Origin of the sequence: Eisenibacter elegans DSM 3317 (assembly GCF_000430505.1) — a bacterium.
Lineage (GTDB): Bacteria > Bacteroidota > Bacteroidia > Cytophagales > Microscillaceae > Eisenibacter > Eisenibacter elegans.
Window position 1 is genome coordinate 58530 of sequence record NZ_KE387154.1, and the last position, 115343, is coordinate 173872.

Sequence of the window (115343 nt, forward strand, 5' to 3'; positions counted from 1 at the left end):
TAGGACACCAGATTTTCATTCTGGTAACAGGGGTTCGATTCCCCTACGGGCTACCAAAGCACAACACACTACTCCATCGGGTAGTGTGTTTTTTTGTGCTATTGTTTCGATTTCATATACCCTGCACAGACAAATTGCTGAGAATCATTGTTTTTTTAAAACGAATCCCGTATTTTCATTCTCAGAAAAATGGTGCGGCTTTAGTCCTGCCCAATTCTTGGGCAGCCGCCAGAGCTGCCAAATACACTACCAAACCTCACTCATTTGCCCTATGACCGAAGCCCTCTCTGCTAGAGTTAACGAAATGCAGCAGTTGGCACAAAGCCTGCTCGCTGAGGGAAAATTTTGGGAAACCCAAAACACTGAGCGATTAAGAGCCAGTATTTGGAAACAACGGCTCATCAACTTACAGGAATTGAGCTATCAACTGCGCCAATGGAGTCGCAAACAACCAGACTTTGAGCTCAACCCCACACCGGGACGCTACTGGGGGCTGATATTTATCGTGTCGGTGTTGTGGTTTACCTTCAGTACAATGTACTGGGAAGACGATTGGGAGGTGATGTATCTAGGTGTTGCCGTCATTTTTGGGATTGGTTTTATCGGATATTTCCTCGTTCCGACAGTAACCCGAGCCCGCCGTCGTAACCGCTATGTCAAAACCCAACAAGATAAATACCGCTGGTTACAGGCTAGTTTTGGGCACATCAGCTTCTTTTTTACAGAAATCGGGCTGCCAACCCTCATACAACTGATTGACGATGCCCCTCCCAAGAGTGCTGTCTCTCTACAGCTCGATACTAGAGTGTGGGAAAGTAATGTGTTTTTAACCAATACCAGAAAGGCCAAAACCAGTAGCCGGGTAGATTTGACTACCAATATCTACCAATACAAGCTCTACACCTTGCGCCTTACACTTTTTGATGGCAAGGAACTCAGAAGCCAACTCAGCAAGCGCTTTACATATACCACAGGTTTTAGGGCGCACCGGAAGTCTTTCAAAAACAAGCGTTCTTTTAAGCTCAAAGTCAAGATTATGAGTAAGCTCAGCCTCAAGCTGCCCAAAGGATACGATATTCAAAACATAGGGGAAAAAAGCAAAAAAGCCGATTTTAAAAATATCCAAGTATCCACCCAATTACTACAACAAGTAGCTACCCACCGGATGCAGTTTGCAGGAGAAGACAGCAAAAAATGGCGAGGCACGCAGACCTTTTACCCAAAAGAGCTACACACCAACGGCCAACAGCTCCTAGCACAACACCAAAACTTGTATCGTTTCTGTATGGAAACAGAGGCAGCTTAGGCAGGGCTGCCCCCACGAGCCTTGTGTTAGCGTTTCCCTGTTGCTCCAGTTTTTTGGGAAAATTATACCATCGCACCGCCTCGCTCTATCCACAAATAACCGGCAGCCAATGTACCCAAATATACCAGCATCACCAATGAGGTGGCGGCAACCTTGGTATACCAAGGGCTTTGTGCAGTTTGGCGGTATGCCTCATAGCCCACAGCCCCCAACAAGGCTTCAGCAGGCAAAACATACCAAGCCACAGTGCCCCACATTTGCACATTTTGGGCATACCAAGAACCTAGTAGATGATGACTGACGGCCTCAGAGCTTCCAAATATCAACAATGCCACGCCAGCTGCCGTAAGGTGCGCCCAACGCTCAGGGACTTGTAAAGCCACATAGATTACCAAAAACATCGGGATAGTCCACAAACCGGCCATATACCCAGACACCGTACCGATTTTGAAAAGCCCGTCTTCAGGAAATACCAAGGTTTGTAACACTGCTGACAGAAACCAGTCAGGAACTACCTGAAAGATGCTGAGGGGCATCACAAAAGTCCATATCTGCCAGAGCCGCACATAGCGACCATACTTTGCTGTGCCCAAAAGTAAAAACTGATAGCACAACACAAGCCCCATCAAGCGCCAACCCACGGGCAAGGCCTGAATACTCATTCCGGCCAGACAACACAGCCCGAAAGCTATGTGTAGCCACAGTACCGCCTTGTGTTCAGACAGCGCCGGCGCTTTCGTATCGTGTCGAGAGTCAACATAGTTCATCATAAGATCAATGGTTAGTTTGTTTGTTCATTACAGACACAAGCTATAGTTTTTTGACACACAGGCTACAAGCCAGTGTTACACTCAACCCAACAACTGCTTATCTGGAGGTGGTGGTTTTTTCATTCGAGCGTATAGTCGAGCGGGAGAAACTCCCCCATTTTTTCAAAAGCCCAATAATTTTCTATCAAAATAGCCCTAGGGTCTTCCACATAGCCTTGCGGATAAAGCCTTATGGCCGCTTGCTCGTAGAGCCTCAGCAAGGACACCTGTACTTTTTCTGCGGGCGCTACCCCTCCCAACATATTACGCCTCAGCCCAGGCTCTTCGCCTTCTCGGGTGTAGGTGATGTGTAGGTAGTGTTGAAACTGAAGCAGCTTATGGTCCTTGTCAATAGTATGGAGATAATAGTCGTTGGGTAGTAGCCCATCGTACAAAAACTGCCCAACATAGACCGGTTCACTGGTTGCTTTGATAAGGCTGTCGGGCATTGTCAAGTTGAGTAACCCATTGGGGTTTTGCATCACGAGTTGGCGCATTGCTCGCAAGATGCTGTCGGCCTGTTGCCTTCGAGGGTTCAGGACTTTCTCCAAAGCCCTTACTTCAAACCCCTGTTCAGCGGTTTGCCCTGCGTAAGCTGCGGCCAAGAAATGTTGTAACGACCCTAGGTAAGCACGTTGGCGGTTGGCTGCCCAGCGTCGCTCCTGTTGTCGATTCTTAGGGCGCAAAGGCTCAAACAGCGGTTTGGATGTATACTGCAAAAAACCGCTGCGGGTATGGTAGGCAAAGGTCAAATCGTGAAGATATACCCGGTAGCCTAGGGCCTGATTCTCGATAATGAGGGCCTCCCCTGCTGTATAAGCACTGAGCAATGATTCTGACGGGTCGAAGTGTATACCAATATCTTGAGGGTTGAGGACTTTGCAGTATTTCGAAAATGCTGTGTGCCCCAACAGTATCTCCTCAAAATGGGTATAATCTGCTTCACTATGTGCCTGTACCACTACGGAGGCCAAGGTAGTAATTTTCTCCCCCAACATTACCTTGAGCAAGGTGTCGGCAGGGCTTTCTACCCTGTGGCTATAGGGATGATAGCCCACGGCAGTGATGAGTAGCTCAAAAGGTTGGGACAATGTTTTGGGTAGATGAAAATTCCCTTTGGTATCCGAAATAGTTTGATAAGTGGTATTGGGGATGAATATGTGTGCAAAAGGAATAGGCGAGTTGTTGGTACTGTCTAATATTTGCCCCCCAACTTGGGCGTGGCTCAGCCAAGGGCAACATACACACAGGCCAAGCATCCACCATACAGCGTTTTTGGCTCCTAATCGAAGAATAGCTGATAGTGTTAGCATCGTTTTATTGGTGTTTTGTGGAGAAATTGCATCTATATCCGGGTACAAGCCCTTGGCTATAAGCTCGTAATGACTAAGATGCTTTGTTGGGAGCGGCACCCGTGTAGTGATTAAAGTAACGAAAATTCTTGATAAAATCCTAAGCCAAAAATCCTCAACTTAAAACTAAGCCACTGTATTCTGTGTTTGATTGAGGAGAAATAAGTATATTTCGCACAAAACGACCACACCTATGTTTCGATATGGTAGCCTGCTGCTCTTGTTGAGCCTTGTATGTTGTAGTGTTTTGGTACACGCCCAAGAAGAAATCGAAGAAGAGTTTCCCAAGGAGCTTGTGTATGGGGTCAACCTCAATACCAACGGAGGGCTGCTGGGCGGTCTAATGTTCCGTTATGCCAAAATCTCTCCTTTGCGCCCGCGCACCTACAATGCCTTTTCGATGGAAATCGTGGGTGTCAAACACCCCAAAGAAATCCGTGTACCCAGTATTGCTACCGGAAACAGTTTTATTTTTGGCAAGCGCAACTATCTTTTTTCTGTGCGCCCTAGCTACGAGAAAAATGTCATCTTATTTCGCAAAGCCGAAGAAGAGGGGGTTCGTGTGATTGGTATCTTTGGCGGCGGGCCTTCCTTGGGCATTGCCAAGCCCTATCATATCCTGTATCGCTATGGGCCTGGAGATATTCGTTCAGAGGCTTATGACCCAGATGTGCACTTTGCCGTAGAAAATATTTTTGGTACGGGCGGTTTTTTTGATGGGTTCGACAATGCGCAGTATATCCTTGGGGGGCACGCCCGCATTGCGCTCAACCTTGAGTTTGGCGCATTCCGCAATTCGGTAGCCGCCGTAGAAGCAGGTTTTACAGTAGAGTTGTTTTCTAGAGACATTGAGCTGATGAACCTCGCCGGCAGAGACCGCCTATTTACAGCCGCATACCTCAGCTTTATGTTTGGTAGCCGAAAATAGCCCTCAATACAAGCACGCACCTTGTGTTTAGCAAAGCCTCTATTAGCTCACTCTTGCTCTCCTTCAAAAACAAGAGACGAATAATGTTCGTTGATTTCGAGTGTGGCCTCTGCGCCAACATAGACCGCAAGGTTATGGTGGTCGTGCCCAGCAGGAAAATCAAAATAAATGGGGTAGTCATAGTCAGCGGTCAGCTCTAAGACAATCTCATACACACTTTTATCGAAGGGGACATAGTTTTCGCGCAAATCCGAAAACTGCCCTACCAGCAAGCCTGCCAATCGGGAGAGCTTCCCGGCGCGCCGTAGGTGTATCAACAAGCGGTCGATATGGTAAACATATTCATCAACGTCTTCGAGTAGCAGTATTTTGCCCGTAGTATCGATTTCGGATAGTGTACCGATTGTATTGGCAAAAAGCGTCAGATTGCCGCCTACTATTTCGCCTTGAGCACTACCTTGGCGGTTATTCGGATTGCTGACCGTATGGATAGGATAAGGTCGTCCAAAGAGTCGACAATACACACTATCGATGGTTTCGTGGGTTTGGCGGGGAAATAACAAGGGCATACTGCCGTGAATGGTTTCGTAGCCGAGGTTGTGGAGGTGGTTGTGCATGACGGTTACATCACTAAAGCCTACCACCCATTTGGGGTGTTCTACAAAAACACTAAAATCAAGGCTGTCAATAATACGCAGCGACCCATACCCTCCACGAGCACAGAAAATCGCCTTGACCTCGGGATTGTCAAGCACGGCCTGAAAATCTTCCCGGCGTTGCTCGTCAGTGCCAGCAAACTGATAGTAGGTCTCAAAAAGATGTTGACCCAAGATGACCTTCAGCCCCCAACTCTTGATAATCTGCAAGCCCATATGTAAGTCATTGGCATTGACCCTATTGGCCGGTGCTACCACGGCGACAGTGTCGCCAGCTTTCAGAAAGGGGGGTTTTTGCATCGTATATACAAGCGTTGAGTGATATGGGGCTACCAATAATAACAACAGACTTGCCGGAAGGCTCTACGCGCCGAACAGCAAGTCTGTTTAGAGAATATCCTATCAGGCTAGACTTAGTTGCCTAGTTTGCTCAAAACCAAGTCAGAGATATTGTTCTCAGGCTTCTCAAACAAAATAGCTTCGATACGCAACACATAATCATAGCCTTTTTCTTCAGCAATAACACGGATGGTATCTTCAATGTTTTTGTAGATTGGCTCTAAGGTTTTGGCCTGCTTCTCGTTAAACTCTTTCTCTGCACGCTCTTGGATAGACTGCGCCTCCAGCTGAATAGACTGCAAATCCATTTGTAGTTTCTGGCGCTCACTATCTGTAAGGTTGGCAGGGTTTTGCGCCTTAGTTGCCAACTCCTCATATTTGCGCTCTACAACAGCTGATTCTTGTTGTACACGCTCTTGGAGCTGCTTTTGGAAAGTTTGCAAGCTGGCTTGCGCTTGTTTGGCAGCTGGTAGTTTCGACATCACATAGTTGAGGTCAAAGTATGCAATTTTGTGTTGCGCTTGTACTTGTGAAGTAGCAAACAAAATAGCGACAGCGAAAAGAGTTGTGAATAATCCTTTGATTTTCATTGTATTGTCCAGATTATGGGTTGTGGGTTAATCTTCATCATTGATGCCTAATGCTTCCAAAACCTCCTCGGTATAGTCGTGCCGAGGTTCGTGATAGAGCATGATAAGGTCGCTCGACTTGTTAAACATAATTTGTATTTTGTTTTTGCGCGCTACCTTGCTGACGGCTTGATAAAGTTCTTCTTGTACGGTTTGCATCAAGTCTTGACGTTTTTGATAAAACAAACCTTTGTATCCAAATACTTTTTGTTGATATTCTCGCGCTTCTTTTTCTTGTTTGGCAAGTGCTTCGAGGCGTTCGCTTTTCATATCATCGGTCAAAAGTATTTCATCTTGCAAATACTTTTGCCGTGTTTGCTCTACCTCTCTAAACTTTGTTTCTACTTCCTGTTGCCAAGCCAGTGCTGCTTTGTCGATTTCTTCGAGCACTTTGGGATATTGTGGCATTTGGGTGATGATAAAGTCCGCATCAATGTATCCAAACTTTTGCGCCTGCAAAGAAGGGGAAAGCACCGCAAAAATAAAAACAAGTAGAGAAACTATTTTTGTTGACATAAAGGACGAAGCCTATTTTTGGATAGTAATGTATAGTGTAGTGGCTTGTGCAGCAATCCGTTTGGTATATCTAAACGCTGTCAGGCGCTTAAAATTACGCAATGCTCGCAAAGTTACGAAACTTTGGCCGCTTAAAGCCTAAAAAGCAATGGCTTTGTCGTTGGTATTTAGGCATATTGCTCAACAAGCTTTTGACACAGTTTGGGCAGCCCATCTGTGGCTTTGGCTTCGATACGGTATAGCGCCGGGCGCTCTTGCATATGCGGCAGGTGTGGGTCTATGACATAGATGGGGGTGTCATCGGGCACAAAGTCTACCAGGCTGGCTGCCGGGTATACTGCCAAAGATGTCCCGACCACAATAAAGATATCTGCTTCGGAAGTTATGCGTGCCGCTTTATCCATCATCGGGACTGCTTCGCCAAACCATACAATGAAGGGGCGCAGCTGATGCCCTTGCTCGCAGGTTTGCCCCCAAGCGATGGGCGCATCCCCGATATCATAAATCAAGTCAGGGTTGCCAGTGCTCTGGGCCTTGTGCAGCTCGCCGTGGAGGTGTAGAATGCGGCTGGAGCCGGCCTTTTCGTGGAGGCTGTCTACGTTTTGTGTGATGATAGTTACCTCAAAGTGCTGCTCCAGCTGCGCAAGTGCTAGATGTCCTGCATTGGGGAAAACTTCGGCTGCCTGTTTACGACGCTCGTTATAAAAAGTCAATACGAGCTGTGGGTTACGATACCATCCTTCGATAGAAGCGACTTCCATCACATCGTGGTTTTCCCAGAGTCCGCCCGAGTCGCGAAAAGTTTTGATACCGCTCTCGGCGCTGATTCCCGCGCCGCTTAGAACGACTACTTTCTTTTTAGCCATGGTTTATGAAAAGATTTAGTATGGTTGGATGCTAACGATACAAGGTGTTTGATAAATAGGAAGAGGATTTCGAGAAAATTCAATCATTTGATTATCAGTAATTTGCTCAACAGCAGGCTTTATACCATACTTTCTCTCGCTTACAAATAGCAGCACATTAGCAGAAAGCCCTGCTCGTTATGACAAACCTAGACAAAATTTGGCAATTTCAAAAATATCCAGTGCTTTGTCCCCGAAGTTCCTAAAGCCTTACCCCAAGCAATACTCCGGCGTGTAGCCCTAGGGGGTTGGGCCCATAGGGCTGCAAAATCCCTACATAAGGGGTCAGTACTAGGGGGGGCTGATGGATTTTGAATTTTACTCCTGCCCCAAAACAAGACCTCAGCGCATCATACTCATCCTTACGGCTGAGGTATAGCGCGCCTGCCGGAGCCACATAAAGCCCCAGCTCTAGGTTTGTACCCATTGGGATATTGTAGGCAATCTCATCGGGCAATACAAAGCAGATGAGTGCCGCATACATCAGGACTTCAGAGTTTTGGCCACGGTCTTGCAGGGCAGCGCGAAAGGGAAACGAAGAAGCATAGGAGCCAAGCGTTAAACGCCCCAAAAAACTCCCTTCGGAGGTATTGCCCAAAGCAAACCGATAACTGATACTGAGGCGGCGACTGAGGTAAAATTCAAAATTAAGCCCAAAGGACTGCATCGAAGAGTCTGTCAAGAATTGCGTACGGTCTGCTGCTGCGCTAAACACAAACCACCCTCGTTTTCGAATGATGCCATCATCATAATTATTTTGGGCAGACGCAGTGCTTGGGCAAGCCAAAAGGCAGTAGAGTAACAAAAGGCTCAATTTTGCCAGAAGTATGTCGTATTTCATCTCAACAAGGGGGTATACAAACTAGTTGGAACTCGCCCCTGTCTTACGAAATAACGGCATATGAAGGATAAAAAAGTTTAGGCTTTTTGCAGAAAGCCCTCCGCCTCATTGTTGAGGGGAGGGCTTTCAAAATAGTTTGATGTGGATTAATCTACGCGTTTACGTTGTTCTTTGCTTTTTTTCTGTTCGTACACGCTTTCGGGGCGCATCCACTCGCTTTCTTTTTTATTGTATTGGAGCGAGGCGGGTTTGTTCTTGAGGTAATTGGGCAGCTCCGAAGGGCGTACCTTAGCTCCTTTTTGTAAACGACTACGGTCATAATTCATAGGCTTGGTGGGCTGTTTGGCCTGCCAAGTGGTTTTGGCGTGGGTTGGCTTACGTATTTTGACCATTACCGCGCCTTTGAAGTTGGCCATCTGCTTGGCTTTGTTGGCTTGTTGGCGTTCGCTGTTGCTCTTTACCAAAATACGGCCTTGATAGCTTGTAGCGTCTTTATTGCTTTTCTGAATCTGTTGCTTGCGCTTTTCGAGTGAGCGGTAAGGGATGGCACCGCCGCCATATTTGGCCAAGGTGGGTTTTTGATTGCCACGCAAAGAGGGGCTTTCACGCTCCAACACACGCTTTTTGACAGCAGTGGTGCGTTCGGCGGTATTGACCTTTTTCTGGCTATTTTGTTCGTATTTTTTACGCTGTGTGTCGTAGAATGACCCCTTCTTGGGTGATTTGAGCGGCTCTTGCGCCCAAAGTGTTGTTGTACCTAAGGCCAATATCAAGACAATTGTATTGAGCCAAGCCAATGTTTTGGGAGGGGGTAGGTAAGTTGTGAGGGAGAAATGCTTTTGAGGTGTCATTGTCAGAACGAGTTGGTGCTATTGTTTTTTGCTTGGATTGGGTGCTTCCTTGTAGTAATCATCTACCCCTTGAAACTGATAGGTGTGTCTACGGTTATGCTTGCCATTGATACGGTCAGTGAGGGTGATGTTTTTACCTTTCTTATACTTGTATCTGCTCTGATTGGCTAGTTTTTTACTGCCCGATACAAGTCCGGTTTTTTTATCCCTTTTGATGGTAACAAAGCTCAACTCTTCATTGATGAGATTGACACTTTCCTTGCGCAATTCTTCAGCGCTTTTGTTGTTGGTTTCCTGTACACTTGTTGCGCCGCCTAAACCTGCGCCGCGACGAGTATAGGCCGGACATTGAGAGCGCGTCGAAGCACAGCTTCCGAGCACGATACAAACTCCTAACGCCAAAAGTAAATGTTGGAGTATGTGTTTAGGGGTAGTATTCTGTCTTCTTCGCATATCTTCTATCACTAGGGTACAAAAATAATGGTTTTTTTGGGACTATAATATAAAATCGTAAAAATCTCACAAAAACATTAACAAACTTACGGCCATTACGGCCATCCCCACGACCATCCCATAGATAGACAGGTGATGTTCGCCATATTCTTTGGCAGCAGGCAACAGCTCATCAATAGAAATGAACACCATAATACCCGCTACACCAGCAAACAAAACCCCAAAGGTGATGTCGTTGAATAACCAGAAAAGGAGCAAATATCCGACCAAAGCGCCCAATGGTTCGGCCAAACCTGATAGAAAAGAGTACAAGAATGCTTTTCGTTTGCTCCCTGTAGCAAAATAAATGGGAATAGAGACAGCAATGCCCTCTGGAATGTTGTGGATAGCTATTGCGATAGCAATTGGGATGCCCAATTGGGGGTCTTTTAAGGCACTCGCAAACGTGGCCAAACCCTCGGGGAAGTTGTGGATGCCAATGGCAATGGCCGTAAAAATCCCTACTTTGAAGAGCGATCTCCGCCGCTGATAGGCTGCAGCCTGCTCAGGATCGTCCATTGCTTCGACGGTTTGCATCTCGTGTGGGTTTTCAAACGAAGGGATGAACTTGTCAATAAGTGCTATCAAGAGCATCCCACCAAAAAAAGAAATTACCGTAACTTGATAGCCCAAGCTTTCGCCCAGTGCTTCGGTAAGGGCTGTTTTGGCCTTCACAAAAATCTCCACAAAAGAGACATAAATCATCACTCCCGCTGAGAAGCCCAGCGCCACCGATAAAAAACGGGTATTGGTGCTCTTGGTAAAAAAGGCCATCGCGCTACCGATTCCGGTAGCTAAGCCCGCAAAAAGTGTCAATCCAAAAGCGATGAGTAGGTTGTTTGTATCAGCCATTACGTTTTTTTTGCAAATTTAGCTGTCTTTTTTAGACAAACCTAAAAATTATACCAAGATTTACTTGATTTGAGGGTCTTCAACACATACATTTCCCAAGCCAGTTTTGATTGGGTATTTCTGCCAAGTTCTCCGTGCTAACATTTGTCGGGAGGCTTGTCTGTAGCGGCATTTGTCCGAAACGTGATTAACAACACGAAGTTGCAGGCCTCCTTATCCTTAAATAACAACGACCAAAGGCATATTGAGGCTAACGGAGCGTATTGGCAAATAATCCACTGCATTTCAGAACAATGTTTTGCTAATATTTTGAAGATAAATAGATTTGCTATCTTATTTCACTTTTTTTATCAGAAAAATACAATTCAACCATCTTTTTACCAGAAATGTACTAAAAAAACTGCGTCGGATTTGATAAGCAGAATTTTATTTTCCAAATTCGTTTCATCAAAGCCCAAACACTAGGCTTGATACCTCACTCAAAAACATTTTACACAAGCCCCAAGCTTGCCAAGATTATGTCTCCAATTCATACCCTCGTCGTACTACTCTACGTCATTATCATTCCACTTCGGGGATGAGAGAGGGTTCAGCGTACCACATACTAAAGCCACATTTCTCACCCCACCTACACAAAGGCGGGGTTTTTTTATAGCCAATCAACAACTATTCACCTAAATACGAAGCACTTATGGCTTATTTTGACGAGAATACCCTCATCTACCACGACGGCCAGTGGCTGGAGGCTACGGCAGCGGTTACGGGCTTATATTCGCAGTCGCTACACTATGGCTATGCTGTTTTTGAGGGCATACGCGCCTATGCGACCGAATCCGGCCCACTGATTTTCAAGGCCGAAGCGCACTATCGCCGCTTACAACACTCGGCTGCCCGGCTGCATATCCCTTGCAAATACAGTGTCGAAGAGCTGACGGCCATCACCTACACACTACTCGAAAAAAACAAGCTCAGCGATGCCTACATCCGCCCGCTCTTGTATGTGAGGATGCCCAATATGGGGCTGAAGCCTTCGGCAGAGGCCAATCTGCTGATAGTGGCTTGGCAATGGGGCAAGTACTTGGGAGACAAACTACTGCATATGACACTTTCGCCCTATGAGCGCCCCAATCCCAAGGCTTTTCATATCGATGCCAAGGCATCGGGGCATTATGTCAACTCCATCACAGCTTCGTTTGAGGCACAACAACGCGGCTTCGACGAAGCGCTCCTGCTGGATGCGCAGGGATTTGTGGCCGAAGCGCCGGGCGCCAATTTCTTTATGGAAAAAGATGGCCGCCTGCTCACTCCTACTACCGACAACATCCTCAACGGCATCACCCGACAAACCATCATCGAGCTAGCGCAACAGCGCAACATCCCTGTAGAAGAGTGCCGCATCCGTCCTGAAGAAATTCTCCAAGCCGATAGTGCCTTCCTCACTGGCACTGCCGCCGAGATAGCCCCCATTGGCGCTTTTGAAAACTATACCTTTCCCAAAAGCTTTGACCAATCCCTCGGGGCGGTCTTGTATGCAGACTTCCTACAATTGGTCAGACAACAACCCCAAATGCAAACCATATGAAACCAAAGCTGAATAAATACAGCGCCATTTACACCCAAAACCCCAACCAACCGGCCTCGCAGGCAATGCTCTACGGAGCCGGATTACAGGAGGAGGATTTTGACAAAGCCCAAATAGGAGTAGGCAGTACCGGCTACGAAGGCAATACCTGCAATATGCACCTAGATGCGCTGGCCGATAATATCAAGGCTGGTGTCAAAGCCCAAGACTTGGTCGCCTTTCGATTCAATACCATTGGGGTCAGCGATGGCATCACCAACGGTACCGACGGGATGCGCTACTCCTTGGTCTCTCGTGAGGTGATTGCCGACTCTATCGAGACCATCGTCGGCGCACATTATTATGATGGCCTGGTAATGGTCGCAGGATGCGACAAAAATATGCCCGCCTCCGTGATGGCGATGGCACGCCTCAACCGCCCCTCGCTGATGGTCTATGGAGGGACTATCGCCGCCGGCAACTACGAAGGCCGCCCGCTCAATATTGTCTCGGCTTTTGAGGCTTGGGGCGAAGCCAATGCCGGTAAAATTACACCCGAAGCGTTCAAACAAATCGTCAAACACGCCTGCCCCGGGCCCGGCGCTTGCGGCGGAATGTATACGGCCAACACGATGGCTGCGGCTATCGAAGCCCTCGGAATGGCGCTGCCTTATAGCTCTTCAGCTCCGGCACTAAGCCCCGAAAAACAGCAAGAATGCGCGCAGGTGGGCAAGCACATCCACGAACTACTCGTGCAAGACCTCAAGCCCTCAGACATTATGACCAAGGAGGCTTTTGAAAATGCCCTGACGGTCATCATCGCGCTAGGTGGCTCTACCAATGCCGTGCTGCATATGATTGCCTTGGCCCAAGAAATCGGTGTAGCGCTCAGCTTGAATGACTTTCAGCGGATGAGCGACAAAACGCCGCTTTTGGCCGATATGAAACCGAGTGGGCGATACCTAATGGAAGACCTGCACGCCATCGGTGGCACGCCCGCCCTGATGAAGATGCTCCTCAAAGCAGGAAGACTACACGGGCACTGCCGCACGGTTACGGGACGTACCTTGGCCGAAAATCTAGCCCAAGTACCTGACCTAGCCGAAGGACAAACCCTCATCCGCCCGCTCGAACAACCCGTAAAAGCCACCGGACACTTGCAGATTCTATATGGCAACCTAGCGCCTAACGGTGCGGTGGCTAAAATTACAGGCAAAGAAGGGGAGTATTTTGAGGGAGAAGCCATTGTGTTTGACTCGGAGCAGGCGCTGAACGAGGGGCTGCAAGCCGGCCTCATCAAACCCGGGCAGGTCGTCGTCATTCGCTATGTAGGCCCCAAGGGCGCTCCCGGAATGCCCGAAATGCTCAAACCAACTGCTGCCATTGTAGGCGCCGGGCTGGGCGACAAGGTAGCCCTGATTACGGATGGGCGTTTCTCGGGTGGTACACACGGCTTTGTGGTGGGGCATATCACCCCCGAAGCCCAAGTAGGAGGGCCGCTGGCCTTGGTGCAAAACGGCGACCGCATCATCATTGATGTCAGAGGGCGTAAGCTCAGTTTGCAAATTGGGGAAGAGACCCTTGCCACACGCCAAAAAGCTTGGCAAAGCCCACCACTCAAAGTCCAAAAAGGTGTCCTCTATAAATATGCTCAAAATGTCAACAGCGCAGACAAGGGCTGTACGACAAGCTAAAAAAATTTATACGGATTCTGACCATTGGTCACTTTTTAAAAAAATAGTCAGTTTTTAGTCAAAAAGTCAGCCGACTTGTCGACACAATCCAATAAAGTTTTATACATTTACTGACCGTTAGTCAGTTTATATCAAATAAGTCAGCCTTTATACTTAAAGTCAGCAATTACAAACCCATTCATATTATGGAACGAGATTCAGCATCATCTGCCTCCCAAGCGCCTCCCCTGTCCCTTTCGGGTGCGGAGGCTGTCATAGAAAGCCTGATAACCGAGCAAGTGGCGGTGATTTTTGGCTATCCCGGGGGGGCGATTATGCCCATCTACGACGCGCTGTACCTCCGCCAAGAGGAGATTCGGCACGTACTCGTACGTCACGAACAGTGTGCCGTTCACGCCGCACAGGGCTATGCCCGTGCTTCGGGCAAGGTGACGGTATGTTTTGCCACCTCTGGCCCGGGCGCTACCAACCTCGTTACGGGCTTGGCCGATGCCTTGGCCGACTCCACCCCCTTGGTCTGTATCACGGGGCAGGTAGCCTCGCCATTACTAGGCACGGATGCTTTTCAGGAGACGGATATTCTGGGGCTGACAACTGCTGTTACCAAATGGAACTACCTGATTACGGATGTAAGCGAAATTCCCGAAATCTTAGCCAAGGCCTTTTATATTGCCCGCAGTGGCAGACCCGGGCCGGTATTGATTGATATTGCCAAAGATGCTCAAGTAGCTAAGCACCCCTATCAATATGCCCCCTGCCATCGGGTACAAGGCTATCAGCCGGTGCCCAAAGCAAGCGCAGAGCAACTGGCCGCCGCCGCCGCCCTCATCAACCAAGCCGAGCGTCCGATGATTTTGGCCGGGCAGGGCATTATCCTCTCCGGTGCAGAGGAAGCCCTGCAACAACTGGCCGAAAAAAGCGGGATTCCGGTAGCCTGTACCCTTTTGGGGCTCTCGTGTATGCCCGTAGGACATCCGCTCTATGTTGGAATGTTGGGAATGCACGGCAACTATGGCCCTAATATCAAAACCAATGAGTGTGATTTGATTATCGGTATCGGAATGCGCTTCGACGACCGTGTTACGGGGAGGGTATCCGATTATGCGACAGCAGCCAAAATCATCCATATTGATATCGACGCTGCCGAACACGGCAAAATCATCCACCCGGATGTGTCGCTGGTAGCCGATGCACACGAGGCCATTCAAGCCCTGCTGCCCTTGGTACAGCCGCGCCAACACGAGGCCTGGCGGCAATCGTTTAGAGAAGCCGACCTGAAAGAATACCAAAAAGTAATTGACCGCAGCATACACCCCCAAGCCGGTCCGCTGACTATGGCCGAAGTAGTGCACCAACTCTCGGAAATAAGCAAGGGCAAAGCCCTCATTGTCAGTGATGTAGGTCAGCATCAAATGGCTGCCGCACGCTACTATGCTTTTCAGGACAGCCGCAGCCATATCACCTCTGGCGGCATCGGCACGATGGGTTTTGCGATTCCGGCGGCCTTGGGTGCTGCTATGGGTGCTCCTCACCGTCAGGTATGCTGTATTGTAGGCGATGGCGGCTTTCAGATGACAATGCAGGAGCTGGCCACCATTGCCCAAGAAGAAGTTCCGGTCAAAATCATCTTGCTCAACAATGGCTTCTTAGGAATGGTGCGCCAATGGCAAGAGCTGTTTTTTGAAAACCGCTACTCTTTTACGACGATGAAAAACCCCGACTTTGTGGCACTTGGCCAAGCCTTTGGCCTCAAGTCTTGGCGGATAGACAACCGCGAAAGCCTCCCCATCGCCCTCAAACACCTGATGGCGCTGCCACAGGCTGCCCTGCTAGAGGTGGTCGTTGCGCAGGAAGAGAATGTATTCCCGATGATTGCCTCAGGCAAGTCAGTAGCCGAAATATCGCTCGGATAAGGGGGATTGACGATTTCATACCCTCTACTCCACAGACACAAAAACGCATTCACCATAAAACAAAAGCCCTATGAACAACGCCCCACTTTCTTGTTCCATTCTGCTAGAGCAGCGTGTAGAGCTAATCAACCGCATCTTGATGATTTTGAATCGCCGCCGCATCGCTGTACAGGCTTTTGCGGCACACACAGACGAGCAACAACGCTACCGCTTGGAGCTGACCATCACGACCACTGAGGCACTTGCCCAAAGCACTATGCGCCAAATTCGCAAGCAAATCGGTGTGATGAGTGTCTTGCTGACCTTGGCGCAGCCCCAAGAAAAAAGTGCGCTCAAGGCGCTACAACCTTTTTAATCAAATACCAACCCCCTTTATCATACACATCTTACGATTATGGCTCAACTTACTTTTGGCAACGTTCAGGAGAACGTAACCACCCGCGACGAATTTCCCCTCGAAAAAGCCCGCCAAGTATTGGCCGACGAAACCATTGCTGTGATAGGCTATGGTGTACAAGGCCCGGGGCAGGCGCTGAACCTCCGCGACAATGGCTTCAATGTGATTGTAGGCCAACGCAAGCCCTCCGAATCTTATCAAAAAGCCTTGGCCGACGGCTGGGAAGAGGGTAAAAACCTCTTTGGTATCGAAGAAGCGCTGGAGCGAGCGACCATCATCTGCTACTTGCTTTCGGATGCGGGGCAAATCCAACTATGGGAGACGGTCAAGAAACACCTCACACCGGGCAAGGCGCTTTATTTCTCCCACGGCTTTGGCATCACTTACCGCGAGCAGACCGGAATTGTGCCTCCGGCAGAGGTCGATGTGATTCTGGTAGCCCCCAAGGGTTCGGGTACGAGCTTGCGCCGGCTGTTTGTGGCCGGCCAAGGGCTCAACTCCAGCTATGCTATCCATCAAGACGCTACCGGACGCGCTCAGGAGCGGGTGTTGGCGCTGGGTATCGGGGTTGGCTCGGGGTATCTGTTTGAGACCACTTTCGAGAAAGAGGTATACAGCGATCTCACTGGCGAGCGTGGCATCTTGATGGGTGCATTGGCCGGGGTAATGGAAGCCCAATACGACCTGTTGCGCCGCAAAGGCCATAGCCCTTCAGAGGCTTTCAACGAAACGGTAGAGGAGCTGACCCAAAGCCTGATTGTATTGGTGGCTGAAAACGGGATGGACTGGATGTATGCCAACTGCTCTACGACTGCCCAACGGGGTGCGCTCGACTGGCGACACAAGTTCCGCAAGGCTACCGAGCCGGTTTTTGAAGCGCTGTACGAGAGTGTGGCCTCAGGCAAGGAAGCTCAAGTGGTGATTGAAGCCAACCAACACCCTGACTACCGCCGCCGCCTCGAAGCAGAGCTGGCCGAAATTCAAAAAAGTGAAATGTGGCAAGCCGGCGCTCAAGTGCGCAAGCTCCGCCCCAAACAATAGACGTACAGCCCGCCGCTGACGCTACACGTGCGCAAGCGGCTTAGGGATAGGCGAGCAGTACCCCGCAGCGAAGCGAGGAGTACAGCCGCCTAGCCCGACCCCGAAGGGGGAAGCCCCAAAAAATCAGTCTCAAATACCCTGCTGTTGCCCTTAAAACACAGGCAGCGGCACCGATGTACCAACCACAGCCCCCATGCCTACCCTCACTGCTAGCCCCTTGGCTGCCGTTTATGAAGCCCGTCAGAGGCTCCAACGTGTGGCCTTACATACGCCTCTACAACCCCAATTGCGCCTTTCGGAGCAGTATGGAGCCAATATTATGCTCAAGCGCGAAGACTTGCAGCCGGTGCGTTCGTACAAAATTCGAGGGGCTTTTCACGCCATTGCCTCCCTTTCGGAGGGGGCACAGGCACAGGGTGTAGTATGTGCTAGTGCCGGCAATCACGCCCAAGGGGTGGCATATGCCTGCCAACAACTTGGCATTGAGGGGCATATTTTTATGCCCGTAACGACACCCCACCAAAAAATCGACCAAGTGCGGCACTTTGGCAAGGGGCAGGTGACGCTTTGGCTGCGTGGCGATACCTTCGACGACTGCTTTGTGGAAGCACAAGCCTATGCCCAAACCCACGGGGCACAGTTTATCCACCCTTTCGACGACCCAAAAATCATCGAGGGGCAGGCAACCGTGGCGCTCGAAATCTTGGAAGATGCCCAATCACCCATCGACTACCTCTTTGTGCCGATTGGGGGTGGAGGGTTGGCCGCCGGCGCCATTCGGGTGTTTAGCGCACTAAGTCCTCAAACCCGCATCATCGGGGTAGAGCCTGAGGGCGCTGCGTCGATGCAGGCGGCGCTGGCTGCCGGAGAGGTAGTTACCTTGCCCGAGATTGACAAGTTTGTGGATGGCGCAGCCGTCAAGCGGGTGGGGGTGCATACCTTGGCCGCCTGCCAAGAAGGGCTACACGCCCTCACGACTGTCCCCGAAGGGCAGATCTGTTGTACCATCTTAGCACTATACAACCGCGATGCGCTGGTGGTAGAGCCTGCCGGAGCTTTGTCGATAGCAGCGCTGGAGCAATGGCGCGAGGCGCTGGTAGGCAAAAATGTGGTGTGTGTGGTGAGTGGAAGCAACAACGACATCCTCCGCACAGAAGAAATCCGAGAGCGTGCAATGCGCTATCAGGGGCTGAAACATTATTTCTTGGTGCGCTTTCCGCAACGCAGCGGCGCACTGAAGGAGTTTGTCAATGACATTCTGGAAGAGGGCGACGACATCACCTTTTTCCAATACATCAAGAAAAACAACCGCGAGTATGGCCCCGTCGTCGTGGGCTTGGAAGTACCCAGCCCCGAAGCGCTGCCACGCCTGAATGCGCGTATGCAAGTCCGCAATTTCCAATACGAATACATCAACAACCACGAAGCACTCTTACAACTACTGGTATAGCCCCAATCCTGTCAGGTGCTCCAATCCTGACAGGATTGCCTATGTAAAGCCACCCCGATAACATTCTCCACAACAACTACTCATTCTATGAAGCAAAAAAATGCAAACCCTCAGACCCTATTCGACAAGATATGGCAGCGCCACATCGTCAAGGCAGCAGAGGGGCTCCCTGACCTACTTTATATCGACACCCACTATATCCACGAGGTAACTACTCCTCAGGCTTTTGCAGCGCTGCGGCAGCGGGGCTTGCCTGTACGCCGCCCCGACCGTACGGTGGCTACTGCCGACCACAACGTGCCGACCCTCAATCAGCATCTGCCCATCCAAGACGCACTCTCTAAGCATCAGGTGGATACGCTGATACAAAACTGCGCCGATTTTGGGATTGAGTTGTATGGGCTAGGCCACCCAAACCAAGGCATTGTACACGTCATCGGGCCGGAGTTGGGCATTACACAGCCGGGCAAGACCATTGTTTGTGGCGATAGCCATACCTCTACTCACGGCGCTTTTGGCACGATTGCCTTCGGCATCGGTACGAGTGAGGTGGCGCAGGTGCTGGCCACCCAATGTTTGTTGCAGTATAAGCCCAAACAAATGCGCATTCAGATAGACGGCACATTGGGCAAAGGGGTGCTGGCCAAGGATATTATCCTCTACATCATCGCCCAAATAAGCGCTTCGGGTGCCACAGGCTATTTTGTGGAATATGCCGGCACGACCATCGAGGCGCTCTCGATGGAAGCCCGGATGACCATCTGCAATATGAGTATCGAAATGGGCGCACGCGGCGGCATGATTGCCCCCGACCAAACAACCTTCGACTACCTCCAAGGCCGCCCACACGCCCCGCAAGGCAAGGACTGGGAGCGTGCGCTGGCAGACTGGAAAACCCTGCCAACGGATGAGGGCGCAAGCTATGACCAGGTGTTGCACTTCCGCGCCGAGGACATCGCCCCGATGATCACCTATGGTACCAACCCGGGAATGGGTATCGGTATCGGGCAGCGCATCCCAACTTTGGCCGAAGTACCCCCCAAAGAGCAAGCTTCCTTTGAGCAGTCGCTGGCTTATATGGGCTTGCAAGCAGGCAGCAGCCTCTTAGGGCAAAAGGTCGATTATGTGTTTGTGGGCAGCTGTACCAATGCCCGCATCGAAGATTTGCGCCTTGTGGCAGAGTTTGTTAAGGGCAAACGAAAAGCCCCCGATGTGGAGGTTTGGATTATCCCCGGCTCGCAACAGGTCGCAAGGCAGGCCAAGGCCGAACAACTGGATGTGATTTTTAGAGAGGCTGGGTTTGAATTGCGAGAGCCGGGCTGCTCGGCTTGCTTAGGGATGAATGAGGACAAGGTTCCTGCCGGAAAGTACTGTGTCTCGACCTCTAACCGCAACTTTGAAGGCCGCCAAGGTCCGGGGGCGCGTACCCTGCTGGCTAGCCCGCTGACTGCCGCCGCCGCCGCTATTAGTGGGCATATTGAGGATGTGAGGGAGTATGTGGGGTGAAGGATAAAGCATGGAGTATAAGGCGATACACAAGATGAATATGCTGAATTTCAAATACATAGCGTTTTCTTGGGGCTACCCCTTCGGGGGCGGGTCTTCGGCTGTAGTCCCGCGCCCCCGGCTGTGAAACACAGCCGTGAGCCGCAGGAGCTACTTGCCTAAGCCGCTTACGCCCTTGTAGCTTCGCTTCTAAAACAACAAAAACAAAACACTGATATGCAAGCATTTACCAAACTAACTTCTACCTGCGTGCCTTTGCCCGTAGAGAATATAGATACAGACCAAATCATTCCGGCGCGTTTCCTGAAGGCGACTAGCCGCGAGGGATTTGGGGAGAATTTGTTCCGCGACTGGCGCTATGATGCCCAGGGTCAGGCCAAGGCAGACTTTGTCTTGAACCAAAGCCGCTACCAAGGTCAGATTTTGGTAGCCGGAAAAAACTTTGGCTGCGGCTCAAGCCGTGAGCACGCTGCGTGGGCTATTGCCGACTATGGCTTTCGGGTCGTCGTCTCTAGCTTTTTTGCCGATATTTTTAAGAGCAACGCCCTCAATAACGGACTCCTGCCGGTGCAGGTGTCCGATGTTTTTTTGGAGCAATTGTTTGCCCAACTCGTCCAAGACCCCGGCACTTCGGTGCAGGTATCCCTAGCCGAGCAGTCTATCAGCTGTGCTGTGTTAGGCATCCGTGAGCACTTTGAAATCAATGCTTTTAAAAAGACCTGCTTGCTGCAAGGGGTAGACAACCTCGGTTATATGCTACAGCAAACGGAGGCCATTGCGGCCTACGAAGCAGCACAAGAGGCCGCTAGATAAAGTTCAAAAACCAATTGCGCCGAAGCGGATGCTTCGGACGACTTCATTTACAAAACTTAGCCATTTCGAGATATGATTCCTGCCAAAACCATCACCATTCTACCCGGCGACGGCATCGGTGCTGAAGTAACCCACGCCGCCCGCCAAGTGTTGGAGGCCATTGCCAACCGCTTCGGGTTTAAACTCAAAACCCAAACCGCCCTTATCGGGCACGAGGCCATTGTGGCCACGGGCAAGCCCCTGCCCGAAGAAACCTTGGCGGCCTGTAAGGCTGCCGATGCCGTTCTGTTGGGTGCGGTGGGGCACCCGATGTATGACCTCGACCCATCGGCCAAAATACGCCCCGAACAGGGCTTGCTGGCCTTGCGGCAGGACTTGGGGCTGTATGCCAACCTGCGCCCTATTCAGCTTTTTGATGAGCTGCTGGACGCATCACACATCAAGGCCGAGACCGTCAAGGGGGTCGATATCTTGTTTTTTCGTGAGCTAACCGGCGATGTGTATTTCGGCCAACCCCGCGAACGCCGCGACAATGGCAATACCGCACTCGATACGATGATTTATAGCCGCTACGAAGTAGAGCGCATCGCCCATAAGGCATTTGTGGCTGCCCAACAACGCAGCGGCAGGCTCTGCTCGGTAGACAAGGCCAATGTCTTGGAATCGTCGAGGCTCTGGCGCGAAACAGTCCAACAACTGGCCAAGCAGTACCCCGACGTACAGGTTACGCATATGTATGTAGACAATGCGGCGATGCAGCTCATCAAAAACCCGCGTCAGTTTGATGTCGTTTTGACTGGCAATATGTTTGGCGACATCCTGACCGACTTGGCCTCGGAGCTGTCGGGCTCGCTGGGAATGCTTCCCTCAGCCTCTATCGGCGACCAACACAGCCTCTACGAACCTATCCACGGCTCTGCGCCCGACATTGCAGGACTGGGCGTGGCCAACCCCATGGCGACCATCCTATCGATTGCGCTGATGCTCGAAATATCGTGGCAACAGGCCGACATCGGGCAGTACATCCGCCAAGTGGTAGACCTAGTGCTGAAGGAGGGATACCGCACCCGCGATATTGCCGAAAGCCACACCCCTCCACACAAAATATTGGGTACAACGGCCATTACCGAGCGTATCATCGACAAGATTGAACAACCTGCCCTGACCTTAATTTAAACGTGAACTAATCCAAAAAAGAATCAATTATGAGCAATCAGGTATATATTTTTGATACTACACTACGTGATGGCGAGCAAGTACCGGGCTGTCAGCTGACTTGTGACGAGAAGGTAGAAATTGCCATTGCCCTCGAAGCCTTGGGGGTGGATGTGATAGAGGCCGGCTTTCCGGTGTCTAGCCCGGGAGATTTCCGTGCGGTGCAGGAGGTGTCTAAAGTAGTGCAGAAGCCCATCATCTGTGCGCTTACCCGCGCCAATACCCAAGACATAGATGCTGCCGTAGAGGCGCTGCGCTATGCCAAGCGCCCGCGTATCCATACGGGGGTGGGTGCGTCGGATGTGCATATTCGGCATAAGTTCAAGAGTTCTAGGGCTGAAATTTTGGAGCTGGGTGTGGCTGCTGTGCGCTATGCCAAGCGGTTTGTGGAGGATGTAGAGTTTTATGCGGAAGATGCCGGACGTGCGGACTGGGATTTTTTGGCCAAAATGATTACAGCAGTCATCGATGCCGGTGCGACAGTAGTAAATATCCCTGATACGACGGGCTACTGCCTGCCGGAGGATTATGGGGCGATGATTCATCACCTCAAAACCCAAGTGCCCAACATCGACCGCGCCATCATCTCGGTACACTGCCACAACGACCTCGGGATGGCTACAGCCAACACCATTGCCGGCATCCAAAATGGAGCGCGGCAGGTGGAGGCAACCATCAACGGAATTGGGGAACGCGCCGGCAATGCTTCACTCGAAGAGGTGGCCATGATTCTGAAAACCCATCAGAAGCTCAAGGTACATACCCGTATTCATACGCCCTATCTGAACCCAATCAGTCAGCTGGTGTCGGAGCGGATGCGGATGCCTGTGCAGGCCAATAAGGCCATTGTGGGTAAAAATGCCTTTGCACACTCCTCGGGAATTCACCAAGATGGGGTGCTCAAAAATCGGGAGAACTACGAAATCATTGCTCCTGAGGAAGTAGGGGTAGCTAGTTCGGCCATTATTCTGACGGCCCGCAGTGGCAAACACGCCCTGCGCCACCACTTAGAACGCCTAGGCTATGCGTGTACGGCAGAAAAGCTGCAAGACCTTTATCAGGCCTTTTTGCAAATGGCCGACCGCCGCAAGGACATCTCAGACCAAGACTTACAGGTGTTGATGCGCCAATGCGGATAGTGCGAAGCTAGGCAGGCACAAGCCCTGTCTGACTCCAAAAGGGAAGCGCCTAAGCAACGGGATACATACCGTTTCTTAGGCGCTCACTCATCACTCAGGGCTGTGTCAGTCGACCTTTATGTTCATAAACTTGGGGAATTTGACGGTACAGCGTAGTTGGTTACGCTGTTCGGAGCGTGGGGCGATGGTGTGTTTCCAAGTCAGAATTTGTGTATCGGTGTCAAGGCTTGCTCCTTCGTAGCTTGTTTTTCGATGCTAAACTCTTTGCGTGTGATGAGCGGTAGCTGGTCTTGGACGGTAATATTGATGGGTTGAGCCTTGTTGTTGCGAATGATGATGTCATAGGCTCTGGCCTCTGATTTTTGGGTGCTTAGCAGCTGAGTAGAGGTGAATTCTGTGACGGGGTTGCCCGCTTGCGTTGCGAGGTTAGGCCTCCAGCTCCGTTACATTCACGCCGTTTTGGCTGTTGTAAATGCGCTTGTTTTCTGTCAGCAGCTCTTTTTCGCGCTCCAGCACAGCCTGTTTTGCTTGGGTAAATTCTAGTTTTTGATTGATGGCCTGCTGCTTTTCCTGAAGCTTTTCTAGCTCTTGACGCACCTGTTGTGTTTGAAGATAATCAATCTGGTGGATGACCGACAGGATGGTAATGGCCCCTGTACCTTTGACTTGTAGGCTGGAGGGGGCGAGCTTGGCCGAAAGTTTTTCAAACACCAAGGTCGTGTTGCCCGCAGGCAAACTGAAAGCTCCTTTGCGGGTCAATTAAGCCCCTTGGAGGTAGACCGTTGCCCGTTCGATAAAGTATGGGAATTAGAAAGAACATCAATATATACAAATCATAAAGATCTGTAGCCTGATAGCTAACCAGTGGCTGTGGGGAGGCCACCACGGGTGGAGCCACAGATAAGAATTAGTTGAGCATCTGAACCAGCAGGAGCTATCGAAGGAACGCAAAGTCTAGAAAAATTCGTAATTTAGCGTCATAAATCACCAAAAGCTCATTTATGCGCAAAAAAGTATATCACCTCAGCACCTGCCAAACCTGCCAAAAGATGATGAAGGCCGCAGGAGTAGATGATTCCTTTGAACAACAAGACATCAAAACACAAGCCCTCACCGAAGCCCAAGTAGAGGAGATGATTGCGCTGGCCGGCAGTGCAGAGGCTATCTTCAGCCGCCGCTCCCGCCAATACCAAGCCCGCAACCTCAAAGACCAAACCCTGACCGAAGCCGACTACCGCCGCCTCATTCTGGAGGAGTATACCTTCCTCAAGCGCCCCGTATTCTTGATTGGCGAGCAGATTTTTGTCGGCAACGCCAAGGCTGCCCTCGAAGGCATACAAGCCGCGCTCAAAGCATAACCCAACTTTTACCCGCTCACGTACCTAACACTCCAAACACTTATGCAGTATTACAACTCCATTGTAGACACTATCGGCAATACGCCGCTTGTCAAACTTAACAAAGTAACCGAAGGCATCCGTGGTACGGTGCTCGTAAAGGTGGAATACTTTAACCCCGGCAACTCGGTCAAAGACCGCATCGCTATCAAAATGATTGAAGATGCCGAAAAAGCGGGTATTCTCAAGCCCGGCGGCACTATCATTGAAGGTACTTCGGGCAACACAGGGATGGGCTTGGCCTTGGCCGCCGTATCGAAGGGTTACAAGTGTATCTTTACGATGGCCGACAAGCAGTCGCAGGAGAAAATCGATATCCTCCGTGCAGTAGGCGCAGAGGTGTATGTATGCCCTACCAATGTAGCGCCCGAAGATCCCCGGTCTTACTACTCCGTAGCGCGCAAGCTCAATGAAGAAATTCCGAACTCGTTTTACCCCAACCAATACGACAACCTCTCTAACCGCGCCGCCCACTACGAAAGCACAGGCCCTGAAATTTGGGAACAAACCGACGGCAAAATTACCCACTTTGCTGCCGGAGTAGGCACTGGAGGCACGATTTCGGGCACCTCCAAGTACCTCAAGGAGCGCAACCCCAAAATGGTAACCGTCGGGATTGATACCTATGGCTCGGTGTTCAAAAAGTATAAAGAGACCGGTATTTTTGACGAAAACGAGATTTACCCCTACCTCACCGAGGGTATCGGGGAAGATATTCTGCCCAAGAATGTGGACTTTGAAATGGTAGACCAATTTATCAAGGTAACGGATAAGGACGCTGCCATTATGACCCGCCGCCTAGCCCGCGAAGAGGGCTTGTTTGTGGGATGGTCTTGTGGCTCGGCAGCCTTTGGCGCACTCGAATATGCCCGCGAACACTTGAAAGAAGATGATGTGATGGTGATTATCTTGCCCGACCACGGCACGCGCTACCTCAAAAAAATCTATAACGATACCTGGATGCGCGACCACGGCTTTCTCGAAGCCCGTGATTTTGCAACAGCGCAGGACATCATCCGCCGCAAAAAATCGCAGGGCAGCCGTCTGATTACGGTAAAGCCCGAAGCATCGGTGGGCGAGGTCATCAAGCTCATCCACGACGAGGGCATTTCCCAAGCACCTATTATGGATAGCCAAGGACATATCGTAGGAAGCTTGACGGACTCTAAGGTCTTGCGACGCATCATAGAAAACCCTGAGCTGCGCCAAGTAACCATCCAAGAGATTATGGATCCGCCGTTTACCTTTGTGGCGCTCAACAACACGATTGACGTGCTGTCGTCGCTGATTAACAAAGACAACAAGGCGCTGCTAGTAAGGGACGAAAACAACCAAGTACACATCATCACGCAGGCAGACATCCTGATGACGATGGCGGCTTAGTCCTCTGTGCGGGTGTACGCTATGCAGGCGCTGGCCCACGAGCAGTACCCCACAGCACGAAGTGCGAGGAGTACAGCCTCATCCAAGCACGAGCGTGCGAAGGATGCTAGCGCAAGCGATGCCCGGCTCGAAGGGCAAGCCCCAAAAATAACAAGACCACCGTCTGACGGTGTGTGATTCTGGAAACACCTCCACCCCAAACCCTTTTCTGATTATGGAACAACAAACTGCTTATTTAGAAGCGCATAAAGACCGATTTTTGGCTGAGCTTTTCGACCTGCTGCGCATTCCTTCGGTGAGCGCCAAGAGTGAGCACGCCCCTGATGTACACCGTACGGCGGAGTTTATTCGGGCGAAATTGGCCGAGGCCGGTGCCGACAATGCGGAGCTTTGCCCTACGGCGGGTTACCCGATTGTGTATGCCGAAAAAATCATTGACCCCAAGCTGCCTACGGTCTTGGTATATGGCCACTACGATGTGCAGCCACCTGAGCCGCTGGAACTGTGGCATACGCCTCCTTTTGAGCCTACGGTGCGCGATGGTAAAATCTATGCCCGTGGTGCTTGCGACGACAAAGGGCAGATGTATATGCACCTGAAAGCCTTTGAGCTGATGATGCAGACCAATACCCTGCCTTGTAATGTGAAGTTTATGATTGAGGGTGAAGAGGAGATTGGCTCCAACAACCTCGAAATTTTTGTCAAAAACAACCAAGCCAAGTTGGCTGCTGATGTCATCCTGATTTCGGATACGGGGATGATTGCCAACGATGTGCCCTCTATCGACATCGGGCTGCGCGGGATGAGCTACCTAGAGGTAGAAGTAACAGGCCCCAACCGCGACCTGCACTCCGGCGCTTATGGTGGGGCGGTGGCCAATCCTATCAACATCTTGTGTGAGATGATTGCTTCGCTCAAGGATGCCAACAACCGTATCACGATTCCCGGTTTTTATGATGATGTGGTGGAGGTGAGCGCCGAGGAGCGTGCTCTGATGGCGCAAACACCCTTCGACGAAGAAGCCTACAAAGCCGACCTCAACATCGGAGCCGTACACGGCGAAGCAGGCTATACCACTCTGGAGCGCACCGGTATCCGTCCTACGCTCGACGTAAACGGCATCTGGGGAGGCTATATCGGGGAGGGTGCCAAAACGGTATTGCCCTCAAAAGCCTATGCCAAAATCAGTATGCGCCTTGTGCCCAATCAGCAGTCTGACAAAATCACGGCGCTGTTTCAACAGCATTTTACATCCATAGCGCCCCCTTCGGTAAAAGTAGAAGTACGGCCACACCACGGCGGCGAGCCGGCCATCACGCCTACAGATACCATTGCTTTCCAAGCCGCCAGCCGTGCGATGGAAGATACCTTCGGCAAGAAGCCCATCCCTACCCGTGGGGGCGGCAGCATTCCGATAGTGGCCTTGTTTGAGAAAGAACTGGGCTTGAAAACCGTACTCTTTGGCTTTGGCCTCGACTCCGATGCCATCCACTCGCCCAACGAACACTACGGCCTATTCAACTATTATAAGGGTATCGAAACCATTCCGTTGTTCTTCAAACACTTTGCGGAACTTTCGGCCAAGTAATTTGTTTTGTTGAAGCTTGGGCTTGTGTCAATCTTTGTGCGCAAGCCCCTGCTTTTAGCCCTTACCCATCTTCCCCATTTGTTGTTATGCATCCACTCATCGAAGAGTTTAATGACTACCGTCAGCGTATGAATGATAAGATTCTGTCTGCTGACAACAAAGTGCTCAAGCGCTTCTTCAACCTTGATACCAATACTTATGCTCCGGGCGCACTGGATGTGTTGACCAAGGAGGCCATTGGCTTGGCTTGCTCCATGGTACTGCGCTGTGATGACTGCATCCGCTATCATTTGGGCAAATGCCACGAAGCCGGTATGAATACCGAACAAGTCTTTGAGGTTTTTGCTATTGCCAATATCATCGGCGGCTCTATTGTGATTCCACACCTACGCCGTGCGGTAGAATATTGGGAAGCCCTACAATCTCCTAACCCTACCACAGTATGAGTAGTGAGGCCGCTTTTAGAGTACGATGGACGCGCTTCCTCAATGCCCTAGAGCGACTGATAGGCAAGCGCCCCAAAGATGTCAACAGTATCCTGTTTTTGATAGGGATACAGGAGTTGGGCAAAGGGGCCTTGCACTTTAGCAAAGAAGAGAAGCAAGACCTGATTCATATGGGGCTTTGTAAGGTGATGAGCAAGGCCGGATATTATCGTTTTAGCCATATTGACGATGAGGGCTGGCATCATTGGGAGGTGGCCAAGCCAATTCCCCCTCAAGGACTGATAGAACAAGAAAAGCTTATCAAAACCCATCTGATGTCCTATTTTGTCGATGAAGGGGTGTTGCCCGAAAATTTTGACGCGGCCTAGTGTTTGTAGTCCTTTGGGGCGAACAATCTTATCGAACGTATTGTTAGAGCTGTGTTATGCAAGAAGAAGAAAATCAATACCCCAAATTCTCTGACTTAGAGCCTCAAGAGCGACCCGAAAAGGGGCTTTTCAGGCGGCGCGAGCCTTTACAGTTTTTGCTTTGGCTGGCGATTTTCAGTATGAGCCTCGGTTTTTTTTCGCTAACAGCCACATATGTATACAAGCGCATACAAGGTGTGTGGACACGTTTTGACCTACCACCGGCTTTCTGGCTCAGTACAGCAGTCATTATGGCCAGCAGTTATACCTTGTATCTGGCCAATGTGGCTTTTCAGGAGGAACAATTCAAGCGTTTTCGCTCTTATATTTTGTTTACCTTGAGCTTAGGCATCGGCTTTATGGTATTGCAGGCCGAAGGTTGGCGCGAGCTGATAGTGCAGGGTGTATGGCTCAAGGGTGCGGTCTCGGGGTCTTTTGTGTATGTGCTCTCAGGCCTACATATGGCTCACTTGGCCGGCGGAGTGATTTTCCTGATGGTAATCCTTATCGAGGCCGTCCGGCATACTTCTTATGTCGACTCGTTTGTCTATAGTGTGAACCCTCCCAATCAATTACGGCTCAAACTTTTGACCATTTACTGGCATTTTGTCGATGTACTTTGGCTATATTTGTTTGTGTTCTTGCTTCTGAATCATTGGCTGTAAATAGATGGGTGTTATGGATAATGTTGCTTCATGTTGTGAGCTTTGCGGACGCGAAGCTCCGCTGACTTTTCACCACCTTATCCCCAAAGCGCTTCACAAAAAAGCATTTTACCAAAAACGCTATACCAAGGAGGAAATGCAAACAACAGGCCTGATGATTTGCCAGCAGTGCCACAGTACTATCCACCGATTTTTTGATTTGAAGGACTTGGGTAAGTTTTATCACAGCAAAGCCCTACTCCTAACCGATGAGCGCTTTGCCAGTTATATTGCTTGGGCAAAGAAGCAGCATTGATTCAAATTTATCATACGTATATCCCCCTGATTATCAGGTCTATTTCATCAATATAGCAATTTTTGCAGCTTAAAATATGCAACATTATTGCAGATAATTTGGTTTGTATGTAGCTTTGCAAACTGAAACACTATTGCAAAAATAAGCAACCTTGCATGCGGTATTCCCTTAGGCTTGTATTTCTGGTGGCGATGCTTTTGTCTCCCCCCTTTGGCGCTCTGGCACAGATGGACTGCCAATGTGTGTTGGAGGGGTATATTCGTGATGCCGAAGACCACCAACCATTGGTAGGGGCAGTACTTCAGTTGATGGAGATTGACAAAGGCACTGTGAGTGATGCGCAGGGTTACTATCGCTTTGCGGGTATCTGCCAAGGTACTTATACCCTGACCATTCGGTACATAGGCTACAGTACACAAAACCAACAACTCACGCTCAAAGCAGGGCAAACACACAGCTTGGCTCCAATATTCCTTATTGCTGCACACACCCACTTAGCCGAGGTAGCCATTTCTGATAATAAATACGAAACTTCTGCCGTACACCACGAGCAAGCCTTAGAAGCCAAGATGCTCGACCGGCATACGGGCAAGCCTTTGGCTTCGGCCTTACGAGAGCTGACAGGCGTAAACACCCTGCAAACAGGCCCTACGATAGCCAAGCCGGTGATCCACGGGCTGCATAGCAACCGGGTGCTAGTGATGAACAACGGCATTCGGCAAGAAGGCCAACAATGGGGAACAGAACACGCTCCCGACATAGATCCGTTTGTGGCTTCGCGTATTGCGGTAGTCAAAGGAGCGGAAGCTGTGCGTTATGGCGCAGATGCGGTAGGTGGTGTAGTACTGTTGCGCCCGCCACACCTCGGGCAGTCGGAACATATCCACGGCCATCTCTATACTGTAGGGATGACCAACGGACGGGGAGGCAGTGGCTCGGCTATGCTCGAAGGACGTATCGGCAAAATACAAGGCAGTGGCTGGCGAGTACAAGGTACTTACAAAAAACTAGGCGACGCGCAAGCCGCCAACTATCTCCTCAACAATACTGGTGTAGAAGAACTGAACTTTTCGGCAGCCTTGGGTATCCACAAAGCCCGCTGGGGAGTAGAGTTGTATGCCAGTCGTTTTGATACCCGCCTAGGTATCTTATCTGCCGCACACATCGGCAATGTGGTAGATATGCAGGCGGCCATAGAACGAGCGGTTCCCCAAAGGCTCCAACCTTTTAGCTATACCATAAGCAATCCCTTCCAACAAGTACAACATCAGCTCTACAAACTCGAAACTTACTACAATTTGCCACAACTGGGCAAACTGGAGCTGGTGTATGGCTATCAGAAAAATCTACGGGAAGAGTATGACATCAGGCGTGGAGGGCGCTCCGAACGCCCAGCCATTGCGATGGACTTAGGCACCCACAGCCTAGACCTCAGCCTGCAACACTTGCCTTGGCTCAACAAAAAACTGGAGGGAAGTATCGGTATATCGGGCTGGTTTCAGGATAATTTTAATGATATACAACTCACTGGCAGCAACCGCCTTATCCCTGACTATACGGCTTGGAATCTGGGAGTATATTGGATAGAACGTATTGGCAATGAGCACGTTCAGTTTGAATGGGGCGCACGCTACGACTACCGGAGGATGGAGGTGTTTGTGTTTGAAGATCGTAACACCCTGCGCCGTGACTACCCTACCTTTGGCAATGTATCGGCCAGTGTGGGGCTTTGGAAAAGCCTGCCCAATGATTGGTATAGCAAAATACACCTCGGGTTGGCTTGGCGACCACCCAATATCAATGAGCTGTATAGCGAAGGACTACACCACGGCGCAGCAGCCATAGAGCTAGGCGACCAAAACTTGAACCCCGAACAAGCCTACAAACTCATCGCTACGCTAGGTAAGCAACACCAGCGCTGGACGCTAGAGCTAAGCCCTTTTTATCAGCATATCCAAAACTACATTTACCTCCTGCCTACAGGTACACAGACAACCATCAGGGGCGCGTTTCCGGTTTTTAGTTATCGCCAAAATGATGTTCACTTTTATGGCCTTGACCTTGATGCACAGTATCGGCTGACCCAACGATGGTCTGTAATCGGCAAGGCCTCAGTGCTCGAAGCCCAAGCCCTCGACCAAAGTAACTTGATGTGGATTCCGCCCTCACGCTATCATCTGAGCTTGCAATATAACCAAAAACGCAGCTGGTGGATAGTAGAAGACTTTTTCGCCTCTCTAGAAGGTGTCTTCGTAGACCAACAACGCAACAGTCCTCCTGTTTTGCAAGACTGGGAGCGCTTCCCCGAACAAGGCACATTTGATTTTCGGGGGGCTCCACCGGCCTACTTTCTGCTTCAGGCTCAGGTGGGTTGGGAACACCCTCTGCGCGGCGAGCAACACCGCATCGGGGTCAGCCTAGCTGTCGAAAATGCCCTTAATCAAGCTTATCGTGATTATATGAATCGCCTCCGATATTTTGCTGATGACCTCGGGCGCAATGTTATTCTGAGGTTAAAATACAGTTTCTGACGCATAAAGACTTTTTTATAACCCAATGTTTTACTTAAAACCAATAAATCTGATGAACAAGTTTTCTATCCGTGTACTACTGATGCTTGCCTTGAGCTTTGTCGTATTGACTAGCTGTAGCCGTGACAAAGACCCTGAGCCTGCTAATGAAGAAGAACTCATCACCACGCTGGAGATGAAGTTTACTCCTCAAGGTGGTGGTCAAACAATCACTTTCCTTTGGAGAGACGGTGCGTTGCTACCCGGTCGTGGTACTAACCAAGCCCCTGCTCTGGCTCCCAACACTACTTATAATGTGGCTATCGAACTACTCGACGAAACACAAACTCCTCCTGAAGACATCACTGAGGAAATCGAAGAAGAGGACGACGAGCACCAGTTCTTCTTTATCATTAGCAGTGGGCTAAACCTCACACACCAATACAATGACAGAGACGGTGATGGTCGCGCTGTGGGCTTGAAGAATATCTTTACCACTGGTCCTGCCAGCACTGGAACTTTGCGTGTCATCTTGAAGCACAAACTTAACAAAGCTGCTGCCGCTAACTTGGTTACTCCCGTAACCCTAGAGCAAATCAACGGCTTTGGCGGTGATACTGATGTAGACCTTACCTTTAACGTAACTATCCAGTAATCAATTACTTACAAATAACAATACCTCTCGCTAAGGTACCAGACCCTTCGGCCTTTTGGGCTTGAAGGGTTTTTTGTTAAACAAAACTTAAAGCCACAACTCCACACCAGCACAAAGATTGACTTATCTTTACCCTTTCATCAAATCGTTCTCTATTTATGAAAAAAATAAGCTTATTTATCCTAGCACTGCTGATAAGCACAGAACTTTTGTATGCCCAACAAGCCCTGTTACAATCTGGACCAATGGTGGGTTATGCTACCTTCAAAGAAGTGATGCTGTGGGTGCAAACCAAGGAGGCTGCTCAAGTACACGTGGTGTATTTCAATACTCAAAAGCCTCAAGAACGCCTACAATCGGCCAAACACACCACCAAGGCCGAGCAGGCCTTTGCCACACACATCCCCGTTGCCGTTACAGAAGGCCAACAATATCAGTATGAGCTGTATATCAACGACCAAAAAGTAGTTCTTAACCACCCCCTGACTTTTCAGAGCCAAACCCTTTGGCAACATCGTAAAGACCCGCCGGCCTTTCGGTTTGTTTTTGGGACTTGCGCTTACGTCAACGAGCCCGAAGTAGACCGCCCCGGCAAACCTTATGGAGGCGAATACGGCATCTTTGAGCAAATACGCGCCAAAAAGCCTGATTTTATGCTCTGGGGTGGAGACAATGTCTACCTCCGCGAAGTCGATTGGGACACCCGCAGCGGCATCCTACACCGCTATACCCACACCCGCTCGCTACCCGAGGCGCAAGCTCTACTCGGTTCAGTACATCACTATGCCATTTGGGATGACCACGACTTCGGGCCTGACAACTCTGATGCAAGCTTTTGGATGAAAGAGACGACCCTAGAGGCTTTCAAGCTCTTCTGGGCCAACCCCAATTACGTAGATGCTACCTATGGTACGTTTTTCTGGAATGATGCGCAGTTTTTCTTGCTCGATAATCGTTACTTCAAAACTGCCCCTGACAGTAAAACCACCGAACCTACTATACTTGGCGAAGCTCAGTTCCAGTGGCTTGTCCAAGCGCTCAAATACAGCAAAGCCCCCTTTAAATTTGTAGTAATGGGAGGGCAATTCCTCAACAACAGTCCCAATTGTTTGGATGCGGCTTGGTGTGAAAACTACCTCCGACACACTGCCGAGCGCCAACGTATCATTGATGCTATCCGAGACGAAGGCATCACAGGAGTTATTTTCTTGACCGGCGACCGTCATCACAGCGAGCTGTCTGTACTCACCGAGGGGGTCAACTACCCTTTATATGACCTAACGTCCTCTCCTCTGACTTCGGGCGGCGCTGGTGAGCGTGGCCGCAACGAAGGCAATACCCTTCGTGTGCCCGACACCTACTACGGTGAGCGCAACTTTGCCGTCCTTGACATCAGTGGTGAGCGCCTCGACCGTAGGCTCAACATCACCCTCTTCGATAATCAGGGTAAGCAACTTTGGCAACATCAAATCAAAGCCAATGAGTTGAAGTAACCACATCCAAGAGCATTGGCTATATCGATAAAACCCCGGCAAAGCCATATACTTTGTCGGGGTTTGTCTATCTCAGGGCCGCCTATTTAGTTGAAATAACGGAAGTCGTGATTGTTGGGCAACTGTTTCAAGAAGGCCGTCATCAGCTGAATGACGTTGGCCACATCTTCTTTATCAGCCGTTTCGACAGTGGTGTGCATATATTTCAGCGGCAACGAAACCAAGGCCGAAGCCACTCCGCCATTAGAGTACGCAAAAGCATCGGTATCCGTACCCGTCCAGCGCGAAGAGGCCATTCGTTGGAAAGGAATTTGGTTTTTCTCCGCTAGGTCTATCAACATTTGCAGCATATTGTTTTGTACTGCGGGGGCATAACTCAATACAGGGCCTTTGCCGGCGTGAATGTCGCCATCGCGAATTTTGTCATACAAGGGTGACTGGGTATCGTGGCATACATCCGTTACCAAGGCCACATTGGGCTTGATGCGTTGAGTCATCATTTCGGCACCACGCAACCCAATTTCTTCCTGAACCGAATTGACGATATAGAGGCCATACTCAGGTCTGAAGCCCTCCTCGTGTAGCTTTCGGGCTACTTCGGCAATCATATAGCCGCCCATACGGTTGTCAAGGCCGCGCCCTACATAGTAGCGGTTATTCAGCTCCATCAGCTCATCCACAAAGGTGGCGACCGTTCCTACGTGAATGCCCAGCGCGTGTACTTCTTCTTTGGACTTGCAGCCGCAGTCTATCACAATGTTTTTCATCGTCGGCTTAGGGTCGTCTTTTGGGTCATTGCCACGCACGTGAATCGCCGGCCACCCAAAGATGCCCTTCACAATTCCGTTCTTGGTATGTAGGTTGACCCGCATCGAAGGCGCAATGATGGGGTCAGAGCCGCCATTACGAATAACATAGATATATCCGCTGTCGGTGATATAATTGACATACCAAGAAATTTCGTCGGCGTGGGCTTCTATCACTACTTTGTAGGGAGCCTCAGGGTTGACAATACCCACCACGGAGCCGTAAGTATCTACTTCATAGGTGTCGATATAGGGCTTGAGGTAATCGAGCCATATTTTTTGCCCGCTGCTTTCGTAGCCTGTGGGCGAGGCGTTGTTGAGGTATTTGGTCAAAAACTCCTGACTAGTCATCATACAAAACAAGGGTTTTGGTGTAGTGGTATACAATTCAAACAATGTCAAAAATACACAAGCCTGTAGGCTATCCCAAGGTTTGGCGCAAAATATTACGCGTTGGTTGGGGGCAACCACGCATGGGCTTCGTCTTCGGTCTGAAAACTCGCCTGCACCCACGAATGTTCACCCGGGTTGCGAGCTTGGTGTACTTCTTCCAAAATTTGTGCATTAGACAATTCTGCAAAAAAATCATTGGACATCACCAAGGCATAGTGGGTAGCCAGCCCCTTGTGCATCGCATCGTCCAGCTTCTGCGCAATCCACTCTTGTGTTTCGGGCAAAATAGCATAATCTACCGCCAAGCTATTGTCTAATACACTTTGTGGGCGGTAGCTGAGAATAAGCTCACATAGCTTCTCCACAGCAGTACGCAGCTCCTCATCATTGATATCTTCAAAAGCCAACCAATGGCAGTAAAGCAATCGATTGTCGTCCTCATAGTAATATTTTACCACAAGGCTTTCATAGAGCAACTGTCTTTTCATTGTTCATTCGATTAGGTAAGTGAAGTGTACCACTGCCAGTATTTGTTTGCCAGACCAAAAGCCTAGACAAGCTATACACAAAAATAAAATAATTGGCTTGGCTTCATAACTGTTTCGACAACAAATTTAGTTCAGCAGCAACATCAACATCGTTTGTTCGCCCAAAAGCCTCTACTTGTTTGTAAATATTTTGTAAAAACTGCTGATGAGCTACACTTTCAGGGCGCAGGGGTCGATGTTGGAGGGCTTGGCGTATTTTGCTCCACTGTCGGACAGCCGCTTGTGTTTCGGGGTTGAAGGCGGCTTGGGCAAACTGCTGCCAGATATACTCCTGTGCTTGTTCGCTAGGGTGGAGCATATCTTGAGCATAGAAGCGGTAGTCGCGCAGGTCGTCCAAAAGCAGTTCATAAGCAGGGAAATAATGCACTTGTGCCAAGTTTTGGCTTAGCTCATGGCAAGCCAAACGCAAGACCGATTTGCTGACACTATTGAGTGGCAAGGTATCTTTGAGGTGCCGTACTGGGCTGACCGTCAGCAGCCAATGCAGCCTAGGGTTATGTTGGGCTACTAGGGTGTGAAGCTTGGCAAAATCAGCCACTATTTCCGCTACACTCAGCAGTTGTTTTTCAAAATTGGCCGCAGGGCTTTTGTGGCAATTGGCTACTAGGGTGTGGTCGGTACGGAGGCGATAGACCCACGCTGTTCCGAAAGTATAGACAATCCACTGGGCTTTTTGAAGTACTTCCGCCACCGTATGCAGGGTTTGCTGAAGTTGCTGTATGAGGGTATCTTTATTGGCTGCATAATGCTCGGAGTGCCAGTCATAATGCAACCACAGCCCGTCTTGTTGTACAAATCGGGGGGCTGACCATAGTTCCGGCTGTGGGGCAATAGCCTGAGACAAGAGCTTGTGTACCGATAATGGGTTGAAAATCACGCCAAATGGGTTGCTCAAACCCTCAAATTTGTGTGCCAACAGGCGCTGGCCAATCGTATCGGCAAAGCAAGAGCCCACCGTCAATACAGGGGACTTTAGGGCAAATGAAGGGGTAATAGGTTCGCAGGCCAGTGCTGTCCGAAAGGCAATATCAGGCATTAGTCAAATGGGCGGGGGTTAAACAATAAGAAGCCTATGTTGAACAACAAACTGAAGCTCTGCCGCTGCTCTTCATAATAATTGAGCTGTAGGCTTACCGGCCCCACAAAGGTATTGTACACCAAAGAGGCACTGCCTGCTACCCTAAGGTAGTCAAACTCTTGAAAACTGCGCTCAGGACGCTGCTCTTGGTCAATAATAGGCTCGTAGGTATTGAAGGCATAGGCTTCCAAACGCGCATGCCAGTTTTTGTTGAATCGATATGCCACTTTAGCGCCCAAAACCACATAATTGGGTGCGCGAAAGCTCGGTAAAAACAGCGTTCGGCTATCCATCAGCGGGAAGAAAGACGGCGCATAGAGTTTGCTCGAATAATAATTCCTAAATACTGGCTGGTTACTCAAAACAGCCTCCAAGAGATAGCCGAGCCGCATCCGCCGACTTCCCCAATAGCGCTCCGCATGAAACTTGGCCATAAACCATTGATGGGTATCTGTAAAACGAAGGGTTTCTTGAAAAACCGAGCGCGTACCGGGGCTAAATAACTCATTACCAATAAAAAAACGTCCTGATATTTCCAAAGAATGTCCTTCTAATGGAAATATTAAATGATTGAGTGTATTCTCATAATAGCCGGCAGCTAAGCGCGCACCCTCGAAGCGGGTAAAGTCCAACAAGTCGCCAGAGCTGAATGTACTGGTACTCGAATAACGGTTGGCGGTATAAAAATAGGCTCCACTAAAGACAAATTTACCCAAACTCCCTCGCGCTACGTGTGTATTGACTCCAGTGTAATGGTCGAGTTGTGTCAAAATCGCTTGCCTAGGGCTTTGTCTAAAAATAAGTTCATTGATATTTGAATAATTAAAATTATTATACACATAAAAAGGCTCAATATATAGCGGCACGCGAGAAGGGATATTGATTTTAGCATTGGCCTTCACAGAGCTATAAAAGTTGCCTAAGTAGGCCTGTACCCCAAAATTGTACAAGTAGCGATTCAGGACTTGATACTGTATACCGGCATACAAGGCGCTAAGGCTGCGGGTGGAGAGATTGCCCCCAATGTCGGCATGGATTGTTCGGTCTGGTTTTACTTGCAAGTTGAAATCATAGGCTTGTGTCTCTTCATTGAAGTAAAAACTAGGATACAAGGCTTCAAATTTATCGGCTTCTACCAACCGATAATACCGCCGCTTGACCTCTTCGAGGCTGAGGGCTTTGTTGGTAGCCAATAAGGTGTTTTTGATATACCCTTGGTGTCTTTTGGGCAAGCCTGTTACGGATACTTGCCCCAGCTGAAAGGGAGGCATTTTGGCTCGAAACTCCTGACGCGCAGTATCTAATGTAGAGGAGGCAAGCCTGCGGCTGATTTTCTGGCTGATTTCAGGGATTTTTCTCAGCCCTGCCTCGTAGCCAATCCGCAAAAAGTCTGGCGCACGGTTGAAGTTCAAGGCCGTAAACTCGTGTACAGATGGCTCTATAAACACATCTCCTGAGTCGAGGGAAGTGCTATCACTTTTGGAAAGTAACAGGTAAAATAGCGCATCCTTCAAGTGTTTTTCATCATCTTGATATGGATATTCCGTAAAGTTTTTAGTAGACACATTCACCCCAATGACGACATCAGGACTAAAAATTTGCTTGGCTTTCTCTACCGGAAAATTATCATAAATTCCCCCGTCAAACAAGTAGCGCCCCTGTACCCGGATAGGGTTAAAAAACAAAGGTACACTCATTGTTGCCCGCAGGGCATCGGCCAAAATCCCATGAGCCAAGACAATCTCCTCTTGGGTAAACACATCGGCAGCCATACACCTAAACGGAATCATCAGGCTGTCGAAGCTGCAATCTGTCGCCGCAGAGGCCTGTGCCAATAGTTCGGCCAACGCAAAATTGAGGGTATAATCCTTGACAATGGTGCTCTTGAGTGAAGGTTTGAGCAAAGAATCTAAGGCCAGCCGTACAGAAACCAAGGATGCATTGGGGTCTTTTTGGTACAACCGATAGCGGTATTGGCCACTCACCCGACCCGAAACCCAATCTTGAAATGCATCACTCAATACAATATCTTCTAACTCGTCGACACTATAACCCGCTGCGTAAAAACCCCCGATAATTCCCCCCATAGAGGTTCCAATGATGTAATCAATCGGAATTTGGTGTTCTTCCAATGCTTTGATCACGCCTAAGTGTGCAATTCCCTTAGCTCCCCCTCCACTGAGTACCAAGGCCACTTTTTGTGCTTGAAGAGGAGGAGTAATAAGGCAAGCCAACAAACTGGCTGACAGCAGCCAAAGACTGACAAATCGTGTAAAAAAAATCATAAGTAGGCTCTGAAAGAAGGCAGGATGTGTATGAAAAAGGCTGATACTATCTTGAGGGCATCTTCGCATTGTTAGCGATGATGATTTTTCTATATTTTTGGAAAATCGAGCACAAGCACACGAGCAATCAAAATAGTATGATATTGTCCTTGTATACGGTTTTGGTGCAATAAAGATATGCTTTTGAGCCACCTAAGCAGGGATTTCTACCCTTGCTGTCAGTGTAGTACTACCTCCTGATGTCGTGGATGTAGATAATGGCTGTAGTGGTCGTTCAAAATCGTTTGTCGGGTCTGTAGTACAGCCCCCGGCGGGATAGCTGGGGCGGGGATTCCTTGTTCAAAAACCTGCTCCTGAGCCTCAAAGCAATGCAGTTCATCCCAACGATTGTCGTTCAGCAGGGCATTGAAAATAGCGGTACCACCTTCTACCAACACGCTGTGGATACCCCGCTGGTAGAGGTCATCGGAGAGCGCCTGCCAAAAATCGTTCTGAGGCAATGCCACCCAAGTGGTGTTACCGGTTTGTTGGTTTTTGGAGAAGTTATAGCAGATTGTCGGCTGCTCCCCCTGAAACAGGTGTAGGCTGGGTGCAAGACTGTTGTGTCTATCTATCACAAGGCGGTGTGGGTCTCGCCCTTCCCACTGCCTGACATTGAGTTGGGGGTTATCATAATGGGCTGTATTTTTCCCAACCAATACGGCATCCTCTTCGCTACGCCAGCGGTGTACCCACATTCGCGAAAGCGGATTACTAATCCAGCGCGAATCATAGTCGGCACGTGCTAAGAAGCCGTCGGCAGTCTGCGCCCATTTGAGTACCCAATACGGGCGCTTCTCAGCAATAGCAGTCAGAAAGCGGCGGTTGAGTTGGCGGGCTTCCTGCTCCAACACGCCCAACAACACCGGGATACCGGCTTCTTGCAGCTTGGCAATGCCTTGGCCTGCCACCTTGGGATTGGGGTCTGTACACGCAATGACTACCAATGCCGGGCGCAAATCCACCAACATATCCGCACAGGGGGGTGTTTTTCCGATATGAGCACAAGGCTCCAAGGTAACGTATACCGTCGCTTCGGCAATCAGCGTTGGGTCTTTGACCGCCCGCACAGCGTTGACTTCAGCATGTGCTTGGCCATAACGTTGATGCCAGCCTTCACCAATAACCTCTCCTCGGGCTACAATCACACAACCCACCATCGGGTTAGGACTGACCAGCCCGCGCCCGCGTGTAGCCAACCACAAAGCGCGGCGCATGTACATCTCGTGATTCATAGCAGCTTTGGGAAATTGTTTATGCTTTCTGGGTAATGAAAATCAAGCGTTCAGAAGCCTCTGCCACATAAGGCGCAAAAGCATAATCACCATACACAGCCTTTAGCTGTAGCCCTGCGGCCTCAAAATAACGCTCAAAAGTCGCTTGGTTAATTGCCCGTACCCGCTCCTGAAAGTGATAGGTTTGCCCTTGGTCTTCAAAACGAATATCTTTGACAATATACCCAGCTTCGTAGCGCTTGTGAAGGTGAAAAGTGATGCCTTCTACTGTTTTTTGTTGTATAGGCTGTAGGGATGCAATCACAACTGTTGGGTTCAAAAAATCAATCACCAAACGGCCTTGGGGCTTGAGGTTGGCCGCCATCGCTTGGATAGCTTCCAAGTTTTCGGCCTCTGTATCGAAATACCCGAAACTCGTAAATAGGTTCAACACCACATCAAAGCCCTCCGGTCGGAACACCTCCCGCATATCATGTACAAAAAACTGTAAGCGCTCATCTGCATACGCTGACGCATACGCAATACTATGAGGGGCGAGGTCTATACCCGTTACACAAAAACCCTTGTCGTGAAGCATACGGGCGTGCCGCCCCCTACCACAGGCCACATCCAAGATCTGCTCTGTAGGGCTGAGCGCCAAATAAGTACTCAGCCGATCGATGAAGGCCTTGGCCTCGCGCTCATCTCTGTTTTTGTAGAGAATGTGATAATAAGGAGAGTCAAACCAAGTGCTAAACCAAGTAGCTGTATTGGTAGAAAGGGTTTCCATAAACAACAAAGCTTGTAATCAGACAAATCCGCGTGCGACACCAACACTCGACAGTAGCACGCACTACCTTAGATAAGTCATTTCAGCAGTGATATGTTCCATACTCGGGTATTTATTTGTATCAAATACCCGAGGGATGTCCATCAGCCGCTTTCTTGGGTTACGTCTCCAAGTCGCTAGGTGATTGAGCGTAATGCCCCCTCAAAACCCAAGTTTTGGCCGACCTTGCTCTAGTTTTTGGGCATCGGCTTCTACTTTTTCCTGCATTTCGAGGCGATAGGCTTCTAGCTTTTGGGCGAGGTCATCCTCAAAGGTCGAAAGCATTTGTATGGCCAGCAAGCCGGCATTTTTGGCCGCATTGAGCGCAACTGTGGCCACAGGGATGCCATTGGGCATCTGCAAGATAGAGAGGATAGAGTCCCAGCCATCGATAGAGTTGCTTGATTTGACCGGTACGCCAATCACAGGCAAGGTAGTGATGGCCGCTACCATTCCGGGCAGGTGCGCTGCGCCGCCAGCCCCAGCAATGATGGCTTTGAGGCCACGCTCACGGGCTTGTTGAGCATAGCTAAACATACGCTCGGGGGTGCGGTGTGCCGAAACGATGGTCAATTCATAGGGCACACCAAACTGCTGCAGGATGTCGGCAGCGGCTTGCATCACGGGGAGGTCAGAGCTGCTGCCCATAATGATTCCCACGAGGGGTTGTTGTGAATCAGATGCTTTCATAAAGTCAAGAAGTTATTGGCTGATAACGCGGAGGGTCTTTTTGATGAATGCGATTTTTTGTTGGAGCGCCTCTACTGAGTCTGCCGTCAGGGTAATGTGACCCATCTTGCGCCCAGGTTTGGTGATGGTCTTGCCGTAGAGGTGTAGGTACACCTCTTCGAGTGCCAATACCTCTTCGAGGCCTTGGTAATAGGCCGTGCCTTGGTAGCCTTCAGCGCCAATGAGGTTGACCATCGCGGCCAGGCTTCGGGTTTTGGTGCTGCCAAGGGGTAAGTTGAGAATGGCACGGAGATGCTGTTCGAATTGCGAAGTAACGTTGCCTTCGATGCTGCTGTGGCCGCTGTTGTGGGTGCGCGGGGCTACTTCATTGACCCATAGCTCGCCGTCCAGTGTGAGAAACATTTCTACGGCCAACAAGCCTGTCATGGCTAGTTTTTCGATTACTGTTACGGCCAGCGCTTGGGCTGCCGCTGCGGTGGCTTCGTCGATTTGAGCCGGCGCCAGCAGATAGTCCACGAGGTTGTACTGTGGGTCAAAGACCATTTCTACCGCTGGATAGCAGGCGGTTTGGCCTTGGGCATTGCGTGCTACAATTACGGCCAACTCCTTGGCCACAGGGGCGGCCTGCTCTATCAACGAAGGCGCCTCAAAGGCCCGAGCATAATCTGTAGGGCTGCTCAAGCGCATCACCCCTTTGCCGTCATAGCCTTCGCGTCCCAGCTTGAGATAAGCTGGCAACCAAGAGGTATACTTGATAAGCTGTGAGGGGTGGTCGATAAGGGCAAAGGGAGCGGTTGGCAGGTTATGTTCGGCATAAAACTGCTTCTGGAGACGCTTATCTTGGATAAGGCGCAGTACCCTTGGCTCAGGGTACACCTTTTTGCCCTCGGCTTCGAGGCGTTCTAACGCTCGGACATTGACGTTTTCGATTTCGATGGTAATCAAATCCATCCGGCTGCCAAAGGCATAGACAGTCTCTTCGTCGGTCAGCGACCCTACTTCAAACTGTGGCGTAAGCGCACGGCAGGGAGCCTGAGGGTCGGGGTCAAGTAGGTGAATATCGAGGTTGAGGTTGGCGGCGGCCTGCAAGAGCATCTTACCCAGTTGCCCACCTCCCAAAACTCCTATATGGGTAGGGTTCATAAAAATGCGGGGGAATAAACATACCAAAAGTGACTCAAAATTACGACTTTTGGCAGGTTTATGCCTTGTTGGCGGCCAACTATTTGCGGCGGGCGATGGTAAAATCAATCAAATCTGCCAAGGACTGCTTGAAGGCTGAATCTGGTAGTGCTTCGAGCATTGTTTCGGCCTCTTGGCGGTATTGTTGCATTTTTTGCTCAGTATAGGCGATGCCGCCGCTTTGGCGCACAAACTCAATCACCTCGGCCACTTTAGCCGGTTTGTGAGTTTGGTTTTTGAGAATATAGCGGATGCGGCGCTTGTCGCCCGCCGAGGCGTGGTTGAGCGCATAGATAAGGGGCAGGGTCAGCTTTTTCTCCTTGATGTCAATGCCGCGTGGCTTACCTATCTCATCGTTACCATAGTCAAAGAGGTCGTCTTTGATTTGGAAGGCAATGCCGATTTTTTCGCCCATCAATCCGGCAGCTTTTACCTGCTCCTCGTCTGCTCCGGCAGAAGATGCTCCTACGGCACAACAAGAGGCGATGAGTGAAGCCGTTTTTTGACGGATGATTTCAAAATATACCTCCTCGGTGATATCGAGTTTGCGGGCTTTGGCTATCTGTAACAGCTCTCCCTCGCTCATTTCGCGCACGGCTTCTGATACGATTTTGAGTAGCATGTAATCCCCATGCGCTACCGATAGCAGCAGGCCACGAGAGAGGAGATAATCGCCTACCAAAACAGCGATTTTATTTTTCCAAAGCGCATTGATAGAAAAAAAGCCACGGCGGTAGTTGGCCTCATCCACCACATCGTCGTGTACGAGCGAAGCTGTATGGAGCAGTTCTATCAAGGCCGCTCCTCGGTGTGTGGACTCGGTGATTTGGCCGTGTGCTCCTGCTGTCAGAAAGACAAACATCGGGCGCATCTGTTTACCTTTGCGCTTAACGATATAGCTCATAATCGCATCGAGCAGGCGCACTTTGCTCTTGACAAAGGAGCGGAATTTATCTTCAAACACAGTCATCTCCGCCTGAATAGGCGCCTGTATTTGTTTTAGATTGGGGGTGTTGCGCTGCTTTTCTGATGCAATCATATATTCCAAAAATAGGTCGAACCTCTATAACTACCTGTGTCGTGCAGGTGTTTGCGTTTACAAAATAATGGAAGTTTTAAAGGGATGACAATTTTTGGGCACATTAATTTTGGCACCTAACAAGAATGCACACAAAAAAAGCGCCTGTGTTGGTACAAGCGCTCTTTGTATTTTGATGATAAAGCTAGTTTAGTGGCCTGCATTGCCCAACATAAAGAGCAAGTGAGTCAGCTCACATTTAGAGGCGTTGGAGAGGTAGTTGGTGATATGCTCGGTTACACCAGGGTCATTTTCGATGGCGTGAAAAGCCTCAAAATCACAACCGAGCTTGGCCATCTCTCCTTCAAAATCTTCCATACGTTGCAAATCTTCTATGATACGCATCTGTTTTGTTTCAGAGGCGGTCATTACTGCCGCTTCGAGCTTAGACTGAGCTGTTTCGTTGCCGTAGTCGCGAATATCAAACATAAACTGCTTGATAGAAGGGTCAAGTGAGCCAATGAAGGTATTGACACAGTCGCAAATATCAGCCGTCATACGCTCCGCTTGTGCTTTGGTGGTTTGGGCTTGTACAGTTAGGCCGCTTGTCAAGTAAAACAAAGCTGCCAATACCCAGAGTGAGATTTTTTGATACATCATTGGATGGGGTAAACTAGGGTGAATCAATATTACACTTCAACGAAGCGTTTTTTGATTGTATACGATTATTCTCCTTTGAAGTTGGGTTTGCGTTTTTGTAAGAAAGCCATTACCCCTTCGACAAAGTCGGCGGAGCGGAAATTTTTGGCTTGGTTGCGGGCTTCGGCTTCGAGCGCCGATTCGAGCGTGCCGTTGAGAGCCTCGCGCAAGTTGGCCTTGGTTTGTTGGATGGCCACAAAGGGGCCGCTGGCCAAGCGCTCAGCCATTGCCTGTACGGTAGCGTCGAGCTCTGCCTCGGGGCATAAGTGGTTGATGAGGCCCAACTCTAGGGCTTCGGGAGCGGAGATTTTGGCTGCTGTTGCCATCAATTCGAAAGCCTTGGGATAGCCCATAGCCTTGAGCATAAAGAAAGCCCCGCCGCCATCGCTAGACAGCCCGATATTGGTAAAAATCTGGCTAAACATCGCTTCTGGTGCCGCATAAATCATATCGCAGGCTAGGGCAAAGTTTGCGCCTACGCCGGCAGCCACCCCACGTACTTTGGCGATGACGGGGATGTCCATATTGCGGATATTGAGGATAGCCGCATTGATACCCGTGCGTAAGTAGGTGGTTACGTCATAGGTTTTGGGGTCTTGCATGGCATTGCCGCCTAGGTCTGCCCCACTGCAAAAGTTGCCTTCCGCACCTGTCAAGACTACGACCCGCGTGCCGTCTACCGTACACTGCCCCAAAGCTTTGACCAGCTCTTGGGTGCCTTCGGCGCTGATGGCGTTTTTGCGCGAGGGATTGTTGAAGGTAATGGTCTTAACCCCGCCCTCAAGGGTGATGCTCAAAAATGGATTGTTGCTCATGTGTTTTGTCGTTTGGGAGAATGGTTAGTTCAATGAATGGATAAAGATACAAAAAAAGCTTTGTAAGGGAAGTTTTTCTGCTTCAACACAGGGTATCGCCGCAGTATAGGGTCTTGCGCCCCAGCAGCCCAGTTCACCCATTCCTCTGTGCTTTGTCCTACTTTGAATCGCCAAGCACGAAAGCACTCTAGCGGAGGTTTTCCCAAACAATCTGGCAATGGAGGAGTTAATAATAGTGTATTTTTTGACAAACGCCCTTGTTTTTGTAATTTGTCTCTCCTAAATCGATTTGTACTAAACCATTCAAAAAACAATATGAAGGCTATCTGGAACAATACCGTTCTTGCCGAAAGCGACGATACCGTCGTAGTAGAAGGCAATCACTATTTCCCTTTGGAGGCGCTCAATCAAGCTTTTTTTCAGCCTAGCAACACCCAAACCAACTGTCCTTGGAAGGGCACGGCTTCTTATTATACCATTGCTGTTGCAGGAGCCACCAACCCCGACGCTGCTTGGTATTACCCCGACCCCAAGCCCGCCGCCGCCAATATCAAAGGACGTGTAGCATTCTGGAAGGGGGTTCAAGTAGTTTCTTGATTTTTCAAACAGCGATTATTAATGCACACAGACCAACTCATTTCCCAATACCAAGCTATCCGGCAGCATAGCCTCGACTTGGCAGCCCCCTTAGCCACCGAAGATTTCGTAGCGCAGCCCGTCATCGATGTCAGCCCTCCTAAATGGCACTTGGCGCATACTACTTGGTTTTTTGAAGCTTTTTTGCTTTGCCAATACCTACCCGGATACGAGGTTTTTCACCCTCGTTATGCCTATTTGTTCAATAGCTATTACGATGGGATGGGCAGCCGTGTGTTGCGCCCACAGCGAGGCAATATGACCCGTCCTACAATTGACGAAATTCGCCATTACCGCCAGCACGTTGACACCCACATGCCGCAGCTCTTGGCTCAGCTGCCGGAGGCGCTGATACCTGTAGTGCAGATTGGCCTACAACACGAACAACAGCACCAAGAACTATTGCTCACAGATTTGAAATACATCTTGGGGCACAATCCGCTTTTTCCGGCTTACCGAGAAGACTTTGAAGAAACTCCTGCTGTAGCCCAAGCCGACAGCGCTTGGCTAGAAATGCCCGAAGGTCTGTACGAAATTGGGCATCAAGGAGCAGGTTTTGCCTTTGATAATGAGCTGCCCCGCCACAAGGTTTTTTTGCAAAATTACTGTATTGCCCAAACCCTCGTAACCAATGCCGAATATTTGGCCTTTGTAGAGGATGGAGGGTATAAACGATACGAGTTTTGGCACAGCGATGCGAAAGCTTGGCTACAAGAAACGGACATCCAAAGCCCTATGTATTGGCACCAACTCGATGGGCAGTGGTATCGTTATGCGCTCAAAGGTTTGGAACCTTTACCCTTGGCAGCACCCGTAACACATTTGAGCTTTTATGAGGCCTTTGCCTACGCCGAGTGGAAGGGGCTGCGCCTGCCGACGGAGTTTGAATGGGAGGCCGCCGCTCCACAGCTAGCCCAAACAGGGCTGCGTTGGGAACATACCTACAGCGCTTACTTACCTTACCCCGGCTACCAAAAGCCTCAAGGCGCGCTAGGCGAATACAACGGCAAGTTTATGGTCAATCAGATGGTCTTGCGTGGCAGCTCTATCGCTACTCCTCCGGGGCATAGCCGCCGGAGCTATCGTAATTTTTTCCACCCACACTTACAGTGGCAGTTCAACGGCTTGCGTCTCTGTCAACGGCAATATTGATGAAGCCCTCAGATGCCTTTTTTCCTACATCTCACCTTGCTAAACACTGATGAAACATACCCCCTCAAGCCTTACCCACAACAACTCTGTAGCCGAGGCCGTACTCGAAGGCCTACAGCGACAACCCAAGGCCTTGCCTAGCTGGCTCTTTTATGATGCCAGAGGCGACCACATTTTCCAAGATATCATGCGGATGCCCGAATATTACCTCACAGACTGTGAGTATGAGCTTTTCCAAACCCACAAACAGGTGCTCTTATCGCGTTTTTCGGCAGGAGTCGATGCCTTCAGAATAGTAGAGCTGGGCGCAGGCGATGGGCTCAAAACCGAGGTACTCTTGCAGCATTTCGTCAGCCAAAAGGCCGCACTCAGTTACACCCCCGTCGATATTTCGGGAGCGGTATTGGCTCAACTCAAGACACGCCTCCAAGCCAGTGTTCCCCAACTTGACATCCAAGCCTTACAAGCCGATTTCTTACAATCGCTTACAATGCTCGAAACACCTCCTGATACACGGCAGGTGATTTTGTTTTTGGGGGCTAATATCGGAAACTTCAGCCTCCCCAAGGCGGCTACATTTTTGCAACGTATCCGCCAGCAAATGGGTGCTAAGGACTTGTTGATGGTTGGTTTTGACCTCAAAAAAGACCCCCGGCTGATACAGCTGGCCTATGATGACCCCCACGGCATCACACGCAGCTTTAACCTCAACCTACTTGTACGCCTCAATGGAGAACTAGGGGCTAATTTTCAGCTCGACAAATTCAGTCATTACCCCTGCTATGACCCAGTCAGTGGTGCAGCCAAAAGCTACCTTGTCAGCCAACGCCCACAAACAGTACAAATAGAAGCGCTAGACCGCAGCTTTAGCTTCGCACAATGGGAACTGATACACACTGAGATTTCGCAGAAATATGACCTTCCAATGATTGAAGCCTTGGCCGAAAACGCCCAGCTTGAGATTCAGGAAGTGTTCTATGATTGTAAACACTATTTCTGCAATGTGATTTTTGCCGGAAAGTCTAGCGCATAAATAGGAACTTAGGCGATTTTTGTCGCTAAAGTACTTGGGGCTAGAACTTTGTGCACCGGTTTTTTGTATTGTTGCAGTGGCCGTACTTACGGCATTTGCTCAACTCTCTGAAACCATACTTTCTTGAAAACAACACATAGCCTGGCCGCCATCGCTGCCTACGTGATATGGGGCTTTTTGTCGATTCCGCTCAAGCTCCTGAGCAGCTACCCCAGCGGGTTGATTCTATACTTTCGGGTAGCCGCCGCCACCTTATTGTTGGCATTGGTTGCAGGGCTTTTCAGGCGCAAGGCCAGTGTGCGTGTGTGGCACGAATGGCGCACCTTACCCACACGAGAGCGCAGGCGCTTGCTTTGGGTCAATGTGTTGTGTGGCTTGTTTCTGGCAACTAACTGGCTGATATTCATATATGTTATCAATCATATCAATATTCAGACAGGCTCTTTTGCGTATTTGATTTGCCCCATCTTAACTGCCCTGTTGGGCAACCGCCTGCTGGGGGAACATCTACGCCAAAACCAATGGGTGTCCATTGTGCTGGGTGGGCTGAGCTGTGTGATATTGGCCACTGGCGCACTGACCAACCTACTGTTTAGTTTGTTGATTGCCGCTTCGTATGCCTTTTACCTCATCATCCAACGACAAAGTACAGTCAAAGACAAAATGGTACTGCTGACCCTCCAACTCACAGTAGCTTTTGTGGTCTTGGCTCCATTTTATGCTTTGTTTAGTGGGGGGACAGCAGTCGCGGCTATTGGTTATGACTTTTGGCTTTTGGTCATTCTTATCAGTGCCTTTTTCACAGTTTTGCCTTTGTTTTTGAGTCTTTTTGCCCTCCAATCCTTGACTTCTGGTACGATGGGTATCCTGATGTACATCAACCCTATAGTCAACTTTTTGGTTGCCTTTATTTATTTCCGCGAGCAAAGCAGCTGGCAGCAATTAGTAGCCTATGCGATGATTGGAGTAGCCGTATTGCTCTACAACCTTCCAGAGCGACGTGTTCGGCAATACGCATAGGGGGCGGCTTAGACTTCTGCTACTTTTGGCTTGATACGCAAACCTAAAAGCAGCATATCATCAGTCTGTTCTTCATTACCTTGCCAATTCAGGATTGTTTTGGCAAGCTCGCGTTGTTGTTCGGCAGCATCGAGTTTATGTATGCGTTCTAAGAGCTCGCGCAGACGACGTGGTGTAAACTTGCGCCCTTCGGGGCCTCCGAATTGGTCTTGGATGCCATCCGAAAAAAGGTAAAGCATTGTGCCCGGCTCCAGAGGGATTTGCTCTTGGTGAAAAACCTTGCTCATCTGTAACCCGCCTACAGAACATTTGGCTCCCTTGTGGAAATACATCTCTCCATCTTTGAAGCGCAAGAGCGTATTGTGTGCGCCGGCATAGGTCAAGGTCTGTTGCTCATAGTCGAGCATACAAAGTCCCATATCCATCCCATCCCTATTATCACTATTGCCCTGCTTGAGTACCTGTACGACGCGCTTGTCCATTTCGGCCAAGATAGCCTGCGGCTCGGTCATCTTATGTTCTAAAATCAGCTGATTGAGTAAGTCATTGGCAATCATACTCATAAAAGCCCCCGGTACACCGTGGCCGGTACAGTCAATGACCGCAATAAAAGTTTTGGGCGTATCAAAGCCCTGCAATACTTGTGTAACCCCTCTGCTCGTAACTTCTTGGCGATAAATTGGCTTGGGTTCTGGAGAAGCTATCCAATAGAAATCACCGGAAACAATATCTTTGGGCTTGAAAATCACAAAATATTCGGTCAAGATAGTGTTCAGTTCTTGTGCTGTAGGCAGCATCGCCCGCTGAATACGGCTGGCATAATTGAGGCTTGCCCTGATATTATCTTGCTGTCTTTCAAGTGTTTGAAATGCATCCATAAGCTGCTCATTCGTTTGGGAGAGTTGTTGGCTTTGGGTGGTGATTTCTTCGTTTTTTTGTTGTAACTCGTAGTTGACCTCTCGAACCAGCTTATTTTTCTGATATAGGGCATAAAACATCGCCGAGACCACCAACACGACAAAAATGGCAAACACCAAAAACAACTGCTGTGTGGCCAGTTGTTGTTGTTGGAGAATGGCCTCGCGGCGTAGCAATTCGTTTTCTTTTTCTTTTTTATCAAGCTCAAACTGCCCTTCAAGCCGGCCTATTTGCAAGGATTTTTCACGATCTTGGAGACTATCGCGATACTGTTGGTAAAGCTGCTGATAACGAAAAGCCTGCTCATAGTTTCCCAACGTGCCAGCATAACGCACCAATATTTCGAGCGCCTCTGCAATGCGTTCCTTGCTCTTGACCTGTTGCCCCAGCTCCAGCGCTTGGTGCGCATACCGCAATACGCCTACGGGGTCGTTGATTTTTTCGTGAAGGCGTGCCAAATTGAGTAAGGCAACTACCTCGCCTACCTGTATAGAGTCTTCTCGATAAAGCAACAATGCTTTTTGGAAATATTGCTCTGCTTCACGGTATTGAGACAAGGCCATATATGCCCGTCCAAGATTATTGATAGAGGGCGCTAGGCCGATGCGGTAGTTGTTGGCAAGGCTGCTATCAAGGGCTTCCTGATGATAGAGCCGGGCTTTGTCATATTGTTGGCTTTGCATATACACATCCCCAATGCTGTTGAGCACATACGCTTGCATAGAAGGGTCGTTGTGTTTGCGGATGATTTCGAGGGCCTGAAAATGATGGCTCAGAGCTTTGTCTATATTGTCGTTGAGCCGGTAGATTACCCCAATGTTATTGAGGATGGCGGCCTCTTGGTACGCATCAGGGCTACCTTCACCCAAGGCTTTGAGTGCCTGATAATATGCCTTAATCGCTGCGCTATAATCGCCTTGGGTGCGGTGCATACGGCCTACAATTTTATATCCTTGTACCTGACCAGCTTTCCACTGCAATACACGCGCTGCCTCTAGCCCTTCTTGGGCTTGGCGCAATGCTTGGCCGGGATTGACAAACTGTAGCTTATCCGCCGCTTCAAGCGCCTTACTGATAGATAGGGTGTCTTTTAATAAATGTGCCCTTTTTAGGTCTTGGGCTTGTATTGGCAAACCCCAAAATACCCAACAAAGGCCGCATCCCAAAAACAAATAAGAAAGCCTCAAGAACCGTGGTGATAAAAAAAACATATAAATCTCAATGATTGTTGGAGGGCAAAATAATGGACTACAACGATAGCAACTCCAAAACATAACAACTCAGACACAAACCGCATTAAGATGGCAGATTGCCGTAGGTTTTGCGCCCAAATCCAAAATAATTAGGTTACAAAAATAGCGCTTTTATGGCCGTTTTGTCGTGCTTTCCGTTTTATTTATTTGTTGGTCAGGGGCTAGGTCAAGCTCAGGCAACAGCTTGCTTATTTTGCTAATATACTCACTATCAATTATTTTGCTATGCCTTATCGCTCCGATACCCTTTACGAAAGCGCCGTGCGTACGCGAAAAGCCTATGCACACCCCCGCGCTACTTTAGAAGAAATGCGTGCTTATGCACTAGAGGTAGCTTTTAGTGAAGAAGAGTGGGACGAAGTCATCCGCATTTTCCAAAATCATTGGCAAAAAGGGGATAGTTTTCTCAAAAACAATAACTGGGACGATGCCATCGCTGCCCTCGAAAAAGCCTACCCGCTAGAACCTATGCACGAGGGGCTACTTTTTGATTTGGCCGAAGCATATGCTCAAAAATGGGTAGCACGCCGCCGCCGCCGATTCAAGCAAAAGGCTATTTTTTATGCCCAAGCCTGCCTCGAAGCCAACCCCGCCAATCGCAAAGCGGCCCGTATTATCACCCAGCTCAAGACAGCCCCCAAGCGATACCAGCAGTGGTTTACCGCCCGTCGGCGCAAACTGATTTTCCGCCGCACCATACAGCTCCTAGGACTAGGCCTATTGTTTTGGGGCGGATACCGGTTTGCCAATAGTGAGCTACCTTGGGCAATTCTCAAACAGTTTGAATCCAAAGATGAAGCCCCAGAAAACCTCTCGGCCAGCCTCTACAAAGCGGTATACTTCGACGAAGGGAGCATCGAGCTGAATGCCGAAGCCATTACACTACTAAACCTATGGGTGAGCTATCTGAAGGCCGATAAGTACAAAAAAGGCCAAATCTCGGGCCATAGCGACAACTATGGTACGCCGGCAGTCAATATGCAAGTATCTACCCTACGTGCAAAGCGGGTGTATGATTACCTCGTCCAGCAAGGAATAGAGCCACACCGGCTTCATTACAAGGGCTATGGCGACAGCCAACCGGCCTATCCCAACGACAGCCCGACCAATAGGGCACTCAACCGAAGGGTGCAGTTTGTCTTGAGGGCTTTTGAATAAATACTTAGGGCATCAAGGCCGCCGACATCAGCATAGCCTCATTCAACGCGTCGGGGTCTATGGTCAATACCGCCCCTTTTTGCTCGAAGTATGGCAACATACGCTCTGTAGCTACATTTCCAACCAAATCATCCTTGGCCATCGGGCAGCCACCAAAGCCTCTCAACGCTCCATCGAAGCGGCGGCAACCAGCTTCATAGGCCGCTATCACTTTGTCGAGTGTGGCCTCTGGGGTGCTATGTAAGTGTGCGCCAAAGCTAATGTGGGGATATTGAGGAATGAGGGTTTCGAACAGCTCACGGATGTCTTTTGGCACAGCGCTACCGACTGTATCGGCCAAAGAAATGATATGAACCCCTAGATCGGCTAGCTTTTCGGCCAACTGAGCAACCAACGCAGGGCTGTAAGGGTCGCCATAAGGATTGCCAAAACCCATTGATAGATACACCACCAGCGTTTTGCCGGTCTCTTGGCAGCCCTGTTGTATGGCGGCCACGTCTGCCAGCGCATCGGCAATACTCCGATTGGTGTTGCGTTGCTGAAAAGTTTCGGACACAGAAAGGGGATACCCCAAAAAGCTGATTTGGGGAAAGCTCAGTGCCTGCTCTGCCCCCCGTTGGTTGGCCACAATCGTCAGTAGTTGGGTGGCTGTGGCGGGGTTGCCCAAGTCCAAGGCAGCCAATACTTCTGCCGTATCGCGCATTTGTGGAATGGCCTTGGGCGATACAAAGCTACCACAGTCTAACACATCAAAGCCAACGGCTAGGAGCTTTTGCAAATAGCGGATTTTATCTGTTGTTGGGATAAAGTGCGCCAGGCCTTGCATAGCATCACGGGGGCATTCTACAATGGTCATATTGGGAGCGGTTTAGGGAAACAAAAAAAGCGGCTCTAAAGCCGCTTTGATTACGATAATGGTGGAGAAGATGGGATTCGAACCCACGACCTCTTGCATGCCATGCAAGCGCTCTAGCCAGCTGAGCTACATCCCCGTGTTTGGATTTCGTGATTTACACACGCAAAGATACAAACTTTTTAGTCTTCTACATAACCCAACGGCCTTACGGCTGTGAGCGAAAACTGTTTCCAGTATGGGTTTTGAAGCTCTGATACTTCCACCCCGCGTTTGGGGTTGGCATATACAAACAAGACGCTTTCTTTGTCTTTGCTAACCTTCGTTACTAGCCCTACGGCTGATACTTGAGGGTTGTTATTTTTGTCTTCAAAAAAAAGCAAATCGCCTTTTTTCAAATTTTGCAGCTCTACAGGCATCCCTATTTTAAATTGATGCTCGGGGCAGCTTGGGATATTTAATCCGCCTGATTGAAAGGCTTTAGTGAGTAGGCCAGCACAATCGATTCCCTCTTTACCATTCCCACCTTTCTTGTAGGGCACACCCTTGAATGTGAGTGCCTTTTCTACAATCTTATCAATCATAAGTTTGGTATTTTGTGAAACTATCGATGCTTTTTGAGCATCAAACGTTTTACAAAGGTAGGCGCTTTTTTTGAGAACACCAAAAGCTCTGAACGGATTTTTTGTACCATTGCTTATAAGCCAGTGTACTTTTTGATGTCATTTTAACTAATTTTAACAAAAAACACTACCTGAAATCAAGATTTCAGGTGGTGTCTTGGGCTTAAGACCGATGTAAGGTTATTTCAAATTAGAAGGCAACACCAAGGGTAATGCTAGCGTTCAAGTTGAAGATACTTCCAGGGATGGGAACAGTCTCTGTTCGAGTTTCAGGAGCTTGATTGGGATAGTTTACTGTCAGAGTAACATCCGAAGGAATTCCTCCAAAACCATAACCGATTTCAGGTTGGAAGTAGAACGCACCACGGCCTGTTTTGATACCAAAGCGAAGCTGCATCTGGTTGATGGGTATACCGATTTCGGCAGTTCCATTATTTTGTCCGGGGTTCTGATTACTGGTCAGGTCGCTGAATTTCACGTTTAGGCCAAGTCGGGCATAGTGTACCCCAAGATAAAATCCACGGCCAATACCTCGGTCATTGAGGTAAAAATTGCCACCAAAAGAGAAATAACGGAAAGCAACTTCATCTCCATCGGCTTGGAGCTTGATCCCGCCAAAGTCTACAGCAGCCCCGATACGGTTATCGGCAAAAGGCAGGATGACTTCGGCAGTACCACCAGCAATGATAGGAAGGCCTGCTTTACCTCCTATACGTATACGGCGTACGTCTTGGGCTTGTAACGCATCGCTAAAGCCAATGAATAGGGCGAAACATAAGACAGCGTAAGCAAAGATTTTTCTGAAGATATTCATAAAGAATGAAAGTTGGTTTAAAAAACTTAACACTCTATACGAACATCAGCGGCAATTAGTTTAGCTGAACGATGAGGAGCACTAGCAGAATGCTGACCAACAGCCCTAAAAACACCTTAAACAAGTCCTGTGTCATCATACGCCGCACTTCGTGCAGTGGCCGCTGAGAGATGCTGAAAACAATGCCCAGCTCACGTCCGGCCAACAATCCTACGAATACCCAAGTAGTACTCATCGGTACGTTGTTGTATTCTTTGAAGAAGAGCAAAATCAGGCCATAGATAAAGTCAATGATAGTGGCCGAGCGAATATCACCGATGTTAGTTTTGGTCGTAACAACCCGCTGGATAGCGCCTCCTTTGGAGTAAAAGGTGATGGCTTGCAATGTCAAGATAGTAATCAACGCCCCACTGAGCTGGGAGAAGCTTAGTTTGCGCGGCAGATAGGCAAATATATTGGCCATATCTTGGATAAGCCACATACTCCACAAAAACCCGGTAGAAAGCCACTGTGCCATTACCCAATAAGTACTTGGAGGGTCTCCTTTGTAAGTATTGATAAAAAAGCTTTCTATGCTTTTGGAAATGATGACATAAACCAAGAAAGCCAGTACCAAGGCCAACAAATAGCCAGAGAGCGACTTCATAATCATCTTGCCTATCAGGGCATTGGGGTCAAAAATCCCGGCTATCATTTGACTGACCGTAGTCTGTTCTGTGATGGTATTGCCGAGCGAAAAAATGGTAATTATCATGAAGGTCGTACTGACCGGATAACCAAAGCGTGTGATGATGAGGAGCACGGCTGGAGGTAAAATATACCACCAAGCATAGTTGGTGGGAAAGGGTACTTTGGCCAAGCGACCATAAGACACATCGCCACCGTGAGTATACCAGCCATATAATACGACTAATAACAAGATGGAAGAGGCATACAACCACAGTACCCACCAAGGTCTACGACTATTAGAGCTGAGGAAAGTACCTAAAGTTTGAATAACGTCATTGGCTACTACAGAATAGGCCGCGAGGGCAAAGCCCGTCATCATGACGAAAGATGAATCCATGGGGGATTTATTGGGTTTAAAATCGGGCTGCAAGTTCCTAAAAATTGGCTGATTAGCAGGAATGGCGGTCTACAATTAATAAAAACTTAACATGCCCGATCTTAATCAATATGATTTTTTATGGTTGAAAAGGCAACAAAACTTGTTTTGGCAGCCTCAACACTGGGTAGCGCAAGTGGGCCTTCTCATAATAGGGTGAACGCTTGTAGATAAAGTCTAGTTGAGCGGCGGGGTTTTGGGCAAAATCAGCGTCTTGAGCTTTTTGAGCCTCAAAAGCCTGTTTGAGGGCTTGGTCTTCTGCCAGCAGGTTTGCGGCAATATCTTCAAACACATAAGCGGAGTAACCCTCTTTTTGTTGGAGAATCTCGTCGAAGAAGTTCCAATTGAAATACGAATCGTGTGCTTCTGGCTCCAAGACTTCGAGCAAAAACCGTTGGCTGGCTTGGTCTACCAGCGCCACATAATCGCCGGCGGGGATGGTTAGGCTTTCGGTTTGTCGGCGGATACTGGTATTGTAGTGGAGATAGTGCCCTTCGAAGGGGCTTTTGAGTGTTTCAAAGCTTTCGATATAGCTCACTTCAGCCTCTAGCATAACTGCCTCTGTGAGTTGTTGTAGCTGTACACCGTTGGCTTGTAGGCGCTTCCAGACTTTTCGGCGTGATGCCGGAATGACATAGGCCCAAGGTTTGTCGGTTTGTACTGCTGTTTGGTAGTGGTCAAAAAATTTGACTTCCCTGCTATAAGGTTTGCTACGGTCATAGAAAAGGCGGTCGCCAGTCGTTACCTTGCTGGGAATACGGGTAGCTTCGTAGCCATCAAAAGGAATAAGGCGATATTGGTTGGGGTCGTGTTGCCAGCGTAAAGCTGCTTGGCTAGCTTGTCGGTAGGCTATGGCCTGAGCCTTGCGCTGTTGTTGTAAGGCTGCGCCTTCGGTCTGGAGTATCTGTAACAAGGTTTTCATCAAGGCAAGTGTGGCAATGACACGCTGACGGTAGGGCTTGAGCATATGGGTTTCGGCCACATAGCCCGGCGTATGAAACAAGGCCGCATAACCGCTAGAATAGCGGGGGCTATCAAAAAATTGGTTGTAGCCGTCGTCGGGAGGGCGGTTGTATACATTGACATAGGGCACTGCCGGAAAACCCGCTTGGCGCATCGCATCGTCCAATGTAGGGCTGAACTTTTGGCGCATGTAAGCACCCAAGGGTGCTCCCAGCTTGTCTTCTTGAGTGGCCAAAAGGGTCATAATATGCTGATAATCAGCGCCATTTGTTACATGATTTTCGAGATAGAGGTCGGGCTGCCAAGTTTGGAAAATCTTGACAAAAGCAAAAGCATTCTCCGAGTCCATCTTGATGAAATCTCGGTTTAGGTCTAGGTTATTGGCATTGCCTCTGAAGCCATAGGCCAAGGGACCGTCTTGATTGACACGGGTCGTGCTGTTGCGGTTGAGCGCTCCGCCTATGTTATAAAAAGGGATGATAATCAGGACGGTATTGTGAAGCACCTTGTCCAGACGATCAGAAAAAGCAATCTCTCTCAACAATAATAGCGAGGCATCTACACCGTCAGGCTCTCCGGGGTGGATGGCGTTATTGACCAAAAAAACTGCTTTCCCTTGGGCTCTGAGGGCTTGGGAGTCAAACACTCCCGACGTAGACACTACGGCCAAATGTAGGGGGAAACCTGCGTCGGTATTGCCATAGGTTTGGAGCTGAATGCGCTCTGAAGCCGCCGCCAAACGTTCTAGATAGGCGATGCCTTCGTGGTAAGTTACGGTTTCGGTGCTGTCTGACAGTTCAAAGCGGGTGCGCCAGTCGTCGGCCTGCGCCCAAAGCTGCCCCACACATAAGCCTGCAAAAACCAAGGCTAAGGCTTGTTTTAACAAAGAGTCAAGTATCATCATAAACATAAGGAAGGTAGGTTAGGCAGCAAAAGTACAAGGATTTGGCCGCTGACACGGCCTTCGGGGATTTTTTTTAGTTTCCCAATATTTTGCTTAGCCAAACAGGACTCTGATGCTCTATTGACAATGTAGTTTATCCCAAAATTTACCCATACTGCAGCCTTTTCAGCACATCCATTTTCCAAATCAATTTTGATTGGGGTATAAAACCATCTCCAAAAGCAAGATAATCGCCAAACAAGTGTTATCTTTCCTGTGTTGAACGATATACGCTGGCGGAAACCTTAACCTCCCCCGTATAGACGCATTTTTTAGCAAACCTTCAAAATTCCTCATTGATTATGAACACACGTGCCAAGCAAACTTGTGCAGTGATAGGAGCAGGGCCGGCGGGATTGGCCTCGGCCATCCGTATGGCCAACAAAGGCTATCAGGTTACTGTTTTTGAGGCCAATGCCCACGCTGGCGGAAAGCTATCGCAAAGCGAAACAAACGGATATCGTTTCGATATGGGGCCTTCTGTATTTACAATGCCCAGCTTTGTAGACGAGCTGTACCGCATCTCTGGCAAAAACCCCCGCGACTACTATGACTACCAGCCACTCGACCCTGTATACCGCTATTTTTATGAAGACGGCACACATATCGTCGCCTACAAATCGCCCGAACGCTTTGCTGAGGAAGTAGCTACCAAAACCACCGAAAACAAAGACAAAATATTGGCCTACCTCCAAGATGTGGCTTATAAATATAATCTGACTGCCGACATCTTCTTGCACAACTCGCTACACAAAGTCAAGAACTATCTCACCAAACGCGTAGCACGCGGTCTATGGAATTTTGGCAAGCTCGAAGCTTTCCGTACGATGGATACAGCCAACAAACACCATTTCAAAGACCCACGTGTGGTGCAGCTCTTCAACCGTTATGCCACCTACAACGGCTCCAATCCCTACGAGGCACCAGCCACGCTCAATGTGATTCCACACCTCGAAATAAACCTAGGAGCCTATCTGCCTCACGGCGGGATGTATAGCATCACGAAAGGGCTAGTGCGCTTGGCCGAAGACCTTGGGGTGGAGTTTAGATTTGAGACCAAGGTAGAGGAGATTGTCTTGCAACAAGGCCGCGCAACAGGCATACGCGCCAAAGGCGAAACAGAGGCTTTTGATTGTGTAATCAGCAATATGGATGTATACAACACCTACAAACACCTTTTGCCCAAAGCCAAAAAACCGCAACGCACACTTTCGCAGCCCAAGTCTAGTTCGGCTATTATTTTTTACTGGGGTATCAAACACAGCTTTGAGCAGCTGGGGCTACACAATATCTTCTTCTCTGATAACTACCCAGCGGAGTTTGACCATATCTTTCACAAAAAACAACTCTACAACGACCCTACCATTTACCTTAACATCACTTCTAAGTACGCCAAAGAGGATGCTCCCGAGGGCTGTGAGAACTGGTTTACGATGATCAATGCCCCTCACAACGACGGACAAGACAACTGGGATGAGATGATAGCCCAAACCCGCGAAAACCTTATTGCCAAGCTTAGCCGACATCTCAAAACTGATATCCGCCCGCTGATTGAGTGTGAGCTGATTTGGGAGCCTCGCAAAATCGAAGCGTTGACTTCGAGCGCCTTTGGGGCAATTTATGGCAATAGCTCCAACAATAAGTTTGCGGCTTTCTTGCGCCATGCCAACTTCTCGTCAAGCATCAAAAACCTCTATTTCTGTGGCGGAAGCGTACATCCGGGGCCTAGTATTCCGCTTTGTATGCTATCAGCCAAAATCACGACAGACCTCATTGCTCCGGCTGTGGCCGCCAAGGGCTAGCCCTCAGAGTACCTAATTAGCCTCTCATCAGGGAACTTAATGCACAACGCCACCCCCCATAGGAGGTGGCGTTTGCTTTTGATAAGAATATATTTCCCTTACAAAAGAAGGCGATGTTGTTAGGCTAGGCCTTCGGCTTGAGCGACAAGCTCAGCAATATCATAGACCTTGATTTGCCCTTCTTTTTCTTTGTATTTGACCCCATCTGTCAGCATCAGCATACAAAAAGGACAAGCAGCAGCGACGACATCAGCCTTGGCCTCGAGCACATCGTTCATACGCTCGTAGTGTACTTCTTCTTTGCCTTTTTCGGCATCTTTGAAGATTTGAGCGCCGCCAGCGCCACAGCACAGCCCCTTGGTACGGCAACGTTTCATCTCTACCAGTTCGGCATCGAGCTGCTCCAATACTTTGCGTGGGGCTTCGTAAATGTTATTGGCACGCCCAAGATAGCAAGAGTCATGATAAGTAATGCGCTTGCCCTTAAACTCGCCGCCGCCTTGCATTTTGACTAGACCCGCATCGATGAGTTGTTGTAAGTAAGTAGCATGGTGCAAAACCTCGTATTCCCCACCTAGACCGGGGTACTCATTCTTGAAAATGTTGAAACAATGTGGGCAGGCAGTAACGATTTTCTTTACACCATAAGTATTGAGCGTTTCGATGTTTTGCATGGCCTGCATTTGGAACAAAAACTCGTTGCCGGCACGCTTGGCAGGGTCTCCGGTACACATCTCTTCTGGGCCAAGTACAGCAAAGTCGACATTGAGCTTGTTAAGTATTTTCACAAAAGCGATGGTTACAGACTTGTAGCGGTTGTCGAACGAACCAGCACAACCAACCCAAAAGAGGACTTCGGGGGTGCGGCCTTCGGCAGCCAAATCAGCCATAAGTGGCGCTTTAAAATGTTGTGAGTTATCCATAGTTTGTTTATGTCAGTGTAAGAGTAAAGTGTTTGGGCAAGTATGGCTATTTGTTCAACTCTTCTACCCAGTTGAATCGGTCAGAGGGTGAGAATTTCCACGGAGCCATGTTGTTTTCGATGTTGGCAAACATGTTGTTCCAAGAAGCAGGCGTACCGGTTTCTTCCATCGCAATATGTCGGCGTAGTTCTACGATGATGTTGAGTGGGTCAATGCTTACAGGGCAAGCCTCCACACAGGCATTGCAGGTATTGCAGGCCATTAGTTCTTCTTTGGAGATGTAGCGGTCGCTATAGAGCGCATCGCCCATTTCGAGGGCTTCGGCCAGAGTTTTGCCTTGGCTGAGATAATTCCCTACTTCTTCTACACGGTCACGGGTATCCATCATGACCTTGCGCGGAGAGAGTTTTTTGCCTGTGATATTGGCCGGGCACTGCTCCGTACAGCGGCCACACTCCGTACAAGAGTAGGCATCCATGAGGTTTTTCCAAGTCAGGTCGGTTACATCTTTGGCTCCAAACTTGGCCTCGCCTTCGTCAGCGCCGTCGTCTTCCATCAGCCCCATGGCCAGCTTTACCTCACGGGTAACAGTAGACATATTCTCAAATTTGCCAAAAGGCTCCATATTGGAGAAATATGCATTGGGGAAGGCCAAGAAGATGTGTAGGTGCTTGGAGTAGGTTACATACAGCGCAAAGGCCATAATGCCCAAGATGTGTAGCCACCAACCCACACGCTCAATTCCTATTAGCGCGCCGGTATCTAGCCCTGCCATCAGTGGCATAAGGTATTGGCTGAAAGTAAATGCGCCAACGACGGCGTAGTGGTCTGTGCCTCGAAGCTGAAGGAGGCTGTCGGCGGCGTTCATTGTCAAGATGGCCAACATCAACACAATCTCTATTGTCAAAATAAGGTTGCCGTCCATCTGTGGCCAACCCTTCATCTCTGGCTTGTGGAAACGCTCAATCTTGAGCACATTGCGGCGGATCAAGAAAATCACACAAGTAATGATTACGCCAATAGCCAGAAACTCGAAGAAGCCGATAACCACCCCATAAAAGCTCCCTAAGAAAGGCGCAAAAACACGGTGTGTGCCAAAGATGCCATCAATCACAATTTCTAATACCTCGATATTGATAAGCAAAAAACCGGCATAGATGATAAAGTGCATCAAGCCAATAAGCGGCTTATCAAACATCTTTTGCTGCCCAAATGCCAAGAGCAGCATCTTTTTTAAGCGCTCCGAAGGGCGATCTTTGCGCGACAGAGGCCGGCCTAGCTGAATGTTGCCGGCAATCCGACGAACACGGCGGCTAATAAAAAACGCCGCCACTGCCAGACATACGATGAACGCAACTTGCTGAATAACTTGCATATACGATTAGTTGTTGAGAGTGAAGAAAAACAAATATCGATTTTTTTTAAAATTTTTGCGCAAACTGTTTGCGATATACAAAAACGGGTGTACCTTTGCATTCCCAAACGACGACAAAAAGTCTTCAAAAATGGTGACGTAGCTCAGTTGGTAGAGCAAAGGACTGAAAATCCTTGTGTCGGTGGTTCGATTCCACTCGTCACCACTTCCCAAAACCGAACAATTACTTGTTCGGTTTTTTTGTGTTTGTACCAATGCCAAACACGATGCGAAGTGAAGATACAAAATATTGTCTATCATTTTTGTTTGAGTACTCATAAATTGAGAGGGAATTCAAAAAGGTTTATCCCGCGCATTTTGCGCAAGGCTGTACCAACAAAAATACAACAATATGCTCGGCCTGCATACTATTTTTGCACCAAACCAACTAATATTGACCGATTCTAAATAAGCCACAAAACCGTAGGGAGTCCTAAGGGTTCAAGACAATACGGAAGGTCGTCCCTTTATCGATTTCAGAGTTTTTGATAAAAATCTGCCCTCGGTGATACTCCTCAATAATCCGCTTGGCCAAGGTAAGCCCCAGCCCCCAGCCCCGCTTTTTGGTCGTAAACCCAGGGCTGAACACCCTCTTAATGTCTTTCTTGGCAATTCCCTTGCCTGTGTCGCTGATGTCTATCAACACCCTATCTTCGGGGCTTCGGCTCATAATAATGAGTATATCACCTTGGCTTTCCATCGCATCTACGGCGTTCTTGCAAATGTTCTCAATCACCCACTCAAACAAGTGCCGGTTCATCTTCACCCGCACGTGCCGCTCCAAGTGGTTTTCGATACGTATAGTAACCTTGCTCGACACACGGCGCTGAAGGTAATTGACAATGCCAAGCAAGATAAAATACACATCCTCGGGTTTGATTGTGGGCTCAGACCCAATATTGGAAAACCGCGCCGTTACTACTTGCAAACGACGGACATCCTTTTCCAGCTCCATCATAATCTCCTCTTGGTCGTAGTGCGGATCAACACGCATATAATCTATCCAAGCCATCAACGACGAAATAGGCGTTCCTAGTTGGTGGGCTGTCTCTTTGGCCAGCCCAACCCAGACCCTGTTTTGCTCTGCCCGCCTCGAATAGCTGAAAGCAATGTATATCAGAAACCCCAGCGTACCCAACACCATAAACTGAATATAGGGATAATAGCGCAACTGTGAGAGCAGGTTAGAGTTTCGATAATAAATATAACTGACCGTATCGTCGTCAATCTCGACCGCAATCGGGGGGTTTTGTTGTTTCATCAAAGCCAACTCCTTGGCCAACCTTTGCTCCATATAAGCCAAAGGAGCGCGCTCCGGCGTATCAATATTGCGATAGCTGATGATGCTGTCGTTTTGCACCAAAATCACTGGAATAGAACTATTGGCACCAATAATTTCCTGCAGCAAAAAGGTCAGCTCCTCATCAATATCTGACCGGATAACAAAGGTCAGGGCCTTGGCATACAAATCGATGATGCGCTGTTCTCGCTCGGCCAGCTTCTGTACCAACAAGTGGGTATAGTACAACGAAGCCACACAAAAAATTAGCGCTACTACAGCAAAACCACTCTTAAAACGTGACTTCTCCTGATATATGTCCGAAAATAACTTGTTCATAATCCCAAAACAATGACACCCCGCAGGTATTTGTAATGTACGGGCGGAATTTACGGAAACAAAATGAGAAAAATTCGGGTTTTTGGGAATGGATAGCGACAATACAAATACCGCAAGCTATCCAACACAAACACAAGTCCTTTGCTTTGCCAACAAAGCCGCCAAAGAAATTGCTTTTTAGTCGCAATATCGTTATATTTGTTTTGCTGAAAGAGGCCTCAAAATAATGTGGTATTAGCAACTTCCCTATACGCACGATGTTCCGTTGACTACCTGCAAAGCAGCACAGGCCTAGGCTCAACAGCAATTGCTCCCTCAAAAACACCCTCCCAAAACTCCACTATAATCCATATGAGTACTTCCACCCTCACCCCCACCGCTCAATCCATTGAGCAAGTGAGCGCCGAGATTGACCGAATCTTCGCCGCCCAACAAGCCAATGTTACTTATCTGCGCAATACCACTGCTCGTGAACGAATCACAAAACTTAAAAAACTCCGTAGCACCATCGAAGCAAATCTCGAAGAACTACACGAGGCGTTACATAAGGACTTTCGCAAATCGCCGGCAGAGGTCAATCTAGCAGAGGTGTTCCCTATTTTTGGCTCTATCAAACATACCTGCGCCAAACTACGCCGTTGGATGAAGCCCAAACGTGTAGGTACTCCACTCAATATCATTGGCAGCAGCTCCAAGGTATATTATGAGTCCAAAGGTGTTGCGCTGATTATTTCGCCTTGGAACTACCCCTTCAACCTGACTTTTGACCCGCTGGTATATGCCATTGCCGCAGGCTGTGCGGCCATCCTCAAGCCCTCTGAGATGACTCCACATACCTCGGCCTTTATCACAAAGTTAGTCAAAGCAACTTTCCCTGAAAACGAAGTCGCCGTATTTGAAGGTGATGCAGCGGTGGCTCAAGCGCTGTTGGCCAAACCATTCGACCATATCTTCTTTACAGGCAGCCCCGCACTAGGCAAGGTGGTTATGCGTGCCGCTGCCGAACACCTCACCTCTGTAACGCTCGAACTGGGAGGCAAATCGCCTGTCATTGTGGATAAAGATACCAATATCAATGACGCTGCTGATAAGATTACTTACGGCAAATTCCTGAACTGTGGCCAAACCTGTATTGCCCCCGACTATATCTTGGTACACCAAGAGGTCAAAGACCAACTCGTTGTGGCTATCGAAGAACGCATCAATCGCTTTGCCAAAGGCGAAGCTGGTAACGATACCATCGAAACCACCCCAGACTATGCCCGTATCGTCAATCAACGACATTTTCAGCGTATCAAAAGCTTGCTCGACGATGCTACAGCCAAAGGAGGCAAAGTTCGGACAGGCGGGCAAGTGATTGCCGAAGAAAACTTTATCGCGCCTACACTCATCGAGCAAGTCAGTGAAGATATGAAGTTGATGCAAGAAGAAATCTTTGGCCCGCTACTGCCTATCAAAACTTTCAATACGCTCAAAGAAGCAACCGATTATGTAGCGACCAAGCCCAAGCCCTTGGCACTGTACTTCTTCGGCAACCGCAAAGACAGCCGCGAGTTTGTACTCAAAAATACCACTGCCGGCGGTACTTCTATCAATGAGACCTTGCTCCATATTACCAACCCTGACCTGCCCTTTGGCGGGGTCAACAATAGCGGTATAGGCAAAACACACGGCTTCTATGGCTTCACGGCCTTCTCCAACGAGCGTGCGGTGTTACACCAACGCGTAGGCTTGACAAGTATCAAGATGATATACCCTCCATATACCCCAAGGGTCAAACAATTTGTCAAACTACTGATGCGCACCTAATGCTGTAGCGCTCTAGGATATCAGCAAATGACTATTCCGTGTTGAATAAGGCACGGAATTTTTTCGCCCTCAAGCAGATAGGCTTACTATTATAACAAAAATCATTACTTTTGCATTTGCTTGTATAACACACTCACCATGAAAGGATTCGCTAGTATCAAGATTAAGATCAATCAAAAGTTGTATCTCAAAGACCCGGAACAAACCGAGCTGGGACGCAATATCATCCAAAACAGTATTTTACTGATTGATGAATTGGGCTTTGAGGCTTTTACATTCAAAAAATTAGCCACTCATATCCACTCTACAGAAGCCTCTATTTATCGCTATTTTGAGAACAAACACAACCTCTTGGTATATCTTACCTCTTGGTACTGGAGTTGGCTAGAGTATCAGATTGATTATCAGATACATAACATCGAAGACCCCAAGCGTTGTATCGAGATTGCCCTCAGTGTGATTACGGATATCAACCAGCAAGATGATGCTTTTGAGTATATCAATGAGGCCGCACTCCATCGGATTGTAGTCGCTGAGTCGCTCAAAACATACCATACCAAAAGTGTGGATGAGGAGAACAAAGACGATTTTTTCAGGAGCTACAAATCTCTCTGCAACAAACTCGTAGAACTGTTTGAGCAAGTCAACCCTGAGTACCCCTTTGCGAAGGCGCTCTCCAGCACGGTCATCGAGTCTGCCCATCAGCAAATTTTCTTGGCCTCACACTTGCCCCGCCTCACTGACTTCTCGATGCATGATAGCGCCCAAGATTATGCTCCTATTACCCAATACTTGGAGCACTTGGTGTTTACGCAGCTGCTTTCTCCACTACCTGAGGGGTGTCATCTGAAAAAAACCGACTGATAGACTGCGCTTTGATAGCCAAAACATTATCAATCATAAAAGCCATATACTTTGAAGAGTACATGGCTTTGGTATTTTTGAGGAAGCAGGGTTTTATGCTGCTTGCGCCCTAAGGTCTTTGGAGGCTTGCAGAATGGCCGCAATACACGCAGGTTGGGGAGTTGTTACAGCCTGATTGAGCTGACTGAGCGTGTGTTTAAGCACTTTGTAGCGATAGCGCAAGTGCGCGTCTCGGCTCAGTTGGTGTTGAAAACGCTGCTGCTCCTTGTCGGTCATCTCAGCATAAACATAACGTATCAGTTCATTCTCGGTGTGTGTATTGTTCATGGGTGTGCGGGGTCTGTAGTGCTTTGCGTAAATTAACCAAAGCATAACGCATGCGCCCCAAGGCTGTATTGATGCTTACTTGTGTCGCATCGGCAATTTCTTGAAAGCTCATTCCTGCGTAATGCCTCATGATTAATACTTCACGTTGCTTCTCAGGTAACCGCTGAATGAGATTTCTTAGTTGAGCTACAGTTTCGGCTTGTATTTGCAATGTCTCGACAGAGTCTTCAGCAAATGAAAGCGCGTTGAGCACATGGTCACCATCACTAAAAACTACCTCCGGGTATCGCTTTTCGCGGCGGAGGTAGTCGATGGCCAAATTGTGTGCCACGCGCAGTAACCAAGGCAAAAACTTGCCTTCTTCTTGGTAGCGCCCCGATTGTAGGGTTTTGATAGCTTTGATGAAGGTCTCTTGCAGCAGGTCTTCGGCAGTGTAGCGGTCTTTGACCACAACGAGTATGGTGGTGTATACTCTTGGACTGTGCCGGGCTACGAGTTGCGCAAAAGCTTCCTCATCTCCCTTGATATACCTTGATATCAGGGTAGCATCTTCGACAGTAATTTTGTTCATAACACACATTGGGTTAGTTGGTTGCCCTTTGCGCTTCTCTTGGCAAACGACAACAACAGTGCTTAACACTTTAATTTTGTAGACAAACAGTAGCTCCTTCAATCGGACAAACAAAAGGAGCTTTTACACACAATTATAACAGACAAACTTTTGTACTACTTATTACGGGCATACAAAAGCTTTTGTTATCAGGTAATTCCCCTATTTTTGGGCCAAAGGTCTACTAAAGCACCAAGTTAAGCACGGCACTCTCTACCTTTTTAGTGCGATAACTGACAAAGTAAGGTACAAGACGAAAATCGCCGGAATCCAGGCCAGCCCTCCTCCAGCAAGCAGCATAAGGCTGCCCAACAAGAGGCCATAGCGCCAAGGGTTGGCCTCGTGGCTAGGGCGAAGGGTTTTGAATTTGAAGGACAAAAAAGGCCTGTTGAGCAGCATCAGGGCGGCCAAGGCTATGGCCAAGCTACCGGCAACCCAAGGCTGCCAAACCCAATCAGGAGCCTGCCACCAAGCTGAGGAAGCCACCAACAGCGCTACCGCAGGGGTGGGGACACCTGAGAAATGCTCTTGCTGGTTTTGGTCTATGGTAAACTTGGCCAAACGTAAGGCCGCTGCCGCAGCAATAAACCACGCCATATGCGCCCACCACGGCTGACGTACGGGAGTATGACCGGCCATTTGTACATACCACAGCATAGCGGGAAGCGCGCCAAAGCTGACCATATCGGCTAGGGAATCAAGTGGTTTGCCTATAGCTGACTCGGCCCTGAGTAAGCGTGCCGCTGCCCCATCCAAGAAATCAAACACCAAACCAGCAGCCAGAGCATAGGCAGCCTCTCTCAGTTGGCCTTGGGCGGCATAATGCAGGCCAATGCAGCCACTGATGACATTGCCTAAAGTAAGTAGGTTAGGGAAGTGGCGACTCAAGGTCTTCATCAGGGTTAATTTTGGCCATCAAAATATAACGTATCAAGCATACCAATGCCAAGGGCATCAAGCCAAAGACCAGTACCATGGAGGGAGCAAACCACAGATGCCAGAAGTCATACACCACGGCTTGTGTGGGCTGTTCGGGACGGTAACGTATCCATTGTTGCTGGCCGCGTGTGGGATGGAGGGTATCTGTGGTAGGCACATTGCTTGTAAACTGTATCACGGTGTCGGCTTCGGTTGGTTGGTATTCCCATATCGGTAAAAAGGCATAACGCTGGGGTTTCCAACCGACAAGTGTTGCCTGAGCCGACTCTGTTTGGCGTAGCCACTGCCACTGCATCAAGACCATATAGCCAAAGGCCAACACAGAAAACAAAGCAAAAATCAATACGGCTAAGCGTGTATTGCGTAAAGGGGTTTTGGAAGAGGCCATAGCAAAAATCATTCGTTTAGAAGCCAAAATACTCCGGCTGATAAAGGTATGCAAAAGTGCTCATTTTTTGGGAAAACCCCAGCCCTCGACGTCCGTCGGCCATAAATTCTTGGACACCTGTTCGTATAATAATATCGTTCGTTTGTAAATTTGTATTGATAATATTATCCTACCAAACGTTTGTACGTATTACATAGGGGACAAGGCCAACCAACTATGTGTATCAGATAGTTTAGTTAAATCAAACACCCCCCTTACCCTAAAATAATAATACTCACCTTACATTAACACTCAAATATTCCCATGCGTACCATCTTATCTTCCCTGCTGCTCTGTGTAGGACTGTTGCTCTCACAAACAGGCTTTGGTCAGGAGTTGTACTACATCGTAGAAGTCAAAGGCAATATCGTTGCCAACGGTAGCCTCCTTGCCAAAGGTAAACAAATCAAAGCTACTGACAAGCTCAAGATATCGCCCGGAGCCAAAGCCATTGTGATGAGCTCGCAACGCGGGCGCTTTGTGATTCCTAAGCCCGGAGTAAACACCTCGTCGCAGTTGGAGTTTTTTGTGAAAGATGTGCTCTCACCACTCAAAACCAACGCCCAAGCAAGTACCCGAGGTGGCGAAGAAGCCAATGGAGTTATTGACCTAAGCAATTATTTTGGCCGCCAGCAATTTTTAATCATTGGCGAAACACTCAACTTTGATTTAGACCCCAACAAATACCCACTCGACAACAAGAGCTACTTGCTCCTGATGGCCAAGGTAGACGGTGTTACCTATCTACACAAGCTGCCCCATACTGACAAGCACGTTACCCTGACCAAAGATGCAATGCTTGAGGCACGAGGTGGAGAGCGAATAGCACTCACAGCACTAGAGCAAGTCGAACTATATTACATCAAGAACAACGCCCGACAGTTGGTAACCTCGTTCAAGCCGGTATTCTTGCCCGAGGCAGAAGTCAAAGACTTCTTCGATTTCCTCTCCAAAACTACTGCCTTTGGGGAGCTGTCAGAAGCTCAGGCCAAGTACGACTTGTTGTACTGGAGTTTTGTGGCGGCATACTTACAAGACTTTGTCGAAACAGCAACGGCCAGCGAAAGCAATATGGCAGTTCCTGAAATGAAAATTGTTGCAAAGTTTGGTGAAGAAAGTTTCAAAAACTGGCTACATATCCACAAATACATCCCTACGGCCAAAGTAGATACCCCTAAGGACGTAGTAGAGTAGCCCCATAAAAGCTGATACCCAAGCAACTTTGGTTTGGGAAATATATTCATTGAAAGCCCTTGATAATCAGGAAAATCAAATCCTGAAAATCCTCGAATCAAGAGAATCTTGGTATATTTTTAGTAATTTGCCTGCAAGCCCTCAAAGGCTCCTTTAGTGGTAGTTTTTGGGGGCTTATCAAATCATCAAAACCCTGACTGAACCTATTTTTTGGTATGCGAAGACCGTTATTGACCCCCAAACGTATCGTGGTGGCCTTATTGAGTACGCTGAGCGCAGCGCTAATGTGTTGGTTTACATTTTTTATGCTTAGCCTTCCTTATGTTTATGGAGATGAATTGCTCCTGATACGGTTGACCTCTGTAACCAAAAATATCATTCTCAATTGGCAAGAAAAACCTGACTCTTCACGGTTTCTTTTTGTAGATGTAGCTTGGGACAAAGAGCTGATTGACAAGAACGAAGACCTCATCACCCCGGCCGATACCTTGGTCTTGGCGGCCAATGATACGACCATCATCGCGGCTGATACCCTCTTGACAGACGAGGGCGGGCTACTCATCACCCCCGCCGACACTCAAGTCCGCTACAAAGGTGATACGCTTATTACCCCTGCCGATACTTTTGCTGTCCGCATTGGTAATGAAGCCATTACGAGCCGCTCGAAGCTGATGAAGTTTTTGCGTATTCTAAACCGCAAGCCAGATTTATACAAATTTGTGGTTTGTGACGTGTCCTTTATGGGTGCGTCACCGTATGATGAGCAGCTCTTGGCCGAAATTGTCAAGGCCAAAAACCTAGTCATCTCCTATCACCGAGATGAAAAAGACAAACCCGAATACCCCGACCTGCCCATTCCTAAAGAAAAACTCGGGCTGTCTGATATCGAAAAAGTCAGTGATGTAGTCGTCAAATTCAACATCTACCACAATGATTCGCTCAAAGCGACACCCCTGATAATGTATGAGCAAATTTCTGGAAAAAAGTTTGCGCGAGGGCCTTGGTTTTATCAAATCGGTGGGCAGAATATCTTGACATCCTTTATACTCGATTACCGACTTCGTGCATATGAATATACCTTTACACCGCGCTACAACAAGGTCTTTTTGGGAGAGCTATTGGCAGCAGTGCCCAGCAACGACGACGACGAACTAGCCACACTGATGAACGATGACCCAGAGTTGGCCGCTTTTTTGGCAGGCGCTACAGACGCAGATAGCGCAAATACGGCTGATGAAGACGAGAAATATGCATTTATAGAGGCTCTCATCAAGGATAGGATTATTTTCATTGGCGATTTTCAGCTTGAAAACGACAACGACGTACACCAAACCATCTATGGCACTACCCAAGGACCACTGATTTTGGTCAACTCCTTTTTGGCTCTCGAAGCCGGCGACAATATCGTACAGCCTACATTTTTGATCTACCTCTATGTGTGTTTTTGGGTCATCTCTTATTGGGCGTTGATTACACCCGGCATATATGGTATGTGGTTGCAGCGCATCCTCTCGTTGGGCAAGAAAAAAGAGGTTTCCAACATTGTCTCTATCACTGCCTACATCATCTTGTTTGCTGGAGTTTCGGTAGTGTCTTATGTGTTTTTTGACAAACATATCGGCACACTCATTCTGAGCTTATACATGAATGCGATTGACCGTGCCAAAAAATGGTGGGCCAAACGATACGCCTAAGCACTTGTTTATACCCAATCACAATTGGTTTGGGAAATTTGCGCACTGAAAATCCTTGATAATCAAGGAATCAAATCCTGCAAATCTCCAAATCTTGTGAATCTTGGCATAATAACCAAAAAGCAGCGTTTCGGTTTCGATGAAACACATTTTATACAATCACTAAGGATACTTTGCATATAAGTCCTTCGGCTTGAAGGCGAAGCCAATGGCAGCATCAGCCCTTGTCCCGAGTTTTTTGAGGAAGCAAAGAAAAAATGAACCTATTCTGATAGGCAATCCGTACAAATAGCGTAGCGTAACTTATACAACGCTGATCAGTTCATCAAAATAAATACACACCTATTATGCATATGCAAAGAATAATGTTGTTTTTCGTTTGCTTTAGTTTCCTAACACTAGCCGCTCAGGCTCAAGAGGAAGAAACAATGCTTCGAGAGGGTCTGGCGCTAATCAACCAAGGTAAATACCAAGAAAGTATCCGCAAGAATGAAGAGGTAATCAAAAAATACCCCAAAAGCCACGTTGCTTTCAACAACATCGGCTTGGCTTATTACTACTTAGATGAGATGGATAAGTCTATTGATTTTTTGAAAAAATCTATTGCTGTCAATGCTGATTATGGCTTGGCACACGCCAACTTGTCTAAGATGCTGTTTTTGGAAGACCGCTACGAAGAGAGTCTCAAACACGCCAACCGCTCTATTCAAATTGGCGGCTCACAATCAGATTTGGCGCTTTATGTCAAAGGACGCATCTTGCTTGACCAAGGCAATGCAGAAGCCGCCATTGAAATGTTTAAAGATGCTATCAAAATAGATGGAGAATACAGAGATGCCTATTTTTGGCGTGGCTATGCCTATGTGTCGCTTCAGAAATATGAGATGGCCATCTTGGACTATGACAGGGTAGTACGCCTTGACCCTAATCATTCTATGACCTACAACAACAGAGGGTACTGCTATATGGAAGGACCTCAAAATTATGATCGAGCGATGTCTGATTTTAACAAGGCTTTAGAGCTAGATCCAGACAATCATCAGGCGGTCAACAACAGAGCTTTTATACTGCACGAACAAGGCAAAAAAGAAGAAGCTTGTAAAGAATGGCAACGCGCTATCAAAATGGGCAATAAAAACGCCCAAAACCTGTACAACGATTATTGTAACTAACACCATACAACTAACCAGAAGCCCTCAAGCGCCCACCAGCCTTGGGGGCTTTTGAGGTTATAGTTCCCACAGATTGTCTATCAGCCGCACCCCCTCAAGGTAGGCCGCAATACAGACAATGACCTCTTTGGGGTTAGCTACCCCCCCCAAGACGGGCTGTAGGGTGAGGGTATCTACTACAGACAAATACTCTACTTGAATCGCCGGCTCTTGTGCCAACAATTGGTGGGCTTGGGCTGTGGCTAATGCTGCTGTATGGCCTTGTGCCAATTGTTGCGCAACAAGCTGAAGAGCCTGATACAACAAGGGCGCTTGTGTGTTGCGCGCTAAAGCAGAGAGGCGGGTGTTGCGCGAAGACAAAGCCAGCCCACTACTCTCCCTGACAGTAGGGCAAAAACGCAATGTGATGGGAAAACTCAAATCTTTGACCAACTGCCTGATAATCAAGCACTGTTGGAAATCCTTTTGCCCAAAATAGGCTCTATGGGGCATCACCGCATGGAAAAGCTTGGACACCACCACCCCTACACCACTGAAATGCCCGGGGCGAAAAGCCCCCTCCAACACATCGTCTAGCCCCTCAAACTGCATCCCTATCCGTGGCTGCGCCGGATACATATCGACCTCCGTAGGACAAAAAAGCACATGACAGCCAACCTGCTCTAAAAGCACTTGGTCTTGGGACAAGGTTCTTGGATATTTCGCTAAATCTTGCGCATTGTTAAACTGAATTGGGTTGACAAAAATACTCACCACCACTCGGTCGTTTTCGGCTAGCGCCTGCCGTACCAAGGCCAAATGCCCCTCATGTAAGGCCCCCATTGTAGGGACTAATCCGACGGACAAACCCTCCATATAATACGACCTAACTAACTGATTGATAAGGGGTATAGAAGTGATAAGCTGCATAGTTTAACGAAGAGTAACATCTAGTCTAAGCTGCAATAATACGTAGCCTTTGCAAGCAAACCTTGAGATTGCGCGTTTTTTTTCGTAATTTTGCAAATCGTTTGTTTGTTCGTGTTTCAGATAACAAAGAAAGAAAAATGCAAAAACTTCGAATTCTGTACGTGGCCAGTGAAATCAACCCTTTTCTCAAAACTTCTTATGTGGCTGATTTCGTACGTCAATTGCCTCAGGCAATGCAAGAGCGCGGAATGGAGATTAGAATCTTAGTCCCGCGCTTTGGTCTTATTAATGAGCGTAAGAACCGACTTCATGAGGTTGTGCGCCTGTCAGGAATCAATATCGCCGTCGGAGACGAAGAAAAGCCGCTCATCATCAAGGTAGCCTCTATCCCCAATGCCAAGCTCCAAGTCTATTTCATAGACAATGAAGACTACTTCCAGCGCCGCTCTATGTTCTTAGATGAACAAGACAAGTTTTATGAAGACAACGACGAGCGGGCCATCTTCTTTTGCAAGGGAGTAATGGAAACTGTTAAGAAATTGGGCTGGGCACCCGATGTGATTCACTGCAATGACTGGATTACGAGCCTGATTCCGATTTATCTGAAAACAACTTATCAAAATGACCCCATATTTAAGAATACAAAGTCTATATTTGCAATCTATAACAATTACTTCCAGCATCAGTTCAACGAGGATTTCATCCAAAAAGTAAAGATGGCCGATATAGATGACAAAATGCTTTCGCCACTCAAAAATGCTAACTTTGAATCGTTGATCAAGATAGGAATCAAGTATGCTGATACCGTCATTCGTGCCGAAGAAGCATACAGCGATATCCTAAGCCGACTGCTGGAGGAGCATCAAGTAGATAACATCAGTGCATTCCCTTCTAACAATGGCGACTTTTCAGAGTATTATTACCAATTTTATAATGAACTTGCAGGTGTTGCATAAACCATTCTTCCATCGAGCGCTTAGCCTTGGGCTAAGTGCTTTTCTCTTATTCTTAACCGCTTGTCAACAGCCCAATGAAGTAGGGCTGGGCCTCATATCTGATGGCGATATACGCCTGATTTATGTCGACACCCTGACACTGAGGACAAGTACTGTATTGCTAGATAGTATCAATACCAGCAACCCCAACCTGCTGTTGAGCGGAGCCTATACTGACCCAGAGTTTGGCCGCATCCGAGCTACCAGTTATATCAGCTACATAGGGGCTACAGTAACGGCAGCCCAGATATTGCCCACAGAGGCGATCTTGGACTCTCTGGCAATAGACTTTAGCTTTGCGTATTTCTATGGCGACTCGTCGCAAACACAACGCCTAGAAGCACACGTACTGAACCAGCCCTTGGCCATATCTAAAGAATACTACAACTTTTCGAGTGTTCCGTTTGCCGCCCAAGCCCTTGGCAGTACAACCATCACCCCCTCTACCCTGACACGCACAGTAGGAAACGTACGAGGCTCTAATGTCCGTATTCGTATTGATTCGCCTGACTTATTGGCGCGCCTAGGCAATATCTCGCGTGGTGTCAACCCCATTCCAAAGGCTGATATTGACAATATCTTGCCCGGCATTGCTTTGGTAAGCGAAGACAACAGCCAAGCCGTATTGGGCTTTGATGTAGCAGGCTCAGGAATTACGATTTTCTATCATCTTCCTTCTGATACCTTGGGGCAAACTGCACGCGAGTTTATCGCCATTTCGGCCTATGGCCTAGCATCCTTCAATCAGATTCAGAGCAACCGCGCCGGTACTCCTTTGGCTTCTTTGAGCAGCCAAACGCCACTTCCCAATACTGCCTATATCCAAAATGGGCTAGGCATCGCTACAAAAATAGAAATTCCTTATCTCAACGCATTGAAAGAAGGCAACTCTCGTTTGGCTATTAACCGTGCGGAGTTGATCATCTTCCCCGAACCCAACAACAGTGTTTTTGCCCCCAATAGTACCTTGGGGCTCTATTTTCTAACTCCTGAGCACCGCCCTGTCCGTACGAGGCTTTTCCGTGAACGTGCATTTCAGGAAGAAGGGCGCGACCTCAATAGCAACACCTTCCCCCTAAGGCTCTCTCTAAGTAGCAATAGCCGTACATACAGAGCGCTAATATCGAGCACCTTGCAAAGAATGCAGCAGAATGAAAACATCAGTTTTCTGATAGGGTCTAGCTTTTATTTTGTTTCCGAAGATGATGCAGACAACCCCATTTCCAATGCAAACGTAAACAGAATGAAACTGAGCATTACGCCTAATAGTACCCGTCGTATGCGTTTGGAATTGTATTATACCTTAGTCAAGTAATTTTTACCCAAAACCTTCTTCGATATGTGTGGAATCATAGCATACAGCGGACACCGCGAAGCTTATCCCGTAATTATCAAAGGCTTGAAGCGCCTAGAATATCGTGGCTATGACAGTGCTGGCGTGGCTATCTTTAACCAAGATTTGCAAGTGTATAAGAAAAAGGGTAGGGTTTCAGACCTTGACGCTTATGCACAAGGGCAAGATTTGCACGGAACCGTCGGGATAGGGCATACCCGATGGGCTACTCACGGAGAGCCAAATGATGTCAATGCACACCCACACTACTCGCAAAGCAAAAACATCGTCTTGATTCATAACGGCATCATCGAAAACTATGCCTCTATCAAGCAAGATTTGCTCAACAAAGGCTATAGCTTTCATAGCGAAACCGACTCGGAGGTGCTTGTCAACTTTATTGAAGATGTACAGCAAAATGTAGGCTGCTCACTGGTAGAAGCAGTGCGCCTAGCCCTGCAAAAGGTAGTAGGGGCTTACGCTATCGTGATTATCTCTAAGGATAACCCCGGGCAAATGATTGCTGCGCGCAAAGGCAGCCCTTTGGTGATTGGCATTGGTGAGAGAGAGTTTTTTGTTGCTTCTGATGCTACACCTATCATCGAATATACCAACGAAGTAGTATACCTCGACGACCAAGAGCTGGCCGTTATTGAAGACGGGGAGCTACACATAAAAAGTCTCGACTCAATCGAGAAAACACCCTACATCCACAAGCTTGACCTAGAGCTGGATGCTATCGAGAAGGGTGGTTTTGAGCATTTTATGCTCAAAGAAATTTTTGAGCAACCCAAGTCTGTCAGCGACAGTATGCGTGGGCGTATCAATTCTACCGAAGGGACTTTATTGCTCGGAGGGCTGATTGAGTACATCAACCGTTTGGTCAGCGCCGACCGCATCATCATCCTTGGCTGTGGTACCTCTTGGCACGCAGGCCTGGTAGCAGAGTATATTTTTGAAGAACTAGCACGAGTACCGGTAGAGGTCGAGTATGCCTCGGAATTCCGATACCGCAACCCCATCATTCGTGAAAACGATGTGGTGATAGCCATCTCACAATCTGGCGAAACAGCCGACACCTTGGCGGCCATCGAGCTAGCCAAATCCAAAGGAGCCATCATTTTTGGTGTCTGCAATGTAGTAGGAGCATCTATCCCACGTGTAACCCATGCTGGCGCTTATATCCACGCCGGCCCTGAGATAGGTGTAGCCAGTACGAAGGCCTTCACCGGCCAACTGTCTATCTTGATGATGATGGCCTTGATGATTGCGCATCGCAAAGGCACCATCACCGAAAGCCGTTACCGAAAACTACTCGTAGAGTTGGAGCAAATTCCTGCCAAAATAGAACAATGCCTTGCGCTCAACGCGCAAACACAATACATTGCAGAGGTGTTCAAAGATGTTCGTAACTTCTTGTACCTTGGCCGAGGTTATAACTTCCCCGTAGCGCTTGAAGGAGCTTTGAAGCTGAAGGAAATTTCTTATATCCACGCAGAGGGCTATCCGGCGGCGGAGATGAAGCACGGACCTATTGCTTTGATTGATGAAGAAATGCCAGTGGTATTCATTGCCCCACACGATAGCAGTTATGAAAAAATTGTCTCCAATATTCAAGAAGTAAAGGCACGCAAAGGACGCGTAATTGCCATCGTCAACGAAGGTGATACGGTCATCAAAAACTTGGTAGACTTCAGCATCGAAATCCCTTATACTAGCGAAGAGCTTACGCCGCTTTTGTCGGTGATTCCTTTGCAGCTATTGGCTTACCATATTGCGGTGATGCGTGGTTGTGATGTAGACCGCCCCCGCAACTTGGCCAAGTCTGTAACGGTAGAATAAAGGCGAAGTATTGCTGATTGAATAATTTGATATAGGCCATCCACGTTTTTCCCGGGGTGGCTTTTTTATGGTTTTGCTACAAGCTTGATGCAAATCCTTGGCAACAGATTCTCCTATGAGGACACAGGTACAGACGAGGACACGTTTGGCTTTTGTGGATAATCGATGTATAAAAAAATGAGCCACTCCAAAGCTTCGGAGTAGCTCATTTTTTTATTTAATGCAAGATTTTAAACAAAGAAATCAGGCATCAGGTCTTGATCCTTAGTGCCGGGGGTAACGGCATATTTGCTAAAATCAGTAACTCCTTCGGCACGCAACAAGTGCTCATCGATAAAGAAATTGCCGGTACACTCGCGGCTATTTTTGGAGAAGATGGCATAGGCGGCATCGGCCATAATCTCTGGTGTGCGTGATTTGGAAACCATCTGTTCGCCGCCGAGGAGGTTTTGAACAGCCGCTGTAGCGATAGTAGTCAAAGGCCATAGTGCGTTGAAGGCTACCCCTTGTTTGCGGTATTCACCAGCCATACCCAATACACACATACTCATCCCAAACTTGGCCATCGTGTAGGCTACGTGTGGAGCAAACCAACGCTCTTCCATATTGAGTGGGGGCGAAAGGTTAAGTACGTGTGGGTTTTCGGATTTGAGCAAATATGGCAAACACTTTTGCGAAGTCAAAAAAGTACCACGGGTATTGATTTGGTGCATCAAATCATAGCGCTTCATTTCTGTTTCGAGCGTTCCTGTAAGTTGGATTGCGCTCGCATTGTTTACGAGTATATCGATACCGCCAAATGTGGCCACAGCTTTCTCTACAGCCTCTTGTACTTGCTGTTCATCGCGTACATCTACTACCAGGGGGAGAGCTTTGCCGCCTGCGGCCTCTACCTCTTCGGCAGCGCTAAAGATGGTTCCGGGCAATTTGGGATGAGGCTCTGCCGTTTTGGCTGCAATGACAATATTGGCACCCTCACGGGCGAGGCGCAAGCCGATGGCTTTACCGATACCTCGGCTAGCACCAGTGATGAAAACGGTTTTTCCTTTAAAATTCATATGCTTGTTAGTTTACTGAAATGTAGCACACTGAGATTGTTGTTATAAAGATACATGATTTCTTCAAAATGTGGCGCTGACCAATTGGAAATTACAGTATTTGGACAGCCTTTGGAGCCAGTTTATTGAAATATCATTAGCTTCGCATACTGATATGTACTATGCATTGTTTTACCTACTGCTCGTGTGTTCAGGTTTCGGCTTAGGGGTTATTCTTGTAGTTGTGGATAGCGTTTGGTGATTTGTTTGTGTTTGAGAAACGTTACTTTGACCTGCATTTTGACATCCTCTTGGGGGCGGTCGCGGCGGTCGGTAGCTACTGCGGCTATGGCATCTATTACCTCCAAACCTTCAATTACTTCTCCAAAAACAGTATAGTTTTGGTCTAGGTGTGGTGTTCCGCCTAGGGTACGGTATGCTTCGCGCTGCTTGGGGGTGTATTTATTGCCGGTTCGGCTTTCAAAAGCATCTAAATCAGCATCGCTCAGGGGTTTGCCTTGTACGATATAAAACTGACAACCGCTAGAGGCTTTGGCCGGGTTATTGTCGCGGGCGGCAGCTAAGGCACCTTTTTTGTGAAACAGCTCGGGCACAAACTCTGCATCAACATAATAGCCCACATCACCTTCGCCCAAACCTTGACCGGGCTGCGCGTTGCGTGAATTGGGGTCGCCCCCTTGAATCATAAATCCGTTGATGACCCTGTGGAACAATAGCCCCTCATAAAAACCTTCTTGGGCTAGTTTTAGGAAATTGGCCTTGTGTTTGGGGGTTTGGTCATAGAGGCGTAATACGATATCGCCTTTTGGGGTACTCATTGTGATGAGGTAATCGCCTTTACTTTTGCTGTTTTGGGCATAACCAACAGAGAGTGCCAAAAATAAGAACGCCAGTGTCCATTTGGCTTGAAAGTGAAAGTACTGTGTCATATGTGTTGAATATGGGTGATTTGTAGAAAATAAGTATGCGAAAGTTGTAAGTCCTAAAGCAAGGCCTTCAGCTGCCTGATAGCCAACTGATTGCGTATCTCAAAAATCGTACGTTTGATGTTCTCCTTGTCTTTGTCGGCCAAGTGCCAGCTCAAAGGCGCACGTTCGATACGGATTATTTTAGGAGTTTCGTCGTTGTTTGCTACCGCAGGGCTGGTCTGTAATTGTTGCCATTGGCGGTAGCGCTCCTGTACTTCATCCATATTTTTGGAAATGGGTACATACTGAAACTCTACACGATATACAGGCAAGCCCAGCCAAGATTGAGCAAACTCTATCTGGGTATCGTTCTGAATATCTTGCACATATTCGAGGTTGACAAACAAAGAGCTGACTGGTGTAAAAATACGCTGAAAGAGTGATTGCTCAATGCTTTTTTCGATGGGTTTGTCTTTTTGTGTATCTCGGATTGAGACAAAAACAACCCCGGAGGTGTTTTCTTGAATCCATTTGCGAAACGTAAACAGAAACCGTACGGCATCAGAGATTCCAAAATTATCTGAAACACCTGCATCCATAATCTGCATAGCCGGTTCGCTAGGCAGCTTGATATTGGGTGTTACATAGGGAAAGGTAGCACTCATTCGTAGTGCCGTCAGGAAACGCAAATTGCCGGCATCTTGCTCTTTGAAAAAACGTAAAAACTCTATTCCCTTGGTTTTTTGATTCAGAAAGCGCTGCTGATAAATGGTGGGGACGGTCATATAGGAAGCATTGACTGGTGAGATGATGAGCTTGCGCCCATCATTGACAATAGTCGGAGTCAGCATCATCATTGGAATTTGCGAAAGCAGTTCCGGCTCACGATAATCGCAGAGGGGCTTGTCGAGCATCCCGCCGGTATTGCGGTTGAGTTGTTGCTCGAAAGCGTGCCCACGGTCTTTGTAATAGCGATACCCTCCATACTCAAAAGTCTGAAACCCAAAAAACAAGTCATTAACCACTAGGCTAAACATAATAGCGTTGAGATTATCTTTGGCGATATTGTCGAGGTATTGGGTATCGTAGGGGTTGGTCAGGCGGCCTTGTTGTTGGCGTAGATAAAGCTCCCTAAAATAGGCCATCCCAACCATTCCGCCCGAAGCCCCGGTCATGAGCATTGTGTGCTTCATCAAGCGCCCGTTGAGGGTACTGTCTACGGTCTGGAGAGTACGCATTGCCCATACTGCCGCTCGTTGGCCGCCGCCACTCGCACACACAAAGACCATCTTTGGTTTGACATTGGGAGGGAATTTCTTGCGCCAATTGTTCAACGCCACGAGTGTTGTTTGTACATCATCGCGATATTGTTCGTCGTTGCTGAGCGTACGAACATTCTGAAGTGTATAATCTGCTTTGGGGGTTGCATAGTTGAGCCCGTAGGCTTGGTAGGTAGGGGAGATGTATCCTCGCTCAGTCAAAATATTGATACTGAGCAATATCAACACCGTAAAAGAAAAAGTCCAGCCACGCAACCAATAAGACAAGGCGCCGGTAATCATCAAGACAATAGTAAATAAGAACACCAAACTGGCTGCTGCCGGAATCTGGAAAAAGGGGTAGTCGCGGAAAGTTCCGATAGCTAATACCAAGCCCAAGATGACAAACTGAATAATGACCCCGTTTTGGTGGTTTTGGTCAAATACCTTCAAGACCCTGTAGCTATTGATTTGGCTGGGGTCAATAGTTTTGCACGGCTGTAGGTAATTGTTGAGGTAATAATCGACTCGGTTGGGGTGTTGTCGGGCAATCTGTAGGCGCTGAAAAACATTGACCCGTACCATCTTAGTGCGCTTCAGGGTGCGGTCTATGGGTTCGGCAAAGATATTGAACACATCTTTGTTGGTATGCAAAAAATAATAGAGCAATGCTCGCCCAGCCAAGGTAAAGCCCGCCCAAAGCGCGGCAATGCGTATCACCACTGTTTCGACGGGCAGCTGCTCGTTGTATAGCTCATAGCGCCAAAGCTTGTAGGTATAAATACCCATAAACAGCAGGGGAATAAAGGCATTGTTGATTAAAAACTTCCAAAAAGGCGCTGAGAGAACACCCAAGAACGAAAACCGGGGCGCATCCAAGATATAGCAAGTGATTTGGTACGACAGTGTAAACGTCCCCAAGGTAATGCCCATCACAAAAAAGCTCCAGCCGCTTACTTCATTGAGATATTCGGGCTCCAAAAAAAGCATTGGCACACCCAACCCACTCCCGATAGATTGGGTGATGATACCCAACAACAACAACCATAAAACTAGAATAAGTTGGTTTTTTTTTGATGTGTAACAAGAGCAGTTGTACCGGAAAGCTATACCAAAACCCTATCAAAAACTGCTTTAGCAGCTCCCATCCTTCTACAAAGAGGTCATACCAATGTGGTGTATCATCCGGCAAACCGGAGCCGGATTTGTCAGAAGGATGATAAATTTTTATGTTACGTTTACTCTGATTGGTACTCACGGTAGTGATTACTGGCGCTTAATTTCCCCAAAGAAGCAATTTTAGCGCAAAAAAACAACTTTGCCTAATAATCATCTCGCTTTCCTCGAAACAAACAAGGCAAAATCAACTTCCCTAAGCAAGGCATAAAAGATGCTATGCAAAGTCGTAGTCGGGCAAAAAGCACACGCTGATTTATTTTTTATAGCTGAATATCAGATATTTATAAATTTTTTTCTAAAAAACAGCGACTAGTATTTGCTCTTTCAAAGTTCCTGCGTACCTTTGCAATCCCAACCCATAGCAGCCTCCATAGCTCAGCTGGCCAGAGCAACTGACTTGTAATCAGTAGGTCGTTGGTTCGAATCCGACTGGGGGCTCTTTCAAAACACACCATTCAAAAGATGGTGTGTTTTTTATTGGGTTTTGCAGCGCAATTCCATTGGCACAATGCCTTAGCGCTCCACACTGCTTTTTTTGGCCAACAAGCGTTCAATGGCTTCGGGTGCGCGGAGGTGTTCGCCCCTAATTTTTTCTTGCAACTTCATAAATCCGCCAATCAAGGCTTCGGGTCTTGGAGGGCATCCGGGTACATACACATCCACTGGGATGATGCGGTCTACCCCTTTGACGACATGATAACCGTGTTCCCAGTACGGCCCCCCACAATTGGCACAGGAGCCCATCGAAATCACATAGCGTGGCTCAGCCATCTGCTCATACAAACGCCGGATGCGGTCGGCCATTTTGAAGGTAACTGTGCCGGCTACAATCATCACATCTGATTGGCGAGGCGAGGCTCTAGGAAACACCCCAAAACGATCTAAATCATAGCCAGAAGCAAAGGTGGCCATCATCTCGATAGCACAACAAGCCAGCCCAAAACCCATAGGCCACAAGGACGAGAGGCGCGCCCAGTTGGTCAAGTCTTCGACATTGGTCAAGATGATGTTATTACTGTTAAATTGTTGGTCTAATAATCCCATTGGTTGTCAAAAGGTTATGAAGCAAATGTTTATTCCGACGCAAGCAACCTTTTCGGTATATTATCTGTCTAAATACTAAGGCGCTGTTTCGGGCCTCGGCATCCAGAAATGTTCAGAAAAAGGCAAGTAGTTGCGCACTGTTTCAGGATTAAAGGTAAACAATTTTTGTGATGAAACCATTGTTGATAAGTATGTTGGGCGTTGTGGTGTGGTTTTGGAGCAGCGCTGTCTTTGCCACCTCTCTTGAGGGTATTTGGGAGGGCAATATTTATACCGAGACCGAGATACACCCTATCTGGCTAGAAATCCACCACCAAGCGCCTTATCTCGATATTGTGGTGAGCCTTCCGCAACAAGGCATCAAGAACCAACAAGCCGAGCAAGTCTGCCTATCTCAAAGCCAACTGGCTTTCAGGGTAAGATATCCTTCTAAGCTGCCCTTATTTTTGGAGTTTAGCTTTGACACACTCAAACTAGCGGGCTATTTGCTCGACAACGAGGCCTTGGTGGGCAGCTTGTTGCTCTACAAACAATCCCCTACTACTGCGGCAGAAGCGCCTGATTTTAGGGAAGAGGAAATAACATTTCGCAATCGTAACACCCATTTTTCGGGAACGCTGACCCTACCCAAAGGCAAGGGCAAATTTCCGGCCTTGGTGCTCATCAATGGGAGCGGCACCCAAACCCGCGATTCAGAGGCTTGGGGCTTCAAACCCTTTAAAATTTTGGCCGAGCACCTAGCAGCTGCCGGAGTCGCCGTGTTGCGCTACGACGACCGCAATGTAGGCAAATCCAAGGGGGGGATACATTGGCAGATGACTATTGAAGACTTCGGTGAGGATGTTCGTCAGGCTGTGGCCTATCTCCAGCAACGCCCCGAGATAAACCCCTCCCAGGTAGGGCTTTATGGCTTTAGCGAAGGAGCCGCAGTGGCCTCGTGGGTCGCCCGCAACAACTCCGAGATAGCCTTCTTGGTATTGGCCGGGGCTACGGCTATGCCCGGCGCAGCGGTCATCTTGGCGCAAAGTCGCGCCATTATGGAAGCTGAGGGCTACACAGATCAGGACATCGAAGAAGCCCTCCAACACACCCAAGCAAGCTTTGAAGCCGCCTCACAAAACAAAGGCTGGAAACAATTGGAGGTACTCTTGTGGCAGTCGTTTGCCGATGCCTTTGGGCAACTTTCTGCTGCCGAACAACAACACTATGGCAGTTCCCAAACCTATGCAGATGCCCATACCAAGGCGCAATTGCAGTATCTGCGCTCGCCTTGGTATCGGTATTTCATAAAATACAACCCGGCAGAAGCACTGGGGCAGGTACGCTGTCCGGTGTTGTTGCTATATGGCGAAAACGACCTCCAGACCATTCCCCAAGAACAACTACCCAAGGCGCTGGAAGCACTACACCAACAAGCGCGCAATCATGATGTAAGTGTGCGGATTTTTGACAAGGCCAACCACCTCTTCCTGCATAGCTTGACGGGCAGCCCGGGCGAGTACCCACACCTGCACAAACGCTTTTGTGAGGGCTTTCTCGAAACAGTTACAGAGTGGCTGCAAAAGCGCAGTACTGCGCTTTATTGAGAGGCCAAATAGGGGGCTTACTTGATTTTTGGATGCCGCTCAAACACCGCATTTTCATCAAACAACTTGCGGTAGGTGATGTGAGTACGAGAAATTTCGGCTCCCAAGCTCTCATACACCCGCATCATAGCGGGCAAGAAGTCGCCTGTCCAGTTGAAAATCAGGGTTTTGTATGGAAATTTGGGATCAAAAGCAAATTTGGAAAACTTCTGAATCATGGCACTTTCTACGCCCCTACCTTGGAACCGAGGCAACACCCCGATGACAATCCCTAGCGCGGTTTTGCATTGGCCAGTCCATAGACCATAGCCAAACTTCAGCTTGCCAATCAGGTTGAGCTTTCCATTGACGTGCTTGAACAATTCGTTTAGCTCAGGAATCATCACCATAAACGCAACCGGGCTGTCGTTGTAATAGGCAAACCAGATTAGGCGGTCGTCGATGACGGGTTTTAGCTCTTTTAACAATTTTTGGGTGTCGGCAGTACTCAATTCGGTTACCCCTTCGTGTTTGCCCCAACTTTGGTTATAAACGGCGCGGAAGTCTTCTACATACTTATCGATGTGTTTCTTCTGGATATGTTCTATGCGGTAGGCCGGTGCGTCTAAGATACGCTTGGCGCGTGCGCGAAAGTTTTCATCGAGCTGCTCCTCTCCCTTCACTTCTATGCGGTAGGTATATTGCTGGAAATAGTCTTGGAAGCCATAGGCTTCAAAAAGCGCCCGATAGTAGGGGTGGTGATAATTGGAGTTATAAACCGGCGGCAGAAAACCATCGACCAAAAGCCCCCACCAATTATTGCGCTGACCAAAGTTTACGGGGCCATCCATGGCTTCCATCCCCCGTGCCTGTAACCACTGCTTACAGGCATCGAAGAGCATAAAAGCAGCCTTCTGATCGTTGATACATTCAAAAAAGCCCATTCCGCCGGTAGGCTGTTTTTCGATATTGGCAATTTTGTAATCCACAAAAGCCGCTACCCGCCCAATCAGTTCCTCTTTCTCATTGACCAATAGCCAGCGGATACATTCTCCGTGTTGGAATTTAGGATTCTTGGCGGGATCAAACACTGCCATTATATCCGCATCTAAGGGCTGCACCCAATTAGGGTCTTGAGCATACATTTTTTTGGGCAGTTTCAGAAAATCCTGCGCGGTTTTGGTGTCGGTTACTTCGATGAGTTTCATACGCAATTCGGACAATGATGAGAGGAAAAACACAACATAAGTAAGCAGGCGGGTTAGACTTGCTTTTTGGGAATCATTTCGAGGGCTATAGACAATAAATAGGCCAATACCATCACACAGAGGCAGCCCAACATATTGAGCCACAAGAAAGCGACCTGGCCCAAATAAGCGACCCAAGCAACCCAGATTTGGGTCATCAGGGCGGACCAGAAGACGGCTGTCGCTTTGGGGCGCAGTGCTTTGAATTGAGCTGTAATAAAAGCCAACAAAAATACACCTAAAACAGTCCCATAAAAAATAGAGCCCAAGAAATTGACCGCCTCTATGAGCGTGCCGAGCTGGGTGGCCAATTGGGCAAACAAGACCGCCATCAGGCCCCAAAAGCCTACCATCAGCTTGGAGGCATTGAGATAGTGGTGTTCGCTGCCATTGGGGTAAATCGACTTTTTGTATACATCCCACACGGCGGTAGTGCTCAGGGCGCTCAATTCTGAGGCCGTAGTAGACATAGAGGCAAACAAGATGGCTGTAATCAAAAGCCCTACCAAACCTGCCGGGAGGTACTGGGTTACGAAAGTCAGGAATATATAATTCGCATCATTGGTGTTGGCTGTGGGGCTGCTTTGCTTGATTAGGGTCGTCAGTTGCCCACGGATGGCCTGCAAATCTCCCTCAGCCGCTTGCATCTGTAGGCGGGCTTGGTCTACTTGTTGGTCGTCTTGAGTACGTAGCGCCTCTACCAGCTGTTGGACACTCGTCTTTTTGCGAGCAAAGGCTGCTTCGTGGGCAGATGTTATCTCGGCCAGCTCCGCCTGATAGCCCTGCGCCTCTAAACGCTGAAGAGACGAGGGGTTGAAAAACACTGGTGGTTGCACAAATTGGTAGAACACAAACAACATCGCCCCAATGAAGAGGATACCAAACTGCATCGGAATCTTAAATACCCCATTGAAAAGCAAACCCAAGCGAATTTGGCTCAGAGATTTTCCCCCAAGATAGCGCCCTACCTGCGACTGGTCAGTCCCGAAATAGGCCATCTGCAAGAAAAATCCCCCTATCAGCCCCGACCAAAGGTTGTAGCGATCATCCCAGCTAAAAGAAAAATCCATGGTGTTGAGCTTGCCCGACTTGCCGGCGATGTGCATCGCTTCTCCAAAAGAAAGCTCCTTGGGCAGGTGCCATATCACCAATATCCCGGCAATGAGCATCCCCGACAAAATGGTAATCATCTGTAGTTTTTGCGTTTGGCTGACAGCCTTAGAGCCACCGCTCACTGTGTAGAACGTAACAATAAGCCCAATGCAAATATTGATGAGCCACACAGGCCAATCCAAAATCACAGACAACACAATGGCCGGAGCCGCAATGCTGATGGCTGCGGCCAAGCTTCGTTGCAACAAAAAAAGGCAGGCTGTCAATACCCGAACCTTGGTATCGAAATAGGTTTCTAAAAATTCGTATGCAGTATATACCTTTTGGCGGTAGTAAAAAGGAATCATCACTGCCGACACAAAAATCATCGCCAAGGGCAAACCCAAATAAAACATCACAAAGCGCATCCCATCAGTATAGGCCTGCCCCGGTACAGACAAAAACGTAACCGCACTGGCCTGTGTGGCTATCACTGACAAGCTGATGGTATACCAAGGTAAATCACTATCGCCGCGTGTATAGCGCTCTAGGCTTGTGCTACTGCGACTGCTTTTCCAATAACCATAACCAATGATTAGGCTCGAAACCAAGCCCATCACAACCCAATCTAGCCCGCTCATCGGTATAGCTTAGCAAACCAATATAGCCCCAAAACGACGGCTAACAACTGAATCACCACGGCCCAATAGAGCTGTGACCAAGTACGAAAAAAAGGGGGTTTGTCTTCTATTGATGGAGGGGTGGGCTTGGTCATAATATCCATAACAGGGTTAATACAAGAGCCTACAGGCACTTTTGTGCTTTCTGAAAAAGCTCGACTCCACAAATATTTCACATTTTTACTTTGATTCCAAATATGCCATATAGCCCACTAGACATTTTTGGCTCTCGTCGTTGTTGTGCTTATTTTGCCCTCCGAGCGCTCAGCATACATTTATGCGTAAAGTATGGGCAAAGACGCATCCCTGTTGTGGATTTTTCGGAAGCACTTATGTGTGTGTGATTAGAAAACCTGTTGAATCAGGCGCAAATTATACCAAGATTCATAGGGTTTGATTTTCTTGATTCTCAAGGGTTTTCAGCGGATACATTTCCCATACCAATTTTGAGGCTCTTCCGGTTGCTAAGAAGATTTTCGAGGACTTGAGCGCCAAAATCACAGGAGCGCCAATTTTGATTGGGCATAAAAACCTATGGGCTAAGTCTTATTTTGTGCTCAAATAAGGGCTCCATCTATCTTGGAGTTCCAGCTCCGAGCTGCTTTTCTGACAATGTCTAGTAGTGTGACATTCTCACAAATGGGTGTTACACACAGGAGGTTTGATGTTGATGTCGAACTGTACCATTTACCAGCCGCTTGGCTGCTTGGGTGAAATGTACTAAATTTGCCCTTCGGCAAATCAAAACACCTTTTTTGACCCTACGGCCTGATGGCCAGCCCATTTATGATGACTTCCCACGAAATCCGCCAAAAGTTTTTAGACTTTTTCCGAAGCAAGGAGCACCTCGTAGTGCCCTCTGCACCTATGGTTTTGAAGAACGACCCCACCCTGATGTTTACCAACTCCGGGATGGCGCAGTTCAAAGATTTTTTCTTGGGCAATGCACAGCCGCCCGCACCACGCATCGCCGACACCCAAAAATGTTTGCGTGTAACGGGCAAACACAACGACCTCGAAGACGTAGGCCACGATACCTACCACCATACCATGTTTGAGATGTTGGGCAACTGGTCGTTTGGCGACTACTTCAAGGCCGAAGCCATCGCCTGGTCTTGGGAGCTGCTTACAGAGGTGTACCAACTACCCAAAGACCGCCTCTACGCCACTGTTTTTGAGGGCGACCCTGCCGAAAATCTAGCCCCTGATACCGAAGCCCTAGCGCTTTGGAAAAAATACTTGCCCGAAGAACGCATCCTCTTTGGCAACAAAAAAGACAACTTCTGGGAAATGGGCGAAACAGGCCCTTGCGGCCCTTGCTCCGAAATTCATATCGACTTGCGCCCCGATAGCGAACGCGCTCAAAAGCCCGGGCGGGACCTTGTCAATCAAGATAATCCACTGGTTATCGAAATTTGGAACAATGTATTTATGCAATTTGAGCGGATGGCTGATAAGTCCTTACGCACCTTGCCCGCCCAGCACGTAGATACCGGCATGGGGTTTGAGCGCCTCTGTATGGCCATTCAGGGCAAGACTTCTAACTATGATACGGACGTTTTTCAGCCGCTTATCCAACACATCGCCCAACAGGCACAGGTACGGTATGGCCAAGACCACAAAACAGATGTGGCACTCCGTGTCGTTGCTGACCATATTCGCGCCGTAACTTTTGCCATTGCCGACGGGCAGTTGCCTTCTAACAATAAAGCCGGGTATGTTATCCACCGTATCTTGCGCCGCGCTGTACGCTATGGTTACTCATACTTAGGTTTCCGAGAGCCGTTTATGTGTGGCTTGGTAGCCCTTTTGGCCGAGCAGTTTGCCGAAGTTTTCCCCGAAGTCAGCGCACAACAGGAGTTTATCACCAATGTAGTACGAGAAGAAGAACAAGGCTTTTTGCGCACCCTCGAAAACGGCCTCAGCCTGCTCGACGAAGTGATGCAACAAACACCTGCCCAAGGCCAGTTAGCCGGTGAGGCAGTCTTCAAACTATATGATACCTTTGGCTTTCCTGCAGATTTGACAGCCTTGATTGCCAAGGAAAATAACTTCAGCATTGATGAAGCAGGCTTTGAAACAGCCATGCAAGCCCAAAAAGACCGCGCCCGCAATGCTCAAAGCAAAGAAACAGACGATTGGGTGGCGCTACAAACCAGCGATGCCGTCAACTTCGTAGGGTATGACTTGCTGGAGTGCCCAACCAATGTACTGCGCTACCGCAAGGTTACTGAAAAGAAGCGGACACTGTATCAGTTGGTCTTTGACCAAACACCTTTCTATGCAGAGTCGGGTGGCCAAGTGGGCGACAGCGGCGTGTTGATGCTCGATGCACAGACGGCCATCCAGATTGTAGATACCAAGAAAGAGAACGACCTCATCATCCACCTCACCGAGCGTGAAGATTTGCCCCAGCTATTGGCCAACAAAGGTAATAGCGGCATTGCCAAGGTCGATGTGGAGCGCCGTCGCCTGATTACGGCCAACCACTCCGCTACTCACCTCATGCACTCTGCCCTACGTGAGGTATTGGGTACGCACGTAGCCCAGAGAGGACAGCTGGTCAATGAAAAGGCTTTGCGCTTCGACTTTTCGCATTTTGCCAAAATCAGCGACGAAGAGCTTGCCCGCATTGAGCAGATAGTCAACCAAAAAATCAGGGCCAATATCCCGCTCGAAGAGCGCCGCAATGTACCCATCCAAACAGCCGTAGAAGAGCTAAAAGCCACGGCCTTGTTTGGGGAGAAATACGGAGACTTTGTACGGGTGATTACCTTCGATGAGGCGTTTTCACGCGAACTTTGCGGAGGCACACACGTGACCCACACCGGGCAGATAGGCTTTTTCAAGATTGTAGCCGAAAGCTCCTCTTCTGCCGGAGTACGACGCATAGAGGCCATCACCGCCGATACAGCTGAAGCACACCTACAAGCCCAAACCGAACTACTCGATGCACTGAAGGCCTTGCTCAAAAATCCAAAAGATTTGCAAAAAGCAGTTGCCGACCTTATAGACGATAACAAACGCCTGCAAAAGCAAGTAGAGCAACTGGCCTTGGCACAGGTACAAGGGCTCAAACAAAGCTTGCTCGAACAAATAGAAGCCAAGGGTGATATTCAGTTTTTGGCACAAAAAGTAGCCCTGCCCTCTGCCGACGCACTCAAACAACTGGCTTTTGACCTCAAGGCCAAGGTCGATAACCTGTTTGCTGTATTGGCAGCAGATATCGATGGCAAGCCACAAGTAGCCGTAATGATTGCCGACAACCTAGTCAAAGAAAAAGGCTTGCATGCCGGAAACTTGGTCAAAGAATTGGCCAAGGAAATTCAAGGCGGCGGCGGCGGCCAACCCTTCTTCGCCACTGCCGGGGGGAAAGACCTTGGTGGCTTAGACAAGGTCGTAGCCAAGGCCAAGACGCTAGTCTGAGGCAAATAACTATCAATAGAACGCTGACAACAAACCTGAACAATCCCCTGATTATCAAAAAATAACTAGGGGATTTTTTCTACCCACTGACTGCTGCCGTTTGTGTGTTGGGTTCTTTGGAGAGGAATCAAAAGGAATTGATTACTTTTGCCTTCCCTTATTATTACAATACCTATGACTGTCGAAACCCTCACCCGCAAGCGCAAATCCCTTATCCTGAAAGTGGCTCTTTTTGCCACCGGCCTATCCGGCATTGTAGCAGAATATATCCTGTCTACCTTGGCGAGTTATTTTTTGGGAGACTCTGTATTCCAGTGGACGATGATTGTGTCCTTGATGCTGTTTTCGATGGGTTTGGGCAGCCGTATCACAAGCTGGTTCAAAGGTTATCTGCTAGAAATATTCATCGGAATCGAGTTCTTACTTTCTATCTTGGTATCTTTTTCAGCGATGATTGTGTATATCGCTGCCGGATATACTACTTATGGAGGCTTTTTTATCTATGGCCTGTGTATGTTGATAGGGCTATTGATAGGGCTGGAAATTCCCTTGGTTACGCGTTTGAATGAGGCATACCAAGACCTAAGGCTCAATATTGCCTCTGTGATGGAAAAAGACTATTACGGCAGCCTGTTGGGAGGGGTATTTTTTGCCTTTGTAGGCTTGCCCTACCTAGGCTTGACCTATACCCCTTTTGTGTTGGGAGGAGTTAACTTTGGCGTAGCAATCTTGCTCTTCTGGCGGCTGAAAAACTTGGTTGTTCCACAATACCAACGGACTCTGACCGTGGCGGCCTTCTTGACGGGGGTATCTTTGTTGGCAGGAGCTATCTTTACTGACCCGATTATCCAGTTTGCCGAACAACAAAAATACAAGGACAAGGTGGTATTTGCGGCACAATCCAAATACCAAAAAATAGTCATCACACAATGGCAAAACGACTATTGGCTTTACCTCAACGGCAAACAACAATTTTGTACGATTGACGAAGCGATGTATCACGAGCCTTTGGTACACCCAGCTATGCAGCTTTTTGGCCAAGCACGCGAGATTTTAGTCTTGGGCGGAGGTGATGGCTGCGCAGTCAGGGAGTTGCTCAAATATCCTTCTGTAGAAAAAATCACTTTGGTAGACCTAGACCCCCTGATGACCAATTTGGCCAAGACACAGCCCGTCCTGCTCTCCGTGAATGACAGCTCTTTTTTCGACCCACGGGTGCATATTGTTACACAAGATGCTTTTAAGTTTATGGCTGATAATCAGGCATATTATGATGTGATTATCAGCGACTTGCCAGACCCTAACAGCGTAGAAATCAACCGGCTCTATACCCGTGAGATGTATCAGATGTGTTACCGCTATCTGCGTCCTAATGGTGTGATGATTACACAAGCAGGCAGCCCCTATTTTGCCACCAAGGCTTTTGAGTGCATTTATCAGACACTCAGCGATGCGGGCTTTCAGGCTGTCCGTATGCACAATCAAATCATTACTTTTGGTGAATGGGGATGGGTTCTAGGGGTCAAAAATGAGGCTATCACCCCAGAACAAGTCAAACAACGTCTTCGCAGCTTACCGATGGATGCCGTTCCGACACGTTGGATTAACCAAGAGGGAGTACAGCTTATCACCTCCTTTGGAAAAACCAGCTTTTTTGTGTCGCCAGAAGAGAAAATCGGTATCAATGCTATACACAACCCCATACTGTACCGCTATTATCTCAAAGGCAATTGGACTTTGTATTAGGCTATTTCTGTCTATAGCTACTTGCTGTCTGTGGCCATAAAGCCGCCCAAAGTACTAAGCTACAGGAAAATGTGTATCTTTGTTTGCCCTGCTTCTTGCGGCGGCTCCCTTTCTTACCTTATTAAACAGTACAATGAAAAAATACACCCTTTTGGCCTGTATGCTTTGGGGTACGGGCATTTTCGGAACGCTTATGGCTCAACAAACTACTCCGCTGAACTACCCCAAAACAGCCAAGGTAGACCAAAAAGACGACTATTTCGGCACTATCGTAGCCGACCCCTACCGCTGGCTCGAAGTCTCAGACTCTAGCGCCGTAGCCGATTGGGTAACGGCTCAAAATGAGGTTACTTTCGGATACTTAGAACAGATTCCTTTCCGCCAAGCGCTACGCGACCGCCTAGAGCAAGTCTGGAACTATGAGCGCTATTCTGCTCCTTATCGCCGTGGTGAGTACCTTTATTTCTACAAAAATGATGGCCTCCAAAACCAGTCGGTGCTCTATCGTCAAAAAGGCGATAACGGTACGCCTGAAGTATTTTTTGACCCCAACAAGCTCTCTACCGACGGTACTTCGTCGTTGGGAGGCACTTCGTTCTCCAAAGACAACCGCTACTTTGCTTACAGTGTGTCTAAGGGTGGCTCCGACTGGCGCGAAGTTTATATCATCGACACTCAGACAGGCAAGAAACTCGCCGACCACATCCAGTGGAGCAAGTTCTCGGGTATCTCTTGGTACAAAGACGGCTTTTTCTACAGCCGCTATGATGCTCCCGCCGAAGGCAAACTGCTCGAAGCCAAAAACGAATACCACAAAGTATACTATCACCGCTTAGGGGAAGCGCAAAGCGAAGACCAGCTTATCTTCGAAAATCGCGACAAGCCTTTGCGCAACTTTGGTGCTGGAGTGTCTGAAGACGAACGATTCTTGTTTATCTATGCCTCTGAAGGCACCTCTGGCCGCGAAATTTATGTCAAAGACCTCTCCAAAGGCTCTCAAGAGCAACAAGAGTGGACGACCCTCGTCAGCGGATTCAACACCGAAACAGGTATTGTAGGCACTATTGGCGACAAAATCCTGCTGCTGACCAACTACAAAGCGCCCAAATACCGCTTGGTGGCTACTGACCTGAGCAAAACCTCTGCCGACGCTTGGGAGACCATCATCCCCGAAACAGCACAGGTGCTTGATGGCGTATCGCATGTAGGTGGCCGTCTGATTGCCAGCTACCTCAAAGATGCCAGCACTCAGGTAGTCGTTTTTGACGAAAAAGGCCAAAAGCTACATGAGGTCAAGTTGCCGGCCATTGGTACTGCCGGTGGTTTTGGTGGCCGTCAGGAAGACAAAGAGGTGTTTTATACCTTTACATCTTTTACCTACCCGCCGACCATCTACCGCTACGATATCGAGCGCAATGTCTCTACACTGTACCGCCAAACCAAACTCGACTTCAACCCCGAAGACTATGAGACTACCGAGACCTTCTACAAAAGCAAGGATGGCACACCGGTACACCTCTTCATCGTCCACAAAAAAGGGCTAAAGCGCAATGGTCAGAACCCTACCTACCTCTATGGCTACGGAGGGTTTAACATCAGCCTCACACCTTCGTTCAACACAGCCTTGATTCCCTTCCTCGAAAGCGGCGGCATATATGCCTTGGCCAACCTACGCGGTGGTGCTGAATATGGTGAGGAATGGCACAAAGGAGGGATGTTGCTCAACAAACAAAATGTGTTTGACGACTTTATTGCCGCAGGCGAATACCTCATCAGCAAGAAGTACACTTCGTCTCAGCACCTAGCCATTGCGGGTGGCTCCAATGGCGGCCTATTGGTAGGGGCTTGTATGACCCAGCGCCCCGACCTCTTCAAAGTAGCGCTACCTGCCGTAGGTGTACTGGATATGTTGCGCTTCCATAAGTTTACCATTGGCTGGGCTTGGGTAGTAGAGTACGGCTCTAGTGAGCGTAGCAAAGAAGAATTTGCCAACCTCTACCGCTACTCACCCCTACACAACCTCAAACCCGGAGTACAGTATCCGGCGACGCTTATCAAAACTGCCGACCACGATGACCGTGTAGTGCCGGCACACTCCTTTAAGTTTGCCGCTACCCTCCAAGAGGCTCATAAAGGCGCAAACCCTGTGCTGATTCGTATTGATGCCAAAGCCGGACATGGAGCAGGCAAGCCTACCTCTAAAATCTTAGATGAGTGGGCCGACACTTGGGCTTTTGTTTTCTACAATATGGGGATTACCCCGCGTATCAAGCAATAAGGCTGCTTGGTTTTAAGACCTGAAATGATGGTCATACATTGCCCTAGTGATTGGTTTGTTTGCCAACTGCTAGGGCAGTGCTTTTGTATTGTCCCCAAACAACATTGGCCTGGGGAATGATGAAAGCCCTAGTACAGAGCTTTTTTTATGCAGTCCTAACAGCCCGATGTCTAGTAAAATCATTCAACTTCAACCCATAAAAACCCGTATACATTTTGTTGCGCCTGTATATTTGCGCTAACTTTGAAGCACTTTTCAACACCTAAAGAATGCTTGTGCGATGACTGCCGCTACGCTCGAATATGTCAAAGCCTGCCCTGTTTGCCAACATCCCCAATATGATGCTTTCTTGCCTTGCCGTGACCACACCGTAAGCCAAGAGTATTTTCATATTGTACGATGCCAACAGTGTGGGTTCAAATTTACCAACCCTCGCCCCAATGAGGCCCAAATTTCCTCTTATTACCAAGGAGAGGCCTATATCTCCCATAGCGATACCCGCAAGGGGCTGCTCAATCGGGTATACCATGTGGCGCGGCGTTATGCCTTGCGCCAGAAAGAACGCCTAGCAGCTAAATATGCCCAAGGGCAAAAAACCTTGCTCGATGTGGGTACTGGCACAGGCTATTTTTTGCATACCTGCCTACACAAAGGCTGGAACGCAGCCGCAACCGAACCCGACCCACAAGCCCGCCAACAGGCACTGCGGCGTAGCTGCCAAACGCCGGTCTTTGTAGATGTGTTTGACCCTTGTCTGCAAGACAAACGTTATCAAATCATTACGCTTTGGCACGTACTCGAACATATTCACTCCCTTGACGCAACTCTTGAGCGCCTAAAACAGTTATTAGACAAGGAAGGAAGTCTGATTGTGGCAGTACCCAATGCCAGTTCTTTTGATGCCCGCTGGTTTGGCGCTAGCTGGGCTGCCTACGATGTACCACGACATCTATACCATTTTGAACCCGCCCAAATGCAAACTCTGCTCCAAAAACACGGCCTGCAAATTGTAGCTCAAAAACCAATGTGGCTCGATGCGTTCTATATCAGTTTGCTCAGCACCCGCTACCAAGGCGGACGTACACGACCCCTGATGGCTTTTTTCATTGGGTTGTGGTCTAATTGGGTCGGATGGCGACAAAAAGGCAATACTTCTAGCCTGATTTACATCATCAAACATCAGTAATATGCACACGCTCAAAAATTTGGCAGTTGTTGGTATCTGTTTGCTGGCCACAGCCTGCGTCTCTCCTAAGGAATTTGCTGCTCTCAAACAGTCTCTTGCAGAGACCCAAGCCAAGGTATATGCCAAGGATGAGCAGGCGTTTGTTTATATTGATGAGCGCCTCAAGGCTGTAGAACAACAGCTGCAAAGCTATCAGGCCGAAACCAAGGAGTCTATCAAAAACTTAGAGCACTTTTATAAGGGTGTGGAAAGCTCTCGCGGCTCTATGACTTCTATCCTGTACCGCCTTGATGTGGTAGAACAGCAAGTACGCCAAGTAGGTGGCAACATCCCTGTGGAGAAAAAAGAAAACATCGGTAAAGACAAGAAAAACGCCTACTGAGCCTTGTTTTATCATTGTTTTTTGTGGCTCTGAGCCATTATACTAATCATTCAGCTTGATGTTACGGGCTATGAAAAAAAATATACCGACAGTGCCGGGCTATTTTGTATTACCTCTCTGGCTTTTACTTGGTGGGCTATGGTTGCCCCTGAATAGCGCCGCCCAGGGCTTGGCAGGGCAGGAGTTTTGGGTAGCTTTTTTAAACAACGACAGCCCTACCGTACAGCTCCAGCTCAGTATTGCCACCGGCGCCCAGCCGGCAATGGTGCAAGTAGAGATGCCTGCCAACGCGGGGTTTGCTCCTCAAACATTGAGTATTCCGGCCAACAGCCAACGCATACTCACCCTTGATGCGGCGCAAGTCTTGTCAAGCAATAGCGAAATAGTCGAAAACCTTGGTATTTTGGTCAGTGCCTCTGCGCCCATTACGGTATTTGCAGGCAATACTTCGGGCAACAGCGGCGATCAGGCTGCTGTGTTGCCGCTAGAAGCCTTGGGGCAGACGGCAGAGTACTATCTCGTAAGTCATACGGGTACAGGAGCGGGCGTATCAGAAGCGGTGATTGTCGCCCTAGAAGATGCCAGTGAGGTCATCATTACGCCCAAGACCATCACCAGTAGCGGCAGGGCAGTCAATGATACCCTCCGCCTTACGCTCAACCGTGGGCAGGCGCTTCGCCTTCAAGGCGATGGCAGCAATGACCTCAGCGGTAGTATTGTAGAATCGTGTAAGCCCTTGGCTGTTTTTAGCGGCGTAGGAACGACATCTGTCCCAGCAGCCTGCTTGCAGCGCAGCCATCTTTTTGCCCAAATGCTCCCTGCGCCCCTTTGGGGCAATCGTTATTTTGCGCCACCTTTGCCCGCAGCCGATGCAGAGTATACACTCAAATTTGTGGCAGCCGAAGACAACACAGTCTTTTTGGTGGATAGCACTGAGACCTTTAGCCTAAACCGTGGGCAAGCTGCCGAAAGACGCTACCGCAAAGGCGTGTGTGTGTCGAGCAGTGTGCCTGCTTCGGTTACGTTATTGCTCCAAAGCAATGATTGTAACCTCAGCGGCGATGGTGCTCCGGCAATGCAGCCACTCAACCACGCCCTTACAGGCACACGCAATGCTTTTTTTGCAGCCCTTCCGCAAAACAGCCTCACAGAACGCTTCGTAACCCTAGTGTTTGATCGTAGGGGCGTAAACCTGCCCCCACCCATTGTTTTGCTCAACGGACAGGTCATCAACCCCAACTTGACCGCCTTTGCCCCTTCCAACGACTATGCCTTTGCCCGTATCAGCCTAGCGCTCAGCGATACGGCTTTTGTATTGGAGGCTAACGCTAATTTTCACGCTTACCTAAGCGGTACGGGCCCTTCGGACGGTTTTTTGACGCTAGGAGGCACCAGCTTCAGCACACAACAGGCTGGCATCAGCGTAGGTCAGGCCTGCCCCCAAATCAGCACCACCCTCGCCGGGCGTGGGCGCAATATCGTTCGTTGGGATTGGGATTTTGGTGATGGTACTCGCCTGACCCAAAACACCGCCCCGCAGTCATTGGTCAATGTCAATAAAACCTATGCCGCCGGAAGCTATACCATACGGCTCATTCAGACCAATAGCGCCGGTTGTGTGGACACCGTCAGCACCGAGGTAGTGGTAGCCAACCCTGCCACACAAATCCAAAGCCCTGTCAGCTTGTGTAATAACCAGCCTGCCGTCATTGATGCAGGAGAATTCGACAGCTACCGGTGGTCTACTGGCGAAACTACACGCAGCATTACCGTCGGCCAGCCGGGCAATTATAGCGTAACGGTAACCATAGGCGCTTGTAGCAGTACAACCCCCTTTGTCGTACAGTTTGGCCAAAGACCCGAGGCCCGTATCGAAAGCACCCCGTCTATCCCCAGCCTGACCCGCCAAAACCAACGCATTGCCTATATCTGCCCCGAACGCAACGAGGTATTCACCTTTAGCCCAGCTCCGGTACAAGGATTGTCCGTGAGTGCGCTCTGGATACGCCCCGATAGCAGTACCCTTAATGGCAGCCAATTGGCTGTACGCGAGCCGGGCTTGTATCAGCTGGTACTCACAGGCAACAACGGCTGTACCGATACCACTCAAATTCAGTTGGTAGCCCTTTGTGAAACTGACCTACAAGTGCCGACGGCCTTTACCCCCAACGGCGACGGCCTCAATGATGTACTGGAGTTTTTTGGTGAAGGCATCTCCGACCTACGCCTGAGTATTGTCAACCGCTGGGGCGAAACTGTGTTTAGTACCAATGATCTCAACCAAACTTGGGACGGTACCTATCTGGGACAAAATGCGCAAGCAGGGTTGTATACCTGGAAAGCCACTTATAAAAGTGCTTTTTTCCCGGGGCAAACGCTGCAAAAATTTGGCAAAGTAACCCTCATCCGCTAAGCTTGTTGCCCTTATAACAAGCCCAACTCCCCCTTGATACCTGATATGTATTTTGGAAACCTATTGGTATGCATTCAAAAACTGTCAAATTGGCAGTTTTCTGCTTAATGGAATGCCTTTTGGTAATAAGAGCATAGCCAAAGACCCATATTTTTACCCTCAAACACTTGAAGACTATGCAAGAGAAAGGCACTATCTCCGTCAATACCGAAAACATTTTTCCCATCATCAAGAAGTTTCTCTACTCTGACCAAGAAATCTTCTTGCGCGAACTAGTCTCCAACGCAATGGATGCTACTCAGAAGCTCAAAGGCTTGGCCTCTTTGGGAGAGTATAAAGGGGAGCTAGGGGAGCTGAAAGTACGCGTAAGCCTCAATGCCGAAGCCAAAACCATCACCATCAGCGACAATGGCCTTGGGATGACCGCCGAGGAGATTAAGAAATACATCAATCAGGTAGCGTTTTCGGGTGCAACAGAGTTTGTAGAAAAGTATCAGGGCAAGACCGAAGCCGGTCAAATCATCGGACATTTTGGCTTGGGCTTCTACTCTGCGTTTATGGTGGCCGAAAAAGTACGCATTGTTACCCAATCATACCAAGAGGGAACCGAAGCCGCTCAATGGGAATGTGATGGCAGCACGAGTTTCGAAATCAGCCCCGCCGTCAAAGCAGAACGTGGCACAGATGTAATTCTACACATTGCCGAAGATGCACAGGAATTCTTAGACCAATACAAGCTCAAGAGTATCTTACAGAAATATGGTAAGTTCCTACCTATCCCGCTTTATTTCGAAGAAGAGCAAATCAACAATACTGCCCCCCTCTGGACCAAAACACCCACAGATCTCAAAGACGAAGACTATCTCAATTTTTATAAGGAACTTTATCCCTTCAGCGAGGAGCCGTTGTTCTGGATACACCTCAATGTTGATTATCCCTTCAACCTGACGGGCATCTTGTATTTCCCCAAAATCAAGAGCAACCTAGACCTCAACCGTGAGAAAATTCAGCTTTACTCGCGCCAAGTCTTTATCACAGATGAGGTAAAAGACATCGTGCCTGAGTTTTTGCAGCTGATGCACGGCATCATCGACTCTCCCGATATTCCGCTCAATGTGTCGCGCAGCTACCTACAGGCTGACAGTAACGTCAAAAAAATCAACAACTACATCACCCGCAAGGTAGCCGACAAGCTCTCTGAGCTGTTTAGAGAAGACCGCAAGGCTTTTGAAGAAAAGTGGCAAAGCATCGGGTTGTTTGTCAAGTATGGTATCATTACAGAGGAGAAGTTTTTTGACAAGGCCAAAAACTTTACGCTTGTGCGCAACACAGAAGAGAAACTATTCACCCTTGACGAATACCGCGAGCACGTTCAAGCCACCCAAACCGACAAAAACGAGCAGTTGGTTTGGCTCTACAGTAGTGATGCTGGCAAACAAAGTACCTATATCGCCTCGGCCAAGCGCAAGGGCTACGATGTGTTGTTGCTCAACGATGCTTTTATAGACAACCACTTTGTGAGCGCTTTGGAAGGCAAACTTGAGAAAACCAGCCTCAAGCGTGTCGATGCTGATACCGTCGATAAGCTCATAGAGCAGGATACTAAGCTCGAAAGCGTCCTCTCAGAGGCTGAAAGTACCAAACTTCAGGAGCTGTATGCCAAGGTGCTCAACAATAAGCAGCTCAAAATCAGCGTAGAGGCCATGCCCACTGATGAACTGCCGGTAGTCATCACCCTACCCGAGTTTATGCGCCGTATGCAAGAAATGGCTGCCGCACAGGGTATGGGGGGAATGATGGGCCAAATGCCACCAGCATATCAGGTGGCAATCAATGGTAATCACCCGCTAAACCAAAGTATTTTGGCCGCTACCGACGAAGCCCAACAACAACAATGGATCAAACAAGCCTATGACTTGGCGTTGCTTTCCCAAGGCCAACTCAGTGGCGAAGCGCTACAAGCCTTTATTGAGCGCAGTGTTGGTATGATACAATAGCCCTCACCAATGGCTCTCAAAGGAGCTTGGTGAAAATATTTGCCAAGCCAGTCTTCATTGGGTATAGCTTGAGCAGTTGATGTACTAAAGCTCATTGTGCAACAAACAACTCAAATAGCCTTGTTATCAATTTGAAAGCCTCCGAAGCTGATACTGCTTTCGGAGGCTTGTTTAGTTTTTGCGGGTAGTTTTGGGGCTGTCGTCATGCCAGCGGTCAACCAAAATATCTTCAAAAGCCCCCCCGGGGGGTAAGTCTATCACAGGCAGGCCGCTATCGCCGGGCGTACCCCCATCATCGCCCCCATTGGGAGGCAAATCACTCCCGCGAAAAGTCCGTACCATCAACCATGCCACTAGACTCAAACTCAGCGTAAATACGAACAAATAAACAATCATCAACATCATACAATCAATTGGATTTGCGCTTGGGGGGATTAATGCTTTTTTAACTGCATTTTCTACGCATTAGTTGCGACATTAGCCAAATATAATTATTTCTAATGGGATTTCCCTAACTTTTTATTGTGTTTTTGAGTATTAATACCTGTTTGTGAGTAGAAAAACAGCATACCAAGGTATATAGCTGTCTTTTGAGGGTTTTTTCGTACTTTTACGTGATTTGTACCGCTTTAATCGATAAAAATCTTTATGAGCGATTTTACGCTATGCGAAAACGGGCATTACTTCCCCAACACGATGGAGAAGTGCCCCTACTGCCCCCACAACAACGAGGAAGGGTATGAGGAGGATGAACTTGATTTTGAAGAAGGCAACTCTTTGGCTCATACACAAATCTTTGGCGAAGCACCAGAGCTAGACCTTGGGCGTACGCAAATCTTTACGCACGAACACAGCCCTATGCCTACCGGCAGTGCCAGCCCAAGCACAGGCGGCGAGCGCCCCAACGGACGTAAGTTGGTAGGGTGGTTGGTGTCGTTTACTTTGGATCCCAACGGGGTGGATTTCAAGCTCTACGAAGGACGCAACATCATTGGCAAAGATCAGGCCTGCGATATTGTCATTGGGCAAGACCCAGCCATCTCGGGCAAACATCTGACGATTTTGTACCGTATGGGCTACTTTAAGTTCAAGGATGAGTTTTCGACCAATGGCACTTTTATCAATGATGTATTTGAGGAAGAAGGCAACCTACAAGATGGCGACCTCATCAAAATCGGAGAAACCATACTCAAATTCAGAACCATCGCCTAGTCTCCCAACCTAGCATACTAACCTTATGAGACCCACGCAAAGTCGCATACCTGCTCTTTTTGTTTTGCTCTTCTGGCTGAGCCTTGGACTACAGCCCTACAGCCTCTGGGCGCAGAGCCTGACAGTGCTCAAGGTAGATACCACCAACTTCCCCACACTCAAGGTAATGGTGCAGATTCAGGACGAGATTCCGCCTATAGAAACTGACCTGCGGGTGTTGGATGAGGAGCAAAACGACCTTACTTTTTCTTTTACGGCACAGAATGACTCTATACACCGCGCAGACCGCAACATCTTTTTCTTGATCGAAGCATCCAGCTTTACACAAGGCAGAGCTGTGGACAACTTCCGCAAGGCTCTCGTCAGAGTATTGGATGAGATGGAGTCTAAAGACCGTGTCAATATCGGCTTCTTTGGCGCAACCGGCAACCGTGGCCGGGCGTTGCAAGTACTGAGCGCCGATTTCTCGACCAACTTCTCGCTTTTCAAAGAAGAGGTGCAGACTAAGATTATGGCTCCGGAAGACAGCAACCAAACCGCCGATGTCTACAAAGCGATGTATGAGGCCTTGGAGTTTTTTAATAAGCCAGATGTAAATGGCAAAAAAATGCTCATCGTATTGTCGGCAGCTATCAACAGTAGTCGCTCGCCCTACACCTCTGATGATGTGATAGAAAAAGCCCAACGCCTAGGTATCCCCATTTATACCATCAGCTACAAAACCAATGATTTGTATGCTCCTGACAATTTTATCCTCATCAGCGACAAAACCAACGGCGAAACGGCTACCTCCAAAACGGCCGCCGACATTCGCAGCGCCTTGGGCAATTTCTTGGAGGTAATCAAGGCCAAGGATGGCTACCTCAATAACTATCTGCTGACCTTCACGACCTATCAACCTGCCGACGGCAATATGCACCAGTTTGATATTCAGTACAAAAGCCAGTCAAACTTGGTTACATATCAAGCTCCTTTCAGACAAAAACGCAGCTCCTCCTCTTGGAATGACCTTTTTATCTTGGCGCTCATCTTGGGCGCAGTGGTAGCGGCCTACTTCTTCTGGCGGTATCGCCAACAGCAGCTCGCTGGTGGTGGACCAATGGACTTGCCCGAAGAGGACTTTTTTGATGATGATGACGACGCGTTTGACGAACCTCCCCGCGAAAGCGAAGAAATGATACGCATACAGTCTTTGAGCCAAGAAAACCAACAACTGCGCCAGCAACTCAGCAGCCTTACAGACGAAATGCAGCAGGTACGCTCTGCCATTCAGCAGCAACAACAACCACCACCACCACCACCACCGCCTGTACCAGAAAAGTTTGACCTCAAGAAGACCATCATCGCCGGCGGCGGCGGTACGCCCAAACTATTAGTAGCCACGACCGAGTTTCAGCACAGCTTTGCCCTCAACAAGCCTTCGCTATCCATAGGTCGTAACCCTGAAAACGATATTTGTATCCCCGAACGAACTGTTTCGGGCCAACACGCCGTTATTTCTATTACCAGCGGCAGCTTTACCATCAGCGATGCCGGTAGCACCAACGGCACCTTTGTAAACGGAACCCGTGTACAGAGCGCCAAGCTCAAAGCCGGAGACATCATCAAATTGGGCGCAGCTCAATGTAAATTCCAGATATAACGGCCAAAGCCATATACTCCCTTGCTGAACGAGGCAGCAGCCTCCCCCACAATTATGTACCAAACACAAGACAGCCTCCCTGAAAAACAATTCCGCTTCGGCAACCACACAGATGTGGGTAACCTGCGAACACAAAACGAAGACTACCTGGGGTACTTCGACACACTCAATGGGCATATTTTTCTGGTATGCGATGGAATGGGCGGCCATGCAGGTGGCTCTACCGCCTCTCAGTTGGCCGTCAGCAGCATCCGCAATTTGGCACAACAAACCCTCTACCCTGACACACCGGGGTTTATCGAAAAAGCCATCCAGTATGCCAACAGCCAAATTTATAAAGAAGCCCAAACCAACCCCGAGCTACGCGGGATGGGCACTACCTGCGTGATGATTGTCATCAGGGGGAATGCTGTATACTATGGACACGTAGGCGATAGCAGGCTGTATTATCACTCTATGGGGCGCTTACATCGCCTCACTACGGATGACTCCTTCGTACAAGAGCTTGTCAACCGTGGGATGATCACAGACGACGAAGCGCGCACACATCCTCGCCGCAATGAAATATTGAAGGCACTCGGCACACACCCTACCGTAGAAGTCAGCGTAGGAGTACAGCCGATAATCCCCTTCAAAGATGATATTTTCTTGCTTTGTACCGACGGCCTCAACGGCCCGCTCTCCGATAACCAAATTGGGGAAGTACTCAATCAACCACTCAATATCCAACATAAGGCCTTACAACTAGTACAGATGGCCAATCATTTGGGCGGAGAAGACAATATCACTGTACAGCTGGTTGAGTTTTTCAATGCAGCACCCACGCTAGGGCAGGTCTCTTTTGCTAACCCCCAACAGCAAACAGCCATTCCCCCCCCCCCACTTGACCAAACCCAGCCCGAGCCTAGCGCACAAATCATCCGTCCTCAGCGCCAAGAAACTCCCCAAAACCCTATTATCCATAAAAAAAAAGCCACAACTAAGCCAGAAACCAACTCCAACACCCAACGCCCCCAACAAAACCCAACACAACGCCGAGAACCACAACGACAGCAAGTACCACGCTACCAACAACCAAATACCCACAACAACCAAAATACTTGGGATTGGGATATAGCCCCCAGCACCCAAGCCCTCGGCATCCTGAGCCTCTTGGCAGTAGTGTTGGGCTTTGTTTATTTTTCGGATGCCCGCCCAGCTATCCAAAAACGCCTCTATGGCGTAGAGCAAATGCCGGTATCCTATACCGACTCCTTGGGCATCACCCGAAAGCTAGACCCCGAAGCCCGCATTTCCAAAAGAGTAGAACGCCGCATACTCAACTATGCCGTAGACAACAGCAGCTTGTTGCGTTGGATGTTTTCGGCTTATGTAGAAACCAGAGAGACCGTAGAAAAAGTAAACAATGTTAGGCGAGATATCGATAGCACCCTCAACAACGTGCGCCAAATGGGCACACAAGTGCAAAAAGGCCTACAAAAGCTGCCCTTCAACCGACATAACCAGAAAATCGAAAATATCGCCGACCAATATGGCATTAGCTTGCGCGAGCTCATGGAGCTCAACAAAGTCTCTTCGCTGCGTGAGCTGCGCCGCCTCGACAGCCTCGTCTTGCCCGAAAAAGCCAACCCTAGAAAAGAATGGCTAGAAGATAACGAAGAAGAGGAAGAAGAATAAAAGACCAAAACAAGACAGCGTGCAACAACGCTGTAAATAACAAAGCAAGCAAAGCTTGCAATTGTGCTGAAAGCAACTTACATTTGGAAATCTTGAGCCGAAGCGCGTCTTATCGCTGGGCAATGCCGATAAGGTATTGCCGAGAGGAAAGTCCGGGCAACATAGAGCATCGTACTTCCTAACAGGAAGGCGCGCCGCAAGCGGGCACGGCGCGACAGAAAGTGCCACAGAAAATATACCGCCTCCCTCACCGGAGGTAAGGGTGAAAAGGTAGGGTAAGAGCCTACCGCGCAGCCGGCGACGGCTGTGGCAGGGTAAACCTTACGAGTTGAAAGGCCAAATAAACCGGCGTGCTGCGCTCAGGCGCAGCAGAAGGGTTGCTCGCCCAAGCCGGAGGGTAGGTCGATAAAGGGTATCCGTGAGGATATTCATAGATAAATGATAAGAAATGCCCCACAAAGGCATTACAGAACCCGGCTTACAACGCTTCGCTCAAGGAAGAGCCCGCAAATTTTTACCCAAAATCATACGGCTGCAGCAGGAGTTTTGAAAAAACCTGCTAACTTTGATACTGCCAAATACGTATGTGCAAAACAAGTTTTAACCCATACACTTACACCCGCCCCAAGCAACGCCCAAGCTCTTGTACATGCATACCGGCAACCTCAAAGCTTGATATATAGGCGTTTTCCGCACTCAACCCTCAGCGTAATATGGCCAAAATACTAATCATTGATGACGAAAAAAGCATCCGCTACACCTTGCGCGACATCCTTGAGTTTGAAAAATACGAAGTAGATGAAGCGCAAGACGGTGAAGAAGGTTTTCAGATGCTCCAAAATGGAGAATATGATGTAGCCCTCTGCGATATTCAAATGCCCAAAATGAACGGTATCGAGCTGCTCGAAAAATACAATACCGACATCCAAGGCGACACCCAATTCATCATGATTACGGCTTATGGCTCCATCAAAATGGCCGTTGAAGCCACCAAAAAGGGAGCCTACGACTTTATCCAGAAGCCACCCGACCTCAACCGTCTCCTGCTCTGTGTACGTAATGCGCTGGACAAGTCGAACCTCGTAACCGAAACCAAAGCGCTACGAACCGAAACCAAGCTGCTGCGCAAAAAAGTATCACGTACCTATGATATCATCGGCGAATCTGACCCCATCAACCGCGTCAAAGAGATGATCGAAAAGGTAGCCCCAACAGACGCACGGGTGCTCATCACCGGCCCCAATGGCTCGGGAAAAGAACTGGTCTGCAAATGGATTCACGCCAAAAGTGGACGTGTAGACAAACCACTCATAGAGGTCAACTGCGCGGCCATCCCCGGAGAATTGATTGAAAGTGAGCTTTTTGGGCACGAAAAAGGCGCGTTTACCTCTGCCGTCAAACAACGCATCGGCAAGTTTGAACAGGCCAACGGAGGTACGCTCTTCCTCGACGAAATTGGCGATATGAGCCTGCCTGCGCAAGCCAAAGTCTTGCGCGCCTTACAAGAAGGCAAAATCACCCGTGTAGGAGGCGACAAGGAAATCAAAGTAGACGTACGGGTAGTAGCCGCCACCAACAAAGACCTGCGCGAAGAAATCAAAAATAATACCTTCCGAGAAGACCTTTACCACCGTATCGGTGTTATCCTTATACACGTACCCCCGCTCAACGAGCGCCGTGCGGACATACCCCTGCTGGTGGAGAAATTCCTCAATGATATCGCCGAGGATTATGGCGCAGCCCCCAAAAAAATTACACCCGAAGCCGTAACCCGTATGCAAGCCCTCGAATGGACTGGCAACATCCGCGAACTACGCAATGTCGTAGAGCGTTTGGTGATTATGAGTAGCAATGACATCATTACGGAAGAAGATGTGGTCAATTATGCCCCACCACCACACGTGCCTACCAAATCAGAATCTTAACAACGATTTGGGATTGACGATTGTCCATCTACACTCGTAAATCTAAAATCGTAAATCACCCGGCTAGGCTCTTAAATTGTACAGATACAGCATACAAGCTTCGAAAATAATCGCATATCCCGCCCATAATATTTGCTTGAGAACGGAATATACGCTAATTTTGCATTTGTAATTTGCTTTTTTCGCTACTTCCAAGGCGCGGCTTGTTGCTCACAATCAATCGTTTGAATGAATTTTATACCCCTCGTGCAAAGCATCTTGGAGCAAAACCTTGATGATACATACTTTGTGGTTGACCTGACACAAAGCCCTAGCCCTAAGGGCATAAAAGTAAAAATACTCCTAGATGGCGACCACGGAGTCGATATAGACTATTGCGCCACCATCAGCCGACACATCGGCGCGGCACTTGATGCCAACCCCGATATTACTGAAGCCTATGTATTAGAAGTTTCTTCGCCAGGAGTAGACGCTCCGCTGAAGCTCAAACGCCAATACCCCCAACATATAGGTCGGACGCTTCAGCTGAAGCTCGCCGACCAAAGCACCCTTGAAGGGGAGCTGCGCCAAGTCTCCGACGAAGCGCTCCAAATAGTGCCCAAAGCACCTAAGAAAAGTAAAAAAGCCCCCGACACTGCACCTTCCCCAGAGGTAGTCTCGGTACCCTTTGATAATATTAAGCAAGCCACTGTACTGATTTCTTTTTAGCAATGAATAGTGCTGAACTCATTAGCTCTTTTGCCGAATTTGCAAGAGAGAAAAACATGGATAAAACCCGCATCTCCGAAATGCTCGAAGAGGTGATGCGCGCCATGATTCGTAAAAAATACGGAAGCGACGAAAACTTCGATGTCATTGTCAATGCGGAAAGCGGCGACCTCGAAATGCGCCGCGTGCGTACTATCGTGGCCGATGACTCCGAAGACCTAGGCCTGCCCGACACAGTAAGCCTCTCGGAAGCCCGCAAGGTAGAACCCGATTTCGAAATTGGAGAAGAATTTGCTGAAGATATCAAATTAGAAGACTTTGGCCGCCGCATCGTATTGACCGCCCGCCAAACTTTGATTCAGAAAATCAAGGACATCGAAAAAGATAGCTTCTACCGCAAATACAGCGAGCAGCAAGGTGATATCATCACTGCCGAAGTCTACCAAGTGCTAGGTCGTGAGATTATCTTGCTTGACAAAGAAGGCAACGAGCTTGTGTTACCCAAAGGAGAGCAAATCCCCAAAGACCGCTTCCGCAAGGGCGATGTTATCCGGGCTGTCATCCATAAGGTAGACCTCATCAACGGAGTCAACCCCAAAGTAATTCTTTCGCGTACATCGCCGGAGTTTTTGGAGCGCTTATTTGAGCAAGAAATTCCCGAAATCACGGACGGCCTCATCGCCATCCGCAAAATCGTACGCGAGCCGGGTGAGCGCGCCAAAGTAGCCGTAGAATCATTCGATGACAGGATAGATCCTGTGGGCGCTTGCGTAGGGATGAAAGGCTCACGCATCCACAGCATCGTACGCGAGCTCAACAACGAAAATATCGATGTTATCAACTACACCGATAACCTCGAACTATACATCAGCCGTACCCTGAACCCTGCGCGCATCTCCTCTACCAAGGTAGAAGAAAACGGGCGCGTATCCGTATTCCTTAAGCCAGACCAAGTTCCCTTGGCTATTGGCAAAGGAGGATTTAACATCAAGCTCGCCAGCCGATTAGTAGGTATGGAAATTGATGTATTCAGAGATGCGGAAGACTTTGAAGAAGAAGACGATGTGGAATTGGTAGAGTTTGAAGGAGAAATCGAAAACTGGATTCTCGAAGAACTCAGCCGCATCGGCCTCGATACCGCCCGAAGTGTCCTCGACCTTGGCCGCGCTGAGCTCATCAAGCGCAGCGACCTCGAAGAGGAAACCATCGACTACTTGCTCGACCTCTTGCAAAAAGAATTTGAAGAGTAAGTTGATACTGCGATGATACCAGAGCCACAAATTTACCCCAACCGAAACCTCCACATACTTTATCTCCGTTTATAAAAAAAGGACTCGAATTAGCATTTATGGTAGAAGAAAAAATGATCAGGCTTAGCCAAGCCACACGCGAACTCAACATTGGCATCTCCACCATCAAGGAATACCTTGCCGACGCAGGTATAGAACTTGGGGAGGCAAATGCCAATACCAAGATTACTTTGTCGCAATTTGCAATCATTGCGAAAAAAATGGGCGTGGAGGTAGAGGTAAAGCCCGCAAAATCCCCAGAGCGTACAGCTCCCAAAGAATCGCCCGCCGCCGAAAGCCCCGCTTCGGCCACTCCAACACCCGAAAAAACTGCTTCTACCACTGATGCTAAAACTCCTGAGGCCACTCCAAAAGCCGACCCGCAGCCTAGCGCCGAGCAACAAGCAGTAGAAAAACCTGCCCCAAAGGAGTCTTCGGAAGAAAAAATAGAGACCAAATTGCAAGGCCTCAAGGTATTGGGCAAAATAGACCTGCCCGAAACCAATAGAAACGATGGCCGAAACAAGAAGAAAAAGCAAAAACCTGCTCCGGAAGTTGCCCAGCCCAAAAAAGACAAGCCCGCAACAACCCATACCGAAAAAATAGAAAAAGCAGCGCCGCCTACAACCAATACCCCAAAAGCGGAAACGACCCCAGCTGCCGAACTAGCCAAAACAGCCACAAGCAATACGCCTACAACTACGAAAGATGCTGACAAACCCACCGAAAGTCAGACTCCTAAAGCAACCCAAAAACCTGAAGCGCCTAAAGAAACCCCTAAGGCGCAAACCACACCGGCTGAAAAGCCAAAAGAAGATTCTGTGAAAGAAGTTATCAGTGAAAAACCCGCCGAGCAAGAGGTAATCAAGGCCAAGGCCGAAACCCTCAGCGGCTTGACTGTATTGGGCAAAATAGAGCTACCAGTAGATCGCTCTTCGAGAAGGAAGCCAAAAAACAAACCTATCGCCTCGTCGGACGATAGCGTCAAGAAAAAGAAAAAACGCAAAAAGCGCGTGGGCGAAGGCTCTGATGCCCCAGCCACCCCCAACAATAACGCCCCTAATACTGGCGCTGCCGGCAATAACAATGATGCCAACAGACCCCGTACGGACAACCGCAACAATAACAACAACCAACAACAGCGCAACAACGATAACCGTAACCGCCCACAGCGCAACCAAAGAAATACCCCGCCACCAGCAGGGCAGCCACAAGGCGAAATATCTGCCAAACAAGTACAAGACCGCCTAAAGGCTACGCTCAACAAAATGAGCAATACCAGTGGCTCTACCGGCAAGAAAAAACGCCGCAACAAATCAAGAGACGCAGAGTTGTCTCCTGAAATGATGGAGGACAACAACGTGTTGCGCGTAACAGAGTTTATCTCTGTAAGTGACATCGCTAGCCTGATGGATGTATCGGTCAATGAAGTAATCTCGGCTTGCCTCAACCTCGGGATGTTTGTCTCTATCAACCAACGCCTCGACGCAGAGGCCATCGAGTTCATTGCTGATGAATTTGATTATAAAGTAGAGTTTACCACGGTCGAAGAAGAAGACAAACTTAAAGAAGACGAAGAACCGGATGCTGAAGAAGATCTAGAACACCGCGCCCCTATCGTAACGATTATGGGACACGTAGACCACGGTAAAACTTCTTTGCTTGACTATATACGCAAAACCAATGTAACCTCGCAAGAGGCCGGAGGTATCACCCAACACGTGGGCGCTTATAGTGTCAATACAGGCAACAACAAGAAAATTACGTTCTTGGATACTCCCGGACACGAAGCCTTTACGGCGATGCGTGCTCGTGGTGCTAGAGTAACCGACATCGTCATCCTGGTAGTCGCAGCCGACGATAGCGTGATGCCCCAAACAGAAGAGGCTATCAATCACGCCCTCGTAGCTGGTGTGCCTATCGTAGTAGCCATCAACAAAATAGATAAGCCTACAGCCAATCCCGAAAAAATTCGCAAGGAACTGGCCGAGAAAAACATCCTCGTCGAAAGCTGGGGCGGTAAATACCAAGACCAAGAAATTTCGGCCAAAACAGGCCTAGGTGTCGAAGACCTACTCGAAAAAGTACTCATCGAAGCCGAAATCCTCGAACTCAAGGCCAACCCCAATCGCAATGCTGTTGGTACGGTAATCGAAGCCTCGCTCGACAAAGGCCGTGGCTATGTAACCAATGTCTTGGTACAGACCGGAACAATGCGCGTAGGAGATGTCATCTTAGCAGGCTCTTCTTTTGGCCGTGTTAAGGCGATGACCGACCACCTAGGTCGGCGTGTCAAGGCCGCAGGGCCTTCCTTCCCCGTACAGGTGCTTGGCCTCAACGGCGCACCACAAGCCGGAGACGTGTTCAAGGTAATGGACAATGAGCGCGAAGCCCGCGAAATCGCCTCCAAGCGCGAGCAGATTCTCCGCCAACAGGCTATCCGCGCTACCAAAGGCCTTACCCTCGACGAAATTGGCCGCCGCCGCGCCTTAGGCAACTTCAAGGAGCTCAAAATCATTGTCAAAGGGGACGTAGACGGCTCTATCGAAGCCCTTTCTGACTCTTTGCTACAGCTCTCTACAGAAGAGATCGAAGTAAAAATCATCCACAAAGCTGTAGGGCAAATTTCCGAATCGGATATCCTATTGGCTAGCGCATCTGAGGCCATCATCTTGGGCTTCCAAGTACGCCCATCGGCCAACGCACGTAAGTTAGCAGAGCAAGAGAAAGTAGAAATCAAACTCTACTCTATCATCTACGACGCTATCAACGAAGTACGCGATGCGATGGAGGGGATGTTGGCTCCGAAAGTAGAAGAAGAAATTGTGGGTAATGTGGAAATTCGTGAGACCTTCAAAATCTCGAAAGTAGGTACGGTAGCCGGATGTTATGTTACGGATGGATACATCAAGCGTACTAACCGCATCCGCATCATTCGTGATGGTATCGTTATCTACGAAGGAGAACTGGCTACGCTCAAACGCTTCAAAGATGATGTCAACGAAGTACGTGCCGGCTACGAATGTGGTCTCAATATCAGAGGCTTCAATGATATCAAGGTCGGCGATGTGGTAGAAAGCTACGAGCAACGCGAAACCAAGCGTACACTCTAAGCCCCTGCCCCACGCAATGGTCTGTATAAATTCCTTAAAAGCCATCCTATACAGGGTGGCTTTTTGTTTGCTGGAGCGCCTAAAACCAACAATACAAGAAGGCCGGTTTTGCCAAAATACTGTTCTTTGGAACTGAGCATATCGTTTGTTTTGTTTTGGGCGAAGTCAGGCTTTCTAAAAAATGCCGTATCTTTGTACAATTGACTGAAAACCACCGGTACACCCTATGACAGCAGCTTTTCTTGCCGTGGCGGCCTTCCCTTTAGTTTTTGTGGGAGGCTACCTGTTGTTTGCCAATCTCTTCAAAATCATCCCTGTTCACAAACATTTCAGACCTACTCCCGGCGGTATCGATATTGTCCTGACTTCTAACGGGGCGCATACCGATATTTGCCTGCCCTTCCAAAATACATATTTTGACTGGGGGCAGATCATAGACCTTCAACAATTTGCTCCCACCCACCCACAATACATTGCCTTTGGGTGGGGTGATAAGGGCTTTTATCTCGATACCCCCACTTGGGGTGAGCTAAAGCCCTCTGTAGCCGCCAAAGCGCTTTTTGGGCTAAGCCGCGCAGTGATGCACATATCGCTTTTTGAGGGCTATCCTCCACAAGATAAGTACTACCAAATCATCAGTATCAGCCCAGAGCAATATGCTCGCTTGGTAGACTATATTCAGCTCTGGTTTGATTATGACGAAGAGGGGCAGCTCATCCGTATCCCCTTTGGTGGCCTGCCCGCCTACGAGCAACTCAACGACAACTTTTATGAGGCACAAAGCCGCTACCACTTTTTCAAGACTTGCAATTGTTGGGTCAATCAGGTGCTCAAACATGTAGGCATCAAAACCGCCCTCTGGACACCCTTTGCCCCCTCACTTTTTTATCATTATCAACTCGAAGAGCCGCCTAACAATAGCACTTTGGCGGCCTAAACCACTGAATTTTCGCCTATGGCTGCCCCAGCTTTTGTGGATACACCCACACTTTACCGATATTATCTCGAAGCCCAACAACGGGTTTCTACCGATACACGCAGCCTGAAAGGCGGCGAGCTTTTTTTTGCACTCAAAGGCGAGCACTTCGATGCCAACCTGTTTGCGGCTCAGGCGTTGGAGCAGGGCGCAGCCTATGTCATTATGGACAATCCCAGTGCTATCCCCAACAACGACCCTCGCTATCGGCTCGTGCCCGATAGCCTAAGCGCCTTGCAAGCACTGGCCGCACACTACCGCCGCCAATGGCAGTTTCCGGTGTTGGCTATTGGTGGCTCCAATGGCAAAACAACCACCAAGGAGTTGATCAAGGCTGTATTGGCAACCCGATACCGCACCTTTGCCACCCCGGGCAACCTCAACAACCATATTGGCGTGCCCCTGTCGATCTTGGCTACCCCCCCCGACACCCAAATAGGCGTGCTAGAGTTGGGCGCCAATCATATCGGCGAAATAGCCCTTCTGTGTGAAATAGCCCAGCCCACCCACGGCCTTATTACCAATATTGGGCTTGACCATCTGGAAGGTTTTGGCAGCCTCGAAGGCGTAGCACAAGCCAACAGCGAGCTATATTATTACCTCCTCAAAAACGGGGGGCTTATTTTTGTCAATAGTCAAGAGCCACACTTGCTACGTATGGCCGCCCGATTCCCACGCGAGCGCCAAATACGCTACCCACAACCCACCGATGACTTCTGCCTAACGGCACAAGAGGGAGGTTTTTTTGTACGCTACCAAGCCTCTACCGGCCACAGCATCCAAACCCAACTCTTTGGGCAATACAACTTCTTCAACATCGCCTCGGCACTGTGTGTCGGGCATCATTTTCAAGTAGCAGAAGCCGCCGCTCACGAAGCTGTGGCCGCTTATGCCCCCTCAAACAATCGCTCGCAGGTAGTACAAAAGGGAAGCAACACCATCTTGCTCGATGCTTATAATGCCAACCCCAGCTCTATGGAGCAGGCCATAGTAAGCTTTGGAAAGATTGCTGCAAAACAAAAAATGGTCATCCTAGGAGATATGTATGAGTTGGGAGAGGCCTCGACAGAAGCACACCGCAACCTAGGGGCACAAGTAGCCACTCAACAGTTTGATATTGTAGTATTTTTTGGGCAGATGATTCAGCCTGCTCTCGAACACAACCCCAAGGCGTATTACTTTAATGATAAGTTCTCGCTACATAACTGGCTACAAGACCAAGCCCTGACTGAGACGCATGTGCTCGTCAAAGGCTCTAGGGGAGTCAAACTGGAGACGGTGTTGGATTTTATCTAACAAATCGTTTTATACCAAGACTCACTTGATTTGAGGATTTAGGGGACATTCAACAACCATCT

General features: G+C 48.7%; 96 protein-coding genes, 3 tRNA genes, 1 other RNA gene and 1 pseudogene. 56 read left to right on the plus strand and 45 right to left on the minus strand.

The window, feature by feature from the left end; all coding sequences use genetic code 11:
- Positions 1–271 precede the first annotated feature (271 nt).
- Positions 272–1306, plus strand: a complete 1035-nt coding sequence (locus G499_RS0116140; RefSeq protein WP_027000793.1) for a hypothetical protein — start codon at positions 272–274, stop codon at positions 1304–1306.
- 62 nt (positions 1307–1368) lie between these two features.
- Here the strand turns inward: G499_RS0116140 and G499_RS0116145 are convergent, their stop codons facing one another.
- Positions 1369–2076 carry a DUF6989 domain-containing protein gene (locus tag G499_RS0116145; RefSeq protein WP_154658509.1) on the minus strand — a complete coding sequence of 236 codons (708 nt, stop codon included), beginning with the start codon at positions 2074–2076 and terminating at the stop codon, positions 1369–1371.
- A gap of 119 nt (positions 2077–2195) precedes the next feature.
- On the minus strand, positions 2196–3428 hold the full coding sequence (locus tag G499_RS0116150) for a carboxypeptidase-like regulatory domain-containing protein (RefSeq protein ID WP_081413852.1): 1233 nt from the start codon (positions 3426–3428) through the stop codon (positions 2196–2198).
- 232 nt (positions 3429–3660) lie between these two features.
- On the opposite strand from G499_RS0116150, the gene G499_RS0116155 reads away from it, so the two are divergent.
- On the plus strand, positions 3661–4395 hold the full coding sequence (locus G499_RS0116155) for a hypothetical protein (RefSeq protein ID WP_051296333.1): 735 nt from the start codon (positions 3661–3663) through the stop codon (positions 4393–4395).
- Between the two features lie 47 nt (positions 4396–4442).
- Here the strand turns inward: G499_RS0116155 and G499_RS0116160 are convergent, their stop codons facing one another.
- The 8 genes from G499_RS0116160 to zupT form a co-directional block, all read right to left on the minus strand.
- Positions 4443–5351 carry a S66 peptidase family protein gene (locus tag G499_RS0116160; RefSeq protein ID WP_027000797.1) on the minus strand — a complete coding sequence of 303 codons (909 nt, stop codon included), beginning with the start codon at positions 5349–5351 and terminating at the stop codon, positions 4443–4445.
- A 113-nt stretch (positions 5352–5464) separates the two neighbouring features.
- A complete protein-coding gene (locus tag G499_RS0116165) occupies positions 5465–5980 on the minus strand; it encodes an OmpH/Skp family outer membrane protein (RefSeq protein ID WP_027000798.1) in 516 nt (171 codons plus the stop codon).
- 27 nt (positions 5981–6007) lie between these two features.
- The gene (locus G499_RS0116170) at positions 6008–6535 is read right to left on the minus strand and encodes an OmpH/Skp family outer membrane protein (RefSeq protein WP_027000799.1); all 528 of its coding nucleotides are present in this window, start codon (positions 6533–6535) and stop codon (positions 6008–6010) included.
- A gap of 167 nt (positions 6536–6702) precedes the next feature.
- Positions 6703–7401: an SIR2 family NAD-dependent protein deacylase gene (locus tag G499_RS0116175; RefSeq protein ID WP_027000800.1), complete on the minus strand. Its 699-nt coding sequence runs from the start codon at positions 7399–7401 to the stop codon at positions 6703–6705.
- 241 nt (positions 7402–7642) lie between these two features.
- Positions 7643–8281, minus strand: coding sequence for a hypothetical protein (locus G499_RS0116180; RefSeq protein WP_154658510.1), 639 nt, complete (start codon positions 8279–8281; stop codon positions 7643–7645).
- Positions 8282–8427: 146 nt separating this feature from the next.
- The gene (locus G499_RS0116185) at positions 8428–9132 is read right to left on the minus strand and encodes a hypothetical protein (RefSeq protein ID WP_027000802.1); all 705 of its coding nucleotides are present in this window, start codon (positions 9130–9132) and stop codon (positions 8428–8430) included.
- Positions 9133–9150: 18 nt separating this feature from the next.
- Complete coding sequence (locus G499_RS0116190; protein WP_154658511.1) at positions 9151–9585, minus strand: hypothetical protein; 435 nt, start codon at positions 9583–9585, stop codon at positions 9151–9153.
- 66 nt (positions 9586–9651) lie between these two features.
- Positions 9652–10476, minus strand: a complete 825-nt coding sequence (gene zupT / locus G499_RS0116195; RefSeq protein ID WP_027000804.1) for a zinc transporter ZupT — start codon at positions 10474–10476, stop codon at positions 9652–9654.
- Positions 10477–11167: 691 nt separating this feature from the next.
- Here zupT and G499_RS20440 point away from each other — a divergent pair.
- The 10 genes from G499_RS20440 (at position 11168) to G499_RS20445 (ending at position 23205) form a co-directional block, all read left to right on the plus strand.
- Positions 11168–12058, plus strand: coding sequence for a branched-chain amino acid transaminase (locus G499_RS20440; protein ID WP_035727926.1), 891 nt, complete (start codon positions 11168–11170; stop codon positions 12056–12058).
- Positions 12055–13731 (plus strand): dihydroxy-acid dehydratase, encoded by a 1677-nt coding sequence (gene ilvD / locus G499_RS0116205; protein ID WP_027000805.1) that lies wholly within the window; start codon positions 12055–12057, stop codon positions 13729–13731. Before G499_RS20440 ends, ilvD begins: the two co-directional genes overlap by 4 nt.
- Before the next feature lie 185 nt (positions 13732–13916).
- Positions 13917–15644 (plus strand): biosynthetic-type acetolactate synthase large subunit, encoded by a 1728-nt coding sequence (gene ilvB, locus G499_RS0116210; RefSeq protein ID WP_051296334.1) that lies wholly within the window; start codon positions 13917–13919, stop codon positions 15642–15644.
- Positions 15645–15714: 70 nt separating this feature from the next.
- Entirely contained in the window at positions 15715–15999 is a 285-nt protein-coding gene (locus tag G499_RS0116215) for an ACT domain-containing protein (protein WP_027000807.1), read from the plus strand.
- Between the two features lie 39 nt (positions 16000–16038).
- Positions 16039–17082, plus strand: coding sequence for a ketol-acid reductoisomerase (gene ilvC / locus G499_RS0116220; protein ID WP_027000808.1), 1044 nt, complete (start codon positions 16039–16041; stop codon positions 17080–17082).
- Positions 17083–17275: 193 nt separating this feature from the next.
- Positions 17276–18532: a threonine ammonia-lyase IlvA gene (gene ilvA / locus G499_RS0116225; protein WP_027000809.1), complete on the plus strand. Its 1257-nt coding sequence runs from the start codon at positions 17276–17278 to the stop codon at positions 18530–18532.
- A gap of 87 nt (positions 18533–18619) precedes the next feature.
- Positions 18620–20038, plus strand: coding sequence for a 3-isopropylmalate dehydratase large subunit (gene leuC / locus G499_RS0116230; protein ID WP_027000810.1), 1419 nt, complete (start codon positions 18620–18622; stop codon positions 20036–20038).
- A gap of 216 nt (positions 20039–20254) precedes the next feature.
- Complete coding sequence (leuD, locus tag G499_RS0116235; RefSeq protein ID WP_027000811.1) at positions 20255–20851, plus strand: 3-isopropylmalate dehydratase small subunit; 597 nt, start codon at positions 20255–20257, stop codon at positions 20849–20851.
- Between the two features lie 72 nt (positions 20852–20923).
- Positions 20924–22027: a 3-isopropylmalate dehydrogenase gene (gene leuB / locus G499_RS0116240; RefSeq protein ID WP_027000812.1), complete on the plus strand. Its 1104-nt coding sequence runs from the start codon at positions 20924–20926 to the stop codon at positions 22025–22027.
- A gap of 29 nt (positions 22028–22056) precedes the next feature.
- On the plus strand, positions 22057–23205 hold the full coding sequence (locus G499_RS20445; RefSeq protein ID WP_081413853.1) for a 2-isopropylmalate synthase: 1149 nt from the start codon (positions 22057–22059) through the stop codon (positions 23203–23205).
- A gap of 200 nt (positions 23206–23405) precedes the next feature.
- Here G499_RS20445 and G499_RS22585 read toward each other — a convergent pair.
- Both G499_RS22585 and G499_RS0116250 read right to left on the minus strand, forming a co-directional pair.
- Positions 23406–23597, minus strand: a pseudogene (locus tag G499_RS22585) (DUF4139 domain-containing protein); the annotation flags it as partial.
- Positions 23598–23631: 34 nt separating this feature from the next.
- Complete coding sequence (locus G499_RS0116250) at positions 23632–23964, minus strand: DUF4140 domain-containing protein (protein WP_027000813.1); 333 nt, start codon at positions 23962–23964, stop codon at positions 23632–23634.
- 242 nt (positions 23965–24206) lie between these two features.
- Between G499_RS0116250 and G499_RS0116255 the strand changes: the two genes are divergently transcribed.
- From G499_RS0116255 to G499_RS0116300, 10 genes are all read left to right on the plus strand, one after another.
- The gene (locus G499_RS0116255) at positions 24207–24563 is read left to right on the plus strand and encodes an arsenate reductase family protein (protein WP_027000814.1); all 357 of its coding nucleotides are present in this window, start codon (positions 24207–24209) and stop codon (positions 24561–24563) included.
- 42 nt (positions 24564–24605) lie between these two features.
- Positions 24606–25985, plus strand: a complete 1380-nt coding sequence (locus G499_RS0116260) for a cystathionine beta-synthase (protein WP_027000815.1) — start codon at positions 24606–24608, stop codon at positions 25983–25985.
- Positions 25986–26199: 214 nt separating this feature from the next.
- The gene (locus G499_RS0116265) at positions 26200–27573 is read left to right on the plus strand and encodes a dipeptidase (RefSeq protein WP_027000816.1); all 1374 of its coding nucleotides are present in this window, start codon (positions 26200–26202) and stop codon (positions 27571–27573) included.
- An 86-nt stretch (positions 27574–27659) separates the two neighbouring features.
- Positions 27660–28019 carry a carboxymuconolactone decarboxylase family protein gene (locus tag G499_RS0116270; RefSeq protein ID WP_027000817.1) on the plus strand — a complete coding sequence of 120 codons (360 nt, stop codon included), beginning with the start codon at positions 27660–27662 and terminating at the stop codon, positions 28017–28019.
- Positions 28016–28387 (plus strand): hypothetical protein, encoded by a 372-nt coding sequence (locus tag G499_RS0116275; RefSeq protein WP_027000818.1) that lies wholly within the window; start codon positions 28016–28018, stop codon positions 28385–28387. The genes G499_RS0116270 and G499_RS0116275 overlap by 4 nt, the downstream gene beginning before the upstream one ends.
- A gap of 56 nt (positions 28388–28443) precedes the next feature.
- Positions 28444–29091, plus strand: a complete 648-nt coding sequence (locus G499_RS20450; RefSeq protein WP_081413854.1) for a cytochrome c oxidase subunit 3 — start codon at positions 28444–28446, stop codon at positions 29089–29091.
- 13 nt (positions 29092–29104) lie between these two features.
- Positions 29105–29386: an HNH endonuclease gene (locus G499_RS0116285; protein ID WP_027000819.1), complete on the plus strand. Its 282-nt coding sequence runs from the start codon at positions 29105–29107 to the stop codon at positions 29384–29386.
- A gap of 155 nt (positions 29387–29541) precedes the next feature.
- Positions 29542–31917, plus strand: coding sequence for a TonB-dependent receptor (locus G499_RS0116290; protein ID WP_027000820.1), 2376 nt, complete (start codon positions 29542–29544; stop codon positions 31915–31917).
- Positions 31918–31969: 52 nt separating this feature from the next.
- The gene (locus tag G499_RS0116295) at positions 31970–32551 is read left to right on the plus strand and encodes a hypothetical protein (protein WP_027000821.1); all 582 of its coding nucleotides are present in this window, start codon (positions 31970–31972) and stop codon (positions 32549–32551) included.
- Between the two features lie 158 nt (positions 32552–32709).
- Positions 32710–34044 (plus strand): alkaline phosphatase D family protein, encoded by a 1335-nt coding sequence (locus G499_RS0116300; RefSeq protein WP_027000822.1) that lies wholly within the window; start codon positions 32710–32712, stop codon positions 34042–34044.
- 86 nt (positions 34045–34130) lie between these two features.
- On the opposite strand, the gene G499_RS0116305 is transcribed toward G499_RS0116300, so the two are convergent.
- The 11 genes from G499_RS0116305 to G499_RS0116355 form a co-directional block, all read right to left on the minus strand.
- Entirely contained in the window at positions 34131–35201 is a 1071-nt protein-coding gene (locus G499_RS0116305) for a M42 family metallopeptidase (RefSeq protein ID WP_081413892.1), read from the minus strand.
- Between the two features lie 95 nt (positions 35202–35296).
- The gene (locus G499_RS0116310; RefSeq protein WP_027000824.1) at positions 35297–35731 is read right to left on the minus strand and encodes a hypothetical protein; all 435 of its coding nucleotides are present in this window, start codon (positions 35729–35731) and stop codon (positions 35297–35299) included.
- Positions 35732–35834: 103 nt separating this feature from the next.
- A complete protein-coding gene (locus G499_RS0116315) occupies positions 35835–36827 on the minus strand; it encodes a GSCFA domain-containing protein (RefSeq protein ID WP_051296335.1) in 993 nt (330 codons plus the stop codon).
- Entirely contained in the window at positions 36827–39154 is a 2328-nt protein-coding gene (locus G499_RS20455; RefSeq protein ID WP_161627777.1) for a patatin-like phospholipase family protein, read from the minus strand. The genes G499_RS0116315 and G499_RS20455 overlap by 1 nt, the downstream gene beginning before the upstream one ends.
- A gap of 218 nt (positions 39155–39372) precedes the next feature.
- Positions 39373–40428, minus strand: a complete 1056-nt coding sequence (gene ribD, locus G499_RS0116325) for a bifunctional diaminohydroxyphosphoribosylaminopyrimidine deaminase/5-amino-6-(5-phosphoribosylamino)uracil reductase RibD (RefSeq protein ID WP_027000826.1) — start codon at positions 40426–40428, stop codon at positions 39373–39375.
- A gap of 19 nt (positions 40429–40447) precedes the next feature.
- Entirely contained in the window at positions 40448–41197 is a 750-nt protein-coding gene (locus G499_RS0116330) for a class I SAM-dependent methyltransferase (protein ID WP_027000827.1), read from the minus strand.
- Positions 41198–41398: 201 nt separating this feature from the next.
- Complete coding sequence (purE, locus tag G499_RS0116335) at positions 41399–41926, minus strand: 5-(carboxyamino)imidazole ribonucleotide mutase (protein ID WP_027000828.1); 528 nt, start codon at positions 41924–41926, stop codon at positions 41399–41401.
- A gap of 12 nt (positions 41927–41938) precedes the next feature.
- Positions 41939–43069 carry a 5-(carboxyamino)imidazole ribonucleotide synthase gene (locus tag G499_RS0116340; RefSeq protein ID WP_027000829.1) on the minus strand — a complete coding sequence of 377 codons (1131 nt, stop codon included), beginning with the start codon at positions 43067–43069 and terminating at the stop codon, positions 41939–41941.
- A 79-nt stretch (positions 43070–43148) separates the two neighbouring features.
- Positions 43149–44147, minus strand: a complete 999-nt coding sequence (locus G499_RS0116345; protein ID WP_035728022.1) for a polyprenyl synthetase family protein — start codon at positions 44145–44147, stop codon at positions 43149–43151.
- A gap of 189 nt (positions 44148–44336) precedes the next feature.
- On the minus strand, positions 44337–44786 hold the full coding sequence (locus tag G499_RS0116350; protein ID WP_027000831.1) for a hypothetical protein: 450 nt from the start codon (positions 44784–44786) through the stop codon (positions 44337–44339).
- A 65-nt stretch (positions 44787–44851) separates the two neighbouring features.
- Complete coding sequence (locus G499_RS0116355) at positions 44852–45640, minus strand: enoyl-CoA hydratase/isomerase family protein (protein ID WP_027000832.1); 789 nt, start codon at positions 45638–45640, stop codon at positions 44852–44854.
- Positions 45641–45955: 315 nt separating this feature from the next.
- Here G499_RS0116355 and G499_RS0116360 point away from each other — a divergent pair, with 315 nt between their 5' ends.
- The 4 genes from G499_RS0116360 (at position 45956) to G499_RS20460 (ending at position 49481) form a co-directional block, all read left to right on the plus strand.
- The gene (locus tag G499_RS0116360; protein WP_027000833.1) at positions 45956–46237 is read left to right on the plus strand and encodes a DUF427 domain-containing protein; all 282 of its coding nucleotides are present in this window, start codon (positions 45956–45958) and stop codon (positions 46235–46237) included.
- Between the two features lie 21 nt (positions 46238–46258).
- Positions 46259–47428: an ergothioneine biosynthesis protein EgtB gene (gene egtB / locus G499_RS0116365; protein WP_027000834.1), complete on the plus strand. Its 1170-nt coding sequence runs from the start codon at positions 46259–46261 to the stop codon at positions 47426–47428.
- A gap of 49 nt (positions 47429–47477) precedes the next feature.
- The gene (locus G499_RS0116370) at positions 47478–48461 is read left to right on the plus strand and encodes an L-histidine N(alpha)-methyltransferase (RefSeq protein ID WP_027000835.1); all 984 of its coding nucleotides are present in this window, start codon (positions 47478–47480) and stop codon (positions 48459–48461) included.
- 123 nt (positions 48462–48584) lie between these two features.
- Positions 48585–49481 (plus strand): EamA family transporter, encoded by an 897-nt coding sequence (locus G499_RS20460; protein WP_035727930.1) that lies wholly within the window; start codon positions 48585–48587, stop codon positions 49479–49481.
- Between the two features lie 8 nt (positions 49482–49489).
- Here G499_RS20460 and G499_RS0116380 read toward each other — a convergent pair whose 3' ends face one another.
- Positions 49490–51610, minus strand: a complete 2121-nt coding sequence (locus tag G499_RS0116380; RefSeq protein WP_027000836.1) for a tetratricopeptide repeat protein — start codon at positions 51608–51610, stop codon at positions 49490–49492.
- Between the two features lie 267 nt (positions 51611–51877).
- On the opposite strand from G499_RS0116380, the gene G499_RS21305 reads away from it, so the two are divergent.
- A complete protein-coding gene (locus G499_RS21305) occupies positions 51878–52810 on the plus strand; it encodes an OmpA family protein (protein WP_051296337.1) in 933 nt (310 codons plus the stop codon).
- Between the two features lie 4 nt (positions 52811–52814).
- On the opposite strand, the gene G499_RS0116390 is transcribed toward G499_RS21305, so the two are convergent.
- The 6 genes from G499_RS0116390 to G499_RS0116420 form a co-directional block, all read right to left on the minus strand.
- A complete protein-coding gene (locus G499_RS0116390; RefSeq protein WP_027000837.1) occupies positions 52815–53666 on the minus strand; it encodes a hydroxymethylglutaryl-CoA lyase in 852 nt (283 codons plus the stop codon).
- A 59-nt stretch (positions 53667–53725) separates the two neighbouring features.
- A tRNA-Ala gene (locus tag G499_RS0116395) sits at positions 53726–53802 on the minus strand.
- A 43-nt stretch (positions 53803–53845) separates the two neighbouring features.
- On the minus strand, positions 53846–54247 hold the full coding sequence (locus G499_RS0116400) for a C40 family peptidase (RefSeq protein ID WP_027000838.1): 402 nt from the start codon (positions 54245–54247) through the stop codon (positions 53846–53848).
- Between the two features lie 229 nt (positions 54248–54476).
- A complete protein-coding gene (locus G499_RS0116410; RefSeq protein ID WP_027000839.1) occupies positions 54477–55100 on the minus strand; it encodes a hypothetical protein in 624 nt (207 codons plus the stop codon).
- 55 nt (positions 55101–55155) lie between these two features.
- Entirely contained in the window at positions 55156–56166 is a 1011-nt protein-coding gene (locus G499_RS0116415) for a hypothetical protein (protein WP_027000840.1), read from the minus strand.
- A 118-nt stretch (positions 56167–56284) separates the two neighbouring features.
- A complete protein-coding gene (locus tag G499_RS0116420) occupies positions 56285–58072 on the minus strand; it encodes a M14 family metallopeptidase (RefSeq protein ID WP_245576763.1) in 1788 nt (595 codons plus the stop codon).
- 341 nt (positions 58073–58413) lie between these two features.
- On the opposite strand from G499_RS0116420, the gene crtD reads away from it, so the two are divergent.
- The gene (gene crtD, locus G499_RS0116425; RefSeq protein WP_027000842.1) at positions 58414–59913 is read left to right on the plus strand and encodes a 1-hydroxycarotenoid 3,4-desaturase CrtD; all 1500 of its coding nucleotides are present in this window, start codon (positions 58414–58416) and stop codon (positions 59911–59913) included.
- A 119-nt stretch (positions 59914–60032) separates the two neighbouring features.
- On the opposite strand, the gene G499_RS0116430 is transcribed toward crtD, so the two are convergent.
- On the minus strand, positions 60033–60836 hold the full coding sequence (locus G499_RS0116430; protein WP_027000843.1) for a (Fe-S)-binding protein: 804 nt from the start codon (positions 60834–60836) through the stop codon (positions 60033–60035).
- Between the two features lie 46 nt (positions 60837–60882).
- A complete protein-coding gene (locus G499_RS0116435; protein WP_027000844.1) occupies positions 60883–62211 on the minus strand; it encodes a 4Fe-4S dicluster domain-containing protein in 1329 nt (442 codons plus the stop codon).
- Positions 62212–62343: 132 nt separating this feature from the next.
- Between G499_RS0116435 and G499_RS0116445 the strand changes: the two genes are divergently transcribed.
- Positions 62344–62416: transfer RNA gene (locus G499_RS0116445), tRNA-Phe, on the plus strand.
- Between the two features lie 267 nt (positions 62417–62683).
- Here G499_RS0116445 and G499_RS0116450 read toward each other — a convergent pair.
- Positions 62684–63868: a sensor histidine kinase gene (locus tag G499_RS0116450; protein WP_027000845.1), complete on the minus strand. Its 1185-nt coding sequence runs from the start codon at positions 63866–63868 to the stop codon at positions 62684–62686.
- A gap of 228 nt (positions 63869–64096) precedes the next feature.
- On the opposite strand from G499_RS0116450, the gene G499_RS0116460 reads away from it, so the two are divergent.
- Both G499_RS0116460 and G499_RS20470 read left to right on the plus strand, forming a co-directional pair.
- Positions 64097–65677: an aldehyde dehydrogenase family protein gene (locus G499_RS0116460; protein WP_281171878.1), complete on the plus strand. Its 1581-nt coding sequence runs from the start codon at positions 64097–64099 to the stop codon at positions 65675–65677.
- 138 nt (positions 65678–65815) lie between these two features.
- On the plus strand, positions 65816–66541 hold the full coding sequence (locus tag G499_RS20470; RefSeq protein WP_051296389.1) for a TetR/AcrR family transcriptional regulator: 726 nt from the start codon (positions 65816–65818) through the stop codon (positions 66539–66541).
- Positions 66542–66634: 93 nt separating this feature from the next.
- Here G499_RS20470 and G499_RS20475 read toward each other — a convergent pair whose 3' ends face one another.
- From G499_RS20475 to G499_RS0116485, 4 genes are all read right to left on the minus strand, one after another.
- Positions 66635–66868 carry a hypothetical protein gene (locus tag G499_RS20475; RefSeq protein WP_035727933.1) on the minus strand — a complete coding sequence of 78 codons (234 nt, stop codon included), beginning with the start codon at positions 66866–66868 and terminating at the stop codon, positions 66635–66637.
- Complete coding sequence (locus tag G499_RS0116475) at positions 66843–67439, minus strand: RNA polymerase sigma factor (RefSeq protein WP_027000847.1); 597 nt, start codon at positions 67437–67439, stop codon at positions 66843–66845. The genes G499_RS20475 and G499_RS0116475 overlap by 26 nt, the downstream gene beginning before the upstream one ends.
- 252 nt (positions 67440–67691) lie before the next feature.
- Entirely contained in the window at positions 67692–68375 is a 684-nt protein-coding gene (locus G499_RS0116480; protein ID WP_081413856.1) for a CDP-alcohol phosphatidyltransferase family protein, read from the minus strand.
- Complete coding sequence (locus G499_RS0116485; RefSeq protein ID WP_027000849.1) at positions 68347–68859, minus strand: DUF3592 domain-containing protein; 513 nt, start codon at positions 68857–68859, stop codon at positions 68347–68349. Before G499_RS0116485 ends, G499_RS0116480 begins: the two co-directional genes overlap by 29 nt.
- Positions 68860–69108: 249 nt before the next feature.
- On the opposite strand from G499_RS0116485, the gene G499_RS0116490 reads away from it, so the two are divergent.
- The 3 genes from G499_RS0116490 to G499_RS0116500 all read left to right on the plus strand — a co-directional run bounded on the left by G499_RS0116490 (position 69109) and on the right by G499_RS0116500 (position 72904).
- Positions 69109–70038: a hypothetical protein gene (locus tag G499_RS0116490; RefSeq protein WP_027000850.1), complete on the plus strand. Its 930-nt coding sequence runs from the start codon at positions 69109–69111 to the stop codon at positions 70036–70038.
- 215 nt (positions 70039–70253) lie between these two features.
- Entirely contained in the window at positions 70254–71732 is a 1479-nt protein-coding gene (locus G499_RS0116495) for a hypothetical protein (RefSeq protein ID WP_154658512.1), read from the plus strand.
- A gap of 347 nt (positions 71733–72079) precedes the next feature.
- Complete coding sequence (locus G499_RS0116500) at positions 72080–72904, plus strand: tetratricopeptide repeat protein (protein WP_081413857.1); 825 nt, start codon at positions 72080–72082, stop codon at positions 72902–72904.
- 57 nt (positions 72905–72961) lie between these two features.
- Here G499_RS0116500 and panC read toward each other — a convergent pair whose 3' ends face one another.
- Positions 72962–73813, minus strand: coding sequence for a pantoate--beta-alanine ligase (gene panC, locus G499_RS0116505; protein ID WP_027000853.1), 852 nt, complete (start codon positions 73811–73813; stop codon positions 72962–72964).
- A gap of 137 nt (positions 73814–73950) precedes the next feature.
- Between panC and G499_RS0116510 the strand changes: the two genes are divergently transcribed.
- The 3 genes from G499_RS0116510 to glmS are packed head-to-tail and all read left to right on the plus strand — an operon-like array spanning position 73951 to position 77983.
- Complete coding sequence (locus G499_RS0116510; RefSeq protein ID WP_027000854.1) at positions 73951–74769, plus strand: glycogen/starch synthase; 819 nt, start codon at positions 73951–73953, stop codon at positions 74767–74769.
- Positions 74747–76123, plus strand: a complete 1377-nt coding sequence (locus G499_RS0116515; RefSeq protein WP_027000855.1) for a DUF4270 family protein — start codon at positions 74747–74749, stop codon at positions 76121–76123. The genes G499_RS0116510 and G499_RS0116515 overlap by 23 nt, the downstream gene beginning before the upstream one ends.
- Before the next feature lie 24 nt (positions 76124–76147).
- Positions 76148–77983 (plus strand): glutamine--fructose-6-phosphate transaminase (isomerizing), encoded by a 1836-nt coding sequence (gene glmS / locus G499_RS0116520; protein WP_027000856.1) that lies wholly within the window; start codon positions 76148–76150, stop codon positions 77981–77983.
- Positions 77984–78213: 230 nt separating this feature from the next.
- Here the strand turns inward: glmS and G499_RS0116525 are convergent, their stop codons facing one another.
- The 3 genes from G499_RS0116525 to G499_RS20485 form a co-directional block, all read right to left on the minus strand.
- Positions 78214–79041 (minus strand): SDR family oxidoreductase, encoded by an 828-nt coding sequence (locus G499_RS0116525; RefSeq protein ID WP_027000857.1) that lies wholly within the window; start codon positions 79039–79041, stop codon positions 78214–78216.
- Positions 79042–79250: 209 nt separating this feature from the next.
- Positions 79251–79970, minus strand: coding sequence for a peptidylprolyl isomerase (locus tag G499_RS20480; RefSeq protein WP_051296339.1), 720 nt, complete (start codon positions 79968–79970; stop codon positions 79251–79253).
- Between the two features lie 53 nt (positions 79971–80023).
- Entirely contained in the window at positions 80024–82243 is a 2220-nt protein-coding gene (locus G499_RS20485) for a patatin-like phospholipase family protein (RefSeq protein ID WP_211231638.1), read from the minus strand.
- A 508-nt stretch (positions 82244–82751) separates the two neighbouring features.
- Here G499_RS20485 and G499_RS0116540 point away from each other — a divergent pair.
- Positions 82752–82825 (plus strand) — tRNA-Thr (locus tag G499_RS0116540).
- A 75-nt stretch (positions 82826–82900) separates the two neighbouring features.
- On the opposite strand, the gene nuoB is transcribed toward G499_RS0116540, so the two are convergent.
- Positions 82901–83431: an NADH-quinone oxidoreductase subunit NuoB gene (gene nuoB, locus G499_RS0116545; protein WP_027000858.1), complete on the minus strand. Its 531-nt coding sequence runs from the start codon at positions 83429–83431 to the stop codon at positions 82901–82903.
- Between the two features lie 170 nt (positions 83432–83601).
- Between nuoB and G499_RS0116550 the strand changes: the two genes are divergently transcribed.
- A complete protein-coding gene (locus tag G499_RS0116550; protein ID WP_081413860.1) occupies positions 83602–85017 on the plus strand; it encodes an alpha/beta hydrolase family protein in 1416 nt (471 codons plus the stop codon).
- Between the two features lie 17 nt (positions 85018–85034).
- On the opposite strand, the gene G499_RS0116555 is transcribed toward G499_RS0116550, so the two are convergent.
- Positions 85035–86204: an N-acetyltransferase gene (locus tag G499_RS0116555; RefSeq protein WP_027000860.1), complete on the minus strand. Its 1170-nt coding sequence runs from the start codon at positions 86202–86204 to the stop codon at positions 85035–85037.
- 53 nt (positions 86205–86257) lie between these two features.
- On the minus strand, positions 86258–87976 hold the full coding sequence (locus G499_RS0116560; protein ID WP_027000861.1) for a sodium:solute symporter family protein: 1719 nt from the start codon (positions 87974–87976) through the stop codon (positions 86258–86260).
- Between the two features lie 828 nt (positions 87977–88804).
- Here G499_RS0116560 and alaS point away from each other — a divergent pair.
- The 7 genes from alaS (at position 88805) to htpG (ending at position 101443) form a co-directional block, all read left to right on the plus strand.
- Entirely contained in the window at positions 88805–91441 is a 2637-nt protein-coding gene (gene alaS / locus G499_RS0116575) for an alanine--tRNA ligase (RefSeq protein ID WP_027000862.1), read from the plus strand.
- A 174-nt stretch (positions 91442–91615) separates the two neighbouring features.
- Complete coding sequence (locus G499_RS0116580; RefSeq protein ID WP_027000863.1) at positions 91616–93187, plus strand: polyamine aminopropyltransferase; 1572 nt, start codon at positions 91616–91618, stop codon at positions 93185–93187.
- Between the two features lie 133 nt (positions 93188–93320).
- Complete coding sequence (locus G499_RS0116585; RefSeq protein ID WP_027000864.1) at positions 93321–95465, plus strand: prolyl oligopeptidase family serine peptidase; 2145 nt, start codon at positions 93321–93323, stop codon at positions 95463–95465.
- Between the two features lie 280 nt (positions 95466–95745).
- A complete protein-coding gene (locus G499_RS0116590) occupies positions 95746–96651 on the plus strand; it encodes a class I SAM-dependent methyltransferase (RefSeq protein ID WP_027000865.1) in 906 nt (301 codons plus the stop codon).
- Between the two features lies 1 nt (position 96652).
- Positions 96653–97033 carry a hypothetical protein gene (locus G499_RS0116595; RefSeq protein ID WP_027000866.1) on the plus strand — a complete coding sequence of 127 codons (381 nt, stop codon included), beginning with the start codon at positions 96653–96655 and terminating at the stop codon, positions 97031–97033.
- Between the two features lie 70 nt (positions 97034–97103).
- The gene (locus G499_RS0116600) at positions 97104–99446 is read left to right on the plus strand and encodes a T9SS type B sorting domain-containing protein (RefSeq protein WP_027000867.1); all 2343 of its coding nucleotides are present in this window, start codon (positions 97104–97106) and stop codon (positions 99444–99446) included.
- A 176-nt stretch (positions 99447–99622) separates the two neighbouring features.
- A complete protein-coding gene (htpG, locus tag G499_RS0116605; RefSeq protein ID WP_035727938.1) occupies positions 99623–101443 on the plus strand; it encodes a molecular chaperone HtpG in 1821 nt (606 codons plus the stop codon).
- Between the two features lie 171 nt (positions 101444–101614).
- Here the strand turns inward: htpG and G499_RS0116610 are convergent, their stop codons facing one another.
- The gene (locus G499_RS0116610) at positions 101615–101848 is read right to left on the minus strand and encodes a hypothetical protein (protein ID WP_027000869.1); all 234 of its coding nucleotides are present in this window, start codon (positions 101846–101848) and stop codon (positions 101615–101617) included.
- Positions 101849–102091: 243 nt separating this feature from the next.
- On the opposite strand from G499_RS0116610, the gene G499_RS21310 reads away from it, so the two are divergent.
- The 10 genes from G499_RS21310 (at position 102092) to G499_RS0116665 (ending at position 115281) form a co-directional block, all read left to right on the plus strand.
- Positions 102092–102655 carry an FHA domain-containing protein gene (locus tag G499_RS21310; RefSeq protein ID WP_081413862.1) on the plus strand — a complete coding sequence of 188 codons (564 nt, stop codon included), beginning with the start codon at positions 102092–102094 and terminating at the stop codon, positions 102653–102655.
- Between the two features lie 25 nt (positions 102656–102680).
- Positions 102681–104297 carry an FHA domain-containing protein gene (locus tag G499_RS21315; RefSeq protein WP_051296342.1) on the plus strand — a complete coding sequence of 539 codons (1617 nt, stop codon included), beginning with the start codon at positions 102681–102683 and terminating at the stop codon, positions 104295–104297.
- Between the two features lie 54 nt (positions 104298–104351).
- Positions 104352–105974 (plus strand): Stp1/IreP family PP2C-type Ser/Thr phosphatase, encoded by a 1623-nt coding sequence (locus G499_RS21320; protein ID WP_051296343.1) that lies wholly within the window; start codon positions 104352–104354, stop codon positions 105972–105974.
- A 96-nt stretch (positions 105975–106070) separates the two neighbouring features.
- An RNA gene (rnpB, locus tag G499_RS21375) (RNase P RNA component class A) lies at positions 106071–106471 on the plus strand.
- Between the two features lie 216 nt (positions 106472–106687).
- Positions 106688–107899 (plus strand): sigma-54-dependent transcriptional regulator, encoded by a 1212-nt coding sequence (locus G499_RS0116635; RefSeq protein WP_027000870.1) that lies wholly within the window; start codon positions 106688–106690, stop codon positions 107897–107899.
- 228 nt (positions 107900–108127) lie between these two features.
- Complete coding sequence (locus G499_RS0116640) at positions 108128–108607, plus strand: ribosome maturation factor RimP (protein WP_027000871.1); 480 nt, start codon at positions 108128–108130, stop codon at positions 108605–108607.
- A 2-nt stretch (positions 108608–108609) separates the two neighbouring features.
- On the plus strand, positions 108610–109857 hold the full coding sequence (gene nusA, locus G499_RS0116645) for a transcription termination factor NusA (RefSeq protein WP_027000872.1): 1248 nt from the start codon (positions 108610–108612) through the stop codon (positions 109855–109857).
- A 98-nt stretch (positions 109858–109955) separates the two neighbouring features.
- Complete coding sequence (gene infB / locus G499_RS0116650; RefSeq protein WP_027000873.1) at positions 109956–113009, plus strand: translation initiation factor IF-2; 3054 nt, start codon at positions 109956–109958, stop codon at positions 113007–113009.
- 226 nt (positions 113010–113235) lie between these two features.
- The gene (locus G499_RS20505; RefSeq protein WP_051296344.1) at positions 113236–113946 is read left to right on the plus strand and encodes a TIGR02117 family protein; all 711 of its coding nucleotides are present in this window, start codon (positions 113236–113238) and stop codon (positions 113944–113946) included.
- A gap of 18 nt (positions 113947–113964) precedes the next feature.
- Positions 113965–115281: a UDP-N-acetylmuramoyl-tripeptide--D-alanyl-D-alanine ligase gene (locus G499_RS0116665; protein ID WP_035727941.1), complete on the plus strand. Its 1317-nt coding sequence runs from the start codon at positions 113965–113967 to the stop codon at positions 115279–115281.
- The last annotated feature ends 62 nt before the right edge of the window (positions 115282–115343 follow it).

Excerpts from the sequence above, each read along its gene's own strand:
- G499_RS0116140 (WP_027000793.1), top strand. The coding sequence starts at position 272 with ATGACCGAAGCCCTCTCTGCTAGAGTTAACGAAATGCAGCAGTTGGCA.
- G499_RS0116145 (WP_154658509.1), bottom strand. The coding sequence starts at position 2,076 with ATGATGAACTATGTTGACTCTCGACACGATACGAAAGCGCCGGCGCTG.
- G499_RS0116150 (WP_081413852.1), bottom strand. The coding sequence starts at position 3,428 with ATGCTAACACTATCAGCTATTCTTCGATTAGGAGCCAAAAACGCTGTA.
- G499_RS0116155 (WP_051296333.1), top strand. The coding sequence starts at position 3,661 with ATGTTTCGATATGGTAGCCTGCTGCTCTTGTTGAGCCTTGTATGTTGT.
- G499_RS0116160 (WP_027000797.1), bottom strand. The coding sequence starts at position 5,351 with ATGCAAAAACCCCCCTTTCTGAAAGCTGGCGACACTGTCGCCGTGGTA.
- G499_RS0116165 (WP_027000798.1), bottom strand. The coding sequence starts at position 5,980 with ATGAAAATCAAAGGATTATTCACAACTCTTTTCGCTGTCGCTATTTTG.
- G499_RS0116170 (WP_027000799.1), bottom strand. The coding sequence starts at position 6,535 with ATGTCAACAAAAATAGTTTCTCTACTTGTTTTTATTTTTGCGGTGCTT.
- G499_RS0116175 (WP_027000800.1), bottom strand. The coding sequence starts at position 7,401 with ATGGCTAAAAAGAAAGTAGTCGTTCTAAGCGGCGCGGGAATCAGCGCC.
- G499_RS0116180 (WP_154658510.1), bottom strand. The coding sequence starts at position 8,281 with ATGAAATACGACATACTTCTGGCAAAATTGAGCCTTTTGTTACTCTAC.
- G499_RS0116185 (WP_027000802.1), bottom strand. The coding sequence starts at position 9,132 with ATGACACCTCAAAAGCATTTCTCCCTCACAACTTACCTACCCCCTCCC.
- G499_RS0116190 (WP_154658511.1), bottom strand. The coding sequence starts at position 9,585 with ATGCGAAGAAGACAGAATACTACCCCTAAACACATACTCCAACATTTA.
- zupT (WP_027000804.1), bottom strand. The coding sequence starts at position 10,476 with ATGGCTGATACAAACAACCTACTCATCGCTTTTGGATTGACACTTTTT.
- G499_RS20440 (WP_035727926.1), top strand. The coding sequence starts at position 11,168 with ATGGCTTATTTTGACGAGAATACCCTCATCTACCACGACGGCCAGTGG.
- ilvD (WP_027000805.1), top strand. The coding sequence starts at position 12,055 with ATGAAACCAAAGCTGAATAAATACAGCGCCATTTACACCCAAAACCCC.
- ilvB (WP_051296334.1), top strand. The coding sequence starts at position 13,917 with ATGGAACGAGATTCAGCATCATCTGCCTCCCAAGCGCCTCCCCTGTCC.
- G499_RS0116215 (WP_027000807.1), top strand. The coding sequence starts at position 15,715 with ATGAACAACGCCCCACTTTCTTGTTCCATTCTGCTAGAGCAGCGTGTA.
- ilvC (WP_027000808.1), top strand. The coding sequence starts at position 16,039 with ATGGCTCAACTTACTTTTGGCAACGTTCAGGAGAACGTAACCACCCGC.
- ilvA (WP_027000809.1), top strand. The coding sequence starts at position 17,276 with ATGCCTACCCTCACTGCTAGCCCCTTGGCTGCCGTTTATGAAGCCCGT.
- leuC (WP_027000810.1), top strand. The coding sequence starts at position 18,620 with ATGAAGCAAAAAAATGCAAACCCTCAGACCCTATTCGACAAGATATGG.
- leuD (WP_027000811.1), top strand. The coding sequence starts at position 20,255 with ATGCAAGCATTTACCAAACTAACTTCTACCTGCGTGCCTTTGCCCGTA.
- leuB (WP_027000812.1), top strand. The coding sequence starts at position 20,924 with ATGATTCCTGCCAAAACCATCACCATTCTACCCGGCGACGGCATCGGT.
- G499_RS20445 (WP_081413853.1), top strand. The coding sequence starts at position 22,057 with ATGAGCAATCAGGTATATATTTTTGATACTACACTACGTGATGGCGAG.
- G499_RS0116255 (WP_027000814.1), top strand. The coding sequence starts at position 24,207 with ATGCGCAAAAAAGTATATCACCTCAGCACCTGCCAAACCTGCCAAAAG.
- G499_RS0116260 (WP_027000815.1), top strand. The coding sequence starts at position 24,606 with ATGCAGTATTACAACTCCATTGTAGACACTATCGGCAATACGCCGCTT.
- G499_RS0116265 (WP_027000816.1), top strand. The coding sequence starts at position 26,200 with ATGGAACAACAAACTGCTTATTTAGAAGCGCATAAAGACCGATTTTTG.
- G499_RS0116270 (WP_027000817.1), top strand. The coding sequence starts at position 27,660 with ATGCATCCACTCATCGAAGAGTTTAATGACTACCGTCAGCGTATGAAT.
- G499_RS0116275 (WP_027000818.1), top strand. The coding sequence starts at position 28,016 with ATGAGTAGTGAGGCCGCTTTTAGAGTACGATGGACGCGCTTCCTCAAT.
- G499_RS20450 (WP_081413854.1), top strand. The coding sequence starts at position 28,444 with ATGCAAGAAGAAGAAAATCAATACCCCAAATTCTCTGACTTAGAGCCT.
- G499_RS0116285 (WP_027000819.1), top strand. The coding sequence starts at position 29,105 with ATGGATAATGTTGCTTCATGTTGTGAGCTTTGCGGACGCGAAGCTCCG.
- G499_RS0116290 (WP_027000820.1), top strand. The coding sequence starts at position 29,542 with ATGCGGTATTCCCTTAGGCTTGTATTTCTGGTGGCGATGCTTTTGTCT.
- G499_RS0116295 (WP_027000821.1), top strand. The coding sequence starts at position 31,970 with ATGAACAAGTTTTCTATCCGTGTACTACTGATGCTTGCCTTGAGCTTT.
- G499_RS0116300 (WP_027000822.1), top strand. The coding sequence starts at position 32,710 with ATGAAAAAAATAAGCTTATTTATCCTAGCACTGCTGATAAGCACAGAA.
- G499_RS0116305 (WP_081413892.1), bottom strand. The coding sequence starts at position 35,201 with ATGACTAGTCAGGAGTTTTTGACCAAATACCTCAACAACGCCTCGCCC.
- G499_RS0116310 (WP_027000824.1), bottom strand. The coding sequence starts at position 35,731 with ATGAAAAGACAGTTGCTCTATGAAAGCCTTGTGGTAAAATATTACTAT.
- G499_RS0116315 (WP_051296335.1), bottom strand. The coding sequence starts at position 36,827 with ATGCCTGATATTGCCTTTCGGACAGCACTGGCCTGCGAACCTATTACC.
- G499_RS20455 (WP_161627777.1), bottom strand. The coding sequence starts at position 39,154 with ATGATTTTTTTTACACGATTTGTCAGTCTTTGGCTGCTGTCAGCCAGT.
- ribD (WP_027000826.1), bottom strand. The coding sequence starts at position 40,428 with ATGAATCACGAGATGTACATGCGCCGCGCTTTGTGGTTGGCTACACGC.
- G499_RS0116330 (WP_027000827.1), bottom strand. The coding sequence starts at position 41,197 with ATGGAAACCCTTTCTACCAATACAGCTACTTGGTTTAGCACTTGGTTT.
- purE (WP_027000828.1), bottom strand. The coding sequence starts at position 41,926 with ATGAAAGCATCTGATTCACAACAACCCCTCGTGGGAATCATTATGGGC.
- G499_RS0116340 (WP_027000829.1), bottom strand. The coding sequence starts at position 43,069 with ATGAACCCTACCCATATAGGAGTTTTGGGAGGTGGGCAACTGGGTAAG.
- G499_RS0116345 (WP_035728022.1), bottom strand. The coding sequence starts at position 44,147 with ATGATTGCATCAGAAAAGCAGCGCAACACCCCCAATCTAAAACAAATA.
- G499_RS0116350 (WP_027000831.1), bottom strand. The coding sequence starts at position 44,786 with ATGATGTATCAAAAAATCTCACTCTGGGTATTGGCAGCTTTGTTTTAC.
- G499_RS0116355 (WP_027000832.1), bottom strand. The coding sequence starts at position 45,640 with ATGAGCAACAATCCATTTTTGAGCATCACCCTTGAGGGCGGGGTTAAG.
- G499_RS0116360 (WP_027000833.1), top strand. The coding sequence starts at position 45,956 with ATGAAGGCTATCTGGAACAATACCGTTCTTGCCGAAAGCGACGATACC.
- egtB (WP_027000834.1), top strand. The coding sequence starts at position 46,259 with ATGCACACAGACCAACTCATTTCCCAATACCAAGCTATCCGGCAGCAT.
- G499_RS0116370 (WP_027000835.1), top strand. The coding sequence starts at position 47,478 with ATGAAACATACCCCCTCAAGCCTTACCCACAACAACTCTGTAGCCGAG.
- G499_RS0116380 (WP_027000836.1), bottom strand. The coding sequence starts at position 51,610 with ATGTTTTTTTTATCACCACGGTTCTTGAGGCTTTCTTATTTGTTTTTG.
- G499_RS21305 (WP_051296337.1), top strand. The coding sequence starts at position 51,878 with ATGCCTTATCGCTCCGATACCCTTTACGAAAGCGCCGTGCGTACGCGA.
- G499_RS0116390 (WP_027000837.1), bottom strand. The coding sequence starts at position 53,666 with ATGACCATTGTAGAATGCCCCCGTGATGCTATGCAAGGCCTGGCGCAC.
- G499_RS0116400 (WP_027000838.1), bottom strand. The coding sequence starts at position 54,247 with ATGATTGATAAGATTGTAGAAAAGGCACTCACATTCAAGGGTGTGCCC.
- G499_RS0116410 (WP_027000839.1), bottom strand. The coding sequence starts at position 55,100 with ATGAATATCTTCAGAAAAATCTTTGCTTACGCTGTCTTATGTTTCGCC.
- G499_RS0116415 (WP_027000840.1), bottom strand. The coding sequence starts at position 56,166 with ATGGATTCATCTTTCGTCATGATGACGGGCTTTGCCCTCGCGGCCTAT.
- G499_RS0116420 (WP_245576763.1), bottom strand. The coding sequence starts at position 58,072 with ATGATGATACTTGACTCTTTGTTAAAACAAGCCTTAGCCTTGGTTTTT.
- crtD (WP_027000842.1), top strand. The coding sequence starts at position 58,414 with ATGAACACACGTGCCAAGCAAACTTGTGCAGTGATAGGAGCAGGGCCG.
- G499_RS0116430 (WP_027000843.1), bottom strand. The coding sequence starts at position 60,836 with ATGGATAACTCACAACATTTTAAAGCGCCACTTATGGCTGATTTGGCT.
- G499_RS0116435 (WP_027000844.1), bottom strand. The coding sequence starts at position 62,211 with ATGCAAGTTATTCAGCAAGTTGCGTTCATCGTATGTCTGGCAGTGGCG.
- G499_RS0116450 (WP_027000845.1), bottom strand. The coding sequence starts at position 63,868 with ATGAACAAGTTATTTTCGGACATATATCAGGAGAAGTCACGTTTTAAG.
- G499_RS20470 (WP_051296389.1), top strand. The coding sequence starts at position 65,816 with ATGAAAGGATTCGCTAGTATCAAGATTAAGATCAATCAAAAGTTGTAT.
- G499_RS20475 (WP_035727933.1), bottom strand. The coding sequence starts at position 66,868 with ATGAACAATACACACACCGAGAATGAACTGATACGTTATGTTTATGCT.
- G499_RS0116475 (WP_027000847.1), bottom strand. The coding sequence starts at position 67,439 with ATGAACAAAATTACTGTCGAAGATGCTACCCTGATATCAAGGTATATC.
- G499_RS0116480 (WP_081413856.1), bottom strand. The coding sequence starts at position 68,375 with ATGAAGACCTTGAGTCGCCACTTCCCTAACCTACTTACTTTAGGCAAT.
- G499_RS0116490 (WP_027000850.1), top strand. The coding sequence starts at position 69,109 with ATGCGTACCATCTTATCTTCCCTGCTGCTCTGTGTAGGACTGTTGCTC.
- G499_RS0116495 (WP_154658512.1), top strand. The coding sequence starts at position 70,254 with ATGCGAAGACCGTTATTGACCCCCAAACGTATCGTGGTGGCCTTATTG.
- G499_RS0116500 (WP_081413857.1), top strand. The coding sequence starts at position 72,080 with ATGCATATGCAAAGAATAATGTTGTTTTTCGTTTGCTTTAGTTTCCTA.
- panC (WP_027000853.1), bottom strand. The coding sequence starts at position 73,813 with ATGCAGCTTATCACTTCTATACCCCTTATCAATCAGTTAGTTAGGTCG.
- G499_RS0116510 (WP_027000854.1), top strand. The coding sequence starts at position 73,951 with ATGCAAAAACTTCGAATTCTGTACGTGGCCAGTGAAATCAACCCTTTT.
- G499_RS0116515 (WP_027000855.1), top strand. The coding sequence starts at position 74,747 with ATGAACTTGCAGGTGTTGCATAAACCATTCTTCCATCGAGCGCTTAGC.
- glmS (WP_027000856.1), top strand. The coding sequence starts at position 76,148 with ATGTGTGGAATCATAGCATACAGCGGACACCGCGAAGCTTATCCCGTA.
- G499_RS0116525 (WP_027000857.1), bottom strand. The coding sequence starts at position 79,041 with ATGAATTTTAAAGGAAAAACCGTTTTCATCACTGGTGCTAGCCGAGGT.
- G499_RS20480 (WP_051296339.1), bottom strand. The coding sequence starts at position 79,970 with ATGACACAGTACTTTCACTTTCAAGCCAAATGGACACTGGCGTTCTTA.
- nuoB (WP_027000858.1), bottom strand. The coding sequence starts at position 83,431 with ATGGGATTATTAGACCAACAATTTAACAGTAATAACATCATCTTGACC.
- G499_RS0116550 (WP_081413860.1), top strand. The coding sequence starts at position 83,602 with ATGAAACCATTGTTGATAAGTATGTTGGGCGTTGTGGTGTGGTTTTGG.
- G499_RS0116555 (WP_027000860.1), bottom strand. The coding sequence starts at position 86,204 with ATGAAACTCATCGAAGTAACCGACACCAAAACCGCGCAGGATTTTCTG.
- G499_RS0116560 (WP_027000861.1), bottom strand. The coding sequence starts at position 87,976 with ATGAGCGGGCTAGATTGGGTTGTGATGGGCTTGGTTTCGAGCCTAATC.
- alaS (WP_027000862.1), top strand. The coding sequence starts at position 88,805 with ATGACTTCCCACGAAATCCGCCAAAAGTTTTTAGACTTTTTCCGAAGC.
- G499_RS0116580 (WP_027000863.1), top strand. The coding sequence starts at position 91,616 with ATGACTGTCGAAACCCTCACCCGCAAGCGCAAATCCCTTATCCTGAAA.
- G499_RS0116585 (WP_027000864.1), top strand. The coding sequence starts at position 93,321 with ATGAAAAAATACACCCTTTTGGCCTGTATGCTTTGGGGTACGGGCATT.
- G499_RS0116590 (WP_027000865.1), top strand. The coding sequence starts at position 95,746 with ATGACTGCCGCTACGCTCGAATATGTCAAAGCCTGCCCTGTTTGCCAA.
- G499_RS0116595 (WP_027000866.1), top strand. The coding sequence starts at position 96,653 with ATGCACACGCTCAAAAATTTGGCAGTTGTTGGTATCTGTTTGCTGGCC.
- G499_RS0116600 (WP_027000867.1), top strand. The coding sequence starts at position 97,104 with ATGAAAAAAAATATACCGACAGTGCCGGGCTATTTTGTATTACCTCTC.
- htpG (WP_035727938.1), top strand. The coding sequence starts at position 99,623 with ATGCAAGAGAAAGGCACTATCTCCGTCAATACCGAAAACATTTTTCCC.
- G499_RS0116610 (WP_027000869.1), bottom strand. The coding sequence starts at position 101,848 with ATGATGTTGATGATTGTTTATTTGTTCGTATTTACGCTGAGTTTGAGT.
- G499_RS21310 (WP_081413862.1), top strand. The coding sequence starts at position 102,092 with ATGAGCGATTTTACGCTATGCGAAAACGGGCATTACTTCCCCAACACG.
- G499_RS21315 (WP_051296342.1), top strand. The coding sequence starts at position 102,681 with ATGAGACCCACGCAAAGTCGCATACCTGCTCTTTTTGTTTTGCTCTTC.
- G499_RS21320 (WP_051296343.1), top strand. The coding sequence starts at position 104,352 with ATGTACCAAACACAAGACAGCCTCCCTGAAAAACAATTCCGCTTCGGC.
- G499_RS0116635 (WP_027000870.1), top strand. The coding sequence starts at position 106,688 with ATGGCCAAAATACTAATCATTGATGACGAAAAAAGCATCCGCTACACC.
- G499_RS0116640 (WP_027000871.1), top strand. The coding sequence starts at position 108,128 with ATGAATTTTATACCCCTCGTGCAAAGCATCTTGGAGCAAAACCTTGAT.
- nusA (WP_027000872.1), top strand. The coding sequence starts at position 108,610 with ATGAATAGTGCTGAACTCATTAGCTCTTTTGCCGAATTTGCAAGAGAG.
- infB (WP_027000873.1), top strand. The coding sequence starts at position 109,956 with ATGGTAGAAGAAAAAATGATCAGGCTTAGCCAAGCCACACGCGAACTC.
- G499_RS20505 (WP_051296344.1), top strand. The coding sequence starts at position 113,236 with ATGACAGCAGCTTTTCTTGCCGTGGCGGCCTTCCCTTTAGTTTTTGTG.
- G499_RS0116665 (WP_035727941.1), top strand. The coding sequence starts at position 113,965 with ATGGCTGCCCCAGCTTTTGTGGATACACCCACACTTTACCGATATTAT.